This is a genomic window from Rhodococcus sp. MT28, assembly GCF_058792695.1.
Genome location: NZ_JBXAFD010000010.1, coordinates 1 through 101,357, shown reverse-complemented (window position 1 = coordinate 101,357; position 101,357 = coordinate 1). Strand labels below are relative to the sequence as shown.

Annotated in this window: 85 protein-coding genes, 2 pseudogenes and 2 riboswitches; of the genes and pseudogenes, 42 read left to right on the top strand and 45 right to left on the bottom strand. The window is 61.1% G+C overall.

Features of this window, described 5'->3' with window-relative positions; translation table 11 throughout:
• Positions 1–545: 545 nt before the first annotated feature.
• Entirely contained in the window at positions 546–1,835 is a 1,290-nt protein-coding gene (locus AC1Q6C_RS28325; protein ID WP_228401161.1) for a plasmid pRiA4b ORF-3 family protein, read from the top strand.
• 81 nt (positions 1,836–1,916) lie between these two features.
• Here the strand turns inward: AC1Q6C_RS28325 and AC1Q6C_RS28320 are convergent, their stop codons facing one another.
• Positions 1,917–2,492 (bottom strand): TerD family protein, encoded by a 576-nt coding sequence (locus tag AC1Q6C_RS28320; protein ID WP_003940660.1) that lies wholly within the window; start codon positions 2,490–2,492, stop codon positions 1,917–1,919.
• A gap of 113 nt (positions 2,493–2,605) precedes the next feature.
• Entirely contained in the window at positions 2,606–5,788 is a 3,183-nt protein-coding gene (locus AC1Q6C_RS28315) for a DEAD/DEAH box helicase (protein ID WP_230358895.1), read from the bottom strand.
• Between the two features lie 112 nt (positions 5,789–5,900).
• Here AC1Q6C_RS28315 and AC1Q6C_RS28310 point away from each other — a divergent pair, with 112 nt between their 5' ends.
• Positions 5,901–7,028 (top strand): alpha/beta hydrolase, encoded by a 1,128-nt coding sequence (locus tag AC1Q6C_RS28310; RefSeq protein ID WP_031333643.1) that lies wholly within the window; start codon positions 5,901–5,903, stop codon positions 7,026–7,028.
• A 52-nt stretch (positions 7,029–7,080) separates the two neighbouring features.
• Here AC1Q6C_RS28310 and AC1Q6C_RS28305 read toward each other — a convergent pair whose 3' ends face one another.
• Together AC1Q6C_RS28305 and AC1Q6C_RS28300 are read right to left on the bottom strand one after the other, a co-directional pair.
• On the bottom strand, positions 7,081–7,440 hold the full coding sequence (locus AC1Q6C_RS28305) for an excalibur calcium-binding domain-containing protein (RefSeq protein WP_003940648.1): 360 nt from the start codon (positions 7,438–7,440) through the stop codon (positions 7,081–7,083).
• A gap of 171 nt (positions 7,441–7,611) precedes the next feature.
• Positions 7,612–8,985, bottom strand: a complete 1,374-nt coding sequence (locus AC1Q6C_RS28300; protein ID WP_230358894.1) for a dicarboxylate/amino acid:cation symporter — start codon at positions 8,983–8,985, stop codon at positions 7,612–7,614.
• A 339-nt stretch (positions 8,986–9,324) separates the two neighbouring features.
• On the opposite strand from AC1Q6C_RS28300, the gene AC1Q6C_RS28295 reads away from it, so the two are divergent.
• From AC1Q6C_RS28295 to AC1Q6C_RS28285, 3 genes are all read left to right on the top strand, one after another.
• Complete coding sequence (locus tag AC1Q6C_RS28295) at positions 9,325–10,230, top strand: phosphodiesterase (protein ID WP_230358893.1); 906 nt, start codon at positions 9,325–9,327, stop codon at positions 10,228–10,230.
• Positions 10,231–10,308: 78 nt separating this feature from the next.
• A riboswitch (SAM riboswitch) is annotated at positions 10,309–10,422 on the top strand.
• Positions 10,405–11,751: an LLM class flavin-dependent oxidoreductase gene (locus tag AC1Q6C_RS28290; RefSeq protein ID WP_209922681.1), complete on the top strand. Its 1,347-nt coding sequence runs from the start codon at positions 10,405–10,407 to the stop codon at positions 11,749–11,751. Its footprint overlaps the riboswitch before it by 18 nt.
• 20 nt (positions 11,752–11,771) lie before the next feature.
• A complete protein-coding gene (locus AC1Q6C_RS28285) occupies positions 11,772–13,139 on the top strand; it encodes an NtaA/DmoA family FMN-dependent monooxygenase (protein WP_003940653.1) in 1,368 nt (455 codons plus the stop codon).
• A 51-nt stretch (positions 13,140–13,190) separates the two neighbouring features.
• On the opposite strand, the gene AC1Q6C_RS28280 is transcribed toward AC1Q6C_RS28285, so the two are convergent.
• The gene (locus AC1Q6C_RS28280) at positions 13,191–14,684 is read right to left on the bottom strand and encodes a stealth family protein (RefSeq protein WP_020970156.1); all 1,494 of its coding nucleotides are present in this window, start codon (positions 14,682–14,684) and stop codon (positions 13,191–13,193) included.
• A 280-nt stretch (positions 14,685–14,964) separates the two neighbouring features.
• Here AC1Q6C_RS28280 and AC1Q6C_RS28275 point away from each other — a divergent pair, with 280 nt between their 5' ends.
• Positions 14,965–15,198 (top strand): hypothetical protein, encoded by a 234-nt coding sequence (locus AC1Q6C_RS28275; RefSeq protein WP_007729258.1) that lies wholly within the window; start codon positions 14,965–14,967, stop codon positions 15,196–15,198.
• 3 nt (positions 15,199–15,201) lie between these two features.
• Here AC1Q6C_RS28275 and AC1Q6C_RS28270 read toward each other — a convergent pair whose 3' ends face one another.
• Positions 15,202–15,750 carry a nuclear transport factor 2 family protein gene (locus AC1Q6C_RS28270; protein ID WP_230358892.1) on the bottom strand — a complete coding sequence of 183 codons (549 nt, stop codon included), beginning with the start codon at positions 15,748–15,750 and terminating at the stop codon, positions 15,202–15,204.
• A 111-nt stretch (positions 15,751–15,861) separates the two neighbouring features.
• On the opposite strand from AC1Q6C_RS28270, the gene AC1Q6C_RS28265 reads away from it, so the two are divergent.
• On the top strand, positions 15,862–16,836 hold the full coding sequence (locus tag AC1Q6C_RS28265) for a TauD/TfdA dioxygenase family protein (RefSeq protein ID WP_003940665.1): 975 nt from the start codon (positions 15,862–15,864) through the stop codon (positions 16,834–16,836).
• On the opposite strand, the gene AC1Q6C_RS28260 is transcribed toward AC1Q6C_RS28265, so the two are convergent.
• Entirely contained in the window at positions 16,837–17,679 is an 843-nt protein-coding gene (locus AC1Q6C_RS28260; RefSeq protein WP_230358891.1) for a hypothetical protein, read from the bottom strand.
• A 31-nt stretch (positions 17,680–17,710) separates the two neighbouring features.
• The gene (locus AC1Q6C_RS28255; protein ID WP_209447782.1) at positions 17,711–19,504 is read right to left on the bottom strand and encodes an alanine racemase; all 1,794 of its coding nucleotides are present in this window, start codon (positions 19,502–19,504) and stop codon (positions 17,711–17,713) included.
• Positions 19,505–19,664: 160 nt separating this feature from the next.
• Here AC1Q6C_RS28255 and AC1Q6C_RS28250 point away from each other — a divergent pair, with 160 nt between their 5' ends.
• Both AC1Q6C_RS28250 and AC1Q6C_RS28245 read left to right on the top strand, forming a co-directional pair.
• Complete coding sequence (locus AC1Q6C_RS28250; RefSeq protein WP_007729264.1) at positions 19,665–21,110, top strand: amino acid permease; 1,446 nt, start codon at positions 19,665–19,667, stop codon at positions 21,108–21,110.
• On the top strand, positions 21,107–22,027 hold the full coding sequence (locus AC1Q6C_RS28245) for a universal stress protein (protein ID WP_003940649.1): 921 nt from the start codon (positions 21,107–21,109) through the stop codon (positions 22,025–22,027). Before AC1Q6C_RS28250 ends, AC1Q6C_RS28245 begins: the two co-directional genes overlap by 4 nt.
• Positions 22,028–22,069: 42 nt before the next feature.
• Here the strand turns inward: AC1Q6C_RS28245 and AC1Q6C_RS28240 are convergent, their stop codons facing one another.
• Positions 22,070–23,071, bottom strand: coding sequence for an MBL fold metallo-hydrolase (locus AC1Q6C_RS28240; RefSeq protein ID WP_070160171.1), 1,002 nt, complete (start codon positions 23,069–23,071; stop codon positions 22,070–22,072).
• 296 nt (positions 23,072–23,367) lie between these two features.
• On the opposite strand from AC1Q6C_RS28240, the gene AC1Q6C_RS28235 reads away from it, so the two are divergent.
• The 7 genes from AC1Q6C_RS28235 to AC1Q6C_RS28205 all read left to right on the top strand — a co-directional run bounded on the left by AC1Q6C_RS28235 (position 23,368) and on the right by AC1Q6C_RS28205 (position 34,015).
• Positions 23,368–24,468 (top strand): LLM class flavin-dependent oxidoreductase, encoded by a 1,101-nt coding sequence (locus tag AC1Q6C_RS28235; protein ID WP_069147393.1) that lies wholly within the window; start codon positions 23,368–23,370, stop codon positions 24,466–24,468.
• Positions 24,469–24,577: 109 nt separating this feature from the next.
• Complete coding sequence (locus AC1Q6C_RS28230; protein ID WP_230358890.1) at positions 24,578–26,701, top strand: hypothetical protein; 2,124 nt, start codon at positions 24,578–24,580, stop codon at positions 26,699–26,701.
• Positions 26,694–28,211 carry an ATP-binding protein gene (locus tag AC1Q6C_RS28225; protein ID WP_230358889.1) on the top strand — a complete coding sequence of 506 codons (1,518 nt, stop codon included), beginning with the start codon at positions 26,694–26,696 and terminating at the stop codon, positions 28,209–28,211. The genes AC1Q6C_RS28230 and AC1Q6C_RS28225 overlap by 8 nt, the downstream gene beginning before the upstream one ends.
• Positions 28,208–31,132 carry a Z1 domain-containing protein gene (locus AC1Q6C_RS28220; protein WP_070160177.1) on the top strand — a complete coding sequence of 975 codons (2,925 nt, stop codon included), beginning with the start codon at positions 28,208–28,210 and terminating at the stop codon, positions 31,130–31,132. Before AC1Q6C_RS28225 ends, AC1Q6C_RS28220 begins: the two co-directional genes overlap by 4 nt.
• A gap of 33 nt (positions 31,133–31,165) precedes the next feature.
• Entirely contained in the window at positions 31,166–32,020 is an 855-nt protein-coding gene (locus tag AC1Q6C_RS28215) for a ParA family protein (RefSeq protein ID WP_003940667.1), read from the top strand.
• On the top strand, positions 32,017–32,508 hold the full coding sequence (locus tag AC1Q6C_RS28210) for a hypothetical protein (RefSeq protein ID WP_070160179.1): 492 nt from the start codon (positions 32,017–32,019) through the stop codon (positions 32,506–32,508). The genes AC1Q6C_RS28215 and AC1Q6C_RS28210 overlap by 4 nt, the downstream gene beginning before the upstream one ends.
• Positions 32,509–33,019: 511 nt before the next feature.
• Positions 33,020–34,015 carry an HNH endonuclease gene (locus AC1Q6C_RS28205; RefSeq protein ID WP_039972632.1) on the top strand — a complete coding sequence of 332 codons (996 nt, stop codon included), beginning with the start codon at positions 33,020–33,022 and terminating at the stop codon, positions 34,013–34,015.
• 3 nt (positions 34,016–34,018) lie between these two features.
• Here AC1Q6C_RS28205 and AC1Q6C_RS28200 read toward each other — a convergent pair whose 3' ends face one another.
• The 4 genes from AC1Q6C_RS28200 to AC1Q6C_RS28185 all read right to left on the bottom strand — a co-directional run bounded on the left by AC1Q6C_RS28200 (position 34,019) and on the right by AC1Q6C_RS28185 (position 44,244).
• Positions 34,019–34,852 (bottom strand): HNH endonuclease, encoded by an 834-nt coding sequence (locus AC1Q6C_RS28200; RefSeq protein WP_165639738.1) that lies wholly within the window; start codon positions 34,850–34,852, stop codon positions 34,019–34,021.
• Between the two features lie 184 nt (positions 34,853–35,036).
• Positions 35,037–36,917, bottom strand: a complete 1,881-nt coding sequence (locus AC1Q6C_RS28195; protein WP_328512021.1) for a DUF2075 domain-containing protein — start codon at positions 36,915–36,917, stop codon at positions 35,037–35,039.
• Positions 36,918–37,058: 141 nt separating this feature from the next.
• On the bottom strand, positions 37,059–42,971 hold the full coding sequence (proA, locus tag AC1Q6C_RS28190; protein WP_230358888.1) for an anti-phage protein ProA: 5,913 nt from the start codon (positions 42,969–42,971) through the stop codon (positions 37,059–37,061).
• 676 nt (positions 42,972–43,647) lie between these two features.
• Positions 43,648–44,244, bottom strand: a complete 597-nt coding sequence (locus AC1Q6C_RS28185; protein ID WP_007726024.1) for a T3SS (YopN, CesT) and YbjN peptide-binding chaperone 1 — start codon at positions 44,242–44,244, stop codon at positions 43,648–43,650.
• 339 nt (positions 44,245–44,583) lie between these two features.
• Here AC1Q6C_RS28185 and AC1Q6C_RS28180 point away from each other — a divergent pair, with 339 nt between their 5' ends.
• The 5 genes from AC1Q6C_RS28180 (at position 44,584) to AC1Q6C_RS28160 (ending at position 50,419) form a co-directional block, all read left to right on the top strand.
• Positions 44,584–45,882: a plasmid pRiA4b ORF-3 family protein gene (locus AC1Q6C_RS28180; protein ID WP_306674061.1), complete on the top strand. Its 1,299-nt coding sequence runs from the start codon at positions 44,584–44,586 to the stop codon at positions 45,880–45,882.
• A gap of 388 nt (positions 45,883–46,270) precedes the next feature.
• Positions 46,271–47,923: a sodium:solute symporter family protein gene (locus tag AC1Q6C_RS28175; RefSeq protein WP_172436616.1), complete on the top strand. Its 1,653-nt coding sequence runs from the start codon at positions 46,271–46,273 to the stop codon at positions 47,921–47,923.
• A gap of 27 nt (positions 47,924–47,950) precedes the next feature.
• On the top strand, positions 47,951–48,082 hold the full coding sequence (locus AC1Q6C_RS28170) for a putative transporter small subunit (RefSeq protein WP_003941363.1): 132 nt from the start codon (positions 47,951–47,953) through the stop codon (positions 48,080–48,082).
• An 85-nt stretch (positions 48,083–48,167) separates the two neighbouring features.
• Positions 48,168–48,629: a MarR family winged helix-turn-helix transcriptional regulator gene (locus tag AC1Q6C_RS28165; protein ID WP_230358887.1), complete on the top strand. Its 462-nt coding sequence runs from the start codon at positions 48,168–48,170 to the stop codon at positions 48,627–48,629.
• Positions 48,626–50,419, top strand: coding sequence for an AMP-dependent synthetase/ligase (locus AC1Q6C_RS28160; RefSeq protein ID WP_230358886.1), 1,794 nt, complete (start codon positions 48,626–48,628; stop codon positions 50,417–50,419). The genes AC1Q6C_RS28165 and AC1Q6C_RS28160 overlap by 4 nt, the downstream gene beginning before the upstream one ends.
• Here AC1Q6C_RS28160 and AC1Q6C_RS28155 read toward each other — a convergent pair.
• Positions 50,416–50,796, bottom strand: a complete 381-nt coding sequence (locus AC1Q6C_RS28155; protein ID WP_058227706.1) for a helix-turn-helix domain-containing protein — start codon at positions 50,794–50,796, stop codon at positions 50,416–50,418. The genes AC1Q6C_RS28160 and AC1Q6C_RS28155 overlap by 4 nt on opposite strands.
• 223 nt (positions 50,797–51,019) lie before the next feature.
• Between AC1Q6C_RS28155 and AC1Q6C_RS28150 the strand changes: the two genes are divergently transcribed.
• The 3 genes from AC1Q6C_RS28150 to AC1Q6C_RS28140 all read left to right on the top strand — a co-directional run bounded on the left by AC1Q6C_RS28150 (position 51,020) and on the right by AC1Q6C_RS28140 (position 53,280).
• Positions 51,020–51,265 (top strand): hypothetical protein, encoded by a 246-nt coding sequence (locus AC1Q6C_RS28150; protein ID WP_020908376.1) that lies wholly within the window; start codon positions 51,020–51,022, stop codon positions 51,263–51,265.
• A 105-nt stretch (positions 51,266–51,370) separates the two neighbouring features.
• Positions 51,371–52,960 carry an FAD-dependent oxidoreductase gene (locus AC1Q6C_RS28145; protein WP_230358885.1) on the top strand — a complete coding sequence of 530 codons (1,590 nt, stop codon included), beginning with the start codon at positions 51,371–51,373 and terminating at the stop codon, positions 52,958–52,960.
• A complete protein-coding gene (locus AC1Q6C_RS28140; RefSeq protein WP_007726052.1) occupies positions 52,957–53,280 on the top strand; it encodes a 4Fe-4S dicluster domain-containing protein in 324 nt (107 codons plus the stop codon). The genes AC1Q6C_RS28145 and AC1Q6C_RS28140 overlap by 4 nt, the downstream gene beginning before the upstream one ends.
• On the opposite strand, the gene AC1Q6C_RS28135 is transcribed toward AC1Q6C_RS28140, so the two are convergent.
• Positions 53,270–54,325, bottom strand: a complete 1,056-nt coding sequence (locus AC1Q6C_RS28135) for a 2,3-butanediol dehydrogenase (protein WP_492666920.1) — start codon at positions 54,323–54,325, stop codon at positions 53,270–53,272. The genes AC1Q6C_RS28140 and AC1Q6C_RS28135 overlap by 11 nt on opposite strands.
• Before the next feature lie 176 nt (positions 54,326–54,501).
• Between AC1Q6C_RS28135 and AC1Q6C_RS28130 the strand changes: the two genes are divergently transcribed.
• Complete coding sequence (locus AC1Q6C_RS28130; protein ID WP_230358884.1) at positions 54,502–54,993, top strand: DUF3558 domain-containing protein; 492 nt, start codon at positions 54,502–54,504, stop codon at positions 54,991–54,993.
• 43 nt (positions 54,994–55,036) lie between these two features.
• Positions 55,037–55,363: a hypothetical protein gene (locus tag AC1Q6C_RS28125; RefSeq protein ID WP_058227705.1), complete on the top strand. Its 327-nt coding sequence runs from the start codon at positions 55,037–55,039 to the stop codon at positions 55,361–55,363.
• Between the two features lies 1 nt (position 55,364).
• On the opposite strand, the gene AC1Q6C_RS28120 is transcribed toward AC1Q6C_RS28125, so the two are convergent.
• The 3 genes from AC1Q6C_RS28120 to AC1Q6C_RS28110 form a co-directional block, all read right to left on the bottom strand.
• Positions 55,365–55,718, bottom strand: coding sequence for a UBP-type zinc finger domain-containing protein (locus AC1Q6C_RS28120; RefSeq protein WP_058227704.1), 354 nt, complete (start codon positions 55,716–55,718; stop codon positions 55,365–55,367).
• 69 nt (positions 55,719–55,787) lie between these two features.
• A complete protein-coding gene (locus AC1Q6C_RS28115; RefSeq protein WP_003941311.1) occupies positions 55,788–57,224 on the bottom strand; it encodes an ATP-binding protein in 1,437 nt (478 codons plus the stop codon).
• Positions 57,225–57,233: 9 nt separating this feature from the next.
• A complete protein-coding gene (locus tag AC1Q6C_RS28110; RefSeq protein WP_003941369.1) occupies positions 57,234–58,910 on the bottom strand; it encodes an NAD(P)/FAD-dependent oxidoreductase in 1,677 nt (558 codons plus the stop codon).
• 180 nt (positions 58,911–59,090) lie between these two features.
• On the opposite strand from AC1Q6C_RS28110, the gene AC1Q6C_RS28105 reads away from it, so the two are divergent.
• Complete coding sequence (locus AC1Q6C_RS28105) at positions 59,091–59,618, top strand: DUF3558 domain-containing protein (protein ID WP_311093706.1); 528 nt, start codon at positions 59,091–59,093, stop codon at positions 59,616–59,618.
• A 160-nt stretch (positions 59,619–59,778) separates the two neighbouring features.
• The gene (locus tag AC1Q6C_RS28100; protein WP_230358883.1) at positions 59,779–59,985 is read left to right on the top strand and encodes a hypothetical protein; all 207 of its coding nucleotides are present in this window, start codon (positions 59,779–59,781) and stop codon (positions 59,983–59,985) included.
• Between the two features lie 56 nt (positions 59,986–60,041).
• Here AC1Q6C_RS28100 and AC1Q6C_RS28095 read toward each other — a convergent pair whose 3' ends face one another.
• On the bottom strand, positions 60,042–60,503 hold the full coding sequence (locus tag AC1Q6C_RS28095) for a 6,7-dimethyl-8-ribityllumazine synthase (protein WP_007726074.1): 462 nt from the start codon (positions 60,501–60,503) through the stop codon (positions 60,042–60,044).
• 46 nt (positions 60,504–60,549) lie between these two features.
• Positions 60,550–61,062 carry an Lrp/AsnC family transcriptional regulator gene (locus AC1Q6C_RS28090; protein ID WP_003941343.1) on the bottom strand — a complete coding sequence of 171 codons (513 nt, stop codon included), beginning with the start codon at positions 61,060–61,062 and terminating at the stop codon, positions 60,550–60,552.
• 219 nt (positions 61,063–61,281) lie between these two features.
• Between AC1Q6C_RS28090 and AC1Q6C_RS28085 the strand changes: the two genes are divergently transcribed.
• The 3 genes and pseudogenes from AC1Q6C_RS28085 (at position 61,282) to AC1Q6C_RS28075 (ending at position 65,125) form a co-directional block, all read left to right on the top strand.
• Entirely contained in the window at positions 61,282–62,397 is a 1,116-nt protein-coding gene (locus AC1Q6C_RS28085; protein WP_492666919.1) for a Glu/Leu/Phe/Val family dehydrogenase, read from the top strand.
• Positions 62,398–62,526: 129 nt separating this feature from the next.
• Entirely contained in the window at positions 62,527–63,645 is a 1,119-nt protein-coding gene (locus AC1Q6C_RS28080; protein WP_230358881.1) for a methyltransferase, read from the top strand.
• Positions 63,646–63,758: 113 nt separating this feature from the next.
• Positions 63,759–65,125: pseudogene (locus tag AC1Q6C_RS28075) on the top strand (acetamidase/formamidase family protein).
• A gap of 21 nt (positions 65,126–65,146) precedes the next feature.
• Here AC1Q6C_RS28075 and AC1Q6C_RS28070 read toward each other — a convergent pair.
• From AC1Q6C_RS28070 to AC1Q6C_RS28040, 7 genes are all read right to left on the bottom strand, one after another.
• Complete coding sequence (locus AC1Q6C_RS28070) at positions 65,147–66,493, bottom strand: T3SS (YopN, CesT) and YbjN peptide-binding chaperone 1 (protein WP_047270244.1); 1,347 nt, start codon at positions 66,491–66,493, stop codon at positions 65,147–65,149.
• Positions 66,494–66,705: 212 nt separating this feature from the next.
• A complete protein-coding gene (locus AC1Q6C_RS28065) occupies positions 66,706–67,188 on the bottom strand; it encodes a hypothetical protein (protein WP_230358880.1) in 483 nt (160 codons plus the stop codon).
• A gap of 165 nt (positions 67,189–67,353) precedes the next feature.
• Entirely contained in the window at positions 67,354–67,902 is a 549-nt protein-coding gene (locus AC1Q6C_RS28060; RefSeq protein ID WP_492666918.1) for a LysM peptidoglycan-binding domain-containing protein, read from the bottom strand.
• 288 nt (positions 67,903–68,190) lie between these two features.
• A complete protein-coding gene (locus tag AC1Q6C_RS28055; RefSeq protein ID WP_039972652.1) occupies positions 68,191–68,985 on the bottom strand; it encodes an ABC transporter ATP-binding protein in 795 nt (264 codons plus the stop codon).
• Between the two features lie 8 nt (positions 68,986–68,993).
• On the bottom strand, positions 68,994–69,797 hold the full coding sequence (locus AC1Q6C_RS28050; RefSeq protein ID WP_208690461.1) for an ABC transporter permease: 804 nt from the start codon (positions 69,795–69,797) through the stop codon (positions 68,994–68,996).
• A complete protein-coding gene (locus tag AC1Q6C_RS28045; RefSeq protein ID WP_230358879.1) occupies positions 69,775–70,803 on the bottom strand; it encodes an ABC transporter substrate-binding protein in 1,029 nt (342 codons plus the stop codon). The genes AC1Q6C_RS28050 and AC1Q6C_RS28045 overlap by 23 nt, the downstream gene beginning before the upstream one ends.
• Positions 70,803–71,546, bottom strand: coding sequence for a TenA family protein (locus AC1Q6C_RS28040; RefSeq protein WP_007726090.1), 744 nt, complete (start codon positions 71,544–71,546; stop codon positions 70,803–70,805). Before AC1Q6C_RS28040 ends, AC1Q6C_RS28045 begins: the two co-directional genes overlap by 1 nt.
• Positions 71,534–71,629, bottom strand: a riboswitch (TPP riboswitch). It overlaps the preceding gene by 13 nt.
• Before the next feature lie 104 nt (positions 71,630–71,733).
• Here AC1Q6C_RS28040 and AC1Q6C_RS28035 point away from each other — a divergent pair.
• Positions 71,734–73,302, top strand: coding sequence for a carboxylesterase/lipase family protein (locus AC1Q6C_RS28035; protein WP_007726092.1), 1,569 nt, complete (start codon positions 71,734–71,736; stop codon positions 73,300–73,302).
• On the opposite strand, the gene AC1Q6C_RS28030 is transcribed toward AC1Q6C_RS28035, so the two are convergent.
• Positions 73,295–74,521, bottom strand: a complete 1,227-nt coding sequence (locus AC1Q6C_RS28030) for an MFS transporter (protein WP_039972654.1) — start codon at positions 74,519–74,521, stop codon at positions 73,295–73,297. The two genes, AC1Q6C_RS28035 and AC1Q6C_RS28030, sit on opposite strands and share 8 nt — an antisense overlap.
• A 161-nt stretch (positions 74,522–74,682) precedes the next feature.
• Positions 74,683–74,952 (bottom strand): GNAT family N-acetyltransferase, encoded by a 270-nt coding sequence (locus tag AC1Q6C_RS28025; RefSeq protein WP_492666917.1) that lies wholly within the window; start codon positions 74,950–74,952, stop codon positions 74,683–74,685.
• A gap of 574 nt (positions 74,953–75,526) precedes the next feature.
• Here AC1Q6C_RS28025 and AC1Q6C_RS28020 point away from each other — a divergent pair.
• On the top strand, positions 75,527–75,853 hold the full coding sequence (locus AC1Q6C_RS28020) for a hypothetical protein (RefSeq protein ID WP_003941297.1): 327 nt from the start codon (positions 75,527–75,529) through the stop codon (positions 75,851–75,853).
• Positions 75,854–75,910: 57 nt separating this feature from the next.
• Here the strand turns inward: AC1Q6C_RS28020 and AC1Q6C_RS28015 are convergent, their stop codons facing one another.
• A complete protein-coding gene (locus AC1Q6C_RS28015; RefSeq protein ID WP_030536831.1) occupies positions 75,911–76,534 on the bottom strand; it encodes a Type 1 glutamine amidotransferase-like domain-containing protein in 624 nt (207 codons plus the stop codon).
• Positions 76,535–76,568: 34 nt separating this feature from the next.
• On the bottom strand, positions 76,569–77,387 hold the full coding sequence (locus AC1Q6C_RS28010) for a maleylpyruvate isomerase family mycothiol-dependent enzyme (protein WP_003941328.1): 819 nt from the start codon (positions 77,385–77,387) through the stop codon (positions 76,569–76,571).
• Positions 77,388–77,578: 191 nt separating this feature from the next.
• Here AC1Q6C_RS28010 and AC1Q6C_RS28005 point away from each other — a divergent pair, with 191 nt between their 5' ends.
• The 4 genes from AC1Q6C_RS28005 to AC1Q6C_RS27990 all read left to right on the top strand — a co-directional run bounded on the left by AC1Q6C_RS28005 (position 77,579) and on the right by AC1Q6C_RS27990 (position 82,507).
• Positions 77,579–79,117, top strand: a complete 1,539-nt coding sequence (locus AC1Q6C_RS28005; protein ID WP_492666916.1) for an AMP-binding protein — start codon at positions 77,579–77,581, stop codon at positions 79,115–79,117.
• 527 nt (positions 79,118–79,644) lie between these two features.
• Positions 79,645–80,754 (top strand): Re/Si-specific NAD(P)(+) transhydrogenase subunit alpha, encoded by a 1,110-nt coding sequence (locus tag AC1Q6C_RS28000; RefSeq protein WP_003941381.1) that lies wholly within the window; start codon positions 79,645–79,647, stop codon positions 80,752–80,754.
• The gene (locus AC1Q6C_RS27995) at positions 80,754–81,077 is read left to right on the top strand and encodes an NAD(P) transhydrogenase subunit alpha part 2 (protein WP_003941319.1); all 324 of its coding nucleotides are present in this window, start codon (positions 80,754–80,756) and stop codon (positions 81,075–81,077) included. The genes AC1Q6C_RS28000 and AC1Q6C_RS27995 overlap by 1 nt, the downstream gene beginning before the upstream one ends.
• Entirely contained in the window at positions 81,077–82,507 is a 1,431-nt protein-coding gene (locus tag AC1Q6C_RS27990; protein ID WP_003941368.1) for an NAD(P)(+) transhydrogenase (Re/Si-specific) subunit beta, read from the top strand. Before AC1Q6C_RS27995 ends, AC1Q6C_RS27990 begins: the two co-directional genes overlap by 1 nt.
• A 370-nt stretch (positions 82,508–82,877) precedes the next feature.
• Here the strand turns inward: AC1Q6C_RS27990 and AC1Q6C_RS27985 are convergent, their stop codons facing one another.
• Genes AC1Q6C_RS27985 through pdhA form a run of 5 tightly spaced genes read right to left on the bottom strand, consistent with a single transcriptional unit; the run spans position 82,878 to position 88,044 of the window.
• Positions 82,878–83,531 carry a hypothetical protein gene (locus AC1Q6C_RS27985; protein WP_007726101.1) on the bottom strand — a complete coding sequence of 218 codons (654 nt, stop codon included), beginning with the start codon at positions 83,529–83,531 and terminating at the stop codon, positions 82,878–82,880.
• Positions 83,532–83,560: 29 nt separating this feature from the next.
• Positions 83,561–84,766, bottom strand: a complete 1,206-nt coding sequence (locus AC1Q6C_RS27980; RefSeq protein ID WP_230358878.1) for an MFS transporter — start codon at positions 84,764–84,766, stop codon at positions 83,561–83,563.
• A 10-nt stretch (positions 84,767–84,776) separates the two neighbouring features.
• Positions 84,777–85,985, bottom strand: a complete 1,209-nt coding sequence (locus AC1Q6C_RS27975; protein ID WP_230358877.1) for a dihydrolipoamide acetyltransferase family protein — start codon at positions 85,983–85,985, stop codon at positions 84,777–84,779.
• Positions 85,982–86,959 (bottom strand): alpha-ketoacid dehydrogenase subunit beta, encoded by a 978-nt coding sequence (locus AC1Q6C_RS27970; protein ID WP_230358876.1) that lies wholly within the window; start codon positions 86,957–86,959, stop codon positions 85,982–85,984. The genes AC1Q6C_RS27975 and AC1Q6C_RS27970 overlap by 4 nt, the downstream gene beginning before the upstream one ends.
• Entirely contained in the window at positions 86,956–88,044 is a 1,089-nt protein-coding gene (gene pdhA / locus AC1Q6C_RS27965; protein ID WP_047270247.1) for a pyruvate dehydrogenase (acetyl-transferring) E1 component subunit alpha, read from the bottom strand. The genes AC1Q6C_RS27970 and pdhA overlap by 4 nt, the downstream gene beginning before the upstream one ends.
• Positions 88,045–88,265: 221 nt before the next feature.
• Between pdhA and AC1Q6C_RS27960 the strand changes: the two genes are divergently transcribed.
• Positions 88,266–89,294 carry a phosphotransferase family protein gene (locus tag AC1Q6C_RS27960; RefSeq protein ID WP_003941376.1) on the top strand — a complete coding sequence of 343 codons (1,029 nt, stop codon included), beginning with the start codon at positions 88,266–88,268 and terminating at the stop codon, positions 89,292–89,294.
• Here AC1Q6C_RS27960 and AC1Q6C_RS27955 read toward each other — a convergent pair.
• Genes AC1Q6C_RS27955 through AC1Q6C_RS27945 form a run of 3 tightly spaced genes read right to left on the bottom strand, consistent with a single transcriptional unit; the run spans position 89,291 to position 91,485 of the window.
• Positions 89,291–89,740 (bottom strand): acyl-CoA thioesterase, encoded by a 450-nt coding sequence (locus AC1Q6C_RS27955; protein ID WP_042447890.1) that lies wholly within the window; start codon positions 89,738–89,740, stop codon positions 89,291–89,293. The two genes, AC1Q6C_RS27960 and AC1Q6C_RS27955, sit on opposite strands and share 4 nt — an antisense overlap.
• Positions 89,737–90,975, bottom strand: a complete 1,239-nt coding sequence (locus AC1Q6C_RS27950) for a benzoate/H(+) symporter BenE family transporter (protein WP_047270249.1) — start codon at positions 90,973–90,975, stop codon at positions 89,737–89,739. The genes AC1Q6C_RS27955 and AC1Q6C_RS27950 overlap by 4 nt, the downstream gene beginning before the upstream one ends.
• A gap of 36 nt (positions 90,976–91,011) precedes the next feature.
• The gene (locus tag AC1Q6C_RS27945) at positions 91,012–91,485 is read right to left on the bottom strand and encodes an Lrp/AsnC family transcriptional regulator (RefSeq protein ID WP_003941284.1); all 474 of its coding nucleotides are present in this window, start codon (positions 91,483–91,485) and stop codon (positions 91,012–91,014) included.
• 102 nt (positions 91,486–91,587) lie between these two features.
• On the opposite strand from AC1Q6C_RS27945, the gene AC1Q6C_RS27940 reads away from it, so the two are divergent.
• A complete protein-coding gene (locus AC1Q6C_RS27940) occupies positions 91,588–92,211 on the top strand; it encodes a LysE family translocator (protein WP_003941342.1) in 624 nt (207 codons plus the stop codon).
• A 22-nt stretch (positions 92,212–92,233) separates the two neighbouring features.
• Positions 92,234–93,070, top strand: a complete 837-nt coding sequence (locus AC1Q6C_RS27935; protein WP_047270250.1) for a sulfurtransferase — start codon at positions 92,234–92,236, stop codon at positions 93,068–93,070.
• Between the two features lies 1 nt (position 93,071).
• On the opposite strand, the gene AC1Q6C_RS27930 is transcribed toward AC1Q6C_RS27935, so the two are convergent.
• Together AC1Q6C_RS27930 and AC1Q6C_RS27925 are read right to left on the bottom strand one after the other, a co-directional pair.
• Complete coding sequence (locus AC1Q6C_RS27930; RefSeq protein ID WP_047270251.1) at positions 93,072–93,533, bottom strand: DUF6328 family protein; 462 nt, start codon at positions 93,531–93,533, stop codon at positions 93,072–93,074.
• 13 nt (positions 93,534–93,546) lie between these two features.
• Complete coding sequence (locus AC1Q6C_RS27925; RefSeq protein WP_047270257.1) at positions 93,547–94,365, bottom strand: shikimate 5-dehydrogenase; 819 nt, start codon at positions 94,363–94,365, stop codon at positions 93,547–93,549.
• A gap of 127 nt (positions 94,366–94,492) precedes the next feature.
• Here AC1Q6C_RS27925 and AC1Q6C_RS27920 point away from each other — a divergent pair, with 127 nt between their 5' ends.
• On the top strand, positions 94,493–96,067 hold the full coding sequence (locus AC1Q6C_RS27920; protein WP_058227739.1) for a molybdopterin-dependent oxidoreductase: 1,575 nt from the start codon (positions 94,493–94,495) through the stop codon (positions 96,065–96,067).
• Here AC1Q6C_RS27920 and AC1Q6C_RS27915 read toward each other — a convergent pair.
• Positions 96,054–96,689 carry a TetR/AcrR family transcriptional regulator C-terminal domain-containing protein gene (locus AC1Q6C_RS27915; RefSeq protein ID WP_047270252.1) on the bottom strand — a complete coding sequence of 212 codons (636 nt, stop codon included), beginning with the start codon at positions 96,687–96,689 and terminating at the stop codon, positions 96,054–96,056. The two genes, AC1Q6C_RS27920 and AC1Q6C_RS27915, sit on opposite strands and share 14 nt — an antisense overlap.
• 158 nt (positions 96,690–96,847) lie before the next feature.
• Here AC1Q6C_RS27915 and AC1Q6C_RS27910 point away from each other — a divergent pair, with 158 nt between their 5' ends.
• Positions 96,848–98,080 (top strand): metal-dependent hydrolase family protein, encoded by a 1,233-nt coding sequence (locus AC1Q6C_RS27910; protein ID WP_230358874.1) that lies wholly within the window; start codon positions 96,848–96,850, stop codon positions 98,078–98,080.
• Position 98,081: 1 nt separating this feature from the next.
• On the opposite strand, the pseudogene AC1Q6C_RS27905 reads toward AC1Q6C_RS27910, so the two are convergent.
• From AC1Q6C_RS27905 to AC1Q6C_RS27895, 3 genes and pseudogenes are all read right to left on the bottom strand, one after another.
• Positions 98,082–98,582 (bottom strand): annotated as a pseudogene (locus tag AC1Q6C_RS27905) (HNH endonuclease family protein); the annotation flags it as partial.
• A 26-nt stretch (positions 98,583–98,608) separates the two neighbouring features.
• The gene (locus tag AC1Q6C_RS27900; protein WP_296554630.1) at positions 98,609–101,095 is read right to left on the bottom strand and encodes a tyrosine-type recombinase/integrase; all 2,487 of its coding nucleotides are present in this window, start codon (positions 101,093–101,095) and stop codon (positions 98,609–98,611) included.
• A partial coding sequence (locus AC1Q6C_RS27895) for a tyrosine-type recombinase/integrase (RefSeq protein ID WP_492666915.1) occupies positions 101,092–101,357 on the bottom strand: 266 nt, incomplete at its 5' end. The genes AC1Q6C_RS27895 and AC1Q6C_RS27900, both read right to left, overlap by 4 nt.

The window sequence follows — 101,357 nt, the reverse complement described above, 5'->3', positions numbered from 1 at the left end:
GGACACCGCCGAACACACATTAGAGAAGCCCCCCAACCAGTGATGGTTGGGGGGCTTTCTCGTACCCAAAACACCCCACCCCGCCAACACCCGAAAGCACCCCCGCCGGCACCCCCGACTTCGAGCGAACGGCACTTTCGTCGCCTCAGATCGACCCAACGCACCGTTCGCACGATCAAAGGGGCGGGCACGCCGCCGACTCACCACCCCGTCCGGGATCGAGTGAACGACACGCTCACCCTCTTGGGCGAGGGGAACGGTACGCTCACACCATCAGGGCAGGGATTGGGCCAGGAAGATGCCGTCGCCGACGCACGTAGCGACTTGTTAGCCAAGGTATAGGTTGTGAACCGTCTCATAAGTCCGAAGTACTCTCCGATTTTGTGCCTTCGTCCCTAGCACTTTGGCCTAGGCTGAGTCTCATGGTGGGGTTGAGCAGCTCGAGGGTGTCGCATTTGCGACTCGTTCCGACGGAACCTGAAGAACTGCAAAGGTTTGTACTAGAAGCTGGCGGAGGGCGTGGGGGCATTCAGATTGCGCGATCGTTGCGTTCGAAGAGGCGCGCGGTACCGGCGCAATACGCGATACGTATCAGTGTCGACAATGTTTCCACTCAGATCTGGCGACGAATCCTCGTCGCGTCGGATCTGAATCTGGATGACCTGCATTCGGTGGTTCAACGGGCAATGGGGTGGAGTGACCGTCAATCGCACGCGTGGTCCAAGTCCGGCAGCCGATTTCCCGGCGAGGTCGAAGAGTACGTAGCTTCCGGGAGCAACGCAGAGCAGCGTCGGGCCGGCCGAGCGGCGATCGTAGAGTCCGCGGTACGCCTGGACGAGGTCATGGTCTCGCCTGGCGATGAAATCAGTTATCGCTACGGACGCTTCGGGAACTGGCGCCACACGCTGACACTTGAATCTTCCGAAGTACTGCCCGAAGGGTTCCAAGTTGTGTGTGCCGCGGGTCGCGGTGCTTGTCCGCCGGAGGAATGCGTCGGACCTGACGAGTACGAGCAGCTCCTCGGTGTTCTCGCTTCGGAGAAGCTGCGCTCCCATGAATGGACCCTCGAATGGCCACAAACTGATTTCGAGCCGACACGATTCGAGATCGCTGAGGTCAATAATCGACTGCATAGTCCTAGACCGGACGAGATCGCTGCGTCGTACGACATTGCGAAGCTCGTCGAATGCCTGGGACCCTCGCGAGTCCCGGAACTGCACGCGGTCCTAGCCCGAGCAGGCATTGACGATCAGTCGGCAATCGGGGAGTTGGTCCACGTCGAGGCGGGCCAACGCATTCAAGCGGTTCTGGCTCTGATCGGTGTCGAAGGGATCGGTGCCGATGATTTCTTCACGACGGTCGACGCGATGCTCGACGAACCTGAACTGGGACCTGTAAACCTTCCACAAGGGCGATCACTCTTCGCAGTGCTCAAGAAGTTCGGCCTGGTGCGAAAGCACAAAGGGCAGATTGTACTGACGAAGCGGGGACAGTCGGCAGAGCGGGACGCGTCAATGACGTGGTCGGTGATCGTCGAGGGAGTTCCGGTTGCGCCCGGCGGCTCGCAGAGAGCGGTGGAACTCCTTGTCCTCCTTGCCGTAGCCGCCGGCATGTCGCCGGCGGATCGTCATCGTTTCGTCGCGGGAGCGCTGGAGTCGATTCGGTCGTCGAGCATCCTGATGGCTGGGGCTCAGACTCCCAGACGTGACACGTCAGGGAGCACCGTAGAGGTGCTCGGATTGATCGGCGCTACGGGGTACGAGCTGGGGAAGTTCGGCAGCAAAGCGGACTCGCCCTGGGCTGTTCACCTCGCGAGGGCGATCTTGCGGCGTTAACTCGCGCGTCGACGCAGACAACCGAAACGGGGTTCGATCCGGCAATGCCGAATCGAATCCCGTTTCGTGTACCGATAGAGATCAGATGTTCACGCCGTAGTCGCGGGCGATTCCGGCGAGTCCGGATGCGTATCCCTGTCCGACTGCACGGAACTTCCATTCGCCATTGTGGCGGTAGAGCTCACCGAAAAGCATGGCTGTCTCGGTGGATGCATCTTCGGAGAGGTCGTAGCGTGCCAGTTCGGAGCCGTTCGACAGATCTACGACGCGGATGTAGGCGTTGGTGACCTGTCCGAAGGACTGGAGTCGCGCATCGGCGTCGTGAATCGAGACGGGGAAGAAGATGTTGGTGACGTTGGGCGGTACAGCCGGGAGGTCGACGTTGATGACCTCGTCGTCGCCGTCACCTTCACCGGTGAGGTTGTCGCCGGTGTGCTCGATGGATCCGTCGGGCGAGCGAAGGTTGTTGTAGAAGACGAAGTGAAGGTCGGAAAGGACCTTGCGTTCCGGGCCGGTGACCAACGCGCTGGCGTCGAGGTCGAAGTCGGCACCACTGGTGCTGCGTGCATCCCAGCCGAGACCGACTGCGACCTTGGTCAGATTGGGTGCGGCCTTCGACAGAGATACGTTGCCGCCCTTGGCAAGTGTGACGCCCATTCAGGTTCCTCTCGTTCGAACGAAGTGGATTTCTTCGTTCGGGAGTTCTGTGTTGTCCGTTCGCGACTCACATTACCGTGAGCGGGTAGGTGCGGTTCGACCGAATAGGCACCTCACTCGAACAGCGCGCGAAGATCCTCGGCGTCGAGTCCGGTGCCCAGTGTGCCTTCGGCGTCCATGACATTCGAGAACAATGCCGACTTCTTGGCTTTGAGCGCCATGACCTTCTCTTCGATGGTGTCTTTGGCAATGAGGCGGTAGACCATGACGTTTCGTGTCTGCCCGATGCGGTGAGTACGGTCGACCGCTTGTGCCTCGGCGGCCGGGTTCCACCAGGGGTCGAGAATGAAGCAGTAGTCGGCCTCGGTGAGATTGAGGCCGAAGCCACCAGCCTTGAGGCTGATCAGGAAGACGGGGACTGCACCAGACTTGAACTCCTCCAACACTTCACCGCGATTGCGCGTCGAACCGTCGAGATAGCTGTACGGAATTCTTTCCTCGTCGAGTCGGTTGCGGACAGAACCGAGGAACCCGGTGAATTGGCTGAAGATCAACGCACGGTGTCCGCCGGCAATGACGTCGTCCAATTGCTCGACGAGAGCGTCGACCTTGGCCGATGGGACGGGTCCGCTTTCCTCGTCGACCAGCGAGACGTCGAGACTGAGTTGGCGTAGCAGCGTCAGCGATTGCAGGATCGTGAATCGGTTCTTGTCGACGTCGTCGAGCAGTCCGAGAATCTTCTGCCGTTCGCGTTGCAGGTGGGTGTCGTATATCGCGCGATGGCTCGGATGCAACTCGATCTCGAGTACCTGCTCCTGCTTGGGCGGCAAGTCCGCAGCCACCTGTTCCTTGGTGCGCCGCACCATCAGCGGTTTGACGCGTCGTCGCAGTTGCGCCAATCGTTCTGCATCACCGTCTTTTTCGATGGGAGTGCGGTAGAAATCGGTGAAGGTGGTGGGGCTGGGAAACAGTCCCGGTGCAGTGATCGCGAGCAGCGACCACAACTCCATGAGATTGTTCTCCATGGGTGTTCCGGTGATCGCGAGTTTGAACGGTGCGTTCACCGCCCTCGCGCACTGGTGGACCTTGGACTTGTGGTTCTTGGCGAATTGGGCTTCGTCGAGTACCAGTCCGGACCAGCGGCCCGCGGAATACGCATCGGTGTCGAGGCGGAAGAGGGCGTACGACGTCACGACGATGTCCGCCCCGTCGACGAGTGCGGCCAGATCGGTTTTTCTGCGGCGCAGCGTGTCCGTGATGACAGCGGTGTGGAGGGTCGGTGCGAACTTCGCCACTTCGGACTTCCAGTTGGATACGACGCTGGTGGGTGCGACGATCAGAAAGGGAGGCGCGGCTGGATTCGATTGCCTTGCAGCGCAGATCATTGCGAGGGTCTGCAGTGTCTTGCCCAGGCCCATGTCGTCGGCGAGTATGCCGCCCAAGCTGTGCTGGCGCAGGAAATTGAGCCAACGGAATCCGTCGACCTGATAGGGACGTAGCGTTGCCGTCAACGTGTCCGGGACTTCGACCGGATCGATGCCCGAACTGCCGAGCAATCCTGCGATCTGCTTCTTCCATGCTGCTGCTTGATGTTCGACTCTTCCGAGCGCCGTCAATTCTTCCCACAGTCCGGCCTGAAATTTGCTGATCCCGAGTTTGCCGGTAGGCCGATCGAGTAGCGACCGCGCTTCGGTGATGAGACGGTGCAGGCCGAGTAGTTCAGGTGCGTCGAGCCGAAAGAAGGCGCCGTCCGGTAGCAGTATGTGAGTCTCGCCCTTGCTCAGAGCAGAGAACAGTGTTGTGAACGGAACGCTTTGTCCCGCAACATCGACGGTGACATCGAGGTCGAACCAGTCGGATCCGCTGTCCCCGTCGGGGGCTGATGTGCTGAGGCCGATCACGACAGCGTCGTCTGCAGGCCGGTAGTCGGCAGGGGTTCCTGCAACCTTGAGGTCGATGGCGTCGTGCGCTTCGAGTTGGGGCAGGAGGTCGAGTGTGAACTGCATGGAATCGAGGCCGGTCAAAGTTCCCGCGAGAGTGGCCTTCGCCGCGGCCGCACCGAGGCTCTTGGCAATGGCATCTTCGGCAACGTGGTTGCGGATCTCGGACTCGTCGGTGGTTGTGTCTGCGGTAGAAATGATCAGTTCGTCGGCATCGACGGTGTACTTCCATGCCGATTCGATGTCGATGCGGTGGTTGTCCGCGTAAGTGGCCATCAGTTGTAGCCGAGGACCGGACACAGTCGGTGGGTTGTAAGCACCGTCGGAAGATATGACGGGAGCGAGGTTTCCGAGTTTGAACACGAACCGCGACGTGAATGCATCCCGATGCTCGGCGGGTATGTCGACCGATTTTCCGGAGTCGATCAACTGCCTCAATTGGTGAGTTATCGGCGTGTGCAGTGGTGCGAGAGTGATCGCGTTGGCGGCGTCGAGCGCGAAGACGCCATGTGCCGGCGTGCCGACCAGTCCCCAGTCGGAATGAGTCACGATGTGCCCATCGGTCTGAATTCGGGGAGTGAGACGGAGGTTGTTGTCTTCCGCTCCGTGGACGTCGAGGCAGATGTTGGCGTCGTAGAGTAGGGAGATGTTGCCGAGGCCGGCTTTCGAGTGAACGAGTGAAACGCCGACGCTGATGGCCTCACGAAGAAGCGACCAGAGTTGCGGGCTCGCGAACCCGGCAAGATCGATTTCCGCGGCATTTTGATTTCGGTAGTAGTTGCCGGCGCTGTGGAGGAGATGTATGTCGCGTAGAACCCGGAGGTGATCTGCGGGGAACTGAAAAGTGCTTCCGAGTTTGTTCCAGGCGAGCCCGCCGGAGATCCACCCTCTCGCTCCTGGTTGTACGGGTTTGATGATGAGCCTTGTCGATGCGCCCTTGGTTCGGGTGGTGAATTGAATGCCAAGTCCACGTGTAGTGCGGCCGGCCAGGTCTGGTCGGAGCAACTCCTCGAGCGAGCTGTCCCATCCGAGGTGTTGTGGAGTCTTGTTCGCCTCGGCAACCGCTGCGAGCACCAACGCGACTACGTGCTTGCAGTTCATCCGCACGGGACACGTGCAGAGGCCACGCGTGAACGTTGCTGTACCGGCCGCGCCGCGACTTACCGAAATCGTGCAGGTGTACGGCTCTCGCGCAGTTCCCGATACAGCGCCGGTCAAGATGTCAGCGGTGTCGTTCCATCCGATGGATTCGACTGCATTCTCCCGCAGGTAGACAAGTCCGCGGTCGTAGGTGGTTGTGCCCACGACAGCGCGAATTCGGTCGAGGTCGAGGGCCCTGACTGAATCCGGTTGCACGGGGGCCAGCCTAGTAGCGGCGACCGACAGATCTTGTCGTGGTCGTTTGTCCAAGAAAGTCCGAACTGCACGGTATGTTCACGGAAACATCTTTGACTGGTTTGGGAGTTTCATGAGGACTGAGCGGCGTGCGTGGATTCGATCTGCGCGCACAGGTGCGGTGTGTTTGGCCGTCTGTGCACTTTCTTTGCAATTGGGCGGACTGTCGACGGCAGCGCCGAGTTCCGGAAGCTCGGGTAGTTCGGGAAGCTCGGGAAGTCTGGGCAGCGTCGAGGGAAGCGTGAGCTCGGGGTCGACGATCCCGGGACCACTTCAGGAGGATCCGGGCCCCAAACCGGACCTGCGCGACGACATCGTCGTCCCGGCCATCGTCGGCGAGAAGGTGACCGCACCACAAGCGATCAGGCTGACGGTGGCGTCGCCCGCACTTCGACGCGAGGTCGGCGTCGAGATTTTGCTACCCGCTGACAATTCGGTTCCGCGCCCAGCGCTGTACATGCTCGAGGGTGTCGACGCCGGAGAGAAAAGCAGCGGATGGATGACGATCGGCGGCGCCCCGGCGTTCTTCGCCGACAAGAACGTCAACGTCGTGATGCTCAATGGCGGAATCGCGAGCCTGTACTCGGACTGGGAGAATCCGGATCCGCGGCTGGGACTGCACAAGTGGGAAACCTTCATCACCGAGGAGTTGCCACCGCTGATCGACGCGCGACTCGAGACCAACGGAATCAACGCGATTGCCGGCAATTCCATGGGCGCGATGGGTGCAATGATGCTCGCCCAACGCTTTCCGGACATGTATCGCGGCGTTGCCGTGTTCAGCGGCTGTTATTCCACGATGGATCCGCTCGGCCGAACTGCCGTCCAGGCCACGATTTCTTCTCGAAGCGGAGATCCGGCCAACATCTGGGGTGTGCCAGGGGGCCCGGAGTGGGAGGCACACGATTCGTTGATCAACGCAGAGAAGTTGCGTGGCAAGGAAATCTACGTGTCGACGGCAAACGGTCGTCCCGGATCTGACGAGACGCTGCAGACTCCTGAACTGCTCGAGCGTCTGGTGATCGGCGGCGGCATCGAGGTTGCCGCCCACGCCTGCACCAAGATGTTCGACGCGCGGTTGCAGGAGCTGAAGATTCCGGCGCAGGTGGATTACGAGCCGAACGGCACGCACGCGTGGGCGTATTGGCGTGAACGACTGCCGAAGGCGTGGCCGACTCTGTCCCGGGCATTGGGCGTCTGACGGTTCGACAACAGTGCTCGGGTTGTGGATGCACCACAACCCGAGCGTTGGATCACTCGCAGGCGATGCCGTCGTTGTCGCGGTCGAGATGCGGGGCGTATCCGTTCTGGCCCCGGTACAACGGAGCTGCGCCGGCATTACGAACGGCTGTGCAGTTCTGGTAGTACCGCGCTGGTGCGGGAGTGTTCTGCGGCGCCGGCTGGTTCTGGGGCGCTTGCGGAGCGGGCGGCGCCGGCGGTGCGAAGACCGGGGGAAGGAACGGCTGGACTGCGTCGGCAGAGCCAGTCGGAATCATGCGTGCGATCTCGATCGGTAGGAAATCGAAAACCGTGGATGCCTGAGCGGCGGGCGCGGCAACCAGAGTGATTGCGGCGCAACCTGCGACGCTGAATGCCAGACGGCGGAGCTTCATGTGACCTCGTGTTCAACTGGGCAGCCCTTCCACTTCTGAGGGCTGTGCCGGCTGAGCATACTGGTCATAACGACCAAATGGTTTATTTCGGCAAGGGTGAAATCTGGGGTGAAAAGCAGCGTCCCGCACCGTATTGCTCAGGTGCGGGGACGCTGCTGTAGTCATCGAGGGTTACGCGTCGACAAGTTCCTCGGCGAAGGGATCACCGTTGCGGGGAGCGTCGAAGCGCTCCTTGTCGAGGATTCCCTCACGCTTTGCGACGATGACCGGGACCAGTGCCTGGCCGGTGACGTTGACTGCGGTACGGCCCATGTCGACGATCGGTTCGACTGCGAGGAGCAGTCCGACGCCGGCCAGGGGAAGACCAAGGGTGGAGAGTGTGAGTGTGAGCATGACTGTCGCACCGGTGGTTCCGGCCGTTGCCGCTGAGCCGATGACCGAGACGACGACGATCAACAGGTAGTCGGTGAAGGTCAACGGAACGTCGTAGAAGCCTGCGACGAAAATCGCCGCGATCGCGGGATAGATTGCGGCGCAACCGTCCATCTTCGTGGTGGCGCCGAGCGGAACGGCGAATGAGGCGTACTCACGCGGAACACCGAGGTTGCGTTCGGTGACGCGTTCGGTCAGAGGCAGAGTGCCGATCGACGAGCGCGAGACGAATCCGAGCTGAGTCGCAGGCCAGACGCCGGAGAAGAAGCTTCGAACCGAGAGGCCGTGTGCGGCAATCAGGATGGGGTAGACCACGAAGAAGACGATGGCCAGACCGATGTAGATGGCGGCGGTGAAGACGCCCAGCGAGCCGATTGCATCCCAGCCGTAGGTGGCGACAGCGTTGGCGATCAGCGCGGCCGTACCGATCGGGGCAAGGCGAATGATCCACCACAGGACCTTCTGGACGATCGCGAGCAGTGACGCGTTGAACTCGAGGAACGGAGCAGCCTTGGGGCCGATCTTCAGCGCCGCGATACCGATTGCGCCGGCGATGACGAGCAGCTGCAGGACGTTGAAGCTCAGGGATGTGGTTGCTACTCCCTCTGCGACGGAAGTCTTTGCGCCCAGCCCCAGGAAGTTGTTCGGAACCAGTCCGGTGATGAACGCCCACCACGAGCCGGAGCTCTTGGGTTCCTTCGCTGCTTCGGCGGCGACGTCGGTCCGTGAACCGGGATCGGTGATCAGGCCGACGATGATGCCGATGATCACAGCAATGAAAGCGGTGATCGCGAACCAGAGCAAGGTCTGCACGGCCAGGCGAGCTGCATTGGCGACCTGGCGCAGGTTGGCGATGGAGCTGACAATGGCGGTGAACAGCAGCGGGATCACCGCAACGGTGAGCAGCTTGACGTAACTCGAGCCGATGGTCTGCACGGTGCCGACCAACCAGTTGACGTTGCCGTCGGCCGCATCAGGCATTGCCCGGGCGACGAGACCGATGATGACACCGAGTACGAGACCGGCGACGATCTGCGGTCCGAATGCCGTCGCCCAGGACGGAAAACGGGACGTGGACTTTTCCGGCACGCCGGTGGAGGTGGAGCTGGGCATGACTATGCCTTTCGAAAATCAAGGGAGCGAAACGCAGCGCGGCACCAGAGGCCGGGCAGATTCGAAGAAATGTTTCCTGGTACGCGTCAGGTCAGAGCGAGCGCGTACACATTGCGCTCGCCTGCAGGCGAAGGTCGACGTAACGCCGACTGGTCAGGAACAACACTGTCCACACACTACTCGCAGCTTCAACTACTCGATCCCGAGGGTCGCCGCGGGAGTTCGCTTCGTGTTCGTCGGGCGTGCCCCGATCAGTCACTGTTGGTCGGTTGACTAGTCTCGACGATCAGTAGGTGCCGCACCGGCGCCTACGCGTCGGCAAGCGGAAGCGAGAGACCGATGAGCGTTCGGAATGCCGAGTACCCGCGTCCGAAGCATTTCCTGGTGCACCTCAGTGACACGCATCTGGTGGCTCAGGGGGAGTTGTACGACGCCGTGGATGCGTCGACGAGATTGCGGGAAGTGCTCAGCGGGATCGTGGCCTCGGGCGCACGCCCGGATGCACTGATATTCACCGGCGACCTGACCGACCAGGGACACCCCGACGCATACGCGGAATTGAAAGCCATCGTGGAACCCGTGGCAGCCGAGATCGATGCGCAGGTCGTCTGGGCGATGGGCAACCACGACGACCGCCCTACGTTCAGATCTCTGCTGTTGGGCGAGGACGCCACCGATCATCCCGTCGACAACGTCTACGACCTTGACGGACTGCGGGTGATCACCCTGGATTCGTCGGTTCCCGGGCATCACTACGGTGAGATAACGGATGGCCAATTGGATTGGCTACGAGCAGAATTGGCGGTGCCGGCGCCCGACGGAACAATTCTGGCGCTGCATCATCCGCCTGTTCCGTGCATTCAGGATCTCGCGGTTCTGGTGGAGTTGCGCGATCAGTCCCGGTTGGCGGATGTCTTGCGTGGCAGCGACGTCCGGGCGATTCTTGCCGGGCACCTGCACTATTCGACGACGGCGACGTTCGCCGGCATTCCGGTTTCCGTGGCGTCGTCGACGTGTTACACCCAGGACTTGAACGTGGAAGTCGGTGGTCAGCGTGGTCGTGACGGGGCTCAGGGGTGCAATCTGGTGCACGTGTACGACGAGACAATTGTTCATTCGGTCGTTCCACTCGGTGCGCACGTGACGGTCGGTGAGCCCGTCGACGCGGCCGAGGGTGCTCGGAGGCTCAGTGCTGCCGGCATTCGAATCCTCGAGAGCGAAAAGGCGGCACGCTCGATCATCTGAGGCCGCAGGCGGTTTCCGGCACCCACGCGCAGTTCTGGGTGATTGCCGGGCTGTCGCGTACTCACTACCGTCGAGGTAGGTGCAGAGCTCCAGCAACAAGGACCGGCTAGCTGGACGGCAACCCTTCATGCCGATGGGGTGCCCCGGAATCACACCTGGCGATACGCGCGGTGCGTGTCGCAAGCGGCAGTCGCCACGAGAACCGTCAGTCGGGTGCTGACGGTTTCTGCGGTCGGCACTGTGCGCTCCCGAGTAGTTCTCGAACAGGAGTATGCGTCGATGACCTCCACCCCCTCCTCTCATCTTGCTCCGTTGCATCTCGCCGTAGCGCTGGACGGTGCCGGTTGGCACCCTGCAGCCTGGCGAGAGCCGCACTCGCGCCCGAGTGAGCTGTTCAGCGCGTCGTATTGGACTGACGTGGTGACGACCGCCGAGCGTGGTCTGCTCGATTTCGTCACCATCGAGGACAGTCTCTCGGTGCCGGCCAACCCACTCGAACCCGTCGACGACGCGGTTGATCGGGTGCGCGCTCGGCTCGACGCACATCTCGTGGCCGCCCGACTGGCACCGATCACGAGCAACATCGGCTTGATCCCGACCATCACCACCATTCACACCGAGCCGTTTCACGTGTCCAAAGCCGTTGCCACGCTGGACTACACCTCGCGCGGTCGCGCCGGATGGCAGGTGAAGGTTTCGGCGTCGGAATCCGAGGCAGCACAGTTCGGGCGCCGCGACATCCCAGCGCTCACCGATGCCGACCGTCAGTCGATCGTTTCAGGCATCCTCCCGGACTTCGTGCGCGCGCTGTTCGACGAAGCTGCGGAGGCAGCCGACGTCGTCCGGAGACTCTGGGACAGTTGGGAGGACGACGCCGAGATCCGTGATGTGGAGCAGCGCCGATTCATCGACCGGGACAAGCTGCACTACATCGACTTCGAGGGAAAGTACCTCTCGGTCCGTGGACCGTCGGTGACTCCGCGCCCGCCGCAGGGGCATCCCGTCGTCACCGCATTGGCTCATCAGCGGGTCGCGTACGAGCTGGCGGCGCGGACGGCCGATCTGGTGTTCGTGACGCCGTTCGACGACGAGCAGGTCACGGCAATCCTGGGTGAAGTGCGAGCAGCCGAAGAACACGTGCAGCGCACCGGCGAACCGCTTCGGGTCTTCACCGACATCGTCGTATTCTTCGATGCTCCGGAAGAAACCGGAAAGGAACGGCTCGCTCGCCTCGACGCGCAGGCCGGCGCCGAATACCGTTCGGACGCGCTGACCTTCACCGGCACCGCGGCTGAGTTGGCAGATCTTCTGCTCCGGTGGCAGCAGTTGGGAATCGACGGCTTCCGGTTGCGGCCGGGCGTCGTCGTGGACGACCTCGACGCGATCGCAGGTGAGCTGGTGCCTGAATTGCAGCGACGCAACGTATTCCGCACCGAATATCCGCAGACGAATCTTCGCGGACTCCTTGGTCTACCCATCGACGTTCCCAACCGCTACGCCGCCGGCACTCCGGCCGCCTGACAGACGAGGAATAGATTCTCATGAGTTCTCAGAAGCGTAAGCAGGTCATCCTGGGTGCCTACCTCGGCGGCGTCAACCATCACACTGCATGGTGGGATCCGCAGGCGGGCAGCCAGATCGAGTTCGATTCTTTCGAGCACACCGCTCGAACCGCCGAGCGTGGGAAATTCGACTTCTTCTTCCTCGCCGAAGGCCTCGCCCTTCGTGAGCGTGCGGGACAGATTTTCGACCAAGACATCATCGGTAGGCCGGACACCTTCACGGTCCTTGCATCGTTGGCGGCAGTAACCGAACACCTCGGATTGGCCGGCACCATCAACGCCACGTTCAACGAGCCTTACGAGCTGGCAAGACAATTCGCGACGCTCGATCAGTTGTCCGGAGGACGTGCCGCCTGGAACGTCGTCACCTCGTTCGACGCATTCACCGGCCAGAACTTTCGTCGCGGCGGATACCTGGATCGTGCGCAACGATACGAGCGTGCGGAGGAGACCGTAGCGCTGGTGCGTCAACTCTGGGATTCGTGGCGAAGCGACGACATCGTGGCCGACAAGGCATCAGGGCGTTTTCTCGCGCGACCGGATGCCGGTGAATTCGCTTTTCATGGATCGCATTTCGATGTGAACGGCCGATTCACAGTGCCGCGTAGCCCGCAAGGGCGCCCGGTTATTCTGCAGGCCGGGGTGTCGCCGCAGGGGCGCGATTTTGCTGCCGGCAATGCCGACGCGATCTTCTCACCGTACGGTCAGTTGCCCGAGGCGGCCGATTTCTATCGCGATATCAAAGCACGTGCCGTTGCGGCCGGACGTGACCCGGGTGACATCAAGATCCTGCCGTCGGCGAGTTTTGTTCTCGGCACCTCGGAGGCAGATGCGATCGAGAAGTACCGAGAGATTCGCGACCAGCAGGTCACCGGCCAGACCGCTTTGGTTCTGCTCGAACAGATCTGGAATCTCGATCTGTCGAAGTACGACCCCGAAGGACCACTACCCGATATCGCTCCGGATCCCGAGGCTCCGCCGATCATCCAGGGCCGCGCCTTCATTCACCAAGATCGTTTCGCGACCGTCGCAAAACTGCGCGCGGTAGCGGAGAGCAAGAAGTTGAATCTGCGCGAAGTGGTGATCGATCAGTTCGAGCGTGGACCGATCGTCGGTACACCGCAGCAGGTTGCCGAGAAAATAGATTCGTTTGTCAGCAACGACGGTTCGGATGGGTTCATCCTCGGGTCGCACCTTGTGCCGACCGGCCTCGACGAGTTCGTCGACGACGTGGTGCCGCTGCTGCAGGATCGAGGTGTTCTCCGCAGTGACTACGAAGGAACGACGTTGCGTGACAATCTCGGTCTGCCCATTCCGGTGCAACGGGAGCATGTGACAGCACGCTGATCGACCGAAGTAGCAAGGGCCCAGCCGAAATCGGCTGGGCCCTTGTTTCGTCTAGGCTTCCCAGGGCGCCGGGATGGGGTAGTAGCTCTCCAGGAACTCCGTGATCTTGCGTGTCCGAAGTTCCAGATCGATCTCTGGAGCGCTGCCGTCGTTGAGGCAGAAGAAGTCCATGGAGCGCTTGGCGAGCAGTGAGTCCATGTCGCGCAAACCGGCCTTGACCGTCGTGTCGACGTATTTGACGGCGGCGGACTTCTGCACCACCGACCGTCCACTCATGAGCGTGTAGTAGTGGTACAGCGAATTGGTCACCGAGATATTGGAACTCGCGCGGAAGGTGCTTGCTGCAGTGGCCGCGAAGTCTTCGGCGAACTCGCGTTCCATCTCGGCCATCACGCTCTTGCGTAGTGGCGTCGCTGCGTGCTCCAGATGTCTGGTGGTCATCAGACCGAAGCGGTCCTGCAGCAGACGGCGGTTGACGCGGGCCGCATTCTCGAACCCGCTGCGGTCGTTGTCGTTGTGTCCCAATCCGATTCTGGTGTCGGCCTCGATGAACATGCTGATCCCACCGGGGGAGAAGAACATGTCAGGGCCGACGGGGCGACCGAAGAACATGTCGTCATTGGAGTAGAGGAAATGCTCTGCCAGACCCGGAATATGGTGCAGCTGGCACTCGACAGCTTGAGAATTGTGGGTGGGCAACACACTTGGATCGGCGAAGAACTTTTCGCTGGGCATGAACGTGACTCGCGGATCGTCGGCAAGCCAGTCCGGACGATCGGAATCGGTTGCGACGAAGATCCGCCGGATCCACGGCGCGTACATGTGGATAGATCTAAGTGCGTATTTGAGCTCGTCGATCTGACGGAAGCGCGCTTCTGATTCGTCGCCCTCGCCGACGATGTAGTTCTGCATGCGCTTGGCGCGCTGAGCCTGAAACTCTTTGGAAGAACCGTCGACCCAGGAAAAGACAAGATCGATATCGAAGCTGATATCGGAGGCATGATCGGCGAACATGTTCTCGATGGTCGGCCAGATCCGGCCGAATCGCTCGACGGTTCCTCGGACAGCTTCTTCGGGGAGGACGGTTCGTCGTGTCAGTGAGTTCTCGACGGGTAGGACGATTTCTTCGTCGGAAATCGACCACAATTCGATCTGAACGCCGATGTTCGCGCCGTAGTTCATACCGCTTGCGACGTGAACCCTCGGACGGAACAAGCGGAAGATCCGTGACTTGTTGGTTTTCGACAGGGCACCGTCCGCGACAAGGAGCGCTGGACTCTTCTTCGCGTCGACGGTTTTGGAATAGAAGGGTGCGTTTGCGCATCCCTCGACAAGTGCCTGCCGCAGGTTCTTGCGTTCCGTCCAGCTGACCGCGATGACCGGGCGCTCGTCGTTTCCGCGGACGAGTAGATACTCGATTCCTGCGGCGTCGAGGATGTCGCGGATGAAGAGGAGATCTTCGACCATCGCTTCGAGCGGCGTGGTGGTCGTGATCGCGAGGGCAAAACGATTCTTGAATCGGACGGTCTCGGGTAGCTCGCCCATCCGTGCGCGTGACGCGGCCGACGCCGGCTCCACAGGATTGGGGCTGTCCTGCTCCGGAGGTACGAAGTAGATGTCGTGCGGAGCGGGAGATTCTGTAATGGGATGCCTTCCGATTCTGATCCAGCTGTGTATCTGTCGCCCCCGACGCTGCGAGAGCGTGGTGGCGACGAGCTCAGTCTATGCCGTCGGCGCCGAAAGTCGGACATGAGTGACGGGGATGGGTAGCGCGGGGCGAGTCGGGTACCCCGAGGACCGAAGCGAGAGTGAAGGAGGAGAACCGATGCGTGTGAAAGCGATGGTCGGAACAGGCGCGATGGCGGTTGCGCTGGCCGCCGGCCCAGTTGCGACAGCGTCTGCGGAGCGAACCGAGGCAGCGGGGTCGGAGGGTTCACCGGAGATGCTGACCTGCGAGGTTGTCTTCGATGCACTCGAAGACATGAGCCCGGAATGGACGGAAGAGGGGATCGATCAGGTCGAAGACTGGTGTGAGGCGATCACCGGCGAAGAAGACTGACCGTCAGCCGCGCGAGATCACTCGTCGCGACAGTCGCCACCGCCCGTCTTCGAGTTCGAACTCGTCCGCGTAGCTCCCGACGCCGCTGAGTTCGGGCGACGTGGCTGTGTCGACGTAGAACGTCCACACCGCATCCGCGCGGGCTGTCGTTTCCGAGGTCACGTCCACGGCGATCGCCGTGGTGACGTGGCGTGTGAATGTGCCCGGGCCTTGTATGCCGGCGGCTCGACGCTCGACTACTCCAGCAGCAATTTCTTCGCGGCCACGTCGTACCTGTGCGGGGATACCGCGATCGGGGTTGGCCGGCATGTTCCATTCGGCCTCGCGAGTGAACTGCTCCACGTAATCCTCGACCGAGCCGGTATCGGCAAGATGCGCGATGCGAGCGAGCGTTGAACGAATCTGTTCGGCAGGGCCCTCGGGTTGCATGCTGTCCTCCGTAGACGTGGGTGCGGCAGATCGCACGCTACAGCTCATGACGACAACGACGACGGCCTCGTCCCAGTGAGCGGCAATATTCTCCGGCGAGGGAGCGGCGAACTTTGAGATCACCTCGAGTTCAACCGTATTCGAGCCCGCAGCGTAAATGATTGAGTGTTCACAGTAGGCAGCGCCATGACGACTGCCGCGCCCGTAGGCTTGACCGACTCACAGGAGATCGCCATGTCCGTCACCGAACTCGAACGTGTCACCCAGACCCCGGAGCAGATCTACGCTGCCGGCGGAATCACTGTCCACAAGGTCGGTGAGCTGATCGGCGCCCGCATCGACGGCGTACACCTCTCGGGGGATCTGTCCGAAGAGACCGCCTACGCGATCAACTATGCGCTGGCAGCGCACAAGGTTGTGTTCTTCCGTGGGCAGCATCATCTCGACGACACGTCGCAGTACGAATTCGCCGGAACCCTCGGCACCCAGACCACCCCGCATCCGACGGTGAAGTCCAGGGGCGACAAGCTGTTGGTGCTCGACCGAGCCGCCAACAGTTGGCACACGGACGTGACGTTTGTCGACCGCATCCCGAAAGCCTCGATTCTGCGAGCGACGACCATTCCCGAGTACGGCGGAGCGACCACGTGGGCGTCGACCACCGCCGCGTACGACCAACTGCCGTCTTCACTCAAGGTCTTGGTCGAGAATTTGCGGGCCGTTCACACCAATGCCTACGACTATGCCGAGGTTGTCGATCAGGCGAACCCGGTAGACGCGCAGCGCCAGGCCTACTACGCCGAATTCACCCGTGAGATCTACGAGACCGAACATCCGGTGGTGCGTATCCATCCGGCGACGGGGGAGAAGACCCTCCTGCTCGGTCACTTCTTCAAGGAGTTCGTCGGGCTCAAACCGTCGGAGTCGGTAGCTCTTTACCAGATCCTGCAGGCACGAATCATCAAGTTGGAAAACACTGTTCGATGGAACTGGTCGGCCGGCGACCTGGCGATCTGGGACAACCAGGCGACTCAACATTACGGTATCGCCGACTACGGGACTCAGGCGCGCAGTGTGCACCGAGTGACATTGGCCGGCGACGTCCCCGTCGACGTCCACGGCGAGCAGAGTCGAATCCTCCAGGGTGACGCCGCGGAGTATTCGATCATCGCGGACATCGATCGGCTTCCCGGCTTCGCCGCGAACTGATCAGTCGTGCTGCGGGTGATCCGGCGGGAACATCTGTCCCCATGAGTGACTGCACGCTCGGCACGTCCATTCCGGGGTGTCCGGTCCCACGACGCAGCCAGTTACGGCGAGCCACGGTAGGTGATCGAACGGATGGACCGGCATCCCCGGTGCACACTGAGCGGTTCTGTGTGCACCGCAGAGTGGGCACGACGGATTCTTCGCCAGCATGTAGTCGATGAAGTTGGTGTGCCCAGACGTGGCCATCCTTCCGGTGCACTTGCGGCACAGGACGGCTGGGTAGTCGTCACCAGGTTCAGCCTGCCTGAAGATCCGTGATGCGGAATGAAAGTGAAGGCGATCGCTGCTGTTGAACTTTCGCAACGGCATCGGTGAGCTGCAACCTGTGCAGTTGCCCCGCTCGTTCATCAACGTTCGGGAGTGGGCAGCTGTGGACGTCGGATCCAGCGTGTCGATGTCGCCGAAGTAGTGCGCATAGTGTGACTGGCCGGCCGTGAGAATCCGGTCGGCCAGTGCGTCGTCGACCGGCCCAGGATCCGTGGGAAACGTGATGGACCATCGTTGTTCGAGTTCTGGAACGGTGGGCAAACCGTGGAGTTCGTACGGGCGTTCATCGACTTCCATCGGCGACGTGCCGTCGAAGGGCGCAGCCACGGTCTCGATGCAGAGCAGCGTGCGAGGAGTGGTATCGAGAACCGTGACCAGCAGGTCACCGATGGCCATCTTTCCGTGCATGATCCAGGGATCGACACGGGCTCGGGGTTCGAGAAACGCGACCACGGCATCGATCCATGGCGTGCCGAGTGCGATGAATACGTGCTGACCGGAGCTCCGCGTGATCATCGGACGATTCTCGCAAGGGCTGCCGACAGCGTCAGGCTTTGACCACCTTGCGCCCGAGCAGCGATGCAACCAGTCCGTCCACGAAGGTCGCTTGCCGTCCGAGGGGATCGGAATCCGCTGCCGCGACGCTGCCGATCGAAATCGATCTCGTCAGGCCGGTCTCGCTGATGAATTCGGCGGCGAGGTGCGCTTCTCGGAATGTGAGGCCGCCCAGATGTGTCGTGTCGTCGACTCCGAGAACACGTCCGTCGATGATGTCCATGTCGAAATGGACGTGGACGCCGTTCACACCCTGGCCCGCCGCGGCGAGGACGCGAGGCATCAAGGCCGCCATGCCATGGCGATCGATCTCGTCGATCGTCACCAGCAATACCCCGTACTCGTCGAGTGCGCGCTTGTGATCGACCGTGGCGTTCTTGACGCCCACCAAGACGGTGTTCTCCAAACTGGGGCCGTGCAGATCCGCCGCCGACGACAGCAATTGTTCGATGTCACCGTGTGAAGCGAAAATGATTGCACCCAAATCGGTTCCAGGTTCGGTGGCGATCGGAATTCTGGTGTTCTGCCAGGCTTCGGCAGTGAGCCACAGCGGCAGCGTTGTGAGATCCGCAGCGGCATTCTCTGCTTGAATGCAGTCGAAACCGATTCCGGACATGTCCTCACGTAGACCGTGATCGAGGAGATGGCTTGCCAGGCCGGTAGTTTCGAGGTCGATCAATTCGACGGTCGCATTGGCATCGATCGGTTCGGTGCCCAGAACGTATCGCTTTTCGACGTAGGGCGATGTCATCGCCATCAAGAGCGCGCCGTAATCGATCGTGAAGTCGACGGTGCCACCCAGTCGGTATTCGTCACCTGTTTCTCCGGCGTCGACGAGGAGGTGATCGCTACTGGCGCTGATCACCTTCAGGCGCGGATCGATCGGGGTCAAGCCTTCCGGCGAGATGTCTTCGCGGCCGATGGACAAGATCAGGCGTCGGCTCGGCTTGTCCTCGTTGTCGAAGACGGGGCGTCGGCCGAATGCGTCTTCGCCTGAGACTCCATACGGCCGCGACGGCTTGACCTTGGCCTCGATGATGTCCGCGGTGAGAGTGAAGGCATCGTTGTTCAGCAGTTCGTACAGTCCGGGGGGAGTAGGTGATTCGGCCAGAACAATGCTGGCGCCCAAACGCAGATGGTTGATCCCCTCGGGCATCGTGCCCGTCTCGAGTAGTGGCAGCGAGAACGTATTGCCGCCGGAAACGATCGGCAGTTCGATCGAGAACCGCTTCGTGATTTCGTCGGCTAGGTAGACCAGATTCGACAGGTTGTCGACGGTCGGCTGGATGCCACCGACGCACGCGAGGTTCGCGCCGATTCCGATCAGTCTGATGCCCTCGATGGGAAGGATTTCAGCGACTACGTCCAACGCCTCCGCCGGCAGGATTCCTTCGCGGAGATCTCCGAGGTCGATCATCAGCACGATGTCGTGGACGACTCCTCGCGTTTGTGCTGCTCTGCCCAGAGCAGCAATCGTCGTCAACTCGGAGTTGAGGCTGATGTCCGCGTAGCGGATCGTGTCGTCGATCTCGTTCAGCGACGGTGCGCGGATCAGCATCAGGGGAACGGTGATGCCGTCGCGGCGAATGCGGGCCAGGTTGTCCAGGCGGGAGTCGGCGATCTGTGCGACGCCGCCGCGGACCATTGCTCGCGCCACCTTGGGGGAGCCACATGTAGATTTGCTGACGCCCGCCACCTCAATACCCTTGGCATTGGACGCTTCGACGAGGACGCGCGCATTCTGTTCGATACGACGCAGGTCGACGGTGATGGTCGGTCCGGTCATGATCTCCCCGTTTTCTCCGAAGGCGGTTCACGATCCGGGCATTCGAGACCGGACGGTTGGCGTGAGCTGGGCAACTTTGCTCCAACTGTTGTGTCGCAGGACACTTACGTGCAGTATGAGGATACAACAGTTTCCTACCAGGCACTCTAGAGGAGCGTCGATGGCTACTCTCGTCAAACACGTACTTCGGCGCAAGCCGGCTTTGCAGATAGACCAGGAGACCGGCGCAGATACCAACGGCGGCGAGCTGACCCGCAGTATCGGTTTGGCGCAGTTGTCCATGTTCGGCATCGGCGCCACGATCGGCACCGGCATCTTCTTCGTCCTCTCGCAGGCAGTCCCGGTTGCGGGTCCGGCAGTGATCATCTCCTTCGTTGTTGCCGGTGTCGTCGCGGGACTCACGGCGATTTGTTACGCGGAGTTGGCCGGAGCTGTCCCGGCGTCGGGCTCGTCGTATTCCTACGCTTACGCGACGCTCGGAGAGCTTCCGGCCATGGCCGTCGGCGCGTGTCTGCTTCTCGAGTACGGAGTCTCGGCCGCGGCGGTGTCCGTCGGATGGTCGCAATACTTGAACCAGCTGCTTGGCAACCTCTTCGGGTTCCAGATCCCCGACGCGTTGTCACAAGCGCCGGAGCAGGGCGGCATCATCAATCTGCCCGCAGTGATCCTGGTGTGCCTGTGCGGTGTTCTGCTCATCCGCGGCGCCAGTGAATCGGCCAAGGCCAACGCCATCATGGTCTCGATCAAACTCGCGATTCTGCTGCTCTTCATCGTGGTCGGCATCGCCGGATGGAACAGCAATCACTTCGCCGACTTCGCACCGTTCGGATTCAGCGGCGTCATGTCCGCCGCCGGAATCATCTTCTTCTCCTATATCGGCCTCGACGCAGTGTCCACCGCCGGTGAAGAAGTGAAGAACCCTCGTCGCAATCTCCCACTCGCGATCCTCATTGCACTTGTGTCCGTCACCGCGATCTACATCGCCGTTGTCGCCGTCGCGATCGGTGCACAGGATTCCGCATCGTTCGAAGGTCAGGAAGCCGGACTGTCCGCCATCCTCGAACAGGTGACCGGATCTACCTGGCCGGGAACACTTCTGGCCGCCGGTGCGGTGATCTCGATCTGCAGCGTCACGCTCGTGGTCATCTACGGTCAGACCCGCATCCTGTTCGCGATGTCACGCGACGGCATGATTCCGTCGATCTTCCACAAGGTGAACCCGCGGACTCTGACGCCGGTGCCCAACACCATCATCGTCTGCGTCGTCATCAGCATTCTGGCCGGTTTCATTCCGATCAACTTCCTCGCCGAAATGACCAGCATCGGAACTCTGGTGGCCTTCCTCGTGGTCTCGGTCGGGGTCATCATCCTGCGGCGCAGTGACCCGGACCTGCCGCGCAGCTTCAAAGTTCCCGGCTATCCGGTGACACCGATCCTCTCGATCCTGGGCTGCCTGTGGATCATCAAGGACCTCCGAACCGTCACGATCTACGTGTTCCTCGTTTGGGTGACCGTCGCGATCATCTGGTACTTCGCCTACGGTATGAAGCACTCGCGCCTCGGTGCGAAGAACCGCGCCGAGTTGGGATCGGAGTCCGAGTCATGACGCTGCTCGCGGGATACGCACCCGACGGTGACAGTTCCGGAACCGTCCATCTGGCAACGCTGTTGGCGCGCTCGTCCGGTGAACCGTTGGTGATCTGCGCGGTGATTCCCTCGCCGCCACCGCCCGGAATGGCGCGGGTCGACGCCGAATATCACCAGCAGTTGCGAGCCGAAGCCGAAGCGGCACTGGCCAAAGCGCGGGCAGACATGCCGTCCGACGTCGACGTGACCTACGTCGTGCATGAGGCTCAGTCGACGTCGAGTGGCCTGCTCGATCTCGTTCACGAGCACGAAGCCAAGATGATCGTCCTGGATTCGTCTACGGCCGGGGTGTTCGGTCACGTGGCTCTCGGCAGTGTCACCTCACGCTTGCTGCACAGCTCCGACGTTCCGGTCGCCCTGGCGCCGAGGGGATTTCGAACCAAGCCCGGTGAGGTGGTTCGCCGCGTCACCGCCGCATACTCGGGCACACCCGATCAAGACGATCTGGTGCTCGCCGCCGCGACCGTGGCTGCGCGTGTCGATGCCGGACTCAGACTGGCGGCGTTTGCAGTTCGCGCAAACGCGCAGTACACGACCACACTCGGGACCGAGGGGGATTCACCGATCATCTCTGAGTGGGCCGAGGTGGTCGAGCGCGAAACCAACGCTGCCTTCGAGCGCGTGCGTGCACTGCCCGAAATACCCGACGTCATGGAATCGGTTATCAGCCATGGTCGTAACTGGGCCGAGGCGCTCGAGGGCGTCGAGTGGGACCGAGGTGACGTTCTGACTGTCGGCTCGAGCAAGGCAGGTCCACTGGCGCGGGTGTTCCTCGGCAGTCGGGCAGCGAAGATCGTGCGGTACTCACCGGTTCCGGTGGTGGTGGTCCCGCGATCGGCGTCGACCCGAATAGTCGATCAGGCCGAAGCGGAATAGAGATCAGGGCCGACGAGCGGAGTGCTTGTCGGCCCTGATCTTTCAGATCGAGCGGGCGAAGAGCGCGGGCTCGGAGCCGGGGACCTGAGAGACCTGCTCTCGGGCAACCAGATGGCGAAGGTGAGCTGCGCCCTCGGAGAGCGCCATCGTCTTTCCCATCGGGGAGATCTCGGCCCACGGCTTGTACCACTTCATCTTTGCCGCGACGTCCCACACGGTGAGCTTGTCGTCGGCGAACTCCTGGAGCAGGTGATCGAGTCGTTCCTGGTGGTGCTCGATCAGCTCGCCGGCGCGACCTCCGACGTCGTCGATCGGAATGCCGTGAGCGCCGAGACCGCGGGTGATGTTCATGTTCTGCACTCGTGCGAGCGAGTCGAGGAAGTCGGCGAGGGCGTCACGCTCGTCGAGGGGGTACACGAAGTTGCCGACGTGCGGTGTCGTCTTCTGCAGGACGTGGTCGCCGGTGAACATGACGTCGGCGTCGTCGAGGTAGAAGCAGACGTGACCAGGCGTGTGGCCGGGGGTGTAGACAACGCGGAGGCCACGGCCGGTGAGTGCAATGATCTCGTCGTCCGCGAGAAGGCGGTCGGGGGCCGACTCGGGGCCCACGGGAGACTCGCCCGCGGCAGCAAGCCGGAATGCATCGCGGTCGGCTGCGGGTGCTCCAGCGCGTTCCATGTTCTCGAGCTGATATGCCATCCACTCGTCGTTACGCGCAGTCGACATCTGATCGAACAGGTAGTGGTCGTCCTCATGCATGGCGATCCAGGCGCCGGACGCCTCGCGGACCCGGCCGCACAGTCCAGTGTGGTCCGGATGGAAGTGCGTGACCACGACGCCCTCGATGTCGGTCACCGAATGCCCGATCTCGGCGAGCCCTGCGTTTAGGCCCTGCCAGCCGTTGTCGTCACCCCATCCGGCGTCGACCAAGATCAGTCCGCCGGGGGATTCCATGGCGTAGACGAGCGTGTGGCCGAGCGGGTTGTCCGTGATCGGGACAGGAATCTGAAATATGCCATCACCGATGGCTGCCGCACCGTTCATAACAAGTACCTCTTAACGATAAGGGAACGCACTCTTAGTACTTCATGTTTACCGTGCGCTCGATTGGTCGGTGACACAGGTCCTGCCTGGCGGGAGTTCGGCATGTTTTCGGTCGACTTCGGATCGGTGAGAGTTTTATCGACTGAATGGTCTCATTGAGGCGAAAAATGTTGCTGAATAGAGTGTTTCGCGAGTTCGTTGCGTTGGGCGCGTCCTCGGATGGCGGATCCGTCGACGAGTCGCGCACTAGCCTCCGAGGGACAGGCGCGCTGTGCGGTTATCGAGAAAGACGGGTCATGCGTTTTCAGGTTCTGGACATCATTTTCAACCCACCCCATCCAGTGACCGGCGAGGAAGTTGCCCCGTCCGATCGGCTCAACCGCGTCGTCGAACTGGCGGTTCTCGCCGAAGAACTAGGTATCGATTCGTTCTCGGTGGGTGAGCGCCACGCCGGGCCGGTTCTTTCGTCGGCGCCAACCGTCGTTTTGGGGGCAATTGCGCAGGCCACAGACAGAATCCTGCTCTCGACGGGTGTCACCGTTCTGTCGCTACTCGACCCGATTCGAGTCGCCGAAGATTTCGGAACCATCGATCAGCTGAGCCGGGGACGCCTCGAGATCGTGATCGGCAAGGGCAACGAGGTCCTTCAGTACCCGCTCCTCGGGTTGGATATCGCCAAGCAGTACGAGTACCTCACCGAGAACTACGAACTCCTCAAACTGCTGATCAGCGAGGAAAACGTCAAGTGGGTGGGAACGCACCGGCCTTCGCTCGAGGACGCGACGACGTTACCGCGTCCCTACGACGGACCGTTCCGTATCTGGCATGGATCGGCTACCTCGTTCGAGGCCGTCGAACTGGCGGCGAAGTGGGGCGACCCCATCGTCACCGCCAACGCCTTCCAGCCTCGTGAGAACTACAAAGTGCTGATCGACCACTACCGCGAGCAGTACCTGGCGTACGGGCACGACCCGTCCAAGGCGTACGTCGGCTCGGGTTCGGGTGGATTGTTCCTCGCCGATACCACCGAGCAGGCCATCGAAGAGTTCCGTCCGATCTACGAGGGCGCCGTTGCGCAAGCTGACAAACGCAAGCACGACCCCAAAGCGGTCGGAAAGTCGACGAGCTTCCGGACGATCGAGGAAGCCGTCGACCGCGGGCCGGCGTTGGTCGGGTCTTCGGAGCGGGTCGCCGAGAAGATCATCGATTACCACCAGAGCTACGGCCACGATTTCCAATCGGTGTCGGTCAATCACGTGCTCGACTTCGAGCAGCAGAAGGACACCCTGCGCCGATTTGCGGAAGAGGTTATCCCGCTGGTGAAGGCCGAACTGTCGACGACGCTGTGGACCTCGGCCGACAAAGATCGGGCGAAGGGTTTCACCGCCGTCGACTGAGCGGAGAAGTCTGACTGTCGGGTAAGCGGGTCCGGCGCTGCGACCGCTCACGAGCTGCAGTAACTTGTTACCGACATCGCGGTCGGTTTTGACCGCAATGAAGGTATCCGTGAGTGGGAGTAGTGCGTTGACGTTGGGTGTGAACTCGCTTCCCGCGAACGAGCTGAGTCAGACGCTGTGGGTCGATCTGTTTCCTTGGCTGGACGACTACGTATCCGATCGTGCTGCGCTGCTCGAGCCGCTGGCACCGTCACCTGATTGGTGGTTCAGCGAAGCGCCGTCGTTCACTGTTCTCGAGGTCGATCTCGAGAAGGTTCTCTCCGAGCTGGCGTCCCTCTACATCGCTCACCACGCGGCAGCGGTATTAAGAGCGAGCTTTCCGCTACTTGGTGAAGATCTCCCGCTGGAGGTGTTGAGTCTCGATACTCGCGCAGTGACTGCACTGTCTCGGCTCACCACCGACAAAGCAATCGGCGGACTGCTGATGCACACGACCGCTGAGATCTTCGGCGTGCGCGGAACGAGCGAACAGACGGTGCACGACATAGTGCTCAACCTGTTGGTCTGTGCGGTCATGACGACTCCGCTCGCCCGCGTCGAGGCCAATGAGGAAGCAGGTGCCCCACCCGCGATCACAGCGCTGCTCGACGATCTCGCTCAGCTTGCTATGTGGCGACGGGTCCGAGGTCAGGACAGCAGACCACTCGTCACCGTCGAGATCGACGACGAATCTCCGGCCTCGATTCAGGAAGTTGCCGCCCGGATCTCGGCTCTGACGCCGAACGACTTGCCCGACACGGACCGTACCGACGCGATGGACGAGATCGACAATCTCTTCTCGCAGCTGGACGAGCGGGAGTCGTTGGTGTTGCGTGAGCGGATCGTGGCGCGAGTTCCGCAGCGCAGGGGAGCGATCGGAGCCAAGCTCGGTGTGGGCTCGGGGCGAGTCGGGCAGATCGAGGCCGACGTGAAAGCCAAACTCAACGCGGCGTGCGGATTCGGGACGGCGGTGGGGAACCTGCTTGCCAGCCTGCGGGTCGAGATTCAGCCGGTAGCTTCGCTTGATCGCCTCCTCGACGTGCATCCGAGCATCGCGGCGGAGGTGCCTGGTTACGGAGTTCCGCTGTGGTTGGTTCTGGACCGTCTCGACGACTACTTCGAGGTGACTGACGGTTGGGCTGCCGCTCCGGGCGTCGCGGAGGCCAAGAAGCGGACTCAGACCTTGCTCGAGGACTTTGAGTCCCCGAACGGTGTGGTTGCACTCGACGACGTCGCCGAAGTGGTGTCGATGTCACGCGGCGAACTGGAGAAGTGGCTTGCGTGGTGCGGCGTTGTCGTTGTGGCGGAGTCTGCGCTGACGCGTGCGCGTCGGATCTCCGATCTGGCAGTCGGCGCGCTCGAAGCCGTCGGATCGCCGAAGTCCGTCGTCGAGCTAGTGGACTTACTGAAGTCCGATCGCAGTGAGCGGTCGATCGAGCGCGCGCTCGAGGCCGACGATCGCGTGGCGCTCGACGGCGCAGTGTGGCGGCTGCACGCCTGGGGAAGCGCGGATTCCGTTGGGGAGGAACCGGTTTCTTCGGGAGAGGCTGAAGAAGCCAGTGAGTTCAACATTGGTGGTGACGGGATAGTCCGGCGCAAGCGGACACGCAACACTGCGAAGACGCCAGAGTTGACTCGCCGCCTGTACCGGTCAGGTAGTACGTGGCGGTATCGACTGACTGTGACCGCAGATCATCTGCGGGGCTCCGGATTTGCTGTACCCGCCGGTGTTGCAGTCGCTGCCGGCTGTGTGCGCGGTGAGACCATCGAGTTGGAGAGCCACCTCGGCGTTCAAGCAGTTCGGTGGACCGGAGCGCAGCCGACGTTCGGCACTATCCGCCGATTCCTGCGTGAACTCTCCGCTGTGGAGGGCGAAGACGTGTTGCTCGAGCTGTGGCAAGACGGAACCTTCCGCGTGGTCCGACCGGCGATCGTTCACTCTGACATCGACCCACTACGTCAGGCACTTGCAGAGGTTGGCAATCGCGAGCCATTGCGAACTGCCGAGAGACATGTGGTGCGGATTCTCGCCGAAGCCGTGTGTCTGGACGGCGAAGACCGTCCACGAAAGATACTGCGCGCGTACGAAGATCGTGGTGAAGACGTGGTTTTGGACTTCCTGGAGGCGGCATGGAGGCGCGGCGAAGCATCCGAAATCGACGAGGTAGAGGGTAAGGATGCATCCCATGACTGACGTCGCGGACACCCGCATAGTGGGCACCAAGATCCTTGCTGCGGACGAGTCCCTCGCCGGCGCCATCGGCTTGCACCACACCATCGCGACAGCGCTCGCCGATCTGATCGACAACAGCCTCGACGCCGAGGCCTCCCACGTGCTGATCAGGTTCGTTCAGGACGGCACACGGATCGTGTCGATGATGGTGATCGACAACGGCTCCGGCATGGACAGTGACACCATTGATTCCGCGATGACCTACGGCCGCCGACGCGACTATGCCGCCGGGGACCTGGGTCATTTCGGTGTAGGGATGAAGGCGGCGTCGTTGAGTCAGGCTCGGTTGCTCCGAGTGTGGTCTCGAAAGTCCGGGCACCCGACGCAGGGCCGCGAGATCGACTCGGCCTCAGTGCAGGGGCGTCAGTCAGTTTCGGTGATCGAGGACCGGCAAGCCGAAGAATTCTTCGACGCAGTCACGCCCCGCTTTCCCTTCGACACCGGAACTGTTGTCGAATGGCGCGGCATCACAACATTTCTCATGTCCGCGCACGCGGACGAGCAGACCAGCTGGCTCGAACAGACCATCAACGACGTGCGCAGTCACCTCGGCGTCGTATTTCACCGTCTCATCGAATCCGGCCGGATCGCTCTGACTGTGGATGTCTTCGACGTCGAAGCGGGACGCGCCGGCGCGCTGCGCACAGTCAGTGCCATCGACCCGTTCCGGTATCCGCGCACCGGCGACCCCAACTACCCTCGGACACTTACCGTGTCGATCGCCGGTGCCACAGTACCCGCCGAAGCTCACATGTGGCCCGCCCGGAGCAATGCACCGGAATTTCGCATCCACGGCGCCCCCGGCCGCGACCAGCAGGGGCTCTACTTCTATCGGCACGATCGACTCCTGCAGATCGGCGGCTGGAACGCGATAGTGCGGGGCCGACCGGACTACGGATTGGCACGAATTGCTGTCGATCTGAACGATTCTCTGCTGCAGCACATCACCATCAATCCCGAGAAATCGGGGGTGACGCTCGACGCCACTGCGTCGGCTGCCGTCGACGGGGCCGTCTTCACGGATTGCAACGGTGGATTCCGTTCGTATCTGACCGATGCCGAGCGCGTCGTGCGGGCAGCCCGAAGTTCTGCACCTCGGCCGATCAGCGTCATCGAGCCGGCATCCGGCTTTCCGGAAGACGTGCTCGATTCCTTCAGCGACGCCTTCGAATTCAGCGTCGGTGATGATCCTGTTGCTGTGGGTTGGCGAGCCTTGGCGCGTGATCAGTTCTTCGAAGTCGACCTCAAGACTCGGACTTTGTGGATCAATGCGCGTTTTCGGCGTGATCTGCTCGGACGTCGCAGTCTCGACCCGGCTGATGCTCCGGTGCTCAAGACGCTTGTCTTCCTGTTGGTGAGTGAGATGTTCGAAGGAACGAGAATCGGCGCTCGTCAGAGGGAAAAGATGCAGGCGTGGCAGGAAGTGTTGATTTCCGCAGTGGCAGCGCACCGGGAGCAGGTAGTGCAGTGAGTGATGAAGTATTCCGTGCGGTTGCGCGTGAACTCGGTGACGGGTTTCCGCCCGAGAACGTGCTCTACCCGGTCAACGCGCGCCTGCGAGCGAGCTATCCGGATGGCCTGACCATCGCGGACATCATCGATGTGTTCCTCGATGAGAGTGCTGTCGGTGTACGAACGGCGCTCACCTCGCGTCTACGGCAGTGGGATGCGGAAAGTGTCGAGACGTGGGTAGGCTCGACTGTTCCGCAAAGTCCGGAACGGCGGGCTCGGATCTACGACTTGTTGGGATTGCCGGTCGACGCCCACGCCGAGATGGATGCGCACTTCCTTCGCGAAGGTGGGCCCGTTGTCATTGCGGCTCAGCAGCCGTGGGACCCCTGGTACACCTCCGAACGCCGCCGCGAGCACGACTTCTATTGGCGCGCTTACAAGCGAGTTCTAGCCGACAAGAACTGGGACGAGGCGACAATCGGAAAGCTGGACATTGCAACCACTGAGGTTGTGCACCGGCTTGCGGATCCGACGCGGCCCGAGCCGTATCAGTCCAAAGGTTTGGTGGTCGGCTACGTCCAGAGCGGGAAGACGGCGAATTTCAGCGGCGTGGTGGCCAAGGCGATCGACGCTGGGTACCGCTTGGTCATCGTGTTGACCGGCACGATCGAGATTCTCCGGAGCCAGACTCAGCGACGCCTCGACATGGAATTGGTCGGTCGTCAAAACATCAGTGCCGGTGTGGACGACGACTACGCCAACGACGAGGACTGGCGGGACGGGAACTTTCTCGAACACGAAATCGATCCGAACAAGACCAATGAAATCCCGGCTATCCGTCGACTCACCACCTCTACCTTTGACTACAAGAGCCTGCTCGCGGGCCTGAGCGCACTGCACTTCGAAACCGTGGATCACTCCCTTCCGCTGAATGATCCGAAGAATCTGTACCCCAGCAATATTCGCATCGCGGTCGTGAAGAAGAACGTCTCCAGCCTCAAGAAGCTGGTGGCCGATCTGAAGAAAGTGCCGACCGAACTCGATCAGATTCCTGCCCTGATCATCGACGACGAAGCCGATCAGGCATCGGTGAACACGATCGATCCGAAGAAGATGAAAACCGAGCAGGTCGAGCGGACGGCGATCAACGGTCAGATTGCTGAGATCCTCGGTCTACTCGAGCGTGCCCAGTACATCGGTTACACCGCAACACCTTTTGCCAATGTGTTTGTCGATCCGGAAGACAGCGTCAACGTCTTTCCTTCGGACTTCATCGTCAGTCTCGAGCGGCCCGGCCCGTACATGGGTGGTGCGGACTTCCACGATCTAGACGATCTCGAAGACGACGACAAGACTCCGGCCAATTCGAACCAGAAAGCGTACGTACGGGATCTCCGGGCCGAGTGCGACGAGGATCGCTCAGCCGAGCAGTTGCGAGCGCTCGACTCGTTTGTCCTGACCGGGGCGATCAAGCTATTCCGGGAATCGAAGGGCGCCAAGCCGTATCGGCACCACACGATGCTGGTGCACGAATCGGTGAAGCAGGCCGAGCATGACGCCGTAGCCGACGACTTCAAGGCCTTGTGGAAATCGGCCGGATACAGCCAGGCCAAGAGTCTTTCCCGGCTGGACAAGCTCTGGGCCGAAGACTTTGCGGTGGTGAGTGCGGCTCGGGGCAGTGAACTGGAGAATCCTGGTTCGTTTGCCGAGTTGGAGGAATTCATCGGCGCTGCCTACGACAAGATTTCCGAGGGAACCAGCCCCGTTATCGTGGTCAACGGTGCGGCCGAGAAGGACTACAAACAGGATTCCCTCGATTTCCAGGAACGCGGCGTGTGGAAGATTCTGGTCGGCGGCACGAAGCTGAGTCGCGGCTTCACGGTCGAGGGCCTGACCATCACTTATTACACGCGTCGAACGGGCCAAGCTGACACATTGATGCAGATGGGACGATGGTTCGGATTCCGCCCCGGGTACCGAGACTTGGTGCGCCTGTTCATCGGCCGCACGGTTGGCGGACCCGCCGGCGCGGACTACGACATGTACAAGGCGTTCGAGGCGATCGTTCGGGACGAGCAGGAGTTCCGGAACGAGCTCACTCGGTTCAGCGGCGTGAACGAGAAGGGCGAACCGTGGGTCACTCCACGCGATGTGCCGCCGATGGTGTTTCAGCAGCTGCCGTGGCTGAGGCCAACGGCTCGAAACAAGATGTTCAACGCCGATCTGGTTTATCGAGGCATGGGCGGTGAAAGTTTCAGCTTCACGATGCAGCCCCCGCGAGGTGACGGTTCGATCAACGCTCGGCACTTCGACGCGGTTGCACCATTATTGAAGTCGTTGGGCGAAACAGGGTCCTTCAATTTCGTTGACAAGGATGATGTTTCGCGATCGTTCACTGCGCGATACGGCATTGTCCCTGCCCATGTGGTGTTAGAGGCCGTCGACCAGTTCGAGTGGGCGAACGGGTGGGATTTCGGTCCCCACCGCGAAGCGCTCTCGACCGCAATCGAATCCGGATTGCTCGAAGACTTCGCAGTTCTGCTGCCGTACCCCAAGACCCGGGAGCCGATCGAGATCAAGGGTTGGCACGAGAAACTTCCGATCGTCAATCGCAAGCGTCAGGAACGCGAGTACCGAACAGGTTTCACCGGTACGGCCGTCCGTGAGCGCGATGCGATCGAGCACATTGCGGGCAGCCCGAAGAAGAACGGTGGACCGCTTGCGGGTGCACTTCATCGGAAGACTCGCGGTGCATTGATTCTGGTATTGGCGAACGATCCGGCTCCTCGTCAGTTGAAACGGGCACAGGCTGGTCCCGTGGACTCGCGCGATTTTGCGACGTTGTTCTCGTACGCGCTTCCGCACGCGGCGGAGCCGTTGGGGCGAATCGGTTTTCGGGTGAAGCAGTCAGGGACAGGGGCGATCGTCGATGCGAACTAGGTGTGTTGTGGTGGGAGACAGGAATGGGTTCTGATGGCTAAGACGATTGCGACGATCAACCTCAAGGGCGGCGTCGGTAAGACGACGATCACCGCGGGGTTGGCCGAGTTCATGTCGCTCGAATTCGGTCAGCGCGTGCTGTTGATCGACCTCGATGCGCAGATCAATCTCACGACGATGATGATCAGTGAGGATCACTGGCTCGAACTCAACAAGCAAGGGCTGACCAGCGCAACCATTTTCCGTGACGCTGTCGATGGCACGTCGAACTTCGATCTCGAAGCTTCGATTCAGCGCGGAGTCTCGCCGGTCAAGCGAGTGACGGGTGTGGATCTGCTTCCCTCATCTCTCGATTTGATCGAGCTGCAGGAGGAGATCAGTGCCCTTCGGGTTGCTGATCGGAACTCCACCAAGCCGGTTGAATTGTTGAGGGATGCCGTCGCCCCGGTGATGCCGTACTACGACTATGTTCTGATCGATTGCCCGCCGAATCTCGGGCCGATCACACTCAACGGATTGGCCATGGCTGACGGCTACGTGATCCCCACGATCCCGGATGTACTCTCCACGTACGGCATTCCGCAGATACAGACGCACATCGCGAAGTTCGGCAAAGAACTCGGCCGTGAACTCTTCGAACTCGGGTTGGTGATCACCAAGTACAAGTCCAACTCGGCGGTGCACCGCACGACTGTGCGAAATCTTCGGCGCGATCCCAACGTCCCACACGTATTGCCGGAATATCTCGCGGAGTCGAATCAGATTGCCGCGTCGGCGGAGTTTCACCCGTACAGCACTTTGAAGGTGAAGTACGGCAATGCAGGTCAGTTCGATCAGATGCGTGCAATTACGCAGAACATTCTCACGGAAGCGCAGGCGAAGCTATGAGTGCGGGTATCGATGAGGCGCGTCGTCGCGTGCAGGTGCAGGAGACCGGTGCCGCGCTCTTGAAGTTGGGTGCAACTAATGCCTCGGCCTCGGTGTTGCTGGCCAAGCTGGTTCAGGTCGTCGCGGAGGAAGCTGCCCGTACCCCGCGGTTCGCGAAGGCAATCGAAAGCGCTTTCGCAGTTCCGTCGGATGGATCCGCCGTTGTGGTACCTGCTTCTGCGCCGGCGCCGCGTCGTCGTGCTGCTGTACCGAAGGTGAAGCGGGAGCCGGGGGCTTTCGACCCGTTCGAGGTCTTCAAGCTTGATGGGGAAGAGGCTCTCTTGGAGCGTCTTTCGGCCCTCGATGCCGACGGGATCAAGGACATCATCGCGGAGCAGGAAATGGATACGCACAAGGAGACGGGTCGCAAGCGCAAAGTGGATGTGCTTGCGATCTGGACTGTCGAGCGGGTGAAGACTCTTACCTCGAAGGGGAGTGCGTTCAGGTAGGGGCCTGCGGCCCCTGTGCGCCTTTATGGTAGTGGGCGCCACCAGAAAGGCGCACGGGTTCGCGGGCCTGGTTTGCAATTGAGCATCAACTGTTTTCACTGCTACCTGCCAGAGGCATAGCTATGACAAGCACGCTTCGGCAAGCAGAGAGTCACCGACTGCCGGATCATCATCGCTGGTTGGTGGTCGATGTTGACACGTCAGGCGAACGGGCGTCACATCGCGTGCTCAGCATCGGTCCGTGGGCTGTGAACTAACTCTGTTCACACGTCGAATCCGGCGTGGACGAGCTGGACCGCTCATGCAATCGACACGCGCCCGCGAGTGATTCTTCGAGTATTGCCGAATAGGGGGTTATGCCGGCTGCCTCGGCTTTGGATGCGTGGTGGCGTCCGGAGGCGCATGATGCCACGGATTTGGGAGAGATCGTTACGGCAAGGTGCGGGTGTGTCATTTCGGGCGCCGGCTACTGTGTGAATGTTGCAGTCAACCTCGATGAGGGAAGTGGATCTTGGCGCCGTTGGCGATTTCTGAGTTTCTCGACCCGACACCAGCGGCTTTGTCAGAGCAGTGGACGTCGGTATTGGCACGCCAAATTCCTCCGCCAAAAACGAACCAAGTGAACTTTGTGCCATCCGAAGTGGTGCTGTCGCTATGCGCTTCCTTGTTGGTCGACCACAGCAGGTTCGGTAGCGGGTCCGCTCATCGTGCAGGCATGCCTGTGCAACACCTAGCGCGATTATTCAAGCGTCCACCGACCAGCTTCATCGCGAAGATGGCAAACCTCGACGGGAGTCGCAGCAACGGGGGTCGGCACGAAGTTGAAGTTGCGGCGCGGATGCTCTCAGACAGCGAGCTTCTTCAAGACGTCTACCTGCGAATCCTGCGGTCGGCCAGGCAACACGGAATCGACGAAGTTACTTTGCCGGACTTCCTGGGCCTCGAGCACGGCGAAATACTGTGGCTCGCGGGTCAAGAAGAGCTGGTGGAGAGCGAGATCGAAAAGTCATTGGAACTGACTCTCGAAAAGTGGTCTAAAGTGCGTGACGATATTCCGATAGAAACCACGCAGCGGTTGCTAACTTCCACCGTGCGTGTGGGGCAGCACCGTTTCGCAGAAGGCGTGCTTCGTAATCACCAGCACCGATGCGTGTTTTGCGGACTCAGCGCGAATATCGGCGGACGCCGCCGTCCACGACTTCTCACCGCGAGTCACATAAAACCTTGGCGTGACAGCACCGGTAGGGAACGCCTCGACCACCGGAATGGTTTCACCGCCTGCCCGACCCACGACGTCGCCTTTGACACAGGACTGATCACCGTCGACAAGGAACTCAACCTTCACTACGCACCTGGTGTCGAGAACGAGATGCTGACCGAAGGCCCGCTGCGCGCGGCGCTCGGAAAGCCACCCCTCACAGACCGTTTGATACTGCCCGATGCTGCCGACCGGCCAGACATCGCCTACCTGGACTGGCATCGTACGCAGATTTACGTCGCATCCTGAAGTTTAGGTTGTGGCCGATGAATTGGGCATCCAGGAGCAGCTTTCGCGGTGCCGGTGGAGAGCACCCCGATCTGGGTGGTGAGCTAGGTTGGCGGGCAACCGAAGTGGCATGCCATCGAGAGACTCGTACTCCGTGCCCGTCAGCTTGGGATCGACTCGGATAAGGAAATTCTCGTCCACCGTGATGCGTCGGAGATCGAACAACGTGTGGAGATCGGCACGCAGCAGAAGCCCGTTGGTTACGTGATGCGTGTTCTCACCAAAGTAGCGGTCGATATGAGCGGCTTCGAGCACTGATGGCACTGAGGTTGCGGTCATAGCGCAGGCACCGTGGTAGTTGTCCATGAGAGATTTCCGAAACGCACCCTGGCCTTGGCGAATCACGATCAAGCGCTCGGCTCGCTTGCGCATGTCCTCGCCTTGGACGTACGGGTCGTCGATTCGTGAGGGAACAACAGACGAGTCGACGGTGATAGTCGTCGCATACGGCCCGATGGTGCGGTCAGTTTGGGAGGCGAATAGTGATCGCAAGTAATCGACTTGCTGTGTGGTTTGGAATTCGCGGGGAGCTTGCGCCGTGAATGCGGTCCCGAGCAGCTTCTGCGCCTCGCCCCAGCGGGGGTCGACGGTTCTCTGTGTGTTGACCAGCTGGAAGTGGAACCTGTACTTGTAGCCGTAGTTCGGATCGGTCCAAGGAAGCGTGCTTGGATCCACGACTTCCACTCCCGAGGACACAATTCCCCAGCCGGCCATGCCTGCATGCGCGACCTTGGGCTTCTCGCCGGAAAGCCAGAAGAAAACGTCGTCGCCTTGTTGGATATTGAAACGCTTGGGCATGTCCCAGAAGCTATTGGCTTGGGCGATCTCCCAGTTCTCAAGCTTATCGCCGTCTATCGGAACTATCCAAGCGGACATTTAGTCATGCACCTATCCGGTATCGCACCGGGTGGAGGCATGTCCTGTGGCGGAAGCCTGTCGGGCCGAGCTCGTTTTCTGCTAGAAGTGTGTTTCGAACGGAAGGTCAGAGGTGTTCGCTCACCAACGAACGCAAAGCTTTTCGAGTTTCTTCGTCTGTCGAGTAGATGACAGTTCCAACCATGCCTCGGGTGAGCAGAACTTTGTAGATGTTGCGGATCAAGCGGTTGAACCGGACGTCGCCGATCTTCTTGGTGTTTTTGAGATCCGGGTCGCGGTTGGCGGTGCGTACCGTGGTGAATGCGCCGTTGCGCCAGACAATGTCAGGTCCAAGAATGACACCGTTCCAGTCGTATTCGAAACCCTGTGCGGTGTAGACGCATCCAACTTGCCCGAAACCGCCGTCTTCCGTAGCCCAAAGCGGGGCCGGAGGTGCGTCTCCGATTCGTCTGTCACTCTTGCTGTTCCAGGGACGGGACCAGTTGTCGATCTCTACGTCCGGCACGAGAGTGCCATCTTTCTCGGCGTTGCTCCATGGCCAGCAGTACCCGGCCGTCATGCGAGCCGAATATCCACGTTCGATCTGTTGTGACAGCAGATGTTCCATCTCCTGCGGTGTGTCGGCGATACGAACTGAGAACTGCGGATCGCCAGCCCAGGCTACGGGCTCACCTTCTGCCAGTCCGAGAAGCTGTTTGACCCAGAGAACGTACTCTTCGCTACCACCGCAACGGAATTGCTCACCGAGGTGAACGTGTTGCGTTTCCAATCCGAGAGACTTTGCATGTCGCTCGATCTGCTCCAGTGATCCCATCTCGCCGGGTCGCACCACCTGGTACTCGTCGAGCAGGAAAACGGGGACGCGTGCTGCTGCCATCAATTCGTCGAGCTGAGGACGCTCCGTTCGAAGCTCTGCCTTGGTGTAGCGGTCGACTGAGGTCTCACGGATACGGTGAGCTTCGTCGAGAACTAGTACGTCGAGTCCGTTGCGGTCAGCGGTCATGAATTGGTTGAAATACTTGAACATCTTCTGCACCCGTGGAGCGCGGGCGCCGGCGACCTTGCGAAGTGTCTGAGTGAAGGATCGGGAACCTGTGGCGTGCAATACCGTTCGACCGCGCCGCGCGAGTTCACCGACTAAGGACAGTGCGACGACACTTTTTCCACTGCCAGGCCCTCCGGTGACGATGATGATTCGCTTGTGATCGAGTTGGTGAGCTTGATCCACTGCGTGGAGTACGAGGTCGACAGCTAGTTGCTGCTCACCAAGGAGATGGAACTGCGGTCGATCGCGGACCTCGGCGGCAGCTACCTTGAGCAATTGTTGAGAGGGTGCCACTGCGGAACGGATCAAAGTATCACCGGCAGTGTGTCCGGAGGACTCAGTCGAGAGCCGAGATTTGAGGAAGGTTTGCATATCTCCGCGGTCGGCTCCGGTAAACAACCGGCCGCTGAGGGAGACGGGATACGACCGTAGTTCTGCGACGGCTGCGGGATCCGTGGCGTTGTGGAGGTAGGCCACGCCGGCAACCGCATCGGGCTGATCTGCAAGAGCCTTCGCGAAATCTGACAGATACTCGCAATAGCCCTTGACTTGTGCGACAGGGTGCAGTTTGGGGCCACCGGGCATCCCCGGCACATCGACGAGGTCAATGCTGCCTTCATATCGTTGGGCGGCCGACCATTGCTTGAGTTCCACCACGACATATGACGGTCGGCCGGTAGTCGGATGTAGTCCGGCCAGTACGACATCAGCGCGCTGAGACGTGAGAGGTAAGTGGTACTCGACCAACATCTCGACGCCGCCCAAACCGGCTTCGATCAAATCATTGGCTAGAACGGGAAGGCTGCGGCTCCACGACTTCTGCTCCGATTCACTTGCGCGCCGGCCGGTACGAAACAGCATTTGTTCCAACAGCTGTTCCACCAAGGAATCAGGATTCGCCATCGCGCCAATCCTGTTGGCAGAAGTACGAAGCAAGGTCACAGTGAGGTCCCCCAGGCAGCACGAATCGAGTCGTGCGGGTGGGGGCATGTCCGTGGCTGTGAATCACAGCGGAAGTCCGTCGGGCCGCGCTCAGTACATTAGCGGAAGCGCGGCCTGACGGATTGAGCGACTCGTGCCGCGCTACGATCCTGCGCGGTAGTGCTCATCGATCTTGATCAGCTGACCGGATTGAAGCCCGAGGTGAATGCAAGCGTCGAGTCGTTCCCGGGTTGGAGTGGTCAGTCGCTTCTGATTGAAGACTGCCAAAGTTCGACGATGCAGGGAGTCTACATCCGACTTGCTACCACAGACCGCCATCATGGCATTCACGATCTCCTCGGGCGCAATGTCCATCAAACTTCGCGTGATCTCGGCCGGGGTGGTGCGGTAGCCACGCCAGCCAATCGGGTTGAGTTCCTTCGGCCAGACAAAGTCGCCGAGTCCTGATTTTTTGATCAACTCGGCCGGAATGCAACGAACGATCGTCTCCCGTTTCCCGGCCGAGACACGGTCGAGACCGAAGCGCCGGCCGACGTCACGGGCCAAACGGTCCATCGAGATCGGGCCTTCGATGTTTACTGTTTCCCGCACTGCACTCAGGATCGTTTGCTGAACCGAGGGTGAATCCACGCGATCGAGATCACCGCGTGGTCCGAGCGTTGTTGTGGGCGCCTCCAGATACGTGGTTCCGCGTCCATCCCAATCCCGGGCAACAGGACTGGCAGGGGGCGTATCAGCTGCAGCCATCCGACCGATCAGGACGGGTTCGTCGGACACTTCAGCGGGGTGGTCGGGCTCATCCGATTTCAGCCAGCGGGTGTTGTCGGCTGAGAAGTCGACCGATATCGACACTTCGAGTTCAGCCAGCGCAGCGGCAGCGATAGCTTCGGCCTGAGCCAGTGCTGCGGCGTCGATCTGGGCTTGCCGTTCGGCCATGCGGAGCTTCGATCTGGTCAGCGCTTCCTTGACTTGTTGGACAACGGATTCGGGGTTGTCGATCCAATTGGGAAGCCACACGCGAACTGAAGCTCCCCAATGCATCATCGACTCGAGAAGCTGTGGTGTCAGATCGCGGTCAGCGACCGTCGGACGCTCAGCCCACGCCGGCCCGTCGAGCAGGATTGCGACCTGCCAACATTCGGATTCTGGTTCACGAAGAACAATGTCCAGAACAAAGTCTGACAGACCGTAATTTGCTTCGACTTCGTATCCCTGTTGGCGCAAGGCTTCACAGATCGACTCCTGGATCTGATCGGACGTGTTCTGGGGGCGTGGTTGGGACGAGGCGTTGCCGGAGCGATCAGGTTGTGCAGCGAGTTCCAGATATCCGCGAAGATGCGCCATTCCAACCGACTTGGTGCGTGAAAGATCGATGTCCGAAGGCTCGAACGAGGTGAAGATGACAACCTTTCGGCGGGCACGGGTAATGGCGACGTTCAATCGTTTCTCGCCACCAGTACGAGTCAGCGGACCGAAGTTGAGTGGCATCTTCGAATCGTCCTGCTTCTTCGAGAATGCCGTTGTGAAGAGAATGACATCTCGCTCGTCGCCCTGCACGTTCTCGAGATTCTTGACGAAGATTCCGTCTTCCTTGTCGGTGCGCAGTTGGTCGAGGACCAATGGGTCTCCGGTCTTCTCGAGCAAATCGAGCACCAGGGTCTGTTGCTGTGCGTTGAACGTGACGACGCCGATGCTTTGAGACGCCAGATTGGCATTCGACAGGCGCTGGCGAATCTCGGCCACAATCGCTTCCGCCTCGACAATGTTGGTTCGGTGCAGTTGTTTAGTCTCGCGATTGAAATGTCCCGGCACTCTTCGCCATTCGACGCCAGCTGTGGCATCGCCGCCAGGTGAAGGCAAACTCGCGAGGCGTCCCTCGTAGTACTTGCGGTTGGAGAAGGCGATCAGAGATTCGTCTTGACTCCGGTAATGCCAGGATAGCCACAGCCGTGGAACCCCAGATTCAACGGACTCCGTCAGAATGCTCTCGAGATCCTCCGGTATGACCTCGTCATCTTCAGTGACATCGTCGCCATCGCTTGCGGTCACCTGGCCGATTGCAGTCGGCGGCATTTGCTGCGAATCGCCGACGATCACGGCCGAGCGGGCGCGGCCCAGCGCGCCGATGGCTTGAGGGACAGTGACCTGCGAGGCCTCATCGAATACAACGACGTCGAATGTGGCTGATCCCGGCGGCACGAACTGAGCCAAGGACGTGGGGCTGACGAAGAAGCACGGCGTTGCTGCCAAAATGTGGTCTGAGTAGCGAGTCATCAACTGACGGAAGGTGGTTCCACCGCGCTTGGCATCGAGTTGGCGTCGAAGCTGCCCGATTTCGCCAGACAGCGCACCGGCCTTGAATAGGCGTCGGTCGAGCAATGCAGCGGGCAGGGCTGCGATCTGTTCCTCGCGTTGAGCCGCCGAGGCTCGGGCGTAGTCGAGAGTCTCGCCATCCTTGAGGGCCTTGTTGAAATTGGTGAGTCCCTGCGTTCTTCTGTGTTCGTTCAGCGAAGCAACTGCCAGGCCACGGATGAAAGCGACTTCAGCGTCCGAAGAGTTGATAGCGCCCGTGAGAAGTTCATGGGCAAAGACATTCAGCTCGGCAGTTTGCAGTGGCTCGAGGAATGTCGACATTGTCGACCACTTGCGAACGGACGCTCCCGCGTCTGCATCGATCGAAAATCTCCAGGCTTCTGAGTCGCGACCCCACGCGGACAGCCAATGGGACTCATCACACCAACGGTCGAACTCGGCGTCGCTGAACCCGAGGAGTTTCTTCCAGGTGAGCCACGCTTGTGACACCGCTGCGAGCGCATCGATGTTCTGTTGGGACACAAGACCGGACTCGACCAGGATCCGCCACATGCCCGGGTGTGCGCGGATGTAGTCACCTGACATATCGATGAAGTCGAACGCCGGCTGAAGTTGCTGTGCTGCGTCAGCGTTGAAAGGGTTCCAGACCGGGGGAGCAAATGGCCCGAGCAGGGTGCGCATGTGTTCGACAGTTTGTCGAGTCAATTCGCGTGCGCTGGAAATCGATCGCAACAACGGCAATGCGGTGTCCGGATCGATCGCCACGCCAGGCAATAGTGCCGGTGCAACATCGCGGATGAATTGCTCGGTTCGCTTCTTTTTGCCGAATATGCCCTTGCTGACCTCCTCGGCCGCTACGATTAATGGTTCGACGGAACCAGATCCGATGAAGTTCGGCATGAAAACTGCAGTGAGTGGCGCACATTGCTGTTGGAGCAGGGTCAGCTCACTGAGTAGTGAAGTGCGGGACGTTGTCCATTGGGTGCCCTGCATGCGCTCGACTACGGTCGGGTCGGCGATCATCCAGTTCGACTGCCGGCGGGCCTGCGGCAACAAGACCTCGATCTCGGCGGGAGTGCGCATCCGCTCGATGATCCGCAAAGCAGGCGGGGTCTGCTGTACGAGCGCAAGTGCGGAGTTCATCTGCGCCGAAGCGGAGCGGAACGAGTCTTCCGATGCTGCCGGATCGATCGCTCCGACGATGGTCCACGGATTGACGCGATTTATCGTGACCGACCGGGCAGCACGTTCGAATTGCTGCAATGCGTTGGTGACTGCTCGAACGCTGACCTTAGGGGACGCAACATAAGGCGCAGGAATTGTGGCCGTCGGGCCGTCGCCAAGGCTGAGGACTGTGTCGTAGGCAGTCCACAGTGTGTGCTCGACGCCGTTCTCGGTGTGAATCTTGGACGGATAGTCGTCGAGCGGGACGTGCTTGGCCCGCAACTCAGCGAGCTTTGCTGACCAGGCGCGCTGATTGTAGTGAACAGAATGATCGATCGCGGTCTTCAGCTGAGCGCGAATAGCGTTAGCGCTCTGACTCTTTCCATGTAGGTCCAGCGTGAATTCGGCCAGGCCGACCTTTGTCAGCCGCTTTTTCACCACCTCGAGGGCGGCTTGCTTCTCGGCTACGAACAACACGGTCTTGCCCTGAGCCAGAGTGTGCGCAATGAGGTTGGTGATGGTTTGTGACTTGCCGGTACCGGGAGGGCCCTCCAGGACGAAGGAGTGACCATCCGCTGCCAATGCCACTGCACGGAGCTGTGAGCCATCGGCAGGGATTGGGACGGGCACGTCGAGTTCTTTGACCGGTACAGCTTCAATCTCGGTACCGTCCGGGCGACGTGAATCTCGGAACGACTCACCAGCATGATGAGTCAGATGACGAACGATGGGGCTCTGCTCAAGAAGGTCCCAGTGATCGTCGAGGTCTTTCCACATGCCGAAAGTTCCGAACTGGCAAATGGCCAGTGACGCAGTTTCATCGATGCGGAAATCCAAGTTGTGCTCGATCATCGCCGAGCGAATGCCCTTGAGAGCTGCGTCGATGTCTATGCCGCTCTCATCGAGAGGTGGCGTCTCCAAAGAAGGAATCGAGACACTGTGCTTGAGCCGTAGCCACTCGACGAGGCAGTAGTTTGGTGTTGATGTGCCGGACGTGTCGACCACAATCCTGAAGGGGCTGCGCCCAGAGCCGCCAGTAACCTTGACGGGCAACAAAAATAGGGGAGCTCGCGCTGGCCGTCCGGTGCTGGTGGCATGCATCAATCCGCCGAATGTCAGATAGAGATTGGCGTTGCCGGTCTCCTCGAACATGGTGTGCGCGGTGCGTTGCAGGTGCTTGAGTCGGGCTGTATATACGTCGTGCTTGACGACTGCATAGATTCGCTTTCGGTCGCGTAAATAGTCGAGAACCGTTGCATCATCGATGTCTTGGGCTTGGCGTGCGCCTTGGAGTTCGTGGATCGAACTCAGTTCGTCGTGGGGAGTGAGCTCAATGGGAACGTCTGCATGCACCAAATCATCGAGTAATGCGAGTCCGCCGATGGGGACATGGAGATCGATAACTTCCCGCGACTCTTTCAAATTGAGCAGACGGTTCCGTGTACTGAGGTCAAGCAGGGATCGCTTCCATTTCTGAACTCGTGGGGGAGAAGCGTCAGTTGCATCGAAGACCGTGTCAACCGAATTCTGTTTAGTGAGAAGGTTATCGGGCAGGCTGAGGTCCGGCTGAATTTTGCCGGCGGCGGTGCGCTCGGATATTGGCGATGCGAATTCGTCGAAGGTTGGAAGCGGCCGCACACCGTCCTTGCGGGCGGATGCGATCGCGACAAGTCCATGGAGGTCGTCCGGCTGGGAGAAGTGGCGTCTAGCATGTGCCACAGCATTTTTGAAGGATCCTTCGGGGCTGCTGTCGTAGTATGCAGCTTCGACGGCTACGACTTTTCCGGAATCGAAGAGATTGGCTATCGCGTTCGACTCGAGAATGACGCTGTGTGAGAGGTGAGCTTCTTCTTGCATGAATCCAGCGAATGCATGTCCCTTGACAAGCCAGATGACCGGTCGCAGTCCGGCCGCTTCCAAACATGCTGCATAGGTGACTGCTAGATCGATGCACGTTCCGAAACATTCATCGAGTACCTGTGCCGTCGTTCGGATCTTCTGGCCCGTTCCTTCGAACGAGGCAGGCGGATCGATATAGCGAATCTGACGGAGGCGTAGGGCTTCGTAGGTTGCTGCCGCGATCTCTGCAGCACGTTGTGGTCCGCGCTGATACCCCTCGAGTGAGGTGGAACCGGTGAGGTTGCCAAGAAGCTCGGACGCGGCGTCGAGAACATTGCTCACAGCTCGGGTGTTTGGCTGAACAAAGGCTGCCAGTGAATCGAAGAACTCGGGGGCATTGAACCACTCGTTGTGGGCTAGAACTCTAATCGGCACATTCAACGCGATGTCATCGCCCCAAAGGCGTGAGACGGTGACCGCGATGGTGGCAGGGTAGCTCTCGTTCAGTTCTCGAAGGTGCGGAACAGTTGGCACGACGGCCGCGTAGTCGTCCCAGAACGCCTCGTGACCGGGAGCGAGAGAACCGTCGACGATGTCAGTTCGAGCCGGTGAGAGTTCCTGGCCGGCACCGTGCAGTTGTACGGTTGCTTTCATATCGACGACGGGCGAATCGGAGTTGTTAGTGATCGAGAGCCCCCGTACCAGCGGTACTCCGTTGTGGACCAGAGCCAGGTTCACGGCGGGGTGTGTATGAAGTTCGATGGAGATGCCATCAACTTCCGTACGGCATCGGTCCCGTGCTGATTCACGCTCGTTCACTTTTCCTCCGAATCGTATTCCACAATTTACCCGGACGAAGATTCCAACTCCGTACGATCAAATTAATTACGTTAGGGCATGGCACTGACTGGTCTGCAGTGTCTAGGCGTTTTGCGGCACATTCCCACTATCGTTTCGCATACTTTTCATGTGAGATCTCTTATTGTCTGTGACTGATGAACGAGGGATTGCGAATTTCAGAACAGGCTGGGCGTTGCGCATTCGCCCTGTCTGCGCCTCTTGAGAAATAGGGTCTAGACCCTGAAATATTCGATCCACAAGGCACAGCTACCTGACTCCGATACCTCGGCTAGCCAGATGAATGCTGCGAGGAGCGAAACTGCAACGCCGGGTGTCACGGTCGAGGATGCGCAGATCGTAGGTTCGCGCCTGGTACCAGCGAACGCGGCCGGCTGGCGGACCGTAACGAGATAGCCGCGCTTGCATTTCACGGTATCGACCGGAATAGCGTTCGCCGCCGAAGGCTGGATGTTGTCGCTTCCGGCGGTACTGGAAAGTGGCAACAAACGTCAGCGCGCGTGCATCTCTGCAATCGCAGAGATGCACGCGCGCAATACTAGCCGTGGGTTATTGCTTACTCGCTGGGCGTCGAGGTGACCGCCCTGATGCTGAGCTCGCCGTCTGCATCATCGCCGCACGCACAGTCACAGTCTCCGCCGCAGCCACCGGTGGTGCATTCGCCGGCGTAGCTGTCGTCATCCGCGTCGCAGTCGAGGGACCCTCCGAAGGATTCAGCAAAATCGTCGTCGAGTTCGTGAGTGAAGTCGTGAACCTCGTCGATCAGGTTCAGCAGATGCTGCGGAGCGAAGGGATCGGCGTCGAGCATCGTGGAGACCAGTAGGTGGTCGCCGCTGAAGGCGAAGCGCAGGCGTGGCCATTCCTGCGCGAGTTCGATCAGTCGAGTCGCAGCGTGCGAGGGATTGCCGAGGCCCGTCAGGACCGAGGACCAGACGTTGATCTGAGGGCCGTCATCCGCAACAGTTACGTAGACGACAAACCCGTGAACCGGCACGACAATGTCGCCGTCGTCATCGGTGGCAGGCTCACTGCCCAGTAGTTCGGCGAGAGTTTGAACGCACAGGCGAACCAATTCGTCGCGCTCGTCCGTCACCAAGGCAATTGCGCCGTTGATGTGGAGGGGCTGGTCGGCGGTCGTGTCTTGGTCGCTCATGGATCCTCATGTTCTGTGCCAGTCCGAGCAGGCGCTGGGCACTGTTTTCGTGCGGTAGCTGTCAGGTCTACGGTAATCGGCGCACACTATTGTCCGCGCAGTGGATGATTGAAAATGCCTGGGCAGGTCCGCGCGATCAGGACTTTAACAGCCGACCAGCGACGTGATGCGAGCCCCGACAAATCGGACAGCCTTGTGGCAGTGAGTATCTCGGCTGTCGGTAGGTAGATCTAGCCTCCATGCATGACGGGTCAGAGAGTTCGGCGAGCTTCACATCTGCGTTTGGTAGCTGCATATCAAGCGGCGCAAAGCCAGATGAAGGTCCTTACGCCGAGGCAGATGCGGAATCAGCGTCGACGGCCGGAGGCGGCGAACTTTGTCATGCGGATCGAACTCGATTGCATCACGCCGCCTATTTGGAGACGGTTTTCGGTTCCGTCGAATATCGAACTGGACCAACTTCATTCGATTGTGCAGGCGGTGATGGGGTGGGGAGATCAACACGCTCATCAGTGGGTGAGTGTCCATCATTCAACGGACAATGGCCCAGATCGGTATATCGCGCCAGATGTGATCGAGCGCGACGGATACCAGGAAGACGAGTTTGGTGAGGACGAAGTCCGGATCGACGAGGCAGTTACCGCGGTAGGGGAGTACGTCCGTTATGAGTACAACGCCCGCGCAAGGTGGAGTCACACGTTGGTTCTCGAGCAGATTGTCGAAGACCAGCCGATTCCTGAGCCATCCTGTCTCGACGGCGAGAGAGCGTGCCCGCCGGAGGATTCTGGCGGTCCGATCGGGTATCGCGAGTTCCTGAATGTGCAGGCGAGTACCGGACTGTTCGATCCCGAACGTTTTGTTCCCGCAGAGTCCAATGCAGCAGTCACCATTGCAGTGGCACTGCATAAATCGCCGCCTGTGGGAAGCTCGCTGTTCGAGAAGTTCTTGCGCCGCTTGTCTGTTCATTCCGCGCCGAAACTATTTGCCGCAGTTGCCGAAGCGGAGCTTCGTGGCGGATATGACAACTATTTCGAGGTGATGCGTGAAGGAGCAACCCGCCAACTGCTGTGGCTGCTGAACTCCGCGCGAGGTGGTGGGATTGTTTTGACGGCGTCCGGGGCACTTCCTTCGGACCATGTTGCGGCCGCCCGAGACGAACTCGATTGGGGCAGCGACTGGATCGGTGTCACGGCAGGGAGTGACTCGCAATTAGCAGTACTCGTTGAAGTCGCAAAGACACTGAGATTTGTCCGGAAACTCCGAGGCACATTGCTTCTGACTCGACTCGGCGCGTCAGTGCTTGCATATGAAGGCGAGCTGTGGCGTCACATCGTGTCGGCCATGCCGTTGGGAAAGGGTGAGTTGGCGCAGGAAGCCGGCCGAATTCTGTTCCTTACGTTGGCTGCCGGCTTGTCGGAGTCCGAACGTAGTGAAGTGATGATCGAAGGCCTCACGGCATTGGGTTGGTCGACAACAGACGGAACACGACTCGGGGACGACGATTGGACGTGGATGGTGCGAGACACTCTCGTGTACTTGCGAATGATCGGGGCGATTGTCTCCAATCCGCTGGACCAGCATGTTTCCGCCGATCCCGAGTGGGGCCGACGCTTTGCCAGGATGGTCCTGTCGATGTAGGTATGCGATCGAATCGAGCATCGATTTCAATCGATGCGGAGTTGTTATATGCGCTGGAAGCGCACGATTTTACTGCGGCGGAAACATGAATATTTTCGGTTGGGAAAATATCGGAGTTTTTGTTCGAAATTGCCATCATGCTATGGTCGATTCTCAGTTGTTGAATTGCGTGGTCGAGCCAAAAGCTTGCGCAGAAGATTTATTTTGTGGAGGTTGGGTTTCCGAAAAGACGAAGTGCGTGTTGCTAGTCAATTGAATATGTGACCGGTGTTGGTATGGCGGTCGCTCCTAGGGCGTGCAGAAACGAAGCGCAAAGATCCTGAACAGGGGTTTTGTGCTTTGCTCTGCCGATTATGTGCGAAGGATGTGGCATGTGACGGGGTCCGACATGGTCCAGTTCAGTACCTTGGTAATTGTTTCACTGCTTGTTGCTTTTTATGGTGGAACATTTCTGATTTCTCTTCGTATTGGTAAGAAACAGGAAAATGCCGACGGTTTTATGACCGCCGGAAACAAATTAGGATTTGGTGTTTCGGCCGCGAGTATGACGGCCACCTGGATTTGGGCGTCGTCGATGTACGCATCTGCCACTTCTGGCTACACCTACGGAATCTCCGGCCCCATTCACTACGGTTTGTGGGGCGCGTTGATGATTCTCTTCATTTATCCGTTCGGCCAGCGAATTCGTAAAGTGGCACCGAAAGCCCACACGCTGGCTGAGGTCATGTACGCGCGGCACGGACGCTCGAGTCAGCTGATGCTCGCGGGTTCCAATATCGTCGGCAGTCTCATCAGTTTGATGTCGAACTTCCTCGCTGGTGGTCTGCTGATCGCGTTACTTTCGCCGTTCAACTTCATCCAGGGTGTGTTCATCGTTGCGCTGGGCGTTTTGCTGTACACACTGTGGTCGGGCTTCCGCGCTTCGGTGTTGACCGACTTCGTTCAGCTGATCGGAATGCTCGGTGCGGTAGCGGTTTTGGTGCCGTTCATCTTCTTTGCGGCAGGGTTCCCGGCAGCCTTCGAATCCGGGGCAGGCAACCTCACTGCTGAGCAGGGCAACTTCTTCTCGAGCGTTGCCTTCTTCGAGCAGGGCGCGCCGTACATCGCGGCAGTTCTTGCCTACGCAATCGGCAACCAGACCATTGCCCAACGTCTGTTCGCGGTCCGCGAAGACCTGATCAAGCCCACCTTCATCACCGCAACCGTCGGATACGGCGCAACGGTCATTGGTGTCGGAATGCTGGGTGTTCTCGCTCTATACCTCGGAATCGAGCCGATGGATGGTGACGTCAACAATCTGATTCCGCAGATGGCCGCGTCGTACCTGCCCGGAATTTTGCTGGCTGTCTTCTTTGTCATGATCATAGGCGCGCTGTCATCGACGGCGGACTCGGACCTTGCTGCGCTCTCGTCCATCGTGATGACCGACGTTTACGGCCAAGCCGTCGCAGGCAAGGCCAATGCGAACCCTCGACGGATGCTGCTCATCGGCCGAGTAACGATGATAGTTGCCACGGCGGCGGCTATCTCCTTGGCAAGTCTGCAACTGAGCATTCTTGATCTGTTGGTGTTCGTCGGCGCGCTGTGGGGCGCGCTGGTGTTCCCGGTTATCGCGAGCTTCTATTGGGGAAAGGTCACCAACAAGGCCTTCACTGTGTCGGTGCTGGTGGCGCTTGCAGCCTTCTTGCCCGTCCGATTCAGTTGGGTGCCGATGGATGGGATGTTCGGGATCTTCTCCGACATCGTTGCCGTTGTCGGTATCGGAGTGGTGCTGGGGCTCATGGCATTTGGATTCTTCGGCCTGAAGGTTGCGCAGATCGTCGGTGGCCTGGCGATCGTGCTGTCCGCGCCGTTCGCAATCGGCTTCCTCCACGACTACCCAACGCTCAGCGGATCTTTGGTGGCCTATGCCGTCAGTACCGTCGTGTGCTTTGCGATGTCCGTCAATCAGCGTGAGACGTTCGATTTCGAACTGATCAAGCAGCGGACGGGAGACTTCGACGATGACGAGCTTCCTGCCGTGGGAGCGTCCGGAAAGTAACCGTCGAGACAAGTGGAAGGAATACGAATGAGTACAGCTCTACTGACCATTTATGTTCTGATCTGGCCGGCGTTGGTCTTGGTCGTGCTGGGAGTCATCAGCAAGGGATTCTTCAAGGATTGGGCAACTGCTCGCCGCAACGGTGAGGATCTGGTCTAACTTTTCACGCCGCCACCGACGGACTTCTTGTCGGTGGCGGCGGTCATATTGCAATCGGGACTGGGGGCAGCGTTATAGTTGCTCAGTGCAACACGACGGAGCAATAGCGCTCACCGGTCCACCAGCTGTTCATGACGAACTGGTGCACCTCACGCGGCAGCTGATGACGGGGGATCGGCATTCCGATGACCACCCGTCGATCGCGCAGCATTCCTTCCTCTCCTTCATCGGCCGCAACGACGGCTGTAAGGCCACGGAGATCTCCGAAGTCTTCGGCGTCAATCGTTCGACCATCTCGCGCCAAGTGCGCGGGTGCATCGAGGCTGGCTGGGTGTATGCCGATCCGGGATCCGTTCGTCAGGGCAATCCGCTGCATCTCACGGAGGCTGGCCGCAAATACCTCGACGCCGCCGACGCGCGTCGGCTCGACCAAGTCGCCGGCAGGCTGCACGATTGGACCGAGTCCGAGGTCGCAGACTTCGCCCGCGCACTCCACCGCTTCAGAATCAGCATCGAATCGCAGACCAACGGAGATGACACCCTGTGAGTGAGTACAGCGCCAAAGCCCAGTTCACCATCTCCGACAACGAGTCCGTGGTGCACACCGTCTTCGCGCACGCCGAGCGCACACCAGATTTGACGGTGTTCTCCCGCCCCAAGGGCGAGGGTTGGGTAGACGTCACAGCCAAAGAGTTTGCCGAGCAGGTCACCGGCGTCGCAAACGGTCTCATCGCCGCTGGTGTGCAGGCAGGCGACCGCGTCGCACTGCTCTCCGCGACCCGATACGAGTGGACGCTCTTCGACTTCGCTATCTGGGCCGCCGGCGCCGCTACCGTCCCGATCTACGATTCGTCGTCTCAGGGCCAGGTCAGCTGGATCCTCGAAGACTCCGAGGCCGTCATCGCGATCGTCGAAACCGGCGCGCACGAGCAGCTGTTCCAGGACGCGCCAAGCTCTCTCAAGGCCGTCATGCAGATCGACGACGGAGCAGTCGAAAAGCTGACCGCACAGGGCGCCGACGTTGACGATACCGAGTTGAAGAAGCGACTCGCGGGCATCAAGGCCGACGATCTGGCGTCACTCGTCTACACCTCCGGCACCACAGGCCGTCCCAAGGGATGCATCCTCACGCATCGTAACTTCCTGTCCGAGGTGCGCGGGATTCTCACGGCATCGATCGGCAAGGTGGCGGTTCCGGGAAACCGAGTCCTGACCTTCCTCCCGCTCGCGCACGTACTGGCCCGCGCGGTGTCCCTTGCGACGTTCGAAGCTGGTGCGTCGCAGGCGCACTGGTCCGACTTTGCCACCATCACAACCCAATTCGAGCGTTATAAGCCCAACACCATCCTCGGTGTTCCGCGTGTCTTCGAAAAAGTTCGTGACGGCGCAGCACGCAAGGCGGAGTCCGGTGGAAAGATTCCCGGCGCGATCTTCGCCTTCGCAGAAGCCACTGCAAAGGAGTACAGCCAGGCTCTCGACAAGGGCGGTCCCTCGCTGATCCTGAAGGTGAAGCACGCAGTGGCAGACAAGCTCGTGTACTCGAAACTTCGCGCGGCTCTCGGCGGCGAGTGCTGGTTCGCGATCTCCGGCGGCGGCGCCCTCACTCCTGAACTGGGGCACTTCTTCCGTGGGCTCGGAGTTCCGATCTACGAAGGCTATGGCCTCACCGAAACCACAGCAGCGCACTGCGTCAACGTCCCGGGTGCTCAGAAGATCGGAACCGTCGGACAGCCGATGGGCGGCAACGGGGTTCGCATCGCCGAGGATGGCGAGATCGAACTCAACGGTGGAGTCGTCTTCAAGGGATACTGGAAGAACGACAAGGCCACCGAAGAGACATTCGTCAACGGCTGGATGCGAACCGGTGATCTCGGTGAACTCGACAGCGAAGGTTACCTTTCCATCACCGGACGCAAGAAGGATCTTCTGGTGACGGCGGGCGGCAAGAACGTCTCGCCCGGCCCGATGGAAGACCGTATCCGTTCGCATTCCATCGTCTCGCAGGCAGTCGTCGTCGGCGACGGGAAGACCTACATCACGGCGTTGCTGACCGTCGACCCCGAGGTGTTCGAGAAGTGGAAGGCGGAGAACGGCAAGCCTTCTGGTGCCACCGTCGCCGAACTACGTGACGACAAGGACCTTCGAGCGGAGCTGCAGAAGGCCGTCGACGACGCCAATGCCGCTGTCTCACATGCAGAGTCGATCAAGAAGTTCGTCATTCTCGATCGCGATCTGACCGAGGAAGACGGTGAGATGACAGCGACGCTCAAGATCAAGCGCAATGTCGTCGTCGATCGGTTCTCGAAAGAGATCGAAGGAATGTACGCGAAGAGCTAGGCGCGTTTGGGGAACTGCTCGCGGTAAGCCATCACGTCGTCGAGGCGGAACCTGCGGTGGGTGCCGCGTAGTTTGATCGGGAGTTTCCCGGCGTCGGCGAGTTTGCGCACATACGTGTCCGAAACGCCGAGGATCTCTGCTGCCTGCGAGGTGGTGAGGAGCTCTGCGACTGGCCCGAGGGCGACGCTGTCCCCGGCAGCGAGGTAGGTCAGGAGCTGCACGACGGCGTCGCCGACCGACGGTGGAATCTCGATCCGGACGCCGTCGAACACCAGCGTGGTCGTGTCCGTCGAGGTTGCGGCTCTCTGGGTCAGGGCCGTTTTGATTCGCTCGGCAGCATCGCCGTCGACTGCGGAAACGATGTGGTCGATGCTCACGCGGTATATCTCCGATCGAAGGCAGTGTTTCGCAAGCATAGACAGCGACAGTGTCCGTCGGCACGCTGGCTAGCGCCGTGTGCGTTGCATTACATGAGTGCCGTGAGTGGAAAACTATTTACCCACGTAGATCGGAATTCGAAGGTTTTGGCGCCCAAAGATATTCGACTCGACGCATATGTAACTCACCAAATTTGGTGTACCCGCAAGTAACATCCTGAGCGTGGCTAGACGATCGGTAACGGTGAGATTCGACGTAGAGGAACTGAGGGCCCTAGAGACCCTCCAAGAGCTCACGGGCGCGGACATTTCCAGCGTCATTCGTGAAGCTGTGATCGAGCATGCTCGTCGATGTGTTGCACAGGGAAAGCCCCGCGACATCGCCGAGCGACGCAAATCGCTGACCTTGCAGGAAGCCTTCGCCAAGTACTCCGCGTTGTGCACCGACGAGGAGCGGGAAGCGTCGTAGCGACCGGTTGAGTTCACAGTGATTCTGACTGTGGCGCTGGGTAGTTCGTTCGAGGAATATTGCGGCAACAGAAGTGTTGCGTAGACCTCTGACAGGAGCTGGCCAGTGACGGACGTCCTCGAACTCTCCACCGATGTATTGGTGATCGGTGGTGGCCCCGCCGGCGCGTGGGCAGCGTTGCGCGCGGCCAAGGCCGGTGCAGACGTCGTCCTGGTCGACAAGGGCTACTGCGGAACGAGCGGCGCAACGGCCCCCTCCGGAACGGGTGTTTGGTACGTCGAACCGGATACGACTGCCCGTGAGCGGGCAAAGGCCGGTCGTGAGGCGCTCGGCGGATATCTTGCCGACCACCATTGGATGGACCGCGTCCTCGAGCAGACATACTCCAACATGGATCTCCTCGCGGTGGAGGGCAGATATCCGTTCCCCGTCGACTCCAGCACGGGCAAGCAGATCCGCACCGGCTTGCAGGGGCCTGAGTACATGCGACGGATGCGCACCTGGATTCGTCGAACCGGTGTGCGGATCCTCGATCATTCGCCGGCGCTGGAGTTGTTGGTGGACGACGCCGGGCGAGTTCGCGGAGCGGCGGGCTACCAACGCCACGAGCAACAGGATTACCGAGTCTCGGCAGGCGCGGTAGTGGTCGCCAGTGGAGGTTGTGCGTTTCTGTCCGGTGCGTTGGGTACCAACGTCGATACCGGTGACGGTGCATTGATGGCGGCCGAAGTCGGAGCGGAGTTCTCTGGGATGGAGTTCTCCAACGCGTACGGAATCGCAGCGGCCGGATCGACGATCACCAAGACGGCTTACTACGCGTACGCGACGTTCTTTCACGCAGACGGAAGCGTGCTCGAAGGTGCCGGTTCGGCGAAGGGGAGGTCCGTCATCGCCAGCACGTTGCGGAACGAGCCGGTCTTCGCGCAGATCGATCGGGCCGACGCTGAGGTGCAGCGTCGAATGAGGCTGGGGCAACCCAACTTCTTCCTGCAATTCGATCGCCGCGGAATCGATCCCTTCACCGACAAATTCGAGGTCGGCATGCTCGCTGAAGGCACGGTGCGCGGCACTGGGGGAATCAACGTCGTCGATGACGATTGCGCGTCATCCGTTCCAGGACTGTTTGCCGCCGGGGACGCTGCGACCCGCGAGCGAATCTGCGGAGGGTTTACCGGCGGGGGAAGTCACAACGCCGCGTGGGCGATGTCTTCTGGTTCGTGGGCGGGAAGCAGTGCTGCGCGCTATGCGCTGTCGGTCGGACGTGGGTCTACCAGTGGTCTTCGCGGAGCCGGAACCGTCGGATTGCGTAATCCGGTACGAACCGGGTTTGCTGCCGACGATGTGGTGAAAGCTGCTCAGGCGCAGCTGATTCCCTTCGACAAGAACTACCTCCGCAGCGGTGATCGAGTATCCGCAGCGCTCGGTGAGCTCGAATCGCTGTGGGGTGCAGTGAGTGCGGATCTGGGCGCGGATCCAGCAGGTCGGATGGCGGCGCGGCAGGCTGCCGCGATCACGGCCGTCGGTCGCTGGATGTACCACTCGACGTTGGCGCGGACCGAGACTCGGGGAATGAGCAAGCGTGACGATTATCCCGAACTCGATGGAACGCAGCATCATCACGTTCTCACCGGAGGTTTGGATTCGGTGTGGACCCGAACGTCGGAACCTGTCGGGTCTGCATTGGTGGCGTCATGATCGAGCTGGTGTCCGCGCCTGACTGCATCGGTTGCGACAAGTGCGTAGACGTTTGTCCTACAGATGTTTTCGATCGGACGCCGTCGGGCGTCCCGGTGATTGCGCGCCAATCGGATTGCCAGACCTGCTTCATGTGTGAGGCATATTGCCCGACGGATGCGCTGTATGTGCATCCGCAATCCACGCCGTTGGAAACGGCCGATGTGATCGAGGACGATCACATCGGCCGCTACCGAGAGAAGATCGGATGGGGCAAAGGGCGGGCACCTGGGTCCCTGACTGCGGTGGGCCCGGAGGTGCCCCGTCCGGTTACGACCTGACGAGAATCTTGACTGCAGTGTCGTTGTGCTCGATCAGAGTGGTGAATCCTTCGGAGATCAATTCTTCGAGCTGAATACGACCGGTGATGAATGGCGCCAGATCGACGACACCGTCCTGGACCATCTTGATGACCGCTTCATGGTCGCGTACGTACGCGATGGTTCCGCGTAGGTCGATTTCCTTGAGGACCAGCTTCTGCATGTCAATGGTCGCGGGCTTGCCCCAAATCGACACGTTGACAACAACTCCAGCAGGCCTGACCGTGTCGAGCATGGTGTCGAGTACTGCGTTGACGCCTGCGCACTCGAAACCGATGTCTGCGCCGATGCCTCCGCTGAGTTCGAGGACGCGCGCTTTGACGTCTTCGGTGGTGGGATCGATGACGTAGTCGGCGACTCCACTGGAGAGGGCCTTGGCTTTGCGGGCCTCGCTGAGTTCGGTGACGATCGTCGTGACACCCAGACCCTTGAGGACTGCCGCAACGAGGAGTCCGATCGGTCCGGCTCCGCCCACGATGGCGACGTTGCCGCTTTCGGCTCCACTGCGTACGACGGCGTGATGGGCGACGCTCAACGGTTCGATGAGAGCTGCCTCGTCGAGCGGGATGTTGCCGATCTTGTGGATCCAGCGACGGTCGACGACGACCTTCTCGCTGAGTCCGCCACCGCCGCCGGCCAAGCCGATGAACCCCATCTTCGTACACAGGTGGTAGTTGCCCGCCTTGCACGGGGCGCACTCGTTGCAGACGAAGTACGGCTCGACGACAACATTTTCACCGACCTCGACGTCCGTGACACCTTCGCCGACCTCTTCGACGGTGCCGGAGAACTCGTGGCCCATCGTGACCGGCGCATTCTCGTGTGAGAGTGGATGCGGGTGGCCCGGTGCGGAGACGAAGATCGGTCCCTCGAGGTACTCGTGGAGATCGGTGCCGCAGATTCCGCACCATGCGACCTTCAGCTTGACTGTTCCTGGCCGCAATTCGGGCTCAGGGATCTCTTCGATCCGGATGTCTTTCTGCCCGTGGAACCGTGCTGCCTTCATTGATCCGCACCTCATTTCGTTGTGAATCCCCTGGTAGATCGACGCTAGGCCGATTATCGGCGTGGGTGAAGGGTTGCAACGGAATGCAATGGGGTGGAACCGATCGGTGCTGGTGAGCGTCCAATACTGTGAGCGGGCCGCGAACGAGGGGGAGTGCTGTGGGAGTGAGGGGTGCAGTGGTCTTGGTCGCGGCCGCGTTGTTGGTTGGGGGGTGTTCGTCGACGGTCGAGGGCGAGGCTTTCCCTGTCGATGTGATTGGGATGTTTGATCCGTGTGAGGTTCTCGGCAATGAGGAATTGGAGAAACTCGGAGTCGACCCGGCAACAAAAGAGGTTGACATCGTTGACACGCATATCGATGGTTTCAACATTTGCTCGTGGAACGGTGAGTGGTACTTCTTGTCTCTGACATCGACCGATCATTCGCTCGTAGAGGTCGAACAGAATCCAGTCATGCGCGACCTTCATCGAGCCCAAATCGCCGGGCGCGAAGTCCTGATATACCAGGAACGCAATGACAAAACAGATTCTGCTTGCAACGTCGCGTTCGCGACCTCTCAATCCACTGCGATGATCCGCGTCGGCGCCAAGGTCGGTGCGGCGCGCGCCGAGACGCCGTGCACGCTGGTGGAACGAATTGCCGAGACAGTGATTCCATTGCTCCCGTGACAGCGGTCCTGATTGCAGCTACACCCTCGAACACAGGAGTCACATGTCGAATTTGTATCTCGATGCCAAAGTCGCCGGCGAGCTGATCGCGGCTTGCGCTGAACTCCGCGCGCAGTTCGAGGCAGCACTGAACTCCGCCGCACTACTCGGTCAATTGACAGGGTTTGGAACCCTAGGATCCGCACAGGCGCTACAGGCTAAGTTCGAGGAGAAGGCCGTCGGTGGCCACGATGCGCTCGTCGATGTGTTGGCGAGTCATATCGCGGTCGTGGAGGCAATGCAGGCTCAGTTTCAAGCCTGCATCGACAACGCATTGGATCAGGAGTCGTCGAACGTCTCGACTTTGAGGTCGATCGACCAACCGAACTGAGTCAGTGGATGTGTTGCTGCCAATCGGCTGGGACACGACCCTTAGGCCCCGGCGTCGGCTGATCTACGGGATGTGAAGTGGGCGCCGCCAATTCAGGTCCGTCGTACGCCTCGTTGGTTTCGAAGCTCCAGAACCAATCCTCACCGGGTTCGTAGCTCTGCATGAACGGATGCTTTGTCGCGGCCGCATGCTTGCTCGCGTGCTGTGACGGTGAGGAGTCGCAACACCCCACGTGACCGCATTGCGCGCATCGACGCAGGTGCACCCACCAACCGCCGCTCGCATCGCATTCGACGCATCCCGCGCCACTGGGCGGCACGCTCGGATCGATCCCCGCTGGAAGTCCGTCGGTCATGGTCCACCCTCTCGCTGACTGAAGTCGGTCATTTCATCGTGCGCTTTGCCTACCGGCCGTGCAAGGTGGCTAGTCGTCGCGCGTATCCCGCGGTGGGCCCGCGATGGGCAACAAAACTCTGAACCGGGTGTTACCGGGCTCCGACGTGACCCGCAGCTCACCACGATGCTTGCCGACCACAATTCGCCACGAAATATCAAGGCCGAGACCGGTTCCCTCACCGACAGGCTTAGTCGTGAAGAAGGGTTCGAAGATCCTGTCGATGACGTCATCGGGAATCCCGGCGCCGGTGTCGCAGATCTCGATGCACACGCGGTCGCCATCGCGGCTTGTCCGAACGGTGAGTGTTCCCGATCCGTCCATGGCAGACACCGCATTGTCGATGAGGTTGGTCCACACCTGATTGAGTTCGGCGGCGTAGGCGTCGATCGGTGGCAGCGCGAGGTCGTATTCCTTGACGACTTCGATTCCGCTTCCGATCTTTTGCCCCAACATGATCAACGTGCTGTCGAGCAATTCGTGGACATCGATGGTCTGGAAGGGAGCGCGATCCATCTGTGAATACTGTTTGGCCGCACCGACGAGCGTCGAGATTCTCGTTGTGGAGTCGGCGATCTCGTTCATCAGGAGTTCGGATTCGATGGTGTAATTCAGCCAGCGAATTGCGCCTTCGAGTACGGACTCGTCAACGGCTGCAGCAACGTTCTCGAGCCAAGCGGTGTCGAGTCCAGCCTGCACGAAGGTCGGAGCCAGGTCCCAACCTTCTCGAATCGAATGATCCTCGAACCATTCACCCAACGAATCCTCTCGATCGGAGGCTTCGAGGGGAGTGAGCGTCGGCGCCTTGGCGACAACCTCTGCAACTTCCTCTTGAAGTCGCATGAGAGTGACGAGGGCATCGCGGTCGTAGGTGCCCGATGCAACCATTCCCAGTTTGTGACGCATGCCTGCGACACGCTCGCGCAAAGACGCGGTCGCTCGAACCGCCGCGGCTGCGGGATTATTGAGCTCGTGAGTCAATCCCGCCGACAGTGATCCAAGCGCCAGCAGTCGTTCTCGTTGGTCGATGATCTGCTGGGTGTTCTTCTTGCCGAAGAAGACACCCTCGAGTAGATGTACCGCCATCGGAAACCACTCGCGCATCGCGTTGCCGAACTTGTCGGCGTCCAGGACGAAAAACGTCGAAGGAGTCGTCACTCGCATCGACCCCGCGTAGACCTGCGGTACACGATCGCCGAGATACGCCGTCCAGCCTCCCGAGTAGACGCCGCGCTGGGTGGTCCTGTTGATCTCGATGTCTTCGCCGCCCGACAGCTTGGACAGCACCACCTCGCCCTCGATGAGGACGTAGAAGCAGGTGGCAGGCTCGCCTTCGAGGTAGACCTGACCTCGATCGATCTCGGTGATATGGCCTGCCTGGCAGAGTGATTCGAGCTGATCGTCGGTGAGCTTCTCGAACAGGAACAGGGTGCGAAGCAAGTCTGGGCTGCATTCAGGAATGGACATCGAATCTCCCTATTGTTGAGCGAGATAGCGGTGGACGAACATCACGGCCATCGCGCCCTCTCCGACGGCCGACGCGACGCGCTTGGCCGATTCGGCGTGTACGTCCCCGGCGACAAACACTCCGGGGACACTGGTTTCGAGATGATGTGGTGCGCGGTCGAGCGGCCACCCGTCCGGGGTGACGCCTTCGGACGGAAGGTCCGGGCCGGCAAGAACGAAGCCATTTCCGTCGCGGACCACCACGTCGCCGAGCCAGTCGGTGAGGGGAGCGGCTCCGATGAAGATGAACAACCACTGAGCATTGACAGTGTCTTCTTCTCCGGTGGCTCTGTTACGCAGTGTGATTCGTTCGAGGTGATCGTCACCCTCAGCGCCGACTACCTCCGTGCACGTGCGCACGGTGATCTTCGGATTCTTTTCGATCTGCTGAATCAGGTAGTAGGACATCGAGGCTTCGAGCGAGTTGCCGCGAATGAGAATGGTGACGGACCTAGCTCCGCGGGAGAGATAGACCGCAGCTTGCCCTGCCGAATTGGCGCCGCCGACTATGTACACATCCTGCTCGCTGCACCGTGCAGCTTCGGTGACGGCCGATCCGTAGTAAACCCCTCGGCCGGTGTAGGTATCGAGCCCCGGCGCCGACAGTTGGCGATAGGAAACACCGGTCGCCAAGATGACCGAATGGGCGTCGACCGACGAACCGTCGTCGAAACGCACTGTGCGGGCCGAGCCGTTGATTTCCAAACCGGTGACGTCTCGCGCGGTGATGACCTCGGCGCCGAACTTGGTTGCCTGGCGCCTCGCCCGATCGGCCAACTGTGCGCCGGACACTCCGTCGGGGAAGCCGAGGTAGTTCTCGATTCGTGAACTCTGGCCGGCCTGACCGCCAGTCGCCCGCCGTTCGATGAGGACCGTCCGAAGTCCCTCCGAAGCGCCGTACAGAGCAGCGCCCAGACCCGCAGGGCCGCCGCCGATGACAACGAGATCGTAAAAGTCTTCGGAGAGGGTGGTACTCAACCCGAGTTTGTCGGCGAGTTCGGCGTCAGTGGGCTCGACAAGGACATCCCCATTGGATGCGATGACGACGGGAAGCCGCAGTTCGTCGGTACCGGCAGCCGAGAGCAGTCGTTGGCCTTCCGGCTCGTCTGACATGTACCAGCGATAGGCAAGTTGGTTGCGTGCCAAGAACTCTCGGACGTCGGATGATCGCTCGGACCAACGATGGCCGATCACCTTGGTTTCCTCGGCGGGGTGATGACTCGAACTTGCCCAGGCATCGAGCAGCGCATCGATGACGGGGTACAGCTTCTCTTCCGGCGGATCCCAAGGCTTGAGGAGGTAGTGGTCGAGGTCGACGACGTTGATGGCGTCGATCGCAGCATCGGTGTCGGCGTACGCGGTGAGGAGAACGCGACGAGCTACGGGATACAGGTCCATTGCCTGTTCGAGGAACTCGATTCCACTCAAACCGGGCATGCGGTAATCGGCGACGATCACAGCGACTGCATCGCCGCGAAGTTTCATTTCACGCAAGGTTTCGAGAGCCTGGTCGCCGGACTCCGCACGAATGATTCGGTACTTCTCTCCGTACCGTTTGCGAAGGTCTCGAACGACGGCACGCGAAACACCAGGATCGTCGTCGACGCTGAGGATCGCTGGTTTGGCCGGGGCTTTCGGTGCGCTCACTCGGTGCCTTCCCGAAGTCGTAGTCAACCTCTCCAGTATGCGACTGCTGAGCTGAGCGTCAATCGCTGACGATGCGCTCTGAGTGAACCGGCGAACCTGAACTGGGAATTTCAAGATTGCGGGAACCGATCGAGCCTCCGGTGCATCCAATACAGTGGGTCCACATCAACAGGGGGTGTCATGCGGGGGTCGGTGGGGGTTGGGCGACTGCTCATGGCTGGGGTGTTGGTGTGGGCTGCGGCAGGATGCAGCTCAGTCGTGGAGGGGGCGGCTGAGCCTGCATCCGGCCAAGAGGGTCTGTTCGATCCGTGCAAGGACATCCCGGACTCGGTGTTGGAAGAAGTGGGGCTTGATCCGGCTACCGAGGAAGTTGATATCGCGGGCGTTGAGCAGCCAGGATGGAAGATCTGTGGGTGGAGCGGGTCCTGGTACTTCTTAACCGTGTATTCAACAGCGCGCGCCGTCGACGATGTGCGACGGAATGCTGACTACCGAGGTGTCGAGGAACTGCGCGCCGGTTCACGGCACGGTATCCAATTCCAACGCGTTGACGATGTGGACGGTAATGGTTGTTATATTGCGTTCCCAGTCGAGCAAGGCTCAATCTGGGTCAATATCGAAAGAATGCTGTCCGAAGCTCAGGAAGAGCCCAGTTGTGTTGTAGCGCAGCGAGTATCGGTCGATATTGAACATGTCCTACCAAAGTGAGGTCTCTGTGACTAGATCAGGTTGGAACAATGTGACGGCGGGTTCTCAGTTGGACCTTGCTCCAGACGTTGCGCGGGATGTCGTGTTGGCGTGTGCTGAGTTTCTCGGCGTACTAAACGAGGCGCATAGGAATCTGTTGGGGATTGAAAATGTCTCAGGTATGGGGACACTCCAGTCTGGAATCAACCTCGCCGCGAAATTCTCCAAGAAGGCGGTAGGCGGTGAGGATTCGTTGGAGAAGTCGTTGAGCAGCCACATCCAGGTGATCACCGAGATGCGGGACTTCTTCCAGCAATGCGTCGACCGCTACGGCGAAGTCGACGACTCGAATGCCTCCGCACTGGCAAGCGTCGAGACCCCTCGATAGACACAAAAAATCTCGCTGAGCCGATGGCATTCGACTCAGCGAGACTTGGGTAACGACTAGTTGGTGGGCAGGGCCTTCAACGACTTGACGGTGGCGTCGACCGCGCGCGCAGCCTCGGCGCCCTTCTTCACGAAATGCGTGCTGAAGTAGTCGACGTGCTCGGCGTGCTCGTGGAAGTGATGCGGCGTCAAGACCACCGAGAAGACCGGAACGTCGGTGTCGAGCTGCACGCGCATCAGACCGTCGATGACAGCCGTCGCCACGAAGTCATGCCGGTAGATACCGCCGTCGACGACCAGACCTGCGGCAACGATCGCCTGGTAGCGGCCGGTCTTCGCCAACCGCCGGGCGTGCAGCGGGATCTCGAAAGCTCCCGGTACCTCGAAGAAATCAACCGTGTCCTTGGGGTAGCCGAGCTCGACGATCGCGTCGGTGAATCCGTCGCGTGCACGGTCGACGATGTTGCGATGCCACGTCGCCTGAATGAACGCGATGCGCTGTCCCTGGATCTCACTCATAACCATGAAACTAGCGCACTGGGAAGCATCGACGCGACCACCCGTCCTAGTCCTGCTGACGGGGGAAGGCGGTCGAACGACCCCAGCCGGCGTCATTGGTGAGGTGCTCGAGGAGAGGCTGAATTCGATACGGAAGGGGATTGGTCAGAGCGATGGTCGTGGTCGAATGCGTGACGCCTGGAAGTGACACGATCTGCTCGGCCAACTTCTGCAGGGCCGCGTGCGTCGAGGTGGCGACGCGAACGAGCAAATCCTCGCGACCGGTCGTCGCGTGAATTTCGATCACCTCGGGCAACTCGGTCAGACTCCGCGCGACTGCGCTGATCTTGCCCTGCTCGAGTTCCAGACCGACAAATGCCTGAATCGGGATACCGACCTCGGGGAGATTGAGATTCGGCCGAAACCCGGTGAGAAGTCCGTTGGATTCCATGCGCTTCATTCGCGACTGGACGGTGTTGCGGGCGACGCCCAACGAGTTGGCCAACTCGGCCACACTCATCCTCGAGTCCTTGCTGAGCAGACCGAGCAACTGGACGTCGAGCTTGTCGATGCTGAGCACTTTGTGAACCTCTCCTCAGTGATATGAGTCACTGGATGATCGAATTGACTAGTTCAAGAGATTTGCATTGACCAAATCGTAACTCAGGCAGAGCATTGGTTCCACGAATTGCTCAGCGGGATTCTCTTTGGGTTATTTGTCCCTAATAGTACCCAATGGCCAATTCGTCCCAATATTTCGACTGCGCCCCGTTTATCCTTCGGAAAGGTCTATCCCACAATGACTCTCACCGCCGAGCCCGTGAACTCCGTTGTTTCCCATGACGACACTGCGGGCGTGTTCGATCGCGCCGACTACCTGCGCGATTACCCCCACGAGCAGGTGAGCTTCTTCCAGGATCCCGCGAGCGGCCTCAAGGCCATCGTCGCCATCCACTCCACGACGCTCGGCCCCGCGCTCGGCGGAACGCGCTTCTACCCGTACTCCGACGAATCCGCCGCAGTCACAGACGTTTTGCGTCTCTCGCGCGGAATGACCTACAAGGCTGCGGTTGCCGGCGTGGACCTCGGCGGCGGCAAGGCAGTCATCATCGGCGACCCCGCAACGGCCAAGACCGACGAATTGCTCGGCGCCTACGCAAAATTCGTCCAGACCCTCGGCGGCCGCTACATCACCGCTGGTGATGTCGGAACCAACTCCAACGATCTTGACATCATCGGTCGTAACACCGACTTCGTCGTCGGCCGCAACGCTACAGTCGGCGGTTCCGGCGACAGCGCTCCGATGACGGCCCTCGGCGTATTCCAGTCGATGCGCGCCGCGGCACAGTCGCATTGGGGCACTCCGTCGCTCGCAGGCAAGACTGTTGGTGTCGAGGGCACAGGCAAGGTCGGCTACGAGCTGATCAAGCTTCTCCTCGCAGACGGCGCAACCGTGTTGGCGACTGACGTCAACGCCGGAGCGCTCGATCGCGTCAAGGCGGACTTCCCGCAGGTGAGCATCGTCGACAGCATCATCGATGCTGATCTCGACGTTTACACACCGTGTGCGATGGGCGCAACACTCACCGACACGACCGCACGCTCGATCAAGGCCGAGGTTGTCTGCGGCGCTGCCAACAACCAGCTCACCGTGCCCGAGGTCGAGAACATCCTCCGCGACCGCGGCATCACCTGGACCCCCGATTACGTCGCCAACGGCGGCGGCCTCATCCAGGTTGCCGGCGAGCTGAAGGGCAACTCGGCCGAAGAGGTCAAGCTCAAGGTCGAGAAGATCTTCGACACGGTCACCGAGATCTTCGCGAAGTCGAAGAACGACGGAATCCTCGCCGGCGAGGCTGCTGACGCGGTCGCCGAGGCTCGGATCGCCGAGGTAGCTCGCGTAGCCAAGGGCTGACATCCCTCTCGCAGTCATGTAGCGCGGCCGGTCCCGACTAGTGTGGACACCAGACGAGCAGATTTTGCAGATCTGGACCACATCAGCCGGTAGACCGGCCGCTATGCGTCGGACGCCGGAAGGGCTTACATGACTGAACAATTCGCAGTGTGGACCGAGAACGACGTCGAGCAATCGGCCCGTTGGGGTTCGACGAGCAACGCCCCGGTGCCCAAGCGCATCGTTGTCGCCGACGACACGATGAAGGCCGACGACGCCTATCGCTTGGCATGCGAAGGCACGGCGTTGTTGTGGCGCGGAGATTTTCAGAACGCTCGCCAACTGTCGAAGGCCGTCGCGTCGCGCATCGACCGCAAGCCGCGCCAAGCGTCCGACGACCCAGCCAAAGCCTTCCATCTCCACCGGCAGACCCAAGGACGCCGCGCGCAGATCCTCGGCATGCTGCTAATTCCCTTGGATGCAGATCTGTCGATTCCACTCCGGCGAGCCCCGGACGCGCAAGTCGCGTTGACCGAAGCTTTCGGGATTACCGGTGAGCCTTCGGTTCGCTCGTTGCGTGACATCCTCGGCGCGATCGGCGCTCACGAGTGGCACCGCAAAGGTGTTTTCATCGAGGCTCTCGACGCACGAGCGCATCCCGCCTTCGGAGTGTTCTCACCCGTCCGCGGGGAGTATGTCGATCTTGTCGCGTCTGCGCCACTGCCGTCGACGGAATCGGCTTTCGACATCGGCACCGGCACCGGCGTTCTTGCTGCCGTCCTGGCGCGGCGTGGAGTTCAGACGGTGACGGCCACCGACCAGGACCCCCGGGCACTGCAATGCGCTCGTAGCAACCTCTCGCGGCTTGGCTACGGCGATCAGGTGAACGTGGTGGAAGCAGACCTCTTTCCCGAAGGCACCGCTCCGTTGGTGGTCTGCAATCCTCCCTGGATTCCGGCCAAGGCCACCTCGCCCATCGAATACGCCGTCTACGACCCCGCTGGAGCGATGCTGAAGGGCTTCCTGACTGGTGTCGCAGCGCATCTGGACGACGGGGGAGAAGCGTGGCTGATCCTCTCGGACATTGCCGAACACCTCGGTCTCCGAACGCGATCCGAACTGCACGATCTGATTGCGGCCGGTGGGCTCACTGTTGTCGATCGCATGGACGTCAAACCGACGCACGCAAAGGTCAGTGACCGAACCGATGCGCTTCACGCTGCCCGGGCACGAGAGACGACCTCGCTCTGGCGGCTTCGCCGTCGCTGAATTCATTCTCAGTCAGCGGTATTTCCTTGCCATGAAATGGTAATGAACGAGTAACAAATCGGGTCTAGCTTTCTTCGCAGTCGCACATCGTCACGCACTCCGGAGGAATCTCGATGGAATACACTCTTGCCCGCAACGCAGCCGAAGACCTGACGAAAGGTCTTGGCCGACGCGGATTCATGAGGGCAGTCGCTGCCCTCGGTGCGGGCGTAGGAGTTGCCGGTGTGGCTTCGGGATGCGCGCACTCGAACGCGTCACCGGCTGGATCGTCCTCCTCTGCACTACCGTTCGCCGATGGCATTCCGATTCTGCAACCGGGCAGCGGAAACGTCAGTGGCGATCACTATCTGAGTTCGGATCCGTCGGACGTCATGTGGGGTTATGTGCCCAACATCCACACCCGCGAGGTGATGCGGATGAAGTCGGGCCAGACCGTCACGATCGACGCCCTCTCGCACGAGGGAATTCTCGAGGATCAAGGGCGCAATCCTCTCGAATACTTCGGTAGCAAAGGCGTTTCCGAGAAGGACGTGCTCGAGGATGCGATTGCCGTTGCGGCCGAATACAACCGAACCGAACGAAACTTCGACAAGGACGGACCGCACGTCGTCACCGGCCCGGTCTTCGTCGAAGGCGCCCAGCCTGGAGACGTACTCAAGATCGAGACTCTCGAAGCCATTCCCGCGTGCCGTACGGCGTTGTGTCGAGCAGACACGGCAAGGGCGCTCTCGCCGTCACAGCAGACGGAACCGCTCCAGCGGGAATCACTCTGGACGAAGTCATGCCGCCGGTCGCCACAGACGGGCGCGCAACAAAGGACCCGTTGAAGTACGGCGGTGTTTCCACTTTCACGGCGATCGAAGACGGCAAGGGTGTGATGCCTTTCGGACAGTCGAAGGTGCGGTTTCCCCTGCGGCCCTTCATGGGAATGATGGGAGTTGCCTATTCCTCGGATGCCGACCCGACATCCCCGTCGTCGAACTCCATTCCTCCGACGCTGGGCGGCGGAAACATCGACATCAGGCATCTCGGTGTTGGATCAACCTTCTATTTGCCGGTCTTTGCCGAAGGCGCCCTGTTCTACGTCGGTGACCCCCACATGGCGATGGGAGACGGTGAGGCAGCGTTGACCGCGATGGAAGGATCGCTGCGCGGCACGTTCCGACTCAGCGTGTGTAAGAAGGATTCCGGTGACGCTCCATCGGTGGCTTTCGGATACCCGTTCGCTGAGACCGAGGAGGCCTGGATTCCGATCGGCCTGTCCGACCCCAACGGTTCGGTCGATGGGCAGAACAGTGACCTCAACGGCGCCATGCGGCGCGCGGTGGTCAACGCGCTCGACTTCCTCGAGCATGATCGCGGAATGGATCGAGCGACGGCCTACGCCTATCTTTCTGCCGCAGCCGATTTCACGGTCTCGCAGGTAGTCGATCGAACCGTGGGCGTCCACGGACAGATCGTCAAATCCCACTTCGAATAGCGGGAAAGGCGATCCGTGTTATCAGGACGGATCGTCGAAGAGGCTCTGTTGCAAGGGATCGGCAAACAAGCCCATCTGCTCAGGTTGCGGCTTTGCCGGCGTCTCGGTCCGAGAATTGGGCAGGACCACCAGTCGCAAAGCCCCGCGCAGACGGTCGACCATGAGTTCCCACCCGCCGACCTGATCCTCGTAGCCCGCCGCCTCTTCGGCGTCCCCGCGACTGTGGGCGTCCACAGCCTGACTACGCAGCTGAATCTGCCATTCGTTGCTGATGTGGAGGAGCTGAAGAATCAGATCGCGATCACGACCGCAGACATCGGCTACCGCGTCGAGATCCTCGGCCACATCCAGATCGAGGTGCAGCAGGGTCTCGAGTTCGGGAGGCAGGTCCTCGGCTGTCAGATCGGGCTGCAGCGAGGAGGAATCACCGCTCTTGTTCGCGAAGAAGAGGTCTCCGCCGACGCGTGCGGCGAACTCGTCGTCCACGGTACGCAGGAACGATGTCAGGGCGGCGCACGTATCGGTGAGTTGCTTGGGAACGAATGGTGAACCCGCCACCTCGAGGAACACCGACAGACGGTCGTCGATCAAGACGAACTTGATGCGCGACCACTTGCGGTTGAGATCGGCGATGACCTCGGCTGCACGGGTGCGGTTGCTGATGTCCTGAACGAGCGGCGAGAACAACTGCACGTCCATGGACTCGGAAAGTGGACCGACGAACATGACAGTCGAACCGACACGAATGGGTATGTCGCCGTCGCTGTCTCGCTCGGGAAGAGTGCCGAGCATGGGAAGCAAAGCGAGAGTGACCAACTCCTTGAGATGGTCGATGTCGTTGGGCATGTAGGCCGCGGTGGGGTCGAGGGTCGGAAGTTCTGTCGACTCGACGACCGACGGATCGAAATCCGGAGTCTGCTCGTTGCCGGTGAGATCGCTGGATAGAAAAGCCGGGTGCTGCACACCGAACACATCACGGAATGCAGCGACAGTCATCGCTGCGAGCTGATCGGCCCAGTTCTGTGCCTTGTCGACGCAGAAGGCGGGGGAGTTGTTCGGATCCTCGAGATTCTCGGAAGGCGGATTCCAGCCGAGTGCGATCAACTTTTGTTCGTCGGCATCTTCGAGTCGATAGCGTGGATGAAGGAAGTCGTTGGAAGGAACCTCGCAGCGGACTGTGTTCTCGTCCCACACGAGGAACTGAACGCATGGCGCTGCGCCGTCAGCTGGATCGAAGTCGCCGGTGGACGATTCCACGGCAAGCACGTCGCCGTCGACCATGATGGAAATGTGATCGCCGAGGCGACGTTGAAATTCTGCCCACGCCCGGTCGACACTGACATCGAGATCGAAGCCCATTGCGCTCATCAGTCACCTCCTTCCGCAAAAGCTCAGACCTATACGGTATCGCGAGGCTCCGACAATGCTGCTGTCCTTTTCCGGTCGACCGGATTGCAGCGGACCACGAACCGTGACGGCGAGGAAGGTAGTCGCAGGTAGATCGGTTATTCGAGAGCGGCGACTGAAGTGTGCCTGTAACCGCCGTCACGCCAGGCGGTGTGCGGGCGAAAGAGCGAGGGTTATCCGGCGAGAACGGGCGAGACCTCGACGACGGGCGGCGTGGACCCGGTCGTGACAACGGGGGTGGTGCTGTTCTTGGTGGTTGTGGCCGTCGCGGTCGGTGACGAGGTCGCGGTAGCCGACGCAGTTGTGGTGGATGAGACGGGTGTTGTCGTACTGGTGGCCGTCGTAGTCGAGGTGGCGGAGCTCGTGCTTGTCGCGGTCACCACAAGCGGCTGATTGCGAGGAGCGGTCGTCTCGTCGGCGATTCGCCAGGTCGGCGTCGGCGGGATGACAACCGTGGGGACTGCAACCGAGCTGTAGAACGCGGCCGGTTCGATCCCGGCGACGGACTCCACGGAAACCGACGAGACCAGAGTGGGAGGCTTCACCACAGGGCCGCCGGCACCGAATGCGCCGGCTGCTCCGCCGAAAACGAGGCCTGATGTCAGAGAAAGAGCGGCCACTGCGACAGCGCCGATCATGACTGTTCTGTCTTTCATGCACACCTGTCCTTCGGGAGCAGTACGGAAGTACTGTAGGCGAAAAGATGCCGCAATGGAGTATCAGGGTCTGCTGGGCGGGACGCGAATCTGTGTGGCGTAGAACACAAAAGGCCCTGGGTGTCGACGCGGACGTCGGCACCCAGGGCCAGGTCAAGCAGTGAATCAGGCGGGGATCGTCAGTACCTGACCGGCGTTGATGAGATCCGGGTTCGGGATGCCGTTTGCATCCGCGATGCGCTGGTACTGGTTGCCGTCACCGTAGAAACGCTCTGCGATCGCCCACAGGGTGTCGCCGCTTTCGACGGTGTAGCTCTGCGCGGCGGGGGCAGGCTCGGGCTCGGGTGCCGGAGCGGGCTCCGGGGCAGCCTCGGCGGCCGGCGCTGCGATTGCAGTGTCCGACGACCACAGAGCATTTCCGCCGGCGGACAGAACGACGTTGCGATCGTCCTGAACCGAGAGGGAGGCACCGTCGTTGCCTGCGGTCTGCGATGCCCACACGGCGTCGGAGTCCTTGTAGATGACGAAGTTTCCGTCAGCCTGCACCTCGGCGCGGTTGGCGCCGGATCCGTTGGTGCCTGCGGCCCAAACAGCCTGTCCGCCCTCGGACAGAACCAGGTTGCCGTCGTCCTGCAAGGTGAGGGTGTATGCGCCGTTGTCGGACTTGAGTTCCTGGCCGACTCCGAGGCTCTGACCTGACTGCAGTGTGCTCACGCTGTCCCTTTCCAAATCTGTTGCGATGACTGTGCCTCCACGATTCCGCTTTACCGTCCAGTTACCTTCTGGCCGTTGGTCTCGTAGGCGACCGAGTGTACGTTACCGAAGAGTACAGAGAATTGTGCAGCGTTGACGGATTGCGTGTCGAGCGTTCGGATCTTGCTGATATTAAGGCGTTTTGGGCGAAAGCGCCGCGACATCCTACGCGAAGTTGCACCGTTGCGATGCACTTTCTCTTGAACGGCAGGTGAAATCGGCGCGCTCTCAGCGCATTGTCAGTAACCGCTAGGGGTGTAGCGACTTGCGCGTCTCGTCGTGGAGAACGGCAAGCAGTTCACGCTCGACGTCGGCGAACTCGGGCGAGGTGATCATGTCCAGTTCGCGTGGCCTCGGCAAGGGAACGTCGACGACGCACCTGACCGTTGCCGGCCTCGCCGACAGAACGACCACGCGATCGGACAGATAGATCGCTTCACGAATATCGTGGGTGATCATCAGCACGGTCCACCGGTACTGCTGCCACACGTCTTGCAGCCAGGCCTGCATCTCGGTGCGGGTCAACGAGTCCAGTGCGCCGAACGGCTCGTCGAGCAGCAGGACAGGTTTGCCCTGAACAACGGTGCGCAGCATCGCCGCTCGCTGGCGCATGCCGCCGGACAGCTGTGACGGCCGGGCGTCCTCGAATCCGGACAGTCCGAACGCCGGGAACAACTCGCGAGCGCGCTCGCGTGCTTCCTTCTTGCCGACTCCCTGCACTTCCAAACCGAGGGCCGTGTTGTCCAGTACCGAGCGCCAAGGGAACAGAAGATCCTTCTGCGGCATGTACGCGGTGTGCACCTCGGCGGCTGCTTCGGATTCCGTTGCGCGCGTGCCCACACGGACCGAACCCGCGGTCGGGGATTCGAGCCCGGCCAGGACGTTGAAGATCGTGCTCTTGCCGCAGCCGCTCGGCCCGATCACCGACACGAATTCGCCCGCGTCGGCGCCAAAGGACACCGAATCGAGCACGAGACGCGATTCTCCGGCCGTGTCGAACCTCTTGGTCAGGTCCTGGATTTCGACCATTGCATCCTCGACCATCGGGTCAGTCATGTCCGCGACCTTTCGTTCATCGCCCATGGTGCAACGATGCGCTCGATGGCGAACGTCAGCAAGTACAGCGTGACACTGATCAACGCGGTCACCAGTACGGCCGCCAACACCAGGTCGGTGCGGAAGGAGTTCTTCTGGGTGCTCATGTAGATACCCAAACCGGAAGTAGCGCCGACGTATTCGGAGAACACCGCACCCACGACCGCATACGTGATGCCGATGCGCAGGGCAGTGAAGAATCGCGGAATTGCCGAAGGAAGGCGAACGTATCGGAACTCCTGCCAGCGAGTGCTGCCCATACTGCGCAGGAGAGCGCCCGCTTCCCGATCGGCCGCGGCAAATCCCTCGATGAGTCCGATGGTCATGGGGAAGAACGTCGCAAGGGCGATCACCAACACCTTCGGCAACAGCCCGAAGCCGAACCAGATGATCATCAGCGGCGCGATGGCGATGATCGGCAGCGTCTGCGAGACGACGAAAAGTGGTACCAGCGCGCGTGACAACCACGGCGAAAAGTCCACGACCACAGCAAGAATCCAGGCCAACACCAATGAAACAGTGAAGCCGACCAACGTGACCTGCAATGTCGACCAGGCGTGGCCGGAGATGATCTCGCGGTTGTCCCACCCCTGGGACAGAACGCGCCCCGGAGACGGAAGTACTTGCGGCCGAATCCCACTGATCTCGACGTAGACCTGCCACGCCGCCACGAGGAGCACCACCACGGCGAGCGCGGGAAGCGCCCGCCGCATGGTCGAGACCAACCGTCCGCTCACGTCAGGACGCGTCGAGATACTCATTGGTGAAGTACTCCGACCAGTCCGGCTTCTGGGTCAACGGCTTCCCGTAGGGTCCGGCGAGCAATCCGTTCTCGAAGAGGAATCCCGAATAACCCGACCAGGTTTCGAGATTCTGGGCGCCCACAACGCCGTTGACGTCTTTCATGTAGTCGGCGGCGAGCATCCGCTGACTCTCACGCACGAGGTCTTCGTCGGTGAAAGCTCCGGGGTTCGCGTCGATGAGATCCTGCGCGGCCTGGTCCGGGTTGTCGGCAGCAGTCTGATATCCGCGTTGAACGGCTTTGACGAACTTGCGTGCCTCGTCGGGATGGTCCTTCAACCACTGCTGGTTGCCGTTGATCACGATCGAATACGCATCGGGGAAGCCGTAATCGGTGTACTGGAAGTACCGCATCGGAGTTCCGTTTCGCTCCGCTTCGAGGCCTTCCCAAGCAAAGTAGGAGACGGTGAAGTCTGCCTGGCCCGAGTACACGGCTTCGTACGCGGAAGTTCCGAGCGTGACCGTCGTGAAGTTCCCGGTCCCGCCGTCGTTGCGGATGATCTGCTGCAGCGTTTCGACTTCGCCGGGATCACCGAACCCGGCGTACGTCTTCCCGTCGAGATCACGTGGGCGCGTGATGTCCGCACGATCCGCCTTCACGCCGATGCCGGTGGCGCGGTGCTGAAGTGGCGCGATGACGGACGTCGTGGCGGCGCCGGCTGCACGGGCGAACGTGGCCTGACTCTGTGTGCTGATGCCGAACTCCGCATTGCCGGCATCGACCAGGGTGTCGGGCGAGGTGTTGTTGTACGGCAGGATCGAGACGTCCAGGCCGGCGTCCTCGAAGTAGCCCTCTTGGAGTGCTACGTACAAACCGGTGTGGTTCGTGTTCGGTGTCCAGTCGAGTGCGAACCGAATGGTCCCGTCGGAAGAGCCGGTGTCAGAGGCGCATCCGGTCAGAACTGTGAACGCGGCTGCGATCGCGGCAGACGTGGCAAGCGTGCGGCGCAGCGCCGCAAACGACATCACGACGCCGGCCAAGGCTGCTGGTGGAGTGCGGAATCCCAGAACATCAGCTCATAGCGGCTGGCGATGCGGAATGCTTCACTCATCGCCTCACGCTCTGTCTCGGTGGCAGCTTCGGCCGCAGCATCGACCAGCACGCGGGCCTGCGCCACCGACTCGTGGAATTCGGGTGCGTCGTAGGTCGTGACCCACTGTGCGTACGGATGCGACGGATCGGCGTCGAGTACCTCGCGCGCTGAAGCGGCAAGATCGCGGCCGACCTCGGCGTAGATCCAGAAGCAGGGGAGTACTGCCGCTGCGGAGACCGGGTAAGGCGCAGTTGCTGCAGTCGCCGTCAGATACGAGACGTATCCCAGGCAGGCCTGCGAATGCTCGAGCCTTCCCGATCCCGCTGGAAGAATTCCACCGGTGAGAAGTCCGTCGTGAAGCGCAGATTCCACTGTCGCTGCCGTGGACGCGGAATTCGACCAGAAGCCCGCGGACTGCGGATCCGGGGCATGGGCCGCGACCAGGGACAACGCTTTCGAATACCCCTCGAGATAAAGCTTGTCTTGCTCGATGTACGTGCGGAACGCGTCGAGAGGCAATGTTCCGTCGCCGAGGCGGCGGAGGAACTCCAGTGAGTCGATCGACTCGCGGAGGGCCTTCGTCTCGGCCCAGAGTCGATCTGTGAACCGATCCGTCGACGGCGCTGTGGCCACCGAGTTTTCGGCAGAATTGTATGCAGGCTGCGTAGTAGCCATGACATCCCTTCGTCAGCATTACCTGATCAGGTTCCCGGGTGTGTTCTCAGCCCCGCCCATGCGGAGCACCCCGTGTCAGAACTAGGCGACCTTAACACCGAGGGGTTGTGTACTCGGCGCACACCCGTCCGAGATTGGTAGGTTTGGTCTTGATTGCCACACGCGCGGGTCGGGAGGGGATTCAGACATGGAGACCGACGTTCGACCAAATCTCGGCGAGGACGGAACTCTGGTGATCCGGGCGCGAGGCGGAGAAGCCCGCGGGTATCCGGATGGCGGTGTATTCGCGTGGAAGGGCATGCCCTACGCAGCGGCGCCGGTGGGTGAGCGGAGGTTCCGAGCGCCACAACCCGCACAGCCGTGGGACGGGGTGCGCGACTGTCGTGAGTTCGGGCCGATCGCGCCGCAAGGCCAGAGTCCGGCGGTTCCGATCGATCGGGCCTTCAAAATCGACGAGGACTGCCTGTCGATCAACGTCTGGGCCCCGCGACCCGACGGCACGCCGCGACCGGTGATGGTGTGGATTCACGGCGGCGCCTACTGCCTCGGATCCGCCGCCCAAACGATCTACGACGGCCGTCATCTGGCTGAAACCGGTGACGTCGTTCTCGTCTCCTTCAACTATCGCGTCGGCGCACTCGGATTCCTGGACCTGTCTGCATTCTCCACCGCGGATACTGTTTTCGAATCGAACTGTGGTCTGCGAGACCAGATTGCGGCACTCGAATGGGTTCGAGACAACATCGACGCCTTCGGTGGTGACCCGAGTGCGGTGACCGTGTTCGGTGAGTCCTCCGGCGCAGGATCCATCACGACGCTCATGACCTGTCCGAGCGCCGAAGGTCTGTTCCATCGTGCGATTGCCCAGAGTCCGCCCGCGACCTCCGTCTACGGGGCCGAGCGCGCCAAGACCGTGGCGGAGCGGTTTCTCGAACTGCTCTCGATCGACCCCGAAGACGCAGGCGATCTGCTGACCACGGATCTGGAACTGCTCGTCAAGGCAAGCGATGATTTGGTCAACGAAATTCCGACCCGGATTCCGGGAACTTTGGCGATGGCACCCGTTGTCGATCGCGATCTGGTGCCGCACTACCCGGTTGCGGCTTTCCAGAAGGGTTACGCGCACCGAATCCCACTGATCATCGGTTCCAACAAGGACGAGGCGTCGATCTTCAAGTTCATGAAGTCTCCGCTGATGCCGGTGAGTGCGCAGTCCGTCGAGGCAATGCTCCAATTACTGGCCGACGATCACCCCGACATCTCCGCGACCAAACTTGCCGAGATCATGTCGGCTTACCCTGACCATGCGAAACCGAGTGGCGCGCTGGCACTGTCACGGGACGCGGCGTTTCGCATGCCGACCCTCTGGATCGCAGACGCGCACTGCAGGCATTCCCCTACATGGGTCTACCGCTTCGATCACGCGACGCCGATGCTCAAGGCGGCGCGGATCGGCGCGGGCCACGCGACCGAATTACCTTATGTATTCGGCAATTTCGGAACCCTGAACGTCGACCCCACGTTCTGGCTCGGCGGACGGAAGGCTGCGATGGAGGTGGCCGGCCGTATCCAACGGCGATGGTTGGCCTTCGCCAGGCATGCCGTGCCGGCGGCCCTCGACGGCTCGAAGCACTGGGCGCCGTACGAGGAAGAGAAGCGGTCGACGCTGTTGATCGACTCCGCCGACACCCTCGTCAGCGACCCCGATCACGGACTGCGCGTCGCCTGGGGCAACGACGTGATGGGGTTCAACTGACGTCGGTCGAGTGCCGCGGACGATCGAGTTCGCGAAGCACCGGTAGGGAGGCACATACTGCGGCGATCAGGATGATCGGAATCGACAGGGCCACAAAGGTCGACGCGATTCCGAGTTGATCGAGCAGCGGGCCGACCGCGAGGTAGCCGAGCGGGCCGGCGGCGTAGGCCGTCGACGTCATGACACCGACGACGCGTCCGCGCATGTGCTCCGGGCTGTGCGTCTGCATGGCGTAGTTGGCGATCGGGCCGACTGGTCCGTAGACGAGGCCCTGCAGTCCGGCAAGTACGAGGATCACCCACAGCGGAGGTAGGAGCGCCATGGCCAGCATCGCTATGCCGAGAACGGCGACGGCAAAAATCATGATCAGCCGCCGGGACATGATCGGCGCCAGTGGGGCGTAGGCGAGAGAGCCGATGATGCCGCCGATCGCCAAGGCCATCAACACCGATCCGAGTTGGGCCGGTTGATCCAACTCTGTGAAGTACACCGGGAACACGACACTCTCCACCGGCATGTAGAGCGCGACGACCGCCATGTCGATCAGCGCCAGGGTGCGCAGCAGTTTGTTGTTCCAGACGAACCGAAGACCGTCGAGTGTGCCGTGCCAGATCGATTTCGGACGGTGTTCGTGTTCGGGCACTCCGGCGCCGGGAAGCCGGATGAAGGCGACCACGACTATCGAGAACACAAAACCTGCCGCCGTGACCCAGAGCGTGTTCACCGCTCCGATCGTTGCGATGAGGACACCGCCGATGCCAGGGCCGATCAGATACGCGACGTTGAAGTTGGCCTCGTACACACTGTTGGTTCGATCGAGCTTCCACTTGGCGGTCCGAGTCGCTGCAGGCAGCATGGACTCCCTCGCCGCCATTCCGGCGGGGTCGAACACGGCGCCGAGTGCGGCCAACGCCGCGATCACCGGGATCGTCAAGCCCGCGGTGGCCGCGATGATCGGAATCGCTGCAACGGACATCGCAGAGAGAGCGTCGGAAATCATCGACGTTCGACGGCGTCCGAACTTGTCGACGAATGTCCCCGAAAACAGGCTCGACACGAGTAGCGGAATGGCTGCTGCGCCGGCAACTATCGCCGCGTCGGTAGCCTTACCGGTTCGTTCGAGAACCAGCCAGGGGAGCACGACGATGGCGATACCGTTGCCGATCGCCGAGAACAGCGTCGCGAGATTGACCAGTACGAGAGGGAGATAGCTGGGGATAGCTACGTCCGTGGACGCAGGTGGACGCCGATCTGCTGAGGCGACCACGTTCTTTCCTTCCCCGAGATGGTGCCGCCCAGGATTTCGACGACGGCACCATCGACGCTAGCAGCGGGGTCTGCAGGTTCGCGACTGGTTTTTCGCCGGCCGTTCTCGTTCGGTTATGCCTGGTAGACGGGGTTCTCCGCAACAAACTTCTCGACGTACGAGCACGTCGGAAGGATCTTGAATCCCTCGTTCCGGGTCTGATCGAGCGCTTCACGCACCACGATGGCGGCAAGCCCGCGCCCACGAAACTGCGGATAGGTCACCGTGTGGTGGAAATCACGGACGCCGGAATGGTCCGAGTACTCGGCGAAACCGGCGAGTTCGCCGTCGACTCGGATCTCGAAACGCGTTTCCGCGGGATTGCGCGCCACTGTCTCGGTCATCTTCGGGCTCCGTTTCGAAAGGGCGGCCGGTTGCGCCGCGCCGCGTCTACGTTCTCTGGAGCACGCTACCTGGCAGGCCGTCCGCAATATCGGTTGCCGACGTGGGATCCGTTACTTAGCGCAACTACAACTGGACGACCGTTCAAGGGACCTTCGTCGCCATGGAGAACGAACAAAACTGGTCTGTACGTGCCGATTTGCCCGTACTTTTGTGCCCACAACGGGTGATACATATGCATCACGATCGTAAACATCCCAATATGTGGGACCGGTCACAAAGTTTTTTGTCGTCTGTTCGGATGGATTAAGTGGAGGGCCTGAAACGGGCAAATTGCAGGTCAGCGGCGCGCTGGTTGCGTGTCGATGATGGGTGCGAGCGGCCGGAAACCCCAGGGGTATTGCGTTGGTCATCAGATCGTTTCTCGGACGTGATCCCAAAGACCCGCTCGGGGGGTTAGCGTTTGAATCGTCGGGGATAGAAGAAGCGTTACAACTTCGCCAAAAAAACTTTGGCGTCGCTGCTCAACGGTTCGATTTCGAGTCTTCGTCGGACAACTTCGAGGAAGGAACGCACATGATTTTCGGGCAGCGTGAGTCGAACAGTTACTTTGCCGCAATTTTTTCGTACGACTTCCTTGACGAAGGTCTGGGATACGAGACCATCGCACGGATTCACCGAGGCGAGATCTGCGAATGGATTCGTGATCTCGAGGCTTCCGGGTTGTTCTCGGCTGCGGAAGTCCATGCCGCTGAACTGGCATGGCGCGAAAATCCACGCCTGCTCCTCGACGCCCTTCTCGAGGACGCTGACGAGGTCTCTGTCAAGCGCTGGGAGATCGCGTGGACGAGGCTCGAGCGTCAGTCGCCGGCAGCCGGAACCGCGGTGGCAGAGCACGGCTGATCCGGTCGGGCCGAGTCGACTGCTCAGTCTGCGTCAAGATCAACCGTCTGCGTTACATCAACGGTCGACGAGTATCACCTCGTGATCTGTAAGCACGGCGAATTGCGCGCCCGCCGTGGTCAGGGCCGCAACCGTCCGCGCAGTCACCTGTGGATCTTCGAGTAGCGAATCGCCGCCGTGCGGCACTATCGCGAAGTCGATCAGCGCGAGCCCGGACCAGATCGGGTCGATACCGCACGTTGGCATGACTTCAGCGGGGTCGTCCGACGCGTCCAGCCCGATCAGAGTCGGAGTCGCCAGGCACGCTCCGGCGCTGTATCCCGCATAGGCCACGACGCCTGAACGAACCAGCATCTCGATGACCCTGTCAGCGCCACTTCGAGCTAGCTGAGCTCGCAGGACGAACGTGTTTCCGCCGCGAACCCACAGGCAGTCGAATTCGCGGAGCCGGAGTTCCAGTGCTTCCGATGCACCCAGGAAGTCTCGGACATCCACTTCCTCTGCGGTGAAGCCCGCTGCCCGTAGCGGAGTCAATTCGCTGGTGACTGCTGAACTGCGGGCATTGGCGGGCCACGAATCTGCAGCCGCGGCGATGACCGCGATGCGAGCGCCGCGGCCTACGAGATCGACAAAAGCCTCGCGGTGGTCGCCGAATCGGTAGGACGAGAGAAACAGTTTCACTTCTCAGTACCTTCGCGACCTACCCACCCAGCCCTCAAATCGTGAACGCCAGATTGTCGACGACGCGTGTGCCCACCGTGGTGTCACCGCGAAGCGAGATGTCGGTTCGGTGATCCGACGCGTGGACGCGGCCACCGGCAATTCGGGTGAAGAGCGGTGAGCTCATCGAGATGGTCGTGGTCGCCGGACCGTCCAACTCCGGGACGAGTGTTGCTCGCGCGTCGACCGAGACGTGAAGTGAACGGGCAAGTGGCCCTTCGAGTTCGAAAGTGATCCGTGCTCCCTCTGGCGCCTTTCCTCGTTTTCCGACGACGAATCCGAGCGCGCTGGTGATTTCGCCGAATGCAGTCTCCGCGCGCAATCCGCCTTCCTCACCCGGAATGCCAACTGCATCTCTGATGTCGAGTTCGTGCATCCAACAGTCGAAGGTCCGAATACGCATGAACCGGCCATAGGGCGCAAGACCGACCGGTGTTTGTGTCTCGGCGTCCCAGTCCGCGCTGGTCATCGAGCGCAGCGCTTCGGTTCGTTCGGCGGTGATCTCGCGATATCGGGTCAGCAGGTCCGAGTGCGGTGTCCGCCGCAGGCCTTCGACCCAGCGCTCGTTGAACGCCGCAATCTCGTTGTGGACGTGGGGCAATGCGTGCACGTCCAGATTGATCGACGGCGGATTGATGCCCGAGAGCAGTGATTCCGTACCGATCAGATGGGACACGATGTCGTGAACCGTCCACCCCGGAAGGTTCGACGGTGCCAACCACTGATCGCCGTCGAGTTCGGCCAGCAGTGCGTCGATGACTCTCCATTCCTCGGTCAATGCGTCGACTACTGAGTCCTGGGGCCAACCACTCATGTGGACATCTCCTGTTTCGGACGGTGCGGTTCTCCTCACTGTATGTCCCGGCGGATAAGTGAGCGGGCATTCCCATGCTTCGAGTCGGTGTCGCCAAACCTCCGAGGGTGGCAGAGTTCCTGTGGTAGACCAGGATTGTCGACGCCGAATCAGGCTCACGCGGCGTTGTCGTCACCGACAGAGGAGTCTTCGTGTTTCCAGGAAATTTTGTCCAGTCCACACCGGACAAGCCCGCCGTCATTCGCCCTGCGACGGGTGAGTCCATCACCTATCGGGAACTCGACGAACGGTCGACGCAGTTGGCGCGATACTTCCGAAGTGTCGGTGCCAAGCCTGGGGACCACGTCGCTCTCATCTCGAACAACGATCTCCGGGCGTTCGAGGTGTACTGGGCAGCGTTGAGATCCGGCCTCTACATCACCGCGGTGAACTGGCATCTCACGGCTGCGGAGGCTGCCTACATCGTCGACGACTGCGAGGCGACAATTCTGGTGGCGGCGGGGCAGGCGTCCGCAGCAGTTCCGTTGGACGAGAAGCTGATTCCACGCGTGCGGCACCGATTGGTGTACGGCGGCGCCCTCGAGGGCTTCGACGACTACGAAGACGCGGTCGATGCGCAGTCCACTGCTCCACTCGACTCGCAGCCGCGTGGGGCTGACATGCTGTATTCGTCGGGAACGACCGGCAGGCCGAAGGGGATCAAAGGAGATCTCCCGGAGGGTGAGGTGAACACCACCATGGATCCGTACACCGCGGTGTTCGCACCGATGTACGGGTTCGATTCCGACACAGTCTATTTGTGCCCGGCTCCGGTCTATCACGCGGCGCCCCTGCGTTTTTGCGGCGTGATCAATTCGGTCGGCGGAACCGTGATCTTGATGGATGGATTCGAAGCCGAAACCGCGCTGGAGTTGATCGGTAAATACGCTGTGACGCACAGTCAGTGGGTACCGACGATGTTCGTTCGAATGTTGAAACTTCCGAAGGAGACCCGTGATCGTTACGACGTCTCGACGGTGAAGGTCGCCATTCACGCTGCTGCTCCCTGCCCGCCCGAAGTGAAGACGGCAATGATCGACTGGTGGGGGCCGGTGATCTACGAGTACTACGCCTCGACCGAGGGTTCGGGCGCTACCTTCATCAACAGTGAGCAGGCCTTGTCGCATCCGGGTTCCGTCGGGCGTGACGGAGTGATGGGGATCGTGCACATCTGTGACGACGCCGGGCGCGATCTTCCGGTCGGCGAGATCGGTACCGTGTTCTGGGAGCGGGAGACTTTGCCGTTCCGGTACCACAATGATCCCGAGAAAACGGCTGCCGCGCAGCATCCGGATCATCCGACGTGGACGACGAGTGGAGATATCGGCTATATCGACTCCGAGCGTTTCCTTTATCTGACCGACCGCGCCGCGTTCACGATTATCTCCGGTGGTGTGAATATCTACCCACAGGAGTCCGAGAACATCCTTACTTTGCACCCGAAGGTGTTCGACGTGGCGGTCATCGGTGTTCCCGACGAAGAAATGGGTGAGCAGGTCAAGGCGGTTGTCCAACTAGCGGAGGGAATCGAGCCTGGTGCCCATGTCGCCGAGGAATTGCTGGAATACGTTCGCAGTCAGGTCGCACATTTCAAAGCTCCGAGAAGCATTGACTTTGCCGACGAATTGCCTAGGACCGCTACAGGAAAGCTCGTCAAGCACAAGTTGCGGTCTCAATATGTGAGCAATTGATGCTCTAGTGAAATGCTAGGACATCAGAGTAATTCTGCGAGATAGTCGGCAAGGACCTGCGCGTGACCGTATGGCAGGTCCTTGCTTGCTGTCAGTAGAACAACGGGTCGAGCATCCGAGGCCGGTGCGAGGCGTACTGCAGGTTTTCGCGTTTGAGGCCGCGTGGCCGGAGTCGGTCTACGCGGAGTCGGACGGCGTTACATTCGGAAGCCGGTTCGTAAACTCGCTCGACGGTGATTATTCGGCGCGTCATTCTGATGCCTTTACGTCTTGCGGCCGTTTCAAATAGTGGAATAGTCCGCCATCCCGGTGTGATCGGCCTCACAGTAGGCTTCTTCAGGTATGTCCAAACATACTGTTCGGACTCGATTCAGATGGAGAAAGTGCGTCGTCGGTTTCCCTACGCCGCGTTAACTCTGGCTACTATCAGTCACCATTCACCCAAAAGCGGGTCATCTTCCGCTCATCACATGCTGGTTGCCGCTCGTCGCAGCAGGCGAACCACCAACCGCAGAAGGTAATGGAAAATGGAAACATCGAAGAGCGCACAAGTGCGTCCGTCGGTCGGCGTCCCTCGAGAATCGAGTGATGGTGAGCGTCGGGTCGCATTGGTGCCGAAAATTGTGTCCGCTTTGATCGGCAAGGGTGTCGACGTGGTCGTCGAGTCCGGGGCCGGTCTCGGGGCGTTGATTCCCGACGAGTTGTACACCGCTGCCGGCGCGAAAATCGGCGATCCGTGGACTGCTGACGTGGTGGTCAAGGTTGCGCCTCCGTCGACAGAAGAGATCGCCCGGATCAGTACCGGCGCGAAGCTCATCGGTTTCCTGAATCCGCGTAATGCGGACAACCGCATCGCCGAGTTGAAGGCTGCCGGCATCGAGGGATACGCCGTGGAGGCGATTCCTCGTATCTCTCGCGCGCAGGTGATGGACGCGTTGTCCTCGCAGGCGAACGTGTCCGGGTACAAGGCTGTTCTGTTGGCAGCATCGGAGTCGACGCGGTTCTTCCCGATGCTCACCACCGCTGCGGGCACGGTGAAGCCTGCGACGGTTCTGGTGCTCGGAGTGGGTGTGGCAGGTCTGCAGGCGCTGGCGACAGCCAAGCGTCTCGGTGGCCGCGCTACCGGGTACGACGTGCGTCCTGAGGTCGCCGACCAGGTGCGTTCGGTGGGTGCACAGTGGCTCGACCTGGGAATCGATGCGGCGGGCGAGGGTGGATACGCCCGCGAGTTGACCGACGACGAGCGAGCGAAGCAGCAGCAGGCACTCGAAGATGCGATCAAGGGCTTCGACGTTGTGATCACCACAGCTCTGGTTCCGGGTCGTCCCGCGCCGCGCCTGGTGACCGCTGCCGCGGTCGAAGGCATGAAGCCGGGCAGTGTCGTGGTCGACCTCGCGGGTGAAACCGGTGGTAACTGCGAGCTGACCGAGCCGGGTCAAACCGTCGTCAAGCACGGCGTGACCATTTGCTCTCCGTTGAATTTGCCGGCGTCCATGCCGGAGCATGCGTCCGAGTTGTACTCGAAGAACATTTCCGCGCTGATCGAACTCATGTTGGTGGAAGGTGCCTTGGCGCCTGATTTCTCCGACGAGGTTCTGGCCGGTGCGTGCGTCACCCGTGAAGAGAAGGGCGCCTGATGTACACATCACTGCTGGCGAACATCGCGATCCTGGTGTTGTCCGGGTTCGTCGGTTTCGCTGTGATCTCCAAAGTTCCGAACACCCTGCACACCCCGTTGATGTCCGGTACGAACGCCATCCACGGCATCGTCGTCCTGGGTGCGTTGGTCGTCCTGGGCAAGGTGCACGATCCCTCGATCGGGTTGCAGATCATCTTGTTCGTCGCGCTCGTCTTCGGAACCGTGAACGTTGTCGGTGGTTTTGTGGTCACGGACCGCATGTTGGCGATGTTCAAGGCCAAGCCGGCCGCCAAGTCTGTGTCGAAGGATGGTGACCAGTAATGGAATACCTGGTCAATGCGCTCTACATTGTCGCGTTCTCGATGTTCATCTACGGCCTCATGGGTCTTACCGGCCCGAAGACCGCAGTCCGCGGCAACCAGATCGCCGCGGTCGGCATGCTCATCGCCGTCGTTGCCACTCTGATCTCCATTCGTGATGCGGAGATGGGGAACTGGATCCTCATCGCTGCCGGCCTTGTCATCGGTGTCGTGCTCGGCGTTCCGCCGGCGCTCCGGACGAAGATGACGGCCATGCCGCAGTTGGTGGCACTGTTCAACGGTGTCGGCGGCGGCACGGTCGCGTTGATCGCGTACGCGGAGTTCCTGGACTCGGACGGTTTCACCGCATTCCAGCACGGCGAGTCGCCGACGGTACACATCGTCATCGCGTCGCTCTTTGCCGCGGTGATCGGATCGATCTCCTTCTGGGGCAGCGTGATCGCGTTTCTGAAGCTGCAGGAAACTCTGCCTGGTCGTCCGATCGGAATCGGCAAGCTCCAGCAGCCGCTCAATGCTCTGCTGCTCATTGCCGCCGTCGCGTTCTCGGTGATCATCGGTATCAAGGCGATCTCACCGGAAGGCCCGACCAGCTCACTGTGGATCGTCGGCGTGCTCGTGCTCTCGGGCATCCTCGGACTGATGGTCGTGCTGCCCATCGGCGGCGCGGACATGCCCGTCGTCATCTCGCTGCTCAACGCTCTGACCGGTTTGTCAGCTGCTGCTGCAGGTTTGGCGCTCAACAACCAGGCGATGATCGTCGCCGGCATGATCGTCGGTGCTTCGGGCACCATCTTGACCAACCTCATGGCCAAGGCCATGAACCGGTCCATCCCGGCCATCGTTGCCGGCGGCTTCGGTGGTGGTGGCGGTGAAGCCGCATCCTCCGACGGCGTCGTGCGCACGGCAAAGGCGACCTCGGCCGCCGACGCGGCCATCCAGATGGCCTACGCCAACCAGGTCATCGTCGTACCCGGATACGGACTTGCCGTCGCGCAGGCTCAGCACGCGGTCAAGGACATGGCGAAACTGCTCGAGTCGAAGGGTGTCGAGGTCAAGTACGCCATTCACCCGGTCGCCGGCCGTATGCCTGGTCACATGAACGTTCTTCTCGCAGAGGCGGATGTCTCGTACGACGCGATGAAGGAAATGGACGACATCAACGACGAGTTCTCTCGTACCGATGTCACCTTGGTGATCGGCGCGAACGACGTCACCAACCCGGCGGCGCGCAACGATCCGAGCTCACCGATTCACGGAATGCCGATCCTCAACGTCGACCAGTCGAAGTCCGTCATCGTGCTCAAGCGCTCGATGAACTCCGGGTTCGCCGGTATCGAGAACCCGCTCTTCTTCGCCGAGGGCACCTCGATGCTCTTCGGTGACGCCAAGAAGTCGGTCTCCGAAGTAACCGAGGAACTCAAGGCGCTCTAGCGCGCGAGTTCGGAAGGGGCGTCCACTCGTAACCGCGAGTGGGCGCCTTTTTCGTGTCCCTGTGCTGAAACGGCTTCTTGTGCTGAAACGACTTCTTGAAACGACAAAGGCGCCTGGTCCGAGACGAAACTCGGAACAGGCGCCTCTGGCGACGTTTTACGGAACCTCGGGGGTTTCGGGGTCGGAAGAGAAGCCGGAAAGTAGTTCGATCAACTTCTGGATCAGTTCGAGCGGGTTCAGATCTTCGAGGCTCACGGTAAAGACTCCTTCGCTGTGGAACTACTTGATTCGGACATTTCAGAACATACGTCATGTCCAACCGTGGCGGGAGAGCTATCGGCGAAAATCTCTGAATCCCAAAGATTTAGGACTAAAGTCGGATGCTCCGGTGCCTGGAGAACGCGATGGCTGCCGTATCTGGGCGCAGCTCTTCACGTTTCGCGGCGATGGGCGATCGTGCCATCAAAATGGCTGCGGCACAGGCCCATACCAGGGTGATCAGAATGCCAGCTATCACTCCGAAAAGGCCGCTCAGCTCGGCGGCGAGCGCGCTGGCACCGATCGCAGCAACTCCGACGAATCCGAGCCCGGCGACCACCGGACGCCACTGCGGGGCGGAGATCAAGATCGCCGAGCAGTACAGCGCGGTCGCCGCTGCGACGTGACCGCTGGGCAATAGGTCCTGGGGAACATCGGGGAGCCAGGAACCGAATGCCGCGTTGGTGAGATTGGCGCCCATTCCGAGGAGCAGGATCGCGCCGATGCCGTATGGCAGTCCGCGGACCATCGAGACGACGGCCAGAGCGGTAGTGGCTGCGAGTACAGCGGTGACGTCGAATCGGCCTACCGTCCACTCGGCAAGTGCGCGCACCTGTTCCGGGACGCTCAAACCGGGCGAGGTGGGTCGCACGAAATACAAGACGCCCAGCGCTACGACGGCGATCGCGGCAAGGACGAGGAAGCGAGTGGTTGTGGAGGGAGCGGGGTGCTGGGTGGAGGTCGAGACGGTCACGAGTACCAGCATCCCTGTTGAGTCTGTGCCGATCGTGAGGATCAGCTGTGAGGTCTGTAGGCGGTCGGAGAATCGCGCCGAACGACACCCGCACAACCCGCTGCGACCAGGACGCATGCAAACGGGATCAACATTGCTGTGGTGAGAGGCACAAGCTTGGTGACCCAGCCGATGGTTGCCGGACCGGCGAGGAATCCGATGTATCCCATGCCGACGACGCGAGACATGTTGGTGCCGGCCGAACCTGAGCCCAGATTTCCGGCCGTGGTGAAGATCTGCGGAATGCATCCCGACAGGCCGGCGCCGAACAGGGCCCAACCGAGCAACGTCAGTGGTAGCCAGCCGGATACCACGACGGTCAGCATTCCGACGGACGACAGCAACGCACCGTAGCGAACCACTGCCACCGGGCCTACCGCCGCGCTGATCCGATCCGCGGTGAACCGGCCGACGGTCATCATGGCGGAGAATGCGCCGAACGACAGTGCGGCAACGGCATTCGAAACACCGAGATCTTCCTTGACCTGCAGCGCGCTCCAGTCGTTTGCCACTCCCTCGGCCAGCATCAGAACAAAGGCGAGGGTTCCGAGGGCAAGTACGCGAGCCGAGAATCTGCCGTGTGTCTTTCCGGTAGTCGACGCGGTTTCGGCATGCACGTCGACGTGAGGGAGAAGGGGTCGCGAGCACAACCAGACTGCCAGCAAGCCGATTGCCGACGCGATGCTGAGCGTGACGTACGGCGGAAGATCCAGTGCGAGAGTGCCGAATCCGATGACAGAGCCCAATACGCCACCGACCGAGAACATGCCGTGAAAGGCCGCCATGATCGGGCGCCGGTACAGCTGTTCGGCCTCGACGGCCTGCGAGTTCATCGACACGTCCAACGCGCCGTTCGCAAAGCCGAACACGACAAGTGCAGCGCCCAGTTGCCAGGTGTTCGTGGCAAACCCCGGGCCGAGAGTGGCGAATGCCAGCCCGCTACCCGCCAGGACGACCATGCGTCTGCTGCCGTATCGATCTGCGAGCGGGCCGCTCAACTGCATGCCGGCAATGGCTCCGACTGCAAGAAGGAGAAGAAGTGAGCCGAGCGTCGAGTGACTGATTCCCACACGGTGTTCGATGGACGGGATGTGGACGACCCACATCGCGAGGAGAAATCCGTTGATGCCGAAAATGCCGAAGATGCCGGCGCGGGCGCGCACCAGGGCGGAGGTGGGGACTGCGTGGTCGGTGGGGTTGACGCTCACTCGTTCCTTTCTACAGGTGAGTCAGCAACAGGTCCGGGTTCGCGAGCATCTCTGCGACAAATGAGAGGAATCTCGCGGCCTGCTCACCGGTCAGCACGCGGTGGTCGAACGTCAACGTCAGTGTCACGACGCTCCGCACTTCGATCTTGCGCTCGATCACCCACGGACGCTCGCTCACCGAGCCCAGACAGAGAATGACGGCTTCTCCCGGATTGAGAAGCGGAATGCCGCCGTCGACGCCGAAGACTCCGACATTGGTGATCGTGACGGTGCCACCCGTCAGGTGACGGACGTCCGTCTTTCCCTCACGGGCAGCAACGGTCAGTTCGGTCACCGCGCGTGCGAGTTGGATCAGGCTCAGTGTCTCGGCGCTTTTGATGTTGGGCACGGACAGTCCACGTTCGGAGGCGACGGCGATGCCGAGATTCACGTCATCGTCGACGGCGGCGTCGCCGCGGGCCTCGTCCCAATGCGCGTTCACCATCGGGTGCGAGGCGATGGCGGCCACCATTGCCTTCGCAGCGAGTGTCAGCGGAGTGAGAGACAGTCCGGTGAACGCCTCCGAGGAACGGAGCCTGCCGAGCAGTTCCATCGAAGGCGTGACATCGGCGGTGAGGAAGACGCTGGCCTGCGGAGCACGGGTGCTGGCAACCATCGCCGACGCCATCTGTTTTCGTATGCCGGACGAGGCCAGGCGTGTCGCGTTATCCGAAGGCGCCTGCACGGTAAGCGCGTCTGCGACGTCAGCCGCGGTGACGGCACCGTCGAATCCGCTGCCGGTGATTTCGCTCAAATCGATGCCGGCTTCGCGGGCCGCGCGCCGCGCCGCGGGGGTTGCGGGCCGACGCTCGGTACTCGCCGCGAATTGCGAGTATGGCGTGATCCTGCTCTGTCGTCGGCTCGGTCTCTCGGCCGCGGGTCCGTATCCGACCAGCACGCTCGGAGACTGTGAATCACTTGGAGACGGTGAATCTGCAGGCTCCTCGATACGGATGATCGGAGTACCCACCGGAACGGTAGTGCCAGGTTCGACGAGGAGTTCTCTGACAACGCCGACGTAGGGCGACGGCAGTTCGACAAGAGCTTTGGCTGTCTCTACCTGGGCGAGAACTTGATTGAGTTCCACCGTGTCACCGACGCCGACCGTCCACTCGACCAGATCGGCGGACGTCAGGCCCTCGCCGAGATCCGGCAACCGGAATTCGTGCCCTGTACTCATGCTGCCAGCGTCCGGTCGAGTGCTGCGAGGATCCGGTCGGCGTCCGGAAGGTGAAATCGCTCGAGCTTGGCGGGCGGGTAGGGGATGTCGAATCCGGTGACCCGCAGGATCGGTGACTCCAGCTGATAGAAGCAGTGTTCCGCGACGTGTGCTGCGATTTCGGCGCCGACGCCGAGAAACTTCGGAGCCTCATGGACGACTACAAGCCGGCCTGTCTTGTTCACCGAAGCCTCGATCGTGTCGAAGTCGATGGGGGAGAGTGAACGCAGATCCACGACCTCCAGATCGTGGCCTTCTTCTTCGGCAATCCGCGCGGCCTCGAGTGCGGTGGCGACCATGGATCCGTACGCAACCACTGTCGCGTCGTCTCCAGGGCGAGCGACGCGGGCACGGTGGAGCGGAAGCTCGGGCGCGGCATCGGTATCCACGTCGGCGGTGTCCCAGTAGCGCCGTTTGGGTTCGAGGAATATCACCGGGTCGTCGGCCGCAATGGATTGGCGGATCATGTGAAAACCGTCGATCGGATTGCTCGGGTACACCACCCGCAGCCCTGCGGTGTGAGCGAAGTACGCTTCCGGCGACTCCGAATGATGTTCCACCGCGCCGATTCCGCCGCCACTGGGAATCCGAATCGTCAGTGGCGCAGAGGCAGCGCCTCGGGTGCGGTACTGGATCTTGGCCACCTGCGAGACGATCTGATCGAAAGCCGGGTAGACAAACCCGTCGAATTGAATTTCGCAGACAGGCCGATATCCGCGCAAGGCAAGCCCGAAAGCTGTTCCCACGATCCCTGATTCGGCGAGGGGCATGTCGATCACCCGAGTGTCGCCGAAGTCCTTCTGCAGGGCGTCGGTAACCCGGAATACGCCGCCGAGACGGCCGACGTCCTCGCCCATGATGACAACGCGACGATCGTCTTCGAGTGCGCGTCGAAGGCCGGTGTTGAGCGCGGTCACCAGATTCATGACGGTCATGACGAAGCCCCTTCCAGGCTGCCCAGATACGCGCGATGCTCTTCGCGTTCAGCGTCGACCAGTGGGTGTGCCTCGGCGTAGACGTGATCGAAGAGCGCTGACGGGGGCGGATCGGCGAGCGCGATGGTTGCGCGTCGCAGTCCAGCGGCGACGTCGTCGGCGGCTGCCGCGATGGTGCTGAGTTCGTTTTCTCCGAGAAGATCGCGACGGCCGAGGAGCAGACGCATTCGCTCGAGCGGATCGCGGCTTTTCCACTCCGACATATCCGTATCGGTGCGGTACCTGCTCGGATCGTCGGAGGTCGTGTGCGGGCCCATCCGGCAGGTGATCGCCTCGATGAACGTCGGGCCGCTGCCTTCGCGTGCGCGATAGAGCGCCGAGCGCGTCACGGCGAGCACGGCAAGGACGTCGTTACCGTCGACGCGGATCGCCGGAATACCGTAACCGATCGCCCGATGCGAGATGGGTGTACGGGACTGCAGGGATACCGGTTCACTGATTGCCCACTGGTTGTTCTGGCAGAAGAAGACAACGCCGACACGGAAACTGGCGGCAAATCCCATCGCCTCGGCGATGTCACCCTGACTTGTGGCGCCGTCGCCGAAGTACGCGATCGTTGCGATCTCGGCGCCGTCCAGGTGTGCGCCGAGTGCGTATCCGGTGGCGTGCAGCCCTTGGGAGCCGACGACGATCGCCGGATTGGTGACGTTGAATTGTTCTGGATCCCAACCGGAATGGGAGATTCCTCGCCACATGGTGGTCAGCAATTCGGGGGGAACACCCCGGCAGTACGCGACGGCATGTTCGCGGTAGCTGGTGAACGCGAAGTCGTCTGGGGCGAGCGCTCTCGCGGAACCGACCTGCGCGGCTTCCTGACCGAGCATCGGAGCCCACAAACCGATTTCGCCTTGACGCTGCAGGGCAACAGCTTCGGTGTCGATTCGGCGACTCACGACGAGATCGCGATACAACGACAGCAGTTCGTCAGGCCCGATGTCCGTTATCAGGCGGTCGAATTCGGGACGGCACACCCGTGCGCCGTTCGGTTGGATGAGTTGGACCGGATAATCGAGGTTGTCGATCATCTTCGCTCACCTCGGTTTCTGCTCATGCCCGGCGCGCCTCGTGAGTACACCGCACAATCCCGATGTGTCGTATGCAGTTGTCGCTCTACCATCAGGATCCCCCTGATTGGGAAATCCGCAAGTATTTTCACTGCCGTATCAAGACCTGAACTGCGAACTGGCGAGTAACAAACGTGTCGGTACGGCCAACCGATCGGACTTCAACCGCTAGCATCGGTGCGGTGACTGCAGTCGGTTTGAACGAAGAAGCTGTTTCCGCGTGGATCGCCGAACTGGGGGTCGGCGCCACGACACCACTGACTTTCGAGAGGATCGGTAACGGGCAATCGAACCTGACCTACTCCGTGACGGATGCGGGCGGAGGACGGTGGGTACTGCGCAGACCTCCACTCGGCACGTTGTTGGCGTCCGCGCACGACGTCGTTCGCGAGCACCGCATCCTGTCCTCGCTCCAGGGAACCAAAGTGCCGGTTCCGAAGATCCTCGGCATCACGGAAGATCCGGAGATCACGGACGCTCCGCTGGTCCTCATGAGCTACATCGACGGCGTTGTGATCGACGGCGTTCCGGTGGCTCAGAAGTTGACCGAGGACGAGCGTCGCGCGGTCGGCTTGGCGATGCCCAAAACCCTCGCCAGCATCCACGGAGTTGACCTGGAAGAGACCGGGCTGGACGACCTGGCCAGCCGCAAGCCCTTTGCCGAGCGTCAGCTCAAGCGGTGGTCGGCGCAGTGGGAGAAGTCGAAGACCCGCGATGTTCCGGATGTCGACCGATTGGCCGAGATTCTGCACCGAAACATTCCGGAACAGAACGAAGTGACGTTGGTTCACGGCGACTTCCACCTCAACAACGTCATCACCGATCCGGCCGAGGGGCGCATCGTTGCCGTCGTCGACTGGGAGCTGTGCACGTTGGGGGAGCCGCTCGCGGACCTCGGTGCGCTACTCGCGTACTGGCCGGAAGCCGGTGACAAGGTTGCCGGTCCGTTCATGGCGTCCACGCTGGAAGGCTTCCCGAACCGTGACGAGCTGGTCGCTGCCTACGTCGAGGCGACTGGCCGCGACGTGTCAGCGGTCGGATACTGGCACGTACTCGCTCTGTGGAAGCTCTCGATCATCGCGGAGGGCGTGCTGCGACGTATCCTCGACGATCCGCGCAACAAGGCCGAGCACGGCGGCCCGACGGTCGCGCTGATCGACGGAATCGTTGCACGCGCCGTCTTGACGGCAGATCAGCTCGGTCTGAGCTAGTTTTCGGTCAAGGTCCCGGCTGCAGATCTGATGGCCGCCGGGATCTCCACCGGCTTACGGGTGTCGGCGTCGACGTAGACGTGGACAAAGCGGCCGGTGGCAGCGGGTTCCCAATTGCCACCGTCGACCTCGTGGAATATCGCCAGGGCGTAGACGATGCTCTTGGTGCCCAGCTTCTCGACGGAGATACCCACCTGCAACTGCTCGGGGAACGACAGTTCGCTCAGGTACCGGCACGACGTCTCGGCGACGACGCCGATGGCAGGCAGGGTGCGGATGTCGGTTCCTGTGGAAGACATCAGCCAGGCGTTGACCGCGGTGTCGAAGTACGAGTAGTAGGTCACGTTGTTGACGTGGCCGTAGTGATCGTTGTCGTCCCACCGCGTCGGGACGGGCCAGAGAACGGGAAACTCGCTGATCGACGGGGGCGTCTGCGCTGTGCTCACGGCTTCGACTGTAGTGAGGACTTTCGCGAGAGTGGGGGCAGGGTGGTGCCCTGTAGGACGGCGCGCACGATCAGTCCCACCAACAGTGCCCAGAATGCCGAACCGATTCCCAGGATACTGACGCCGGATGCGGCGATCAGAAACGTGACCACGGCGCCTTCACGTTCACTCGCCTCGCTCAGCGCCGAAGTGAGGGCGCCGGCCAGTGTTGCCAGGAGTGCCAGTCCGGCAACAGTTTCCACGACGCCGGCCGGAGCGGCAGCTACCAAGGCGGCCACGGCGGCCGCGCCCGCAGCGAGAACGAGATACGCCCAGCCTGCGGTGAAGGCAGCGATCCATCGGCGTTTGGGATCCGGATGTGCGGTGGGGGCGGCGGCCAGGGCTGCGCTGATCGCCGCGAGGTTGATCGCGTGGCCACCGGCCGGAGCGCCGACGATGGTGCCGATACCCGTCACGATCATCGACGGTCGCCAGGGAACGGTGTATCCGAACGAATTCATCACCGCCACACCGGGAATGTTCTGCGAAGCCATCGTGACGATGTAGAGCGGAACGGCGATGCCGATCATCGCCTGCCAGGTCCACGACGGCGCGGTGAGATCGATGCGGGGGATCATGGCGCCGGCGTCGAGCGTGCGATCCGACGTGACGAGGCTGATCCCGATCACGATCGCTGCGGTGAGAAACGCGAGCGGAACCGCCCATCGCTTGGAGAAGCGTTGCGCCGCAAGCCAGACCAGGATGACCGGTGCGACCGCTGCCGGTGCGTCCCGGACGGCGATGATCGGCGCCAGGCACAGCGGCATCAGAACTCCGGCGAGCATCGCCTGCGCGAGGGGCGTCGGGATTGCCGAGATGATCCTTCCGAGCGTCGGCCACAATCCGGTCAGCACTATCGCGATTCCCACGACGACGAAGGCGCCGACCGCGGCCGGCCACCCACCCTCGACCGCACCCGCGCCGGCGAGCAGAGCGGCACCGGGCGTCGACCAGGCGAGGGTGATCGGCATCCGATACCGGCGTGAGAGCCAGAGCATTCCCAACGCTTGGGTCACGCACAGAACCAACAGACCGGACGCCGCCTCGGTTGCGTCCGCACCGACGGCGGCGAGCCCGGTGAGCACCACCGCGAACGAACTGGTGAAGCCGACGAGGGCCGTGACGATGCCTGCGCTCATCGGTTGTGAGTTGCTGCGAACGGCTTCCGGTTCGGTGGTTTCTGTGGAGTCCGACATGGTCAGTGATTCTGCCCGACCACCTCGGGGCGCGAATTACCTGTCCGGTCGGATGGGCGAGGTGACCGCTTTGCCGTAGATGAGGTGCGTTTGGGCGTGCCAGACCTCGGGGTGCGCGGCGAGGTGGTCGATCAGTACCCGTTGTAGATGAGCACTGTCGCGGACCGCGACGTGGAGGAAGAAATCCTCCGGGCCCGAGACGTTGAAGAGGGCAAGGGTTTCCGGCAATGCGAGCGCGTCGGCTGTGAAGCGGTCGACGAGGTCGCGGCGGTGTGGTCGCAGTTGAACGGCGATGATCGCCTGCATCGACCGGCCAACGGCTGCCGGATCGACAACCGCGTGGATACCGCTGATCGTTCCGTTGGCACGTAGGCGTCGTACGCGCTCGTGGCACGAGGACGTCGCCAAGCCGACTCGATCGGCCAACACCTTGTTGGTGATCGACGCGTCGTTCTGCAATTCGGCCAAAATCTTCCAGTCCACCGGATCCAGAGGCTCATTCTTCGTCATCTGCCGAACTATATCCGGAGTCGTTTTGCACTTCCCGGATCCAGTTGCACACTCCTGGCATGAACATGTGTCTCGAATCAGCTCGGGTGTGAGGTATTTCGGATGAGTGTCGGTCAATGGCTCGCTTTCGGCTCCCTGCTATCCATCGTCCTGTTCACGCCGGGACCGGATTTTGTCCTGATCCTGCGTCATTCTCTGGCAGATCGTCGGACCGGCGCGGTGGTGGCCGCCGGTGTGATTTCCGGGCTCTTCGTTCACACCGCTGCCGCGTCACTTGGTCTCTCCGCACTTGTGGCGACACGGCCACAGTTGCTCTCTGCGCTCACATACGCCGGGGCGGCATATCTGACCTGGCTCGGCATCTCCGCGATTCGAAGTGCTTTCAAAGCCCGAGCCTCGGACGAGGGAATTCCGGCAGCGAAAGAACCGATCGCGGTCACCACGGCATTTCGCTACGGCTTCCTCTCGAACCTGCTGAACCCGAAGGCGCTGTTGTTCTTTCTCGGGCTACTCCCGCAATTCATCGAGCCGGGTGAAGGCGCAGGGCTGCGCACGTTGATGTTGGCGGGCGCGACGGTGGTCGCCGCGGCACTGTGGTGGGCGATCGTGGTGGTGTTGGCGGCCGGAGCCGGCAAGAAGCTGCGTCGTCCTGGCGTCGGCAAGCGAATCGACGTGGTGACGGGAGTGTTGTTGGTGGGTCTCGGTGCATTCTTCGGGGTTGCATGAGTGGTCGTGTCAGGATGGGTTCATGACACTTCCCGTGCTGATCGACGTCGAAGAACTGTCCGCTCTCATCGAGGCCGGCGCTGCGCCGCGATTGCTCGATGTCCGATGGGCGCTGGGTGATTCGAACGGCGAGCAGCATTTTCGCGACGGCCATATTCCCGGCGCGGTATTCGTGAACCTCGACGAGGAACTTGCCTCGCCGTCGTCGCCGGGCACGGGAAGGCATCCGCTGCCGAGTCTCGAAGACCTGCAGGACGCTGCGCGTCGTTGGGGAATCGACGACGGTGATTCGGTGGTGCTTTACGACGCCACCGGCAACACGGCCGCTGCCCGTGGTTGGTGGCTGCTGCGGTGGGCCGGGCTCTCGGATGTCCGACTGCTCGACGGCGGGCTACAGGCCTGGGAGTCCGCGGGACTGCCGTTGGCGGCCGGTATCGGTGAGTCGGTCACTCCGGGCAGCGTGACTTTCACCGGCGGCAACATGCCGACGGTCGACATCGACGGCGTCGGCGACTGGACGCGTGCGGGCGGTGTGCTTCTCGACGCCCGAGCAGGGGAGCGGTACCGCGGCGAGGTCGAGCCGATGGATCCCGTCGCAGGGCACATCCCCGGTGCGGTGAGCGCGCCGACCGCGGAGAACATCACCGGCGACGGGCGGTTCCTGGATGCGACCCGCCTGCGTGAGCGGTTCGCCGGACTGGGCGCCGGAGACAGTGTCGCGGTGTACTGCGGATCCGGAGTAACTGCAGCGCATGAGATTGCGGCACTCGCGATCGCCGGTTACGACGCGACGCTGTTCCCGGGCTCGTGGTCACAGTGGTCCAACGACAGCACTCGCGCCGTCGACACCGGAGCCTGAGTCAGCTCTTGATGCGATCGATGAATGACGGCACGAGAAACCACAGCGCCGTGAACATGATCGCGGCGCACGCTGCCAAAACCTTTGCGGTAACTCCGCCGACGGCGACCTCGGCGATCAACAGGACCGTGCCGGTCATGGAGGCGGCCAGAAAGGCTATGCCGCACAGGGCGAATCGGTTGGCCACGGGCAATATGTTCTCGCGGTGCCCACGGCGGAAAAGCATGCGATGCCAGACCGCGGGTGCCATCAGGAACCCGAACGAGATGGCAACAAGGATCACTGTCACCAAGTGGATGCCGCGGATGTACGCCGACGCTTCCTCGTAGCGTTCGGTGAATGCCACGGCCAGCAGGAAGGCAAACAGGATCTGCACACCAGAGAGCGCGACGCGCAGTTCTTGCAACAACTCGTTGAAGTTCCGCGCGAGTTGTTGAGGTGGAGTCTCCCCTGTCTCGTTCACGGCGACGTGGTTCCTACGCCCGTGAGTATTCCGACGCTCGCTGGATCTGCTCCGCGCTCGGGCGCACACCGGTGTAGAGAACGAACTGCTCGGCGGCCTGAAGGGCAATGACCGACGCTCCTGTGATCGCCGTTTTGCCGAGTTCGGTCGCCAACGCGATCAGTGGCGTCTTCGAAGGCATCGCGACGACGTCGAAGACGACATCGGCTGCGCGCACTGCGTGCTCGGGGAACGACAGTGCATCTGCTTCTGCGCCGCCGGACATACCGATCGGGGTGGCGTTGATCAGCACACCTGGACGAAGCTCACCGAGTTCGGCCTGCCAGTCGAAGCCGTACTGCTTCGCAAGCGATGACCCCACTTGCTGGTTGCGGGCGATCACGGTGACGTCGGTGAATCCGGTGTCGCGCACCGCGGCGACGACTGCTTTTGCCATGCCACCGCTGCCGGCGACAGCGACGGACAGGCTCGTGTCGACGTTGTTGTCACGCAGTAGATCGGCCACCGCCTGATAGTCGGTGTTGTAGGCGTGCAGCACTCCGGACTCGTTGACGATCGTGTTGACGGAGTCGATGGCGCTGGCCGAATCATGCATGACGTCGATGTGCTCGATGACCTGTTCCTTGAACGGCATCGACACCCCGCAGCCTCGAATCCCGAGTGCTCGGATGCCGCCGATCGCGGCTGGCACGTCTTCGGTGGTGAAGGCTTTGTAGACGAAGTTCAGGCCCAATTCCGCGTAGAGGTAATTGTGAAATCTGGTGCCGATGTTGCTCGGTCGCCCGGAGAGCGACATGCACAGGAGCGTGTCCTTGTTGAGGTCGACGGTCATCGTTCCCACTCTAATCGCGAGTTCGGAGTAGTTCTTGATGGAGGAGTGCACCCATCCGGATGGCCCGCAGCGCCGAATGTCGGGTATCCGATCGAAGCACCACTCGCACCGACAGAGCCGAGACGACATGGTCACACAGAACATCGACGAGCACCCGAGCACCGAATCTCGTCCACCGCGTCGTAGATGGGCTGCTCACGCGATCTCCGGGGTCTTGGCCGCGGCTGTCGTCCTGGGCGTCGGTGAACTGGTTGCGTTGCCGATCAACCCGGACGCGTCGCCCTTCTACGCGGTAGGTGCGACTACCGTCGACCGAACGCCGGCGTGGGCTCGCGAGTTCGCGATCGACACTTTCGGTACCAATGACAAGCCGGCGCTGTTCATCGGAATGTCGATCTTGATCGTTCTGCTCGGTGCGGTGGCCGGGCTCCTGGAACGGCGACGCCGCCCGATCGGCAGCGTCATTCTCGTTCTTCTGGGCGCGGTTGGTGTGTATGCGGCGATGCAGCGCCCGACTGCCGATGCGATGTACGTGTTCCCGACGCTGGTCGGTGTGGTGGCGGGCGTCGCAACCTTGCGGTTGCTGATCACACAACTCGAAGTGCCGCTCTCGCCGGGCGTCGCCGACTCGTGGTTGCCTCGTCGTCAGTTCCTCCTGCTTGCGGGTGCGGCGTTGGCAGTGGCTGCGGCAGCGGGTGCGGCCGGGAAGTTCGTGGGGCAGAGAATCGCCGGAGCAGTAGCGAATCGTGAAGATTTTGTCGTGCCCACCGCCGCTGACCCGGCGCCGCCGATTCCGGCGGGTGCGGACATCGCGATTGCGGGTGCGTCGACGTACATCACGCCCAACGACGACTTCTACCGAATCGACACTGCACTCCTCGTTCCGCAATTGACGACGGATTCGTGGGAACTGCGGATTCACGGAATGGTGGACCGCGAGATGACGTTGTCGTTCGACGATCTGGTGGCGCGAACGCCCATCGAGCGAGTCATCACGCTGACGTGTGTCTCGAACGAGGTGGGCGGCGTTCTGGCCGGGAACGCGAAGTGGATCGGTTATCCCATGAAGGACCTGCTCGACGAAGTCGGTGTCCATCCCGACGCCGACATGCTCCTCTCGACCAGCGTCGACGGCTTCACAGTCGGCACCCCGGTCGAGATAGTCACCGACGGCCGTGACGCGATTCTCGCTGTGGCGATGAACGGTGAGCCGTTGCCGTTCGAGCACGGCTATCCCGTTCGGCAGGTCGTTCCCGGTCTGTACGGTTTCGTCTCCGCCACCAAGTGGGTGACGGAGTGGGAACTCACGCGTTTCGACAAGGTCGAGGCCTATTGGACCCAGCGCGGTTGGGGTGCGCAGGCACCGATCAAGACGTCCTCGCGTATCGAGGTGCCGGCAGCTCTGGCTCCCATCGAGCCGGGCCAGGTGCTGGTGGCGGGAACGGCCTGGGCGCAGCATCGCGGGATCGAGAAGGTCGAGGTTCGCGTCGACAACGGTGAATGGCAACCGGCGACGCTGGCCCAGGAGTACTCGGTCGACACCTGGCGGCAATGGTCGTGGATGTGGGATGCAGGCTCGGGTTTGCACACCGTGCAGGTCAGAGCGACGGATTTGGACGGGAACGTTCAGGTGGAAGAGCGCACTCCGCCGATCCCCGGTGGAGCCACGGGATGGCACACCAGGTCGTTCACCGTGAAGTGACGTCGGAATCCGAATGAGGTTCGGTATACAGACGAACAACGCGCTGAGCCATCCATCCGGCGATCAGGGTTCGCAGGCCGAAGTCGAACGTGTCGTCGGTTCGCAGTGGGGTCGTAGCCTCGCGCGTGATCTCGCTCGGGTTGGAGGATTGAGTCCACGCGACATCCGGCGTCGAGAGTTTCACGACGGATCCGAGAACCAGACTGTCCAGCGTGGAGATTGCGTGACGAGTGTCTGTCGAATCGAAACCCCCGTCCGAAAATGCTTGAACCAGTGCAGTATCGATAGCAAAAGTTACCTCTGTGCGGACGCTTCGTGTCATGAGCAGCGGGATGAGGCGCCAGTGCTCGACCGCAGCTCGGCGATAGGCCCACCCCCACGCGCTGATCCGTTCGCTCCACCCTGCCGGTGGGTGGGGGACAGAGATCGACGACATCACGCGGATGCGCATGAGTTCGACGATCTCGGATCGACCCGAAATATGTGTGTAGAGCGAAGACGGAGTCACGTTCAGTTGCTTGGCGATCCCGGGCATGGTGAAGTCGCCGGTCGCGTCGACAGCATCCAGAGCCGCGTCGGTGATGTTTCGCGTGGACAGTATCGGCTGGGTGGGACGCGGCATCGATTCTCCTGGTGAGGGATTCGTCAGCAATCTCGGACTTCATCGAGTGATGACAACTCCTTGATTTCGGGAGCCGGTATGCATCATACTAACCGAACCCTATTCGGTATGTCGGCGGAATCTTCCGGCGATCGGTACACGTCGGAGGAACATCTAATATGTCTGTCGTATGGCTGACCGGTGCAACGATCATCGACGGGACGGGCGCCGACCCGATCGAGAACTGCGCTGTTGCTGTGGAAAACGGGCGCATCAGTGCACTCGGTGGCACGCCACCCACGGGGGCGGAGGTGCTGGACTGCACTGGGTTGACAATCACGCCCGGCCTCATCGACGCACACGTTCATCTCGGTGGATCGAGCGATCTCGCACCGAGCCTGCGGCGTCAGATCTCGGTAGCCGAGCTCGCTGCAGACATGTTCGCGACCTGCGCATCGACCCTCGACGGGGGATTCACCACTGTTCGTGACTGCGGCGGAATCGACGGTGGACTCGCCGGAGTTGTCGCCTCGGGCAAGATCCCGGGTCCGCGGATCATTCAGTGCGGCCCGATCCAGTGCCAGACCGGTGGACACGGACACCTGGCGGCCGAATGGGAGCCGACTTCGGACTGGTCCGATCATGACATCCCCGGATTACGGTGTATGTCTCTGCTTTCCGACGGTCCGCACGAAATGCGAAAGAACGTTCGCGAGACGTTCCGCAGGGGTGCGGACTTCCTCAAACTGTGTGTTACCGGGGGAGTGGTATCCACTCATGACAAGCTCACCGATACCCAGTTCACGGTCGACGAGATCGAAGTTGCCGTCGAGGAAGCCAATGCGCGCGGTACCTATGTCACGGTGCATGCTCACAACAACGAGGGAATCCGTAACGCTGTCACTGCCGGCGCGAAATGCGTCGAGCACGGCTCTGATATCGACGACGAGACCGCCAAGTTGATGGCCGAGCACGACGTCGCGTTGGTGCCGACGTTGGCTGTGGTGCAGGCACTCTCGGACAGCGCGGCGTCAGCAGGTCTACCCGAATCGATTTCGGCTCGGATCGGCCAGATGATGCAGGGTCAGATCGACGGGCTTCTTGCTGCTCGAAATGCCGGCGTCAGAGTGGGATTGGGATCGGACCTCATCGGTACCGATCAAACGGGCCGGGGAATGGAGCTAGTCCTGCGCGCCAAGGTCGAAACCCCGATGGACGCATTGGTTTCCGCTACCCGGATCAACGCCGACATTCTCGGTATCGCCGGCGAGGTCGGCACCATCGAAGTCGGCAAGTTCGCCGACCTCGTTGCCTTCCGCGGCAATCCGTTGACGGATCCCTCGATCTTTGCCGATCGTGAGCGGATCGCACTCGTCATCCAGAGTGGGCGAGTGGTGAAGGACGGCCGGTAGCTCAACAGCGAGTGGCGAGGTCCGTCAGGGCCGAATGATCAGCTCGGCTGACTGGTAAGCCATAGGAAATCGCGACGGTCAAGTACTTGCCGGCGTAAAAGCATCGGTACGCAGGATCGGGCGGCAACCACTCACTGGGCGTGCTGTCGCCTTTCGACTGGTTGTCGGGGCCGTTGACGGCCAACAGGTTCAGAGACATGTCGTTCGCGAACCTCATCCGAAGCGCGGGCGTCCAGGAGTTCGCGCCGAAGTCCCAGGCGGCGGCGAGTGGGAAGACGTGGTCGATCTGGACGGACTTGGCCTGGCTGCGTTCGAATTCGATGCGATCACCGGAGTACGGGTCGGTCATCGCGCCCGACAGTACGACGCAGTCACGTGTTCCCGGTTTGAACACCACGTCCGAGAGATCTTGGGCCAGAACGTTGTTGCGGGTATCGCACCCGTCGTGGCCACCTGGAGCGTCCTGGTCGTCGGACCAAGCGGGCCCGTAGACGCATGCTTCTCTGAACAAGAATTCAAGCTTGGTAATCATGTGGAAGTCCTTCCCGAGATCGATCCGAATCCAGGCATTCCGAGGTCAGTTGTTGCCGATCCTCGTTTCATCGTGGCATCGACCTGTGCGATCTTGTCCCTGACTCCGGTGTAGCTGACCTGCAGTCCTTCGACTTCACCCAGCCAGCCTTCCTGTTTGGCTTCGATGATGCGGGCTTCGAGGTTGTCTCGGATTTCTTCGAGCCTGCCTCGCTGCGTTGGATCCGGCCGCAGGAGTGAGCATCTGACGCAAGCATGCTCATGGATGCAGGGTGTGCCGAACGACCGTGCGCAGGTCCCGACCGATACTTTCCGCTTCTCGAAATGAGACAAGAACGCATCCCATTCATCGTCGGTCGGTGTCCGGTATTCCTCGCTGGGCCTCATCGAACGACGACGCGCGATGAACGCTCGGTGCGCTTCTATAGTTTCCGAGGGGTAGACGGCCTTGTAGCCCATCGTCGTGTCAATTGTCTTGTGCCCGCAAATAACCTGTGCGATATGGGGTGGCAGGCCGTTCATGATCGCGTCGGTGACGAATATTCGCCGGAAGTCGTGGGGCTGAAACATCAACGGATCGCCACTGGCATCGGTGAGAGCTGCCACGGTGAGCGCATTGATGAGGAGCTTGCGGACGAAACTCGGTGGGATCGCTCGGCGTTCGTTTCCGATTCCCCGCTGAAAGAGCAGCGGCATCGGCGGATTCCACAGCTTCTCCTGCGTATCGTAGGCAGCCACGAGAGGTATCGATCCGTTGGGTTGCCGCGAACGCTGAACGACCGCACTGAGGACTTCCGCGAGCTCGGGACTGACCAAGATCAGCCGCTCGGTATCGGTCTTCGATGGAGCTATCTGCAGCAGCGGAACCAGTTCACCGGTACTGGGTAGTCGGTATTCGGTGATGCTGTGGTGACTGAGCTCGAGGAGCTCTTCATGACGGATACCGCTGAGCCGCAACACTTCGATGGTGGCGAATGCCCAGAATGCTTCCTCGTCCTCGTAGGTGAGATCGCGGCGAACACCGCTGACAGTATTGTCGGCCCATACGACGCGGCCGGTTCCCCGACGGATCAAGGATCGTCGCAGTTCTCCGTCGGTTCCCGCGATCACCTCACCTGGTTCGGTGTTCTGCGCCGCAACGAGTAGTGCCGCTGCGGCCGCGCGGCGGTCAGCGGCGGACCGAACCAACTGAGACAGGACAGGCAACCGCTCGCGGGTGCGTTGGTCCATCCGCGCTTTGCGGTGTTTGAGTTCCTTGCCTCTTTTGACCTCGCCGTCACTGATCGGGCAGGGCGCCACCCACTGCGCCCAGCGGGACGGATCTTCGACGGCCCAGTGCGCGAGGTCGAGATAGAACGCGCGCACTTGCAACAGATTGTCTTTGTAATTCTTTCGGGGCGAAGTTGTTTCGTGCTTTCGTCCCGCCGCGTCGACGGCGGTGCGTGTGATCGATCTCAGGTCGTCCTTCCATGCGCGGGCGACGTCAGGCGGCAGGTGCAGGGTGTCGATACCGGGGGCGAGTGTCTCGACGCGGCTCCAGAACAGCCCGGCAAGTCCTCGGGCACGAGAGTTGAGGCTGGTGTAGTCCAGCGCGGGTTGACGCTCGCGCAGATAGTCGATGAGCAGATCTCGGATCGGTTGGTTCTCGATCGGGTAGCGGTCGACGAGTTGTTCGATCGTCAGCTGTCCGACCGGAGCGCCGAACGCGCGGATGCTGTGTGGTGCGTCCTCGGGAAAGATGCCCATCGCACGTAGTCGCAGGTAGAAATCGATCTTCTTCTGACCGCGGCGGGAGTGCACCTGCGCCATCGTGTCGATCAGCTCCACACAATCGCCGACAGTGATCTCTGCGACAGTCCCGCCTTTGGATACCAGCAGGGTCGCGATTCTGGTCGCTGCGATTCGTGCATCGTCTCGCGAGGTATCCGGCTGAGTGGCAGCAAGCTCGTCCAACCGCGCGAATCCGTCCGGATCTCGCAGCTTTGCCATCATCGGCGCGAGAAACGGGTGCGCCCGGGAGAGCATCCACGACAGCTGTGGCCGGATCACGTCCAGGCACAGCAACATCAGCAGTCCTGCAGCCAGGTCGTTGCGATCGTGTCTGACAGGGCGCCCGTGTCCGGCAATCCATTCCACCGGGAGATCGGCCCATGAGGCTGTCGCGCCGTAACGAGATCCGCGGATGTTCTCGGCGCCGCTGGCGAGCCACCGGGCTTGCCAGGTATCGCCGGGCACCGAAGCCAACCAGGTCAGTATCTTGATCACGCCTCGGTGCCGTCCGGCTCGGGTGGTGACCGCAGCCTCGGCAAGCACCGAGCAGTTCAGTCGGGCCTCGACAGCTTCGGCAGAGGCAGCGGTGTGCGGCCACCAGAGTTCAAATTCGCGTGGTGGAAACTGTTTGTGCAGTTGGTGAATCCTCGAATGTGGCACCGGTGTGACCTCGAAGCGTTCCGGGCGGGTCATGTGCTTGACGGCAGTGCTCACAACGACCTCCCGAACAGCACGCTCAACGCTGCCGGATCGTACCCAGGTGCAGGAGGCGGTGGAGGAGTCCTCGGATGTTCCCGCTGATCAGCAGTACGAGCGTGGTGGGCCAGGACGCTGGCGATCACCTCGTCCTTGTCGGGTGTCAGATAAATTTCGGTCGTCGACAAATGTGCGTGCCCCAGCACCTCTTTGACCTCCACCAAGGACAAGTGCGGGTCGTTGGCCATCCGCCTCGCTGCACTGTGACGTAAGTCGTGCA

What these genes read in the sequence shown, in the direction of transcription:
- AC1Q6C_RS28245 (WP_003940649.1), top strand. Translation starts at nt 21,107, where the DNA reads ATGACGCTGCTCGCGGGATACGCACCCGACGGTGACAGTTCCGGAACC.
- AC1Q6C_RS28300 (WP_230358894.1), bottom strand. Translation starts at nt 8,985, where the DNA reads ATGCCCAGCTCCACCTCCACCGGCGTGCCGGAAAAGTCCACGTCCCGT.
- AC1Q6C_RS28095 (WP_007726074.1), bottom strand. Translation starts at nt 60,503, where the DNA reads ATGAGTGAGATCCAGGGACAGCGCATCGCGTTCATTCAGGCGACGTGG.
- AC1Q6C_RS27925 (WP_047270257.1), bottom strand. Translation starts at nt 94,365, where the DNA reads ATGACCGTCGACCTCAACAAGGACACGCTCCTGTGCATGTCGCTCTCC.
- AC1Q6C_RS28260 (WP_230358891.1), bottom strand. Translation starts at nt 17,679, where the DNA reads ATGATCACGCGGAGCTCCGGTCAGCACGTATTCATCGCACTCGGCACG.
- AC1Q6C_RS28135 (WP_492666920.1), bottom strand. Translation starts at nt 54,325, where the DNA reads ATGAAGGCAGCACGGTTCCACGGGCAGAAAGACATCCGGATCGAAGAG.
- AC1Q6C_RS28280 (WP_020970156.1), bottom strand. Translation starts at nt 14,684, where the DNA reads ATGGGCGAGCTACCCGAGACCGTCCGATTCAAGAATCGTTTTGCCCTC.
- AC1Q6C_RS28045 (WP_230358879.1), bottom strand. Translation starts at nt 70,803, where the DNA reads ATGTCGTTTGCGGCGCTGCGCCGCACGCTTGCCACGTCTGCCGCGATC.
- AC1Q6C_RS28265 (WP_003940665.1), top strand. Translation starts at nt 15,862, where the DNA reads ATGTCCGTCACCGAACTCGAACGTGTCACCCAGACCCCGGAGCAGATC.
- AC1Q6C_RS27910 (WP_230358874.1), top strand. Translation starts at nt 96,848, where the DNA reads ATGTCTGTCGTATGGCTGACCGGTGCAACGATCATCGACGGGACGGGC.
- AC1Q6C_RS28250 (WP_007729264.1), top strand. Translation starts at nt 19,665, where the DNA reads ATGGCTACTCTCGTCAAACACGTACTTCGGCGCAAGCCGGCTTTGCAG.
- AC1Q6C_RS28180 (WP_306674061.1), top strand. Translation starts at nt 44,584, where the DNA reads ATGCGGAATCAGCGTCGACGGCCGGAGGCGGCGAACTTTGTCATGCGG.
- AC1Q6C_RS27915 (WP_047270252.1), bottom strand. Translation starts at nt 96,689, where the DNA reads ATGCCGCGTCCCACCCAGCCGATACTGTCCACGCGAAACATCACCGAC.
- AC1Q6C_RS28070 (WP_047270244.1), bottom strand. Translation starts at nt 66,493, where the DNA reads ATGAGCGCAATGGGCTTCGATCTCGATGTCAGTGTCGACCGGGCGTGG.
- AC1Q6C_RS28080 (WP_230358881.1), top strand. Translation starts at nt 62,527, where the DNA reads ATGACTGAACAATTCGCAGTGTGGACCGAGAACGACGTCGAGCAATCG.
- AC1Q6C_RS28305 (WP_003940648.1), bottom strand. Translation starts at nt 7,440, where the DNA reads ATGAAGCTCCGCCGTCTGGCATTCAGCGTCGCAGGTTGCGCCGCAATC.
- AC1Q6C_RS28000 (WP_003941381.1), top strand. Translation starts at nt 79,645, where the DNA reads ATGGAAACATCGAAGAGCGCACAAGTGCGTCCGTCGGTCGGCGTCCCT.
- AC1Q6C_RS27995 (WP_003941319.1), top strand. Translation starts at nt 80,754, where the DNA reads ATGTACACATCACTGCTGGCGAACATCGCGATCCTGGTGTTGTCCGGG.
- AC1Q6C_RS28035 (WP_007726092.1), top strand. Translation starts at nt 71,734, where the DNA reads ATGGAGACCGACGTTCGACCAAATCTCGGCGAGGACGGAACTCTGGTG.
- AC1Q6C_RS27975 (WP_230358877.1), bottom strand. Translation starts at nt 85,985, where the DNA reads ATGAGTACAGGGCACGAATTCCGGTTGCCGGATCTCGGCGAGGGCCTG.
- AC1Q6C_RS28050 (WP_208690461.1), bottom strand. Translation starts at nt 69,797, where the DNA reads ATGAGTATCTCGACGCGTCCTGACGTGAGCGGACGGTTGGTCTCGACC.
- AC1Q6C_RS28125 (WP_058227705.1), top strand. Translation starts at nt 55,037, where the DNA reads ATGTCGAATTTGTATCTCGATGCCAAAGTCGCCGGCGAGCTGATCGCG.
- AC1Q6C_RS28320 (WP_003940660.1), bottom strand. Translation starts at nt 2,492, where the DNA reads ATGGGCGTCACACTTGCCAAGGGCGGCAACGTATCTCTGTCGAAGGCC.
- AC1Q6C_RS28170 (WP_003941363.1), top strand. Translation starts at nt 47,951, where the DNA reads ATGAGTACAGCTCTACTGACCATTTATGTTCTGATCTGGCCGGCGTTG.
- AC1Q6C_RS28225 (WP_230358889.1), top strand. Translation starts at nt 26,694, where the DNA reads ATGACTGACGTCGCGGACACCCGCATAGTGGGCACCAAGATCCTTGCT.
- AC1Q6C_RS27950 (WP_047270249.1), bottom strand. Translation starts at nt 90,975, where the DNA reads ATGTCGGACTCCACAGAAACCACCGAACCGGAAGCCGTTCGCAGCAAC.
- AC1Q6C_RS28065 (WP_230358880.1), bottom strand. Translation starts at nt 67,188, where the DNA reads ATGAAAGACAGAACAGTCATGATCGGCGCTGTCGCAGTGGCCGCTCTT.
- AC1Q6C_RS27920 (WP_058227739.1), top strand. Translation starts at nt 94,493, where the DNA reads ATGGTCACACAGAACATCGACGAGCACCCGAGCACCGAATCTCGTCCA.
- AC1Q6C_RS28185 (WP_007726024.1), bottom strand. Translation starts at nt 44,244, where the DNA reads ATGAGCGACCAAGACACGACCGCCGACCAGCCCCTCCACATCAACGGC.
- AC1Q6C_RS28235 (WP_069147393.1), top strand. Translation starts at nt 23,368, where the DNA reads ATGCGTTTTCAGGTTCTGGACATCATTTTCAACCCACCCCATCCAGTG.
- AC1Q6C_RS27940 (WP_003941342.1), top strand. Translation starts at nt 91,588, where the DNA reads ATGAGTGTCGGTCAATGGCTCGCTTTCGGCTCCCTGCTATCCATCGTC.
- AC1Q6C_RS28175 (WP_172436616.1), top strand. Translation starts at nt 46,271, where the DNA reads ATGGTCCAGTTCAGTACCTTGGTAATTGTTTCACTGCTTGTTGCTTTT.
- AC1Q6C_RS28240 (WP_070160171.1), bottom strand. Translation starts at nt 23,071, where the DNA reads ATGAACGGTGCGGCAGCCATCGGTGATGGCATATTTCAGATTCCTGTC.
- AC1Q6C_RS28255 (WP_209447782.1), bottom strand. Translation starts at nt 19,504, where the DNA reads ATGACCGGACCGACCATCACCGTCGACCTGCGTCGTATCGAACAGAAT.
- pdhA (WP_047270247.1), bottom strand. Translation starts at nt 88,044, where the DNA reads ATGATCGACAACCTCGATTATCCGGTCCAACTCATCCAACCGAACGGC.
- AC1Q6C_RS28285 (WP_003940653.1), top strand. Translation starts at nt 11,772, where the DNA reads ATGAGTTCTCAGAAGCGTAAGCAGGTCATCCTGGGTGCCTACCTCGGC.
- AC1Q6C_RS28295 (WP_230358893.1), top strand. Translation starts at nt 9,325, where the DNA reads ATGAGCGTTCGGAATGCCGAGTACCCGCGTCCGAAGCATTTCCTGGTG.
- AC1Q6C_RS28085 (WP_492666919.1), top strand. Translation starts at nt 61,282, where the DNA reads ATGACTCTCACCGCCGAGCCCGTGAACTCCGTTGTTTCCCATGACGAC.
- AC1Q6C_RS27990 (WP_003941368.1), top strand. Translation starts at nt 81,077, where the DNA reads ATGGAATACCTGGTCAATGCGCTCTACATTGTCGCGTTCTCGATGTTC.
- AC1Q6C_RS27970 (WP_230358876.1), bottom strand. Translation starts at nt 86,959, where the DNA reads ATGACCGTCATGAATCTGGTGACCGCGCTCAACACCGGCCTTCGACGC.
- AC1Q6C_RS28310 (WP_031333643.1), top strand. Translation starts at nt 5,901, where the DNA reads ATGAGGACTGAGCGGCGTGCGTGGATTCGATCTGCGCGCACAGGTGCG.
- AC1Q6C_RS27935 (WP_047270250.1), top strand. Translation starts at nt 92,234, where the DNA reads ATGACACTTCCCGTGCTGATCGACGTCGAAGAACTGTCCGCTCTCATC.
- AC1Q6C_RS28055 (WP_039972652.1), bottom strand. Translation starts at nt 68,985, where the DNA reads ATGGTCGAGGATGCAATGGTCGAAATCCAGGACCTGACCAAGAGGTTC.
- AC1Q6C_RS28010 (WP_003941328.1), bottom strand. Translation starts at nt 77,387, where the DNA reads ATGAGTGGTTGGCCCCAGGACTCAGTAGTCGACGCATTGACCGAGGAA.
- AC1Q6C_RS28100 (WP_230358883.1), top strand. Translation starts at nt 59,779, where the DNA reads ATGGGGACACTCCAGTCTGGAATCAACCTCGCCGCGAAATTCTCCAAG.
- AC1Q6C_RS27985 (WP_007726101.1), bottom strand. Translation starts at nt 83,531, where the DNA reads ATGCTGGTACTCGTGACCGTCTCGACCTCCACCCAGCACCCCGCTCCC.
- AC1Q6C_RS28040 (WP_007726090.1), bottom strand. Translation starts at nt 71,546, where the DNA reads ATGGCTACTACGCAGCCTGCATACAATTCTGCCGAAAACTCGGTGGCC.
- AC1Q6C_RS28105 (WP_311093706.1), top strand. Translation starts at nt 59,091, where the DNA reads ATGCGGGGGTCGGTGGGGGTTGGGCGACTGCTCATGGCTGGGGTGTTG.
- AC1Q6C_RS28200 (WP_165639738.1), bottom strand. Translation starts at nt 34,852, where the DNA reads ATGCCCAAGCGTTTCAATATCCAACAAGGCGACGACGTTTTCTTCTGG.
- AC1Q6C_RS28120 (WP_058227704.1), bottom strand. Translation starts at nt 55,718, where the DNA reads ATGACCGACGGACTTCCAGCGGGGATCGATCCGAGCGTGCCGCCCAGT.
- AC1Q6C_RS28215 (WP_003940667.1), top strand. Translation starts at nt 31,166, where the DNA reads ATGGCTAAGACGATTGCGACGATCAACCTCAAGGGCGGCGTCGGTAAG.
- AC1Q6C_RS28025 (WP_492666917.1), bottom strand. Translation starts at nt 74,952, where the DNA reads ATGACCGAGACAGTGGCGCGCAATCCCGCGGAAACGCGTTTCGAGATC.
- AC1Q6C_RS28210 (WP_070160179.1), top strand. Translation starts at nt 32,017, where the DNA reads ATGAGTGCGGGTATCGATGAGGCGCGTCGTCGCGTGCAGGTGCAGGAG.
- AC1Q6C_RS28275 (WP_007729258.1), top strand. Translation starts at nt 14,965, where the DNA reads ATGCGTGTGAAAGCGATGGTCGGAACAGGCGCGATGGCGGTTGCGCTG.
- AC1Q6C_RS27945 (WP_003941284.1), bottom strand. Translation starts at nt 91,485, where the DNA reads ATGACGAAGAATGAGCCTCTGGATCCGGTGGACTGGAAGATTTTGGCC.
- AC1Q6C_RS28020 (WP_003941297.1), top strand. Translation starts at nt 75,527, where the DNA reads ATGATTTTCGGGCAGCGTGAGTCGAACAGTTACTTTGCCGCAATTTTT.
- AC1Q6C_RS28140 (WP_007726052.1), top strand. Translation starts at nt 52,957, where the DNA reads ATGATCGAGCTGGTGTCCGCGCCTGACTGCATCGGTTGCGACAAGTGC.
- AC1Q6C_RS28115 (WP_003941311.1), bottom strand. Translation starts at nt 57,224, where the DNA reads ATGTCCATTCCTGAATGCAGCCCAGACTTGCTTCGCACCCTGTTCCTG.